Annotated in this window: 82 protein-coding genes, 4 tRNA genes and 2 pseudogenes (1 of these 88 running past the window's edge); 42 read left to right on the forward strand and 46 right to left on the reverse strand. The window is 68.1% G+C overall.

The features are described 5' to 3' along the window. The 3 genes in view from K340_RS0114895 to K340_RS0114905 are tightly spaced (at most 33 nt apart) and all read left to right on the forward strand, a layout consistent with a single transcriptional unit that may run on beyond the window. Positions 1 to 507, forward strand: the 3' portion of a protein-coding gene (locus tag K340_RS0114895; protein WP_029137299.1) for a dihydrofolate reductase family protein. 78 nt of this gene lie to the left of the window's left edge; 507 of the gene's 585 nt are visible here — the last part of the coding sequence; its start codon lies beyond the left edge, outside the window; its stop codon occupies positions 505 to 507. 9 nt (positions 508 to 516) lie between these two features. Beyond that, positions 517 to 861 (forward strand): YciI family protein, encoded by a 345-nt coding sequence (locus K340_RS0114900; protein ID WP_029137300.1) that lies wholly within the window; start codon positions 517 to 519, stop codon positions 859 to 861. Between the two features lie 33 nt (positions 862 to 894). Continuing rightward, on the forward strand, positions 895 to 2,094 hold the full coding sequence (locus tag K340_RS0114905) for an RNA polymerase sigma factor (protein WP_029137301.1): 1,200 nt from the start codon (positions 895 to 897) through the stop codon (positions 2,092 to 2,094). Here K340_RS0114905 and K340_RS30330 read toward each other — a convergent pair. Both K340_RS30330 and K340_RS0114915 read right to left on the reverse strand, forming a co-directional pair. Continuing rightward, entirely contained in the window at positions 2,036 to 3,364 is a 1,329-nt protein-coding gene (locus K340_RS30330; protein WP_051266402.1) for an RNA polymerase sigma factor, read from the reverse strand. The genes K340_RS0114905 and K340_RS30330 overlap by 59 nt on opposite strands. Beyond that, positions 3,361 to 3,711, reverse strand: coding sequence for a YciI family protein (locus K340_RS0114915; protein ID WP_029137302.1), 351 nt, complete (start codon positions 3,709 to 3,711; stop codon positions 3,361 to 3,363). Before K340_RS0114915 ends, K340_RS30330 begins: the two co-directional genes overlap by 4 nt. A 208-nt stretch (positions 3,712 to 3,919) precedes the next feature. Here K340_RS0114915 and K340_RS0114920 point away from each other — a divergent pair, with 208 nt between their 5' ends. Then, a complete protein-coding gene (locus K340_RS0114920) occupies positions 3,920 to 4,138 on the forward strand; it encodes a hypothetical protein (RefSeq protein WP_029137303.1) in 219 nt (72 codons plus the stop codon). 147 nt (positions 4,139 to 4,285) lie between these two features. Next, positions 4,286 to 6,856, forward strand: a complete 2,571-nt coding sequence (locus tag K340_RS0114925) for a LuxR C-terminal-related transcriptional regulator (RefSeq protein WP_029137304.1) — start codon at positions 4,286 to 4,288, stop codon at positions 6,854 to 6,856. A 56-nt stretch (positions 6,857 to 6,912) separates the two neighbouring features. Here the strand turns inward: K340_RS0114925 and K340_RS0114930 are convergent, their stop codons facing one another. The 6 genes from K340_RS0114930 to K340_RS30335 all read right to left on the reverse strand — a co-directional run bounded on the left by K340_RS0114930 (position 6,913) and on the right by K340_RS30335 (position 9,600). After that, positions 6,913 to 7,491, reverse strand: a complete 579-nt coding sequence (locus tag K340_RS0114930; RefSeq protein WP_029137305.1) for a dihydrofolate reductase family protein — start codon at positions 7,489 to 7,491, stop codon at positions 6,913 to 6,915. 100 nt (positions 7,492 to 7,591) lie between these two features. Continuing rightward, positions 7,592 to 8,596, reverse strand: a complete 1,005-nt coding sequence (locus K340_RS0114935) for a sigma-70 family RNA polymerase sigma factor (protein WP_037364867.1) — start codon at positions 8,594 to 8,596, stop codon at positions 7,592 to 7,594. A 187-nt stretch (positions 8,597 to 8,783) separates the two neighbouring features. After that, a tRNA-Val gene (locus tag K340_RS0114940) sits at positions 8,784 to 8,858 on the reverse strand. Positions 8,859 to 8,887: 29 nt separating this feature from the next. Next, positions 8,888 to 8,958: transfer RNA gene (locus tag K340_RS0114945), tRNA-Cys, on the reverse strand. A gap of 44 nt (positions 8,959 to 9,002) precedes the next feature. After that, a tRNA-Gly gene (locus K340_RS0114950) sits at positions 9,003 to 9,075 on the reverse strand. Positions 9,076 to 9,159: 84 nt separating this feature from the next. Beyond that, on the reverse strand, positions 9,160 to 9,600 hold the full coding sequence (locus K340_RS30335; RefSeq protein ID WP_154674276.1) for an SsgA family sporulation/cell division regulator: 441 nt from the start codon (positions 9,598 to 9,600) through the stop codon (positions 9,160 to 9,162). Between the two features lie 261 nt (positions 9,601 to 9,861). Between K340_RS30335 and K340_RS0114960 the strand changes: the two genes are divergently transcribed. The 3 genes from K340_RS0114960 to K340_RS0114970 all read left to right on the forward strand — a co-directional run bounded on the left by K340_RS0114960 (position 9,862) and on the right by K340_RS0114970 (position 14,066). Next, positions 9,862 to 9,936: transfer RNA gene (locus K340_RS0114960), tRNA-Val, on the forward strand. 664 nt (positions 9,937 to 10,600) lie between these two features. Beyond that, positions 10,601 to 12,331 (forward strand): amidohydrolase, encoded by a 1,731-nt coding sequence (locus K340_RS0114965; protein ID WP_211229451.1) that lies wholly within the window; start codon positions 10,601 to 10,603, stop codon positions 12,329 to 12,331. A 718-nt stretch (positions 12,332 to 13,049) separates the two neighbouring features. Further along, the gene (locus tag K340_RS0114970; RefSeq protein WP_211229452.1) at positions 13,050 to 14,066 is read left to right on the forward strand and encodes an HpcH/HpaI aldolase/citrate lyase family protein; all 1,017 of its coding nucleotides are present in this window, start codon (positions 13,050 to 13,052) and stop codon (positions 14,064 to 14,066) included. Positions 14,067 to 14,108: 42 nt separating this feature from the next. On the opposite strand, the gene K340_RS0114975 is transcribed toward K340_RS0114970, so the two are convergent. From K340_RS0114975 to K340_RS0114985, 3 genes are all read right to left on the reverse strand, one after another. Further along, positions 14,109 to 15,311, reverse strand: coding sequence for an acyl-CoA dehydrogenase family protein (locus tag K340_RS0114975; RefSeq protein WP_029137309.1), 1,203 nt, complete (start codon positions 15,309 to 15,311; stop codon positions 14,109 to 14,111). Further along, on the reverse strand, positions 15,289 to 16,602 hold the full coding sequence (locus K340_RS30340) for a CoA transferase (RefSeq protein WP_051266407.1): 1,314 nt from the start codon (positions 16,600 to 16,602) through the stop codon (positions 15,289 to 15,291). Before K340_RS30340 ends, K340_RS0114975 begins: the two co-directional genes overlap by 23 nt. A gap of 93 nt (positions 16,603 to 16,695) precedes the next feature. Beyond that, positions 16,696 to 17,454: a GntR family transcriptional regulator gene (locus K340_RS0114985; RefSeq protein WP_037364980.1), complete on the reverse strand. Its 759-nt coding sequence runs from the start codon at positions 17,452 to 17,454 to the stop codon at positions 16,696 to 16,698. A gap of 92 nt (positions 17,455 to 17,546) precedes the next feature. On the opposite strand from K340_RS0114985, the gene K340_RS30345 reads away from it, so the two are divergent. Further along, the gene (locus K340_RS30345; protein WP_037364982.1) at positions 17,547 to 18,383 is read left to right on the forward strand and encodes a hypothetical protein; all 837 of its coding nucleotides are present in this window, start codon (positions 17,547 to 17,549) and stop codon (positions 18,381 to 18,383) included. A 102-nt stretch (positions 18,384 to 18,485) separates the two neighbouring features. Next, positions 18,486 to 19,358 carry an enoyl-CoA hydratase/isomerase family protein gene (locus K340_RS0114995; RefSeq protein ID WP_029137311.1) on the forward strand — a complete coding sequence of 291 codons (873 nt, stop codon included), beginning with the start codon at positions 18,486 to 18,488 and terminating at the stop codon, positions 19,356 to 19,358. 48 nt (positions 19,359 to 19,406) lie between these two features. On the opposite strand, the gene K340_RS0115000 is transcribed toward K340_RS0114995, so the two are convergent. From K340_RS0115000 to K340_RS0115030, 7 genes are all read right to left on the reverse strand, one after another. Further along, a complete protein-coding gene (locus K340_RS0115000; protein ID WP_029137312.1) occupies positions 19,407 to 20,168 on the reverse strand; it encodes a FadR/GntR family transcriptional regulator in 762 nt (253 codons plus the stop codon). A gap of 67 nt (positions 20,169 to 20,235) precedes the next feature. After that, a complete protein-coding gene (locus K340_RS0115005) occupies positions 20,236 to 21,363 on the reverse strand; it encodes an acyl-CoA dehydrogenase family protein (protein WP_029137313.1) in 1,128 nt (375 codons plus the stop codon). Next, positions 21,360 to 22,517: an acyl-CoA dehydrogenase family protein gene (locus K340_RS30350; RefSeq protein WP_037364870.1), complete on the reverse strand. Its 1,158-nt coding sequence runs from the start codon at positions 22,515 to 22,517 to the stop codon at positions 21,360 to 21,362. Before K340_RS30350 ends, K340_RS0115005 begins: the two co-directional genes overlap by 4 nt. A gap of 1 nt (position 22,518) precedes the next feature. Beyond that, positions 22,519 to 23,367 carry an enoyl-CoA hydratase/isomerase family protein gene (locus tag K340_RS0115015; RefSeq protein ID WP_211229453.1) on the reverse strand — a complete coding sequence of 283 codons (849 nt, stop codon included), beginning with the start codon at positions 23,365 to 23,367 and terminating at the stop codon, positions 22,519 to 22,521. Beyond that, the gene (locus K340_RS0115020) at positions 23,360 to 24,895 is read right to left on the reverse strand and encodes a class I adenylate-forming enzyme family protein (protein WP_029137315.1); all 1,536 of its coding nucleotides are present in this window, start codon (positions 24,893 to 24,895) and stop codon (positions 23,360 to 23,362) included. Before K340_RS0115020 ends, K340_RS0115015 begins: the two co-directional genes overlap by 8 nt. Beyond that, positions 24,892 to 26,181: an FAS1-like dehydratase domain-containing protein gene (locus K340_RS30355; protein WP_051266412.1), complete on the reverse strand. Its 1,290-nt coding sequence runs from the start codon at positions 26,179 to 26,181 to the stop codon at positions 24,892 to 24,894. The genes K340_RS0115020 and K340_RS30355 overlap by 4 nt, the downstream gene beginning before the upstream one ends. Further along, positions 26,178 to 27,014 carry a maleylpyruvate isomerase family mycothiol-dependent enzyme gene (locus K340_RS0115030; RefSeq protein WP_051266414.1) on the reverse strand — a complete coding sequence of 279 codons (837 nt, stop codon included), beginning with the start codon at positions 27,012 to 27,014 and terminating at the stop codon, positions 26,178 to 26,180. The genes K340_RS30355 and K340_RS0115030 overlap by 4 nt, the downstream gene beginning before the upstream one ends. A 208-nt stretch (positions 27,015 to 27,222) precedes the next feature. Between K340_RS0115030 and K340_RS0115035 the strand changes: the two genes are divergently transcribed. Continuing rightward, positions 27,223 to 28,617 (forward strand): FadR/GntR family transcriptional regulator, encoded by a 1,395-nt coding sequence (locus K340_RS0115035; protein WP_029137317.1) that lies wholly within the window; start codon positions 27,223 to 27,225, stop codon positions 28,615 to 28,617. After that, entirely contained in the window at positions 28,614 to 29,465 is an 852-nt protein-coding gene (locus K340_RS30360; RefSeq protein ID WP_051266416.1) for an acyl-CoA thioesterase, read from the forward strand. The genes K340_RS0115035 and K340_RS30360 overlap by 4 nt, the downstream gene beginning before the upstream one ends. Positions 29,466 to 29,489: 24 nt before the next feature. Here K340_RS30360 and K340_RS0115045 read toward each other — a convergent pair whose 3' ends face one another. The 6 genes from K340_RS0115045 to K340_RS0115070 all read right to left on the reverse strand — a co-directional run bounded on the left by K340_RS0115045 (position 29,490) and on the right by K340_RS0115070 (position 36,814). Then, entirely contained in the window at positions 29,490 to 30,299 is an 810-nt protein-coding gene (locus K340_RS0115045; protein ID WP_029137318.1) for an enoyl-CoA hydratase/isomerase family protein, read from the reverse strand. Next, a complete protein-coding gene (locus tag K340_RS0115050; protein WP_084614491.1) occupies positions 30,296 to 31,585 on the reverse strand; it encodes a CaiB/BaiF CoA transferase family protein in 1,290 nt (429 codons plus the stop codon). Before K340_RS0115050 ends, K340_RS0115045 begins: the two co-directional genes overlap by 4 nt. After that, complete coding sequence (locus K340_RS0115055) at positions 31,525 to 33,663, reverse strand: acetate--CoA ligase family protein (protein WP_029137320.1); 2,139 nt, start codon at positions 33,661 to 33,663, stop codon at positions 31,525 to 31,527. The genes K340_RS0115050 and K340_RS0115055 overlap by 61 nt, the downstream gene beginning before the upstream one ends. A gap of 70 nt (positions 33,664 to 33,733) precedes the next feature. Beyond that, positions 33,734 to 34,720 (reverse strand): ABC transporter substrate-binding protein, encoded by a 987-nt coding sequence (locus K340_RS0115060; RefSeq protein ID WP_211229454.1) that lies wholly within the window; start codon positions 34,718 to 34,720, stop codon positions 33,734 to 33,736. A 385-nt stretch (positions 34,721 to 35,105) separates the two neighbouring features. Further along, the gene (locus K340_RS0115065; protein WP_211229455.1) at positions 35,106 to 35,882 is read right to left on the reverse strand and encodes an ABC transporter permease; all 777 of its coding nucleotides are present in this window, start codon (positions 35,880 to 35,882) and stop codon (positions 35,106 to 35,108) included. 113 nt (positions 35,883 to 35,995) lie between these two features. Continuing rightward, positions 35,996 to 36,814: an ABC transporter ATP-binding protein gene (locus K340_RS0115070; protein ID WP_211229456.1), complete on the reverse strand. Its 819-nt coding sequence runs from the start codon at positions 36,812 to 36,814 to the stop codon at positions 35,996 to 35,998. 203 nt (positions 36,815 to 37,017) lie between these two features. On the opposite strand from K340_RS0115070, the gene K340_RS0115075 reads away from it, so the two are divergent. After that, positions 37,018 to 38,184, forward strand: coding sequence for an acyl-CoA dehydrogenase family protein (locus tag K340_RS0115075; RefSeq protein ID WP_029137324.1), 1,167 nt, complete (start codon positions 37,018 to 37,020; stop codon positions 38,182 to 38,184). A gap of 12 nt (positions 38,185 to 38,196) precedes the next feature. Here the strand turns inward: K340_RS0115075 and K340_RS0115080 are convergent, their stop codons facing one another. Both K340_RS0115080 and K340_RS0115085 read right to left on the reverse strand, forming a co-directional pair. Continuing rightward, positions 38,197 to 39,414: an acetyl-CoA C-acetyltransferase gene (locus K340_RS0115080; RefSeq protein ID WP_029137325.1), complete on the reverse strand. Its 1,218-nt coding sequence runs from the start codon at positions 39,412 to 39,414 to the stop codon at positions 38,197 to 38,199. Positions 39,415 to 39,459: 45 nt separating this feature from the next. Beyond that, positions 39,460 to 40,668 carry a CaiB/BaiF CoA transferase family protein gene (locus tag K340_RS0115085; RefSeq protein ID WP_037364875.1) on the reverse strand — a complete coding sequence of 403 codons (1,209 nt, stop codon included), beginning with the start codon at positions 40,666 to 40,668 and terminating at the stop codon, positions 39,460 to 39,462. Positions 40,669 to 40,794: 126 nt separating this feature from the next. Between K340_RS0115085 and K340_RS0115090 the strand changes: the two genes are divergently transcribed. Both K340_RS0115090 and K340_RS0115095 read left to right on the forward strand, forming a co-directional pair. Then, the gene (locus K340_RS0115090; protein ID WP_029137327.1) at positions 40,795 to 41,652 is read left to right on the forward strand and encodes an SDR family oxidoreductase; all 858 of its coding nucleotides are present in this window, start codon (positions 40,795 to 40,797) and stop codon (positions 41,650 to 41,652) included. Then, positions 41,636 to 42,493 carry an enoyl-CoA hydratase-related protein gene (locus tag K340_RS0115095; protein ID WP_029137328.1) on the forward strand — a complete coding sequence of 286 codons (858 nt, stop codon included), beginning with the start codon at positions 41,636 to 41,638 and terminating at the stop codon, positions 42,491 to 42,493. The genes K340_RS0115090 and K340_RS0115095 overlap by 17 nt, the downstream gene beginning before the upstream one ends. Positions 42,494 to 42,521: 28 nt before the next feature. On the opposite strand, the gene fabG is transcribed toward K340_RS0115095, so the two are convergent. Next, positions 42,522 to 43,277: a 3-oxoacyl-ACP reductase FabG gene (fabG, locus tag K340_RS0115100; protein WP_029137329.1), complete on the reverse strand. Its 756-nt coding sequence runs from the start codon at positions 43,275 to 43,277 to the stop codon at positions 42,522 to 42,524. A gap of 139 nt (positions 43,278 to 43,416) precedes the next feature. After that, the gene (locus tag K340_RS0115105) at positions 43,417 to 44,184 is read right to left on the reverse strand and encodes a FadR/GntR family transcriptional regulator (protein WP_211229457.1); all 768 of its coding nucleotides are present in this window, start codon (positions 44,182 to 44,184) and stop codon (positions 43,417 to 43,419) included. 221 nt (positions 44,185 to 44,405) lie between these two features. Between K340_RS0115105 and K340_RS35960 the strand changes: the two are divergent. From K340_RS35960 to K340_RS0115115, 3 genes and pseudogenes are all read left to right on the forward strand, one after another. Continuing rightward, a pseudogene (locus K340_RS35960) lies at positions 44,406 to 44,579 on the forward strand (enoyl-CoA hydratase-related protein); the annotation flags it as partial. Positions 44,580 to 44,619: 40 nt separating this feature from the next. Further along, positions 44,620 to 44,982, forward strand: a complete 363-nt coding sequence (locus tag K340_RS35965) for a hypothetical protein (RefSeq protein ID WP_154674278.1) — start codon at positions 44,620 to 44,622, stop codon at positions 44,980 to 44,982. Positions 44,983 to 45,140: 158 nt separating this feature from the next. Continuing rightward, positions 45,141 to 45,638, forward strand: coding sequence for a MaoC family dehydratase (locus K340_RS0115115; RefSeq protein ID WP_029137331.1), 498 nt, complete (start codon positions 45,141 to 45,143; stop codon positions 45,636 to 45,638). A gap of 218 nt (positions 45,639 to 45,856) precedes the next feature. On the opposite strand, the gene K340_RS0115120 is transcribed toward K340_RS0115115, so the two are convergent. From K340_RS0115120 to K340_RS30380, 5 genes are all read right to left on the reverse strand, one after another. Continuing rightward, entirely contained in the window at positions 45,857 to 47,041 is a 1,185-nt protein-coding gene (locus K340_RS0115120; RefSeq protein ID WP_029137332.1) for a thiolase family protein, read from the reverse strand. Between the two features lie 647 nt (positions 47,042 to 47,688). Then, complete coding sequence (locus tag K340_RS0115130) at positions 47,689 to 48,054, reverse strand: DUF3817 domain-containing protein (protein ID WP_211229458.1); 366 nt, start codon at positions 48,052 to 48,054, stop codon at positions 47,689 to 47,691. Next, positions 48,044 to 48,649, reverse strand: a complete 606-nt coding sequence (locus K340_RS34385; protein WP_051266422.1) for a hypothetical protein — start codon at positions 48,647 to 48,649, stop codon at positions 48,044 to 48,046. Before K340_RS34385 ends, K340_RS0115130 begins: the two co-directional genes overlap by 11 nt. Then, positions 48,643 to 49,308, reverse strand: coding sequence for a 2-phospho-L-lactate guanylyltransferase (cofC, locus tag K340_RS30375; protein ID WP_051266424.1), 666 nt, complete (start codon positions 49,306 to 49,308; stop codon positions 48,643 to 48,645). Before cofC ends, K340_RS34385 begins: the two co-directional genes overlap by 7 nt. 66 nt (positions 49,309 to 49,374) lie before the next feature. After that, entirely contained in the window at positions 49,375 to 50,361 is a 987-nt protein-coding gene (locus tag K340_RS30380; protein WP_084614495.1) for a polyphosphate kinase 2 family protein, read from the reverse strand. Positions 50,362 to 50,677: 316 nt separating this feature from the next. On the opposite strand from K340_RS30380, the gene rocD reads away from it, so the two are divergent. The 9 genes from rocD (at position 50,678) to K340_RS0115190 (ending at position 61,071) form a co-directional block, all read left to right on the forward strand. Next, a complete protein-coding gene (gene rocD, locus K340_RS0115150) occupies positions 50,678 to 51,913 on the forward strand; it encodes an ornithine--oxo-acid transaminase (protein ID WP_029137334.1) in 1,236 nt (411 codons plus the stop codon). A gap of 70 nt (positions 51,914 to 51,983) precedes the next feature. Then, entirely contained in the window at positions 51,984 to 52,814 is an 831-nt protein-coding gene (locus tag K340_RS30385; RefSeq protein WP_051266426.1) for a dihydrofolate reductase family protein, read from the forward strand. Then, positions 52,811 to 54,394 carry an alpha/beta fold hydrolase gene (locus K340_RS0115160; RefSeq protein ID WP_029137335.1) on the forward strand — a complete coding sequence of 528 codons (1,584 nt, stop codon included), beginning with the start codon at positions 52,811 to 52,813 and terminating at the stop codon, positions 54,392 to 54,394. Before K340_RS30385 ends, K340_RS0115160 begins: the two co-directional genes overlap by 4 nt. A 52-nt stretch (positions 54,395 to 54,446) precedes the next feature. After that, complete coding sequence (msrB, locus tag K340_RS0115165) at positions 54,447 to 54,872, forward strand: peptide-methionine (R)-S-oxide reductase MsrB (RefSeq protein ID WP_029137336.1); 426 nt, start codon at positions 54,447 to 54,449, stop codon at positions 54,870 to 54,872. 61 nt (positions 54,873 to 54,933) lie between these two features. Continuing rightward, positions 54,934 to 55,506 carry a DUF3000 domain-containing protein gene (locus K340_RS0115170; RefSeq protein WP_029137337.1) on the forward strand — a complete coding sequence of 191 codons (573 nt, stop codon included), beginning with the start codon at positions 54,934 to 54,936 and terminating at the stop codon, positions 55,504 to 55,506. Positions 55,507 to 55,705: 199 nt separating this feature from the next. Then, entirely contained in the window at positions 55,706 to 56,362 is a 657-nt protein-coding gene (locus K340_RS0115175; protein ID WP_245599572.1) for a helix-turn-helix transcriptional regulator, read from the forward strand. A gap of 71 nt (positions 56,363 to 56,433) precedes the next feature. Continuing rightward, positions 56,434 to 57,666, forward strand: coding sequence for an HRDC domain-containing protein (locus K340_RS30390; RefSeq protein ID WP_245599573.1), 1,233 nt, complete (start codon positions 56,434 to 56,436; stop codon positions 57,664 to 57,666). A 91-nt stretch (positions 57,667 to 57,757) separates the two neighbouring features. Then, the gene (locus K340_RS0115185; RefSeq protein WP_037364878.1) at positions 57,758 to 58,945 is read left to right on the forward strand and encodes a thiolase family protein; all 1,188 of its coding nucleotides are present in this window, start codon (positions 57,758 to 57,760) and stop codon (positions 58,943 to 58,945) included. Next, a complete protein-coding gene (locus tag K340_RS0115190; RefSeq protein WP_245599574.1) occupies positions 58,942 to 61,071 on the forward strand; it encodes a 3-hydroxyacyl-CoA dehydrogenase NAD-binding domain-containing protein in 2,130 nt (709 codons plus the stop codon). The genes K340_RS0115185 and K340_RS0115190 overlap by 4 nt, the downstream gene beginning before the upstream one ends. Before the next feature lie 124 nt (positions 61,072 to 61,195). Here the strand turns inward: K340_RS0115190 and K340_RS0115195 are convergent, their stop codons facing one another. Next, complete coding sequence (locus K340_RS0115195; protein WP_037364881.1) at positions 61,196 to 61,741, reverse strand: YwqG family protein; 546 nt, start codon at positions 61,739 to 61,741, stop codon at positions 61,196 to 61,198. Next, the gene (gene dxs, locus K340_RS0115200) at positions 61,738 to 63,663 is read right to left on the reverse strand and encodes a 1-deoxy-D-xylulose-5-phosphate synthase (RefSeq protein WP_029137342.1); all 1,926 of its coding nucleotides are present in this window, start codon (positions 63,661 to 63,663) and stop codon (positions 61,738 to 61,740) included. The genes K340_RS0115195 and dxs overlap by 4 nt, the downstream gene beginning before the upstream one ends. Before the next feature lie 91 nt (positions 63,664 to 63,754). Between dxs and K340_RS30395 the strand changes: the two genes are divergently transcribed. Beyond that, the gene (locus tag K340_RS30395) at positions 63,755 to 64,540 is read left to right on the forward strand and encodes a glycerophosphodiester phosphodiesterase (protein ID WP_051266429.1); all 786 of its coding nucleotides are present in this window, start codon (positions 63,755 to 63,757) and stop codon (positions 64,538 to 64,540) included. Between the two features lie 79 nt (positions 64,541 to 64,619). Here the strand turns inward: K340_RS30395 and K340_RS0115210 are convergent, their stop codons facing one another. Both K340_RS0115210 and K340_RS30400 read right to left on the reverse strand, forming a co-directional pair. After that, positions 64,620 to 65,906, reverse strand: coding sequence for a class I SAM-dependent RNA methyltransferase (locus K340_RS0115210; RefSeq protein WP_051266431.1), 1,287 nt, complete (start codon positions 65,904 to 65,906; stop codon positions 64,620 to 64,622). Continuing rightward, on the reverse strand, positions 65,896 to 67,881 hold the full coding sequence (locus K340_RS30400) for an APC family permease (protein WP_051266433.1): 1,986 nt from the start codon (positions 67,879 to 67,881) through the stop codon (positions 65,896 to 65,898). Before K340_RS30400 ends, K340_RS0115210 begins: the two co-directional genes overlap by 11 nt. A gap of 71 nt (positions 67,882 to 67,952) precedes the next feature. Between K340_RS30400 and K340_RS0115220 the strand changes: the two genes are divergently transcribed. Both K340_RS0115220 and K340_RS0115225 read left to right on the forward strand, forming a co-directional pair. Continuing rightward, positions 67,953 to 68,618 (forward strand): potassium channel family protein, encoded by a 666-nt coding sequence (locus K340_RS0115220; RefSeq protein ID WP_029137344.1) that lies wholly within the window; start codon positions 67,953 to 67,955, stop codon positions 68,616 to 68,618. Next, a complete protein-coding gene (locus K340_RS0115225) occupies positions 68,618 to 69,271 on the forward strand; it encodes a potassium channel family protein (RefSeq protein WP_029137345.1) in 654 nt (217 codons plus the stop codon). The genes K340_RS0115220 and K340_RS0115225 overlap by 1 nt, the downstream gene beginning before the upstream one ends. Before the next feature lie 8 nt (positions 69,272 to 69,279). On the opposite strand, the gene K340_RS30405 is transcribed toward K340_RS0115225, so the two are convergent. From K340_RS30405 to K340_RS0115240, 3 genes are all read right to left on the reverse strand, one after another. Then, positions 69,280 to 70,062 carry a DUF3159 domain-containing protein gene (locus K340_RS30405; protein ID WP_245599575.1) on the reverse strand — a complete coding sequence of 261 codons (783 nt, stop codon included), beginning with the start codon at positions 70,060 to 70,062 and terminating at the stop codon, positions 69,280 to 69,282. Between the two features lie 101 nt (positions 70,063 to 70,163). Further along, a complete protein-coding gene (locus K340_RS0115235; RefSeq protein WP_029137346.1) occupies positions 70,164 to 70,529 on the reverse strand; it encodes an OB-fold nucleic acid binding domain-containing protein in 366 nt (121 codons plus the stop codon). A gap of 209 nt (positions 70,530 to 70,738) precedes the next feature. Continuing rightward, positions 70,739 to 71,038, reverse strand: a complete 300-nt coding sequence (locus K340_RS0115240; RefSeq protein WP_029137347.1) for a DUF4193 domain-containing protein — start codon at positions 71,036 to 71,038, stop codon at positions 70,739 to 70,741. Between the two features lie 255 nt (positions 71,039 to 71,293). Here K340_RS0115240 and cei point away from each other — a divergent pair, with 255 nt between their 5' ends. The 8 genes from cei to K340_RS0115280 all read left to right on the forward strand — a co-directional run bounded on the left by cei (position 71,294) and on the right by K340_RS0115280 (position 79,616). Continuing rightward, complete coding sequence (cei, locus tag K340_RS34390; RefSeq protein WP_154674280.1) at positions 71,294 to 72,055, forward strand: envelope integrity protein Cei; 762 nt, start codon at positions 71,294 to 71,296, stop codon at positions 72,053 to 72,055. A gap of 60 nt (positions 72,056 to 72,115) precedes the next feature. Next, complete coding sequence (gene ppgK / locus K340_RS0115250; RefSeq protein WP_029137348.1) at positions 72,116 to 72,880, forward strand: polyphosphate--glucose phosphotransferase; 765 nt, start codon at positions 72,116 to 72,118, stop codon at positions 72,878 to 72,880. A gap of 171 nt (positions 72,881 to 73,051) precedes the next feature. Then, complete coding sequence (locus K340_RS0115255) at positions 73,052 to 74,560, forward strand: RNA polymerase sigma factor (RefSeq protein ID WP_084614507.1); 1,509 nt, start codon at positions 73,052 to 73,054, stop codon at positions 74,558 to 74,560. A 9-nt stretch (positions 74,561 to 74,569) separates the two neighbouring features. Continuing rightward, positions 74,570 to 74,875: a DUF6403 family protein gene (locus K340_RS0115260; RefSeq protein ID WP_029137350.1), complete on the forward strand. Its 306-nt coding sequence runs from the start codon at positions 74,570 to 74,572 to the stop codon at positions 74,873 to 74,875. Then, positions 74,868 to 76,349, forward strand: coding sequence for a hypothetical protein (locus K340_RS0115265; protein ID WP_154674281.1), 1,482 nt, complete (start codon positions 74,868 to 74,870; stop codon positions 76,347 to 76,349). Before K340_RS0115260 ends, K340_RS0115265 begins: the two co-directional genes overlap by 8 nt. After that, entirely contained in the window at positions 76,346 to 77,272 is a 927-nt protein-coding gene (locus tag K340_RS30415) for a hypothetical protein (protein WP_051266442.1), read from the forward strand. Before K340_RS0115265 ends, K340_RS30415 begins: the two co-directional genes overlap by 4 nt. A gap of 39 nt (positions 77,273 to 77,311) precedes the next feature. After that, on the forward strand, positions 77,312 to 77,956 hold the full coding sequence (locus K340_RS0115275) for a class I SAM-dependent methyltransferase (RefSeq protein WP_029137352.1): 645 nt from the start codon (positions 77,312 to 77,314) through the stop codon (positions 77,954 to 77,956). 115 nt (positions 77,957 to 78,071) lie between these two features. Next, the gene (locus K340_RS0115280) at positions 78,072 to 79,616 is read left to right on the forward strand and encodes a DHA2 family efflux MFS transporter permease subunit (RefSeq protein ID WP_037364888.1); all 1,545 of its coding nucleotides are present in this window, start codon (positions 78,072 to 78,074) and stop codon (positions 79,614 to 79,616) included. 15 nt (positions 79,617 to 79,631) lie between these two features. Here K340_RS0115280 and K340_RS30420 read toward each other — a convergent pair whose 3' ends face one another. From K340_RS30420 to K340_RS0115295, 3 genes are all read right to left on the reverse strand, one after another. Next, positions 79,632 to 81,326 carry a serine hydrolase domain-containing protein gene (locus K340_RS30420; protein ID WP_211229460.1) on the reverse strand — a complete coding sequence of 565 codons (1,695 nt, stop codon included), beginning with the start codon at positions 81,324 to 81,326 and terminating at the stop codon, positions 79,632 to 79,634. A 372-nt stretch (positions 81,327 to 81,698) separates the two neighbouring features. Continuing rightward, positions 81,699 to 83,027: a sensor histidine kinase gene (locus K340_RS0115290; RefSeq protein ID WP_029137354.1), complete on the reverse strand. Its 1,329-nt coding sequence runs from the start codon at positions 83,025 to 83,027 to the stop codon at positions 81,699 to 81,701. 76 nt (positions 83,028 to 83,103) lie between these two features. Continuing rightward, on the reverse strand, positions 83,104 to 83,760 hold the full coding sequence (locus K340_RS0115295; protein ID WP_029137355.1) for a response regulator transcription factor: 657 nt from the start codon (positions 83,758 to 83,760) through the stop codon (positions 83,104 to 83,106). 90 nt (positions 83,761 to 83,850) lie between these two features. Here K340_RS0115295 and K340_RS0115300 point away from each other — a divergent pair, with 90 nt between their 5' ends. From K340_RS0115300 to K340_RS0115310, 3 genes are read left to right on the forward strand one after another with little or no spacing between them, the layout of a single operon-like run. Beyond that, positions 83,851 to 85,071, forward strand: a complete 1,221-nt coding sequence (locus tag K340_RS0115300; protein WP_029137356.1) for a LolA family protein — start codon at positions 83,851 to 83,853, stop codon at positions 85,069 to 85,071. 7 nt (positions 85,072 to 85,078) lie between these two features. Continuing rightward, positions 85,079 to 86,062, forward strand: coding sequence for an ABC transporter ATP-binding protein (locus tag K340_RS0115305; RefSeq protein ID WP_084614498.1), 984 nt, complete (start codon positions 85,079 to 85,081; stop codon positions 86,060 to 86,062). Continuing rightward, positions 86,049 to 86,921: an ABC transporter permease gene (locus K340_RS0115310; protein ID WP_029137358.1), complete on the forward strand. Its 873-nt coding sequence runs from the start codon at positions 86,049 to 86,051 to the stop codon at positions 86,919 to 86,921. Before K340_RS0115305 ends, K340_RS0115310 begins: the two co-directional genes overlap by 14 nt. On the opposite strand, the gene K340_RS0115315 is transcribed toward K340_RS0115310, so the two are convergent. After that, complete coding sequence (locus K340_RS0115315; protein WP_037364891.1) at positions 86,911 to 87,918, reverse strand: NAD-dependent epimerase/dehydratase family protein; 1,008 nt, start codon at positions 87,916 to 87,918, stop codon at positions 86,911 to 86,913. The genes K340_RS0115310 and K340_RS0115315 overlap by 11 nt on opposite strands. 173 nt (positions 87,919 to 88,091) lie before the next feature. Between K340_RS0115315 and K340_RS30425 the strand changes: the two genes are divergently transcribed. Then, the gene (locus K340_RS30425; protein ID WP_051266446.1) at positions 88,092 to 90,092 is read left to right on the forward strand and encodes an ATP-dependent helicase; all 2,001 of its coding nucleotides are present in this window, start codon (positions 88,092 to 88,094) and stop codon (positions 90,090 to 90,092) included. Positions 90,093 to 90,133: 41 nt separating this feature from the next. On the opposite strand, the gene K340_RS30430 is transcribed toward K340_RS30425, so the two are convergent. Beyond that, the gene (locus K340_RS30430; protein ID WP_051266447.1) at positions 90,134 to 90,535 is read right to left on the reverse strand and encodes a VOC family protein; all 402 of its coding nucleotides are present in this window, start codon (positions 90,533 to 90,535) and stop codon (positions 90,134 to 90,136) included. Positions 90,536 to 90,787: 252 nt separating this feature from the next. Further along, positions 90,788 to 91,101, reverse strand: a pseudogene (locus tag K340_RS30435) (IS110 family transposase); the annotation flags it as partial.

Consider the following 91,101-nt stretch of genomic DNA (forward strand, 5'->3'; position numbering starts at 1 on the left):
CGCGGCGGGTTCCGGTACGGCGGCTGGGGCGGGCGGTATCAGGACGAGGTGATGGCCAGCGAGATGTCCGACGGCATGGGCCGCCCCGGCTCGATGCTGTTCGGTCGCCGCACCTGGCAGGATTTCATCACGGCCTGGGCGGGCCGGCAGGACCCGAACCCGTTCACCGGATACCTGAACGCCGTCACCAAGTATGTCGCGTCGAGCACGCTCCGGGACAGCGACGCCTGGCAGAACTCGATCCTGCTGCCGGGTGACGCGGTCGAATCGGTGGCCGCCCTGAAGGCGAGTCCGGGCGACGACCTGGCGATCGTCGGGAGCGCATCGATGGTCCGCAGTCTGCACGCCGCGGGCCTGATCGATCGGTACACCCTGCTGATCCATCCGCTGACCCTGGGCGCCGGCGCGGGTATGTTCGACGACCGGGCGCCGCTCACCGAATTCACCTTGACCCACAGCGTCACCACCACCAAGGGCGTCCTGATCGCCCAGTACGACCGCCGTTGAAGGAGCACCGTGCCGAACTATCTGCTCGCCATCCAGCAGCCCGACGGCCCGGCGCCGGACCAACAGACGATGTCCCGGATCGTCTCCGAACTCCGTGCGCTCAACCAGGAGTTGCGGGACAGCGGCTCGTGGGTCTTCACCGGTGGCCTGCTGCCGGCGGACACCGCGACCGTGGTCCGGCCGGACGCGATGATCACCGACGGTCCGTACGCCGAGGGCAAGGAGCACATCGGCGGGATCTGGGTGATCACTGCACCGGATCTCGACGTGGCGTTGGGCTGGGCCCGTAAGGCCGCGGCCGCAACGACTCTGCCGATCGAGGTCCGACCGTTCCGGGACGCCGAGCCGTTCTGACCGCGAGCGGGCCGGGATGACGGGGATGACGGGATGACGGCGGACGAGATCGCCGCGGTCTTCCGCGCCGAGTACGGCCGGGCGGTCTCGGTGCTGATCCGTCAGCTCGGCGACATCGGCCTGGCCGAGGACGTGGTCGCGGACGCGTTCGCCGCCGCCGTCCAGCGGTGGCCGGAGCAGGGCCGGCCGGCCAGCCCGGCAGGCTGGATCATCCGCACCGCCCGCAATCGCGCGATCGATCATCTGCGCCGGGAGTCGGTGCGGGAACGCAAGTATGCCGACCTGACCCGCCTCGATGAGCCGGCCGGCCCGATCGAGGAGGATGCCGTGCCGGACGAGCGGTTGCGGCTGATCTTCACCTGCTGCCATCCCGCGCTGAACCGGCCGGCGCAGGTCGCGCTCACCCTGCGGCTGCTCGGCGGGCTCAGCACCCCGGAGATCGCCCGCGCGTTCCTGGTTCCCGAGACGACCATGGCGCAGCGGATCGTCAGGGCAAAGGCCAAGATCGCCGGCGCCCACATCCCCTACCGGGTGCCCGACCAGGCGGAACTGCCGGACAGGTTGGACGCAGTGCTCGCGGTGGTCTATCTGATCTACAACGAGGGGTACACCGTCACCGCCGGTGACGATCTCGGCCGCGACGATCTGGCCACCGAGGCGATCCGGCTCGCCCGGATGCTGGTGCAACTGATGCCGGACGAGCCCGAGGCTGCCGGCCTGCTGGCACTGATGCTGCTCGGCCAGGGCCGCCGGCGCGCCCGGACCGACCGGGGCGGCGCGTTGGTACGGCTGGCCGATCAGGACCGTTCCCGGTGGGACGCGGACCTGATCCAGGAAGGCCGCTCGATCGTCCGCGAGTGCTTGCGCCGCAACCGACCCGGCCGCTACCAGCTGCAGGCCGCGATCAACGCCGTGCACACCGATCCGGTGACCGACTGGGCGCAGGTGCTCGCGCTCTACGACCGGCTGACGAGGCTCGATCCTGGGCCGGTGGTGGCCCTGAACCGGGCGGTGGCCGTCGCCGAGGTCGAGGGTGCCGCGTCAGCCCTGGCACTGGTGGACGGCATCGCCGGGCTCGATCGCTTTCACGTCTTCCACGCCGTACGGGCCGATCTGTTGAGTCGGCTCGGTCGCCCGGGCCAAGCCCGCGCGGCCTACGACCGGGCGATCGAACTCACCGCGAACCAGGTGGAGCGGACGTACCTGGATCAGCGTCGGTCGGAGTTGCCGTGACCTCCGCGGTGGCGGCGAGTCGTCCCGCGAGAAAGGCACGTTCGGCACCGTTGGTCGTCAGCTGCAGTGCCTGCCGGTACGCGATGGCAGCCTCGTGATCGCGCCCGAGGCGGCTCAGCAGGTCGCCCTTGACCGCCGGAAGGTACTGGTACGCAGGGAGACTCCCGTCCTGCTCGATGCGCTCGATCTCGACCAGGGCGGTCTGCGGACCGGCGACCATGGCCAGCGGCACCGCACGGTTCAGGGCCACCACCGGTGACGGCCACACCACCAGCAGCGCGTCGTACATCGCGACGATCTGTGACCAGTCGGTCTGTTCGTACGACGGTGCCTGCGCGTACAGCGACGCGATAGCCGCCTGCAGCAGGTACCGTCCCGGCCGATCGTTGCGCAGCCCGGCGACGATCAGGTCGTGCGCCTCGGCTATCGCCGTCCGGTCCCAGCGCGATCGGTCCTGGTCCTGCAGCCTGACCAGCCGACCGGCGGCGTCCACCCGGGTCGCCCGGCGGGCGTCGGTGACCAGCAACAGCGCCAGCAGGCCGCGGACCTCAGGTTCGTCCGGCATCAGGTCCCCGAGGGTCCGGGCCAGTTGCAGGGCCCGCTCGACCAGGTCGGTGCGCAGCAGGTCCGCTCCCGACGGTGCCGTGTGTCCGGTGCTGAACAGCAGATGGATCACCCCGAGAACGGCGCGTAGCCGATCCGGCAGTTCGGCCGTATGTGGTATCCGGTAAGGAATTCGAGCTCCGGCGATCTTGCGTTTGGCCCTGGTGATCCTGGCGGCCATCGTCGCTTCCGGGACCAGGAACGCCCGGGCGATGTCGGGCGTCGAGATCCCACACATCAGCCGCAGGGTGAGCGCGATCTGTCCGTCCTGGGGCAACGCCGGATGGCAGCAGGTGAAGATCAGCCGGAGCCGGTCGTCCGGTATGGCGGCCTGCGGGTCCTCGTTGGCTGACGACCGTTCATCCATCGCACTGTCCTCGACCGATTCGGTGGGCTCCACCAGCAGCGGCAGCTTGGCGCGGAGGGCGCGCTCACGGCGGATTGCGTCCACCGCGCGTCGCCTGGCCGTGGTGGTCAGCCAGGCGGCAGGGTTCTTCGGGATCCCGTCCCGTGCCCAGCTGGTCAGCGCCGAGGAGTACGCCTCCTGCACGCACTCCTCGGCTAGGCCGAGATCGCCGGCAACCCGCACCGTTGCGGCGAGCACCAGAGCCCACACGCGACGGTGCGCGTCGGCGATCGCTGCCCGGACACCTTCGGGGTCCGTCATCCCGCGGTGGCCACCGGCCCGCCGCCGGCAACCGGCCGGACCTCGACTCCCCCGCCCTGCTGGCATACCGGGTTCCGCCTGGCCAGTGCCAACGCGGCATCCAGATCCGGGGCGTCGAGGAGGTAGAAACCGGCGACGATCTCCTTGGTGTCCAGGAACGGGCCGTCGGTGACCGTGTCACCGTGCACCGAGGTCGCCAGCGCACGCGGGGTCAGGGCATAGGCCGCCCGCAAGGCGCCGGACCGCTCCAGTTCCTCGGCGTGCCGCTGGTGGGCGTCGGACTCGTCGGTGGGGTGCGCGAAGTCGGCGGAATCGTTCGCGTACAGCAGGACTGCGTACTGAGCCATGGGAGGGTCCCTTCGAGGGTGTCGGTTGGTTGATACACCCCTACGTCGTACGCCGGGCCCGAATTCGACACCAATCGCAGAAGTTTCCTCGGAGGCCCGCGGACACCGGAGTCACCCATCTGGGACGATCCGCGGTCCGGATGCCGGGCGAAGACTGGGAACCTCATCGACCTCTGGGTCCACCAGAGGGAGCCCGGCGGGAGCAGCGATGCGGTATCTGATCGAACTGGGGAGCCCGGTCTCCGACATCGCGCTGGCGGCATTCCCCGAATTCGAGCGCGTTCGCAACGATCGCGCCCGTGCGGTGATAACCGGTCCGGTCGTGGACCAATCCGATCTGTTCACGGTGATCGCACGGATTCAGACGCTCGGCCTCACACTCTGCCGGATCGAGCGGATCGACACCGCGGACGGCGCTGCGGGGTGACAGCCGGGCGGGATCGTTAACATCAACGCTGACCTGGATCGGATCAACGGCGCTGGGGGTTGCATGGGCAGCGACAACACCGGTCTCCGCCCGGCGCCCAGCAGCGGCGTTCATCGATGGCGTCCGCCTGCGGTCGCGTCCAGTCTGGTGACCAGGCCACGACTGGGGCACCTCAAGGGTTTCGCGCAGAGCCCGGTGTCGTTGGTGTGTGCGCCTGCCGGGTACGGAAAGACCACCTTCGTCGCCGAGTGGGCGCATGGCCCCGACGTGGACGGACGAGTTGCCTGGGTATCGCTGGACGACGGACACAACGAGACGTTCCGCTTCTGGATGGACGTCATCAGGGCGGTCGCCAGCGTCTCCACCGGTGACGTCGCCGAGGTGCTCGGCCGGCTCCGGCCGCCCCGGCAAGCCAGCGAGTCGGCGTTCATCAGCGTGCTGGCCGAGGCGGTCGGCACCATCCCCGGGACGCGTTGGCTGGTCCTGGACGACGTCCACCAGTTGCGTGAGCCGCAGTTGATTGCCGACCTCGACCGGATGCTCACGGCCCGCACCGAGGCGCTGCGTTTCGTGTTGGTGGGACGAACGGATCCCAGTTTCGCGACCGCACGACTTCGTGTTTCCGGTGAGCTGAGCGAGATTCGCGCACCGGAGCTGGCTTTCGATCTCGCCGAGTCCGAGGTGTTGCTCTCCCAACTCGGGATCGCGCTCGACGCAACTGATCTGGCCGACCTCCAGGCCCGTACGGAAGGGTGGGCGGCCGGCCTGCGACTTGCCGCCGTTTCCCTGGCGGACTCCACCGACCAGCATGCCGCGGTGTCGTCGTTCGCCGGAGACGACCGGGCCGTCGCCGATTACCTGTTCGGCGAGGTCTTCCGGCAACTGGCACCACGAACGCGTGACTTCCTGATGGCGACCTGTGTCCCCGAGGTGCTGACTGTCTCACTGGCCCATGAGCTTTCGGCACGACGCGATGCCGGAGCTGTGCTCGACCAACTGTGCCAGGCCAACGCGTTGGTGCTGGAATCCGGCAGGAAGCTCAGCTATCGCTATCACGGTCTGCTCCGTGGTTACCTGATGGCCGCGCTGGCCCGCCGGGATCCCGAGGCCCTGGCTGCGCAGCATCGACGCGTTGCCCAGTGGCTCGTCGACCACGGTCGACAGCGCGAGGGCCTGATCATCGCGCTGTCGGGAGCCGACGCCGGGACCGTCACCGAGATCGCCGAGGTCTGCGGTCCGGCCCTGATCCTCGATGGCCAAGCCGAACTGGTACTGCGCGCCGTCCGGCACATCGACAACCGGGCGAACTGGCCCGCCGGTGCGGCGCTGGGCGCGCTGGCCGCCCTGGCCGCGCTGGAACTGGGCCAGTTGGCCGTCGCCGACGAGTTTCTGGCTATTGCCAGATCGCAGGACCACGCCGCTCCGATCGTCAACCGGCTTGTCGGGGTCGCCGGCGTCCAGCGTGCTCTCCTCGGCGGGGACGTCCCGGCCGAGCTCGAGGGCACCAAGATCACCGAGTGGGAGCTGAGCGGGGATCCTGACGTCGACCTGCTGGTGCTGAGCTATCGGGGCTCAGCACGGATGCGCCTGGGCGAGTACGAGCAGGCCGTCACCGACCTAGAACGGTCGCTGCAGCTCGCCGAGGCCGGCGGCCACGACGAGATGGCCCTGTGGATCCTCTCCCAGCTCTCCGGCGTCACCGGGTCCGCCTGCGACTTCACCGCGATGAAAGCCTGGTCCGACAAGGCCATCGACTTCGCCCGACCGCGCGGGTGGGCCGACTCGCCGCGGCTGGCCTACGCCTATCTGCTGGCGGCCTGGACCGGCTTCCAGACCGGCCAGACCGGCGAGCAGAAGTACTTCGCCGAACGCGCGATCCACTGCTTGGACCCGGTGACCAATGTCGAAGTCGCGTTGGGCGTGCGGAGCATGGCTGCGCTGGCGAAGTTCGAGTCGGCCGCCGGCCGGGAGCGGCACGACGCCGCACGGTTGTTCCACGAGTTGTGGCAGGACTCGACCACAGACCAGGTCTCACCCGCGTTGAACAGTTTCGCGACGCCGCAAGAGGTGCGGCTGGCGCTCAGCGTCGGGGAACACCGCTGGGCGGAGGAGGCGGTCCGGAGGGTCGAGCGCCAACTGCCGCACAGCGCCGAGAGCCTCACCCTGCTTGCCACCCTCCAGGCGGCCCGCGGACGGGAGAGCGAGGCGCTCCAGAGCCTGCGCCTCGCCAGGTCTTCCGGCGTTGAGGTACATGTGCGCACCACCCTGGTGGCGGCCGATGTGTTGGCCTGGCGCCTCCACCACCACCGCGGCGACGCGGCCCTGGCCCACCAGTCGCTCGAGCAGGCCCTGGACTGGGCCGCGCCGCGCAATTATCGCCGTCCGTTCCTGGAGGTGGCCGACCAGATCCAGAATGAACTCTGGGCCGGACTGGGCCGGTATGGTCGCGCCGAGCCATTCGTCGAGCACCTGCGTGCACAGATGGCCGACGGTCAGGAAGCCACCACCCGCCGCATGCCCGCACCCATCGTGCTGACCGTGCGTGAGCAGGAACTACTCAAGGACCTGTCGTCCCTGCTCGCCATCGCGGAGATCGCAACCGCGCGAATGATCAGCGTCAATACCGTCAAGACCCATGTCGCCAGCATCTACCGCAAACTTGGTGTGCCGAACCGCCGCGAGGCCGTCATGGAGGCAGCCCGCATCGGCCTGCTCTGACCGGACCCGCCATCGCACCCGGGCGCCGTCGGCCAGACCCTTCGTCCGGTCGATGATCAGCCGGTCCGGACCACCTGGTAAGTGAGGTGGGTGAGGTTGTCGCCGACGGCTCGACTCCCCGAGCGACGCAGGGTTCGGCTGCCGTTCGTCGGCGCGAACAACCGCTCGCCGGCGCCGGTGACGACCGGGAACACGGTGAGCCGGATCTCGTCGACCAGGTCGTTCGCCAGCAAGGTGTGCACCAACTGTCGACTGGCATAGACCACGATCTCTCCGTCAATCTCCGCCGCGATATTCGAAATCTCCTGCAGTACATCCCCTTTCAGCACCGTCGCGTTCTGCCAGACCGGCGCGGTGATCGTGGCGGACACGACGTACTTGGGCAGCCCGTTGAGCCGTACCGCCCAGTCGCTGGTCTGCGTGTTCCACCGATCACCGAAGTAGGCGTCGCTGCGACGACCGAGCAGTAAGGCCGAAGCGCGCAGCGCCTCGTCGTACTGCACCTCGGCCCAACCCCGGCGGTCGTCGACGGTCATCTGCTCGAACCATCCGCCGTAGCTGGAACCCTCCTCACCGGTCGGGTCCTGGACGACGCCGTCGAGGGTGACGTTCTGGCTGATGACGATCTTTCCCATTTGGGCTCTCCTTGTTCGCGGTGACTGGTGCCAACTGGACAGACACCGCGCCGGCGCGAAACTGATCAGTCGGCCGACCGCGTTGTCGACCGGCAGGCGATTACTGCGCGGGCAGGGACTGCGGCAGGCCGAACCAGGCGAAGTCGCCGGTCTCGAACCGGGTGAGGGCACGAATGCGGTCACCGGACAGCGCAGCAGCGAACAGACCGGTCGCCCGATAGTCGCCCTCCGGAGTCAGGACATACGCGCCGAAGGCGGGCTGACCGTTGGCGCGGGTAGGGATCAGGCGGTACCGACGGGTCGGCATCAGCAGCAACTCGAAGAAGCGGTTGGCCGGCTCGCGGCCGAGGTACTCCAGCGGCAGCGGCGGCATCGAGATGAAGATGTCGTCGGTGAAAAGCTCGACCAGCGCGGCGATGTCCGCCGACTGGTAGGCCCGAACGAACCTGGCGACGATCGCCTCCTCGGCCGGCGAGCCGGCCGCGGGCGAATCCTGGTGGCGCAGCTCTTCTCGTTCGTCGTGCATCCTCCTCCGGGCGCGGGACAGCGCGCTGTTGACGGACGGCACGGTGGTGTCGAGCATGCCGGCGACCTCGTCCGCGTGGAACCCGAGGACGTCACGCAGGATCAGCACCGCGAGCTGGCGCGGCGGCAGCGCTTGCAGCGCGGCGACGAACGCCAGTGAGATCGACTCGGTTTGTTCGTATCGGGCCTCCGGGCCGACCGGCACGTTGAGTGCACCCTCGAGCAGTGAATCCGGATACGGCCCGAGCCATGGGATCTCCCCGAGCCGGGTCGGCTCCGGTGGCTGGACCCCGGGAATGTCCCACGCCTTCGCCGGACGTCGGCGCAACGCCCGCACCGCATTCAGGCAGGTGTTCGTCGCGATCCGGTACAGCCAGGTGCGGATCGACGCCCGCTCGCCGAACCCGCCGAGGCCCTGCCAAGCGGCCACCAGCGTGTCCTGCACTGCGTCCTCGGCGTCCTGCACCGAGCCCAGCATCCGGTAGCAGTGCACGTGCAGTTCGCGGCGATACGGCTCGGTCAACGCGCGAAACGCCTCGCCGTCGCCGGTTCGCGCCCGCGAGATCAGATCAGCGGTCACCGCAGCCAGCTCTCCCGGGTCGCACGAATGTTGTACCCATTGTCGTACGGACACCGCACGGCCGCCGGACTGAGCGCGCTGACTGGCGGACCAGCCGTCTTCGGCAGTGCCGGTATCCGGTAACGCCGCCCGGCCCGCACATGCAACGAGGCCCCCGACAGCGTTTCCGCTGGCAGGGGCCTCATTGTGGTGGGCGATACTGGGATTGAACCAGTGACCTCTTCCGTGTCAGGGAAGCGCTCTCCCGCTGAGCTAATCGCCCGTATGTGGCCGGTGGATCGCCACATGCCGAGGTGGGAACGGGATTCGAACCCGTGTACACGGCTTTGCAGGCCGTTGCCTCGCCTCTCGGCCATCCCACCGAGTCGAGAGCCCCGGCACTACTTGGTACAACTAGGGCCCACCGAGCGGACGACGGGATTCGAACCCGCGACCCCAACCTTGGCAAGGTTGTGCGCTACCAACTGCGCCACGTCCGCACATCGCGGCGAGGTTCCTCGCCGTGCTGCCCAACTCTATCCGAGGATTCGGTCGGCAACCAAACCGGCTGCTCCGGGTATCAATCAGTGCCCGTTGCTGTCCTGACCGGTGAGCATCGCCAGGTCGGCGAGCTCGGCGTCCAGCGAGAAGTAGCGATCCTCCTCGCCGAGCGGAACGGCCGCCTCGATCGCGTCGGCGTAGCCAGTGAGCGCCGTCGTGTCGGCCAGGAGCTGCGCCTCACCGTCCGGCGAGTGCAACTCGATCACCACACCCTCGTGGATCGGGTAGATCTGGATGTCGCCCTGGCCGGCCGGCAGTCGCACGCCCTGGATCAGCAGTTCGCGGGCGAACACCCACTCGACGGAGGGCGACTCGGCCAGGCTCAGCGAGAGGCGGACGCTGAACGGCTCGTTGGTGAAGTACCGCAGCTCCGCCTCGACGAAGGGGGTGTCCGGGTCCGAGACCAACGACATCGTCGTGTCCGCGTCGACCAGTCGTGGGGCCGAAATCGCTGAACGGAACATGCTCGAGTCCTCCAACTCTGTGGCGCCCTCCGGCTAGGAGGTCGTCGATCAGGTGCTTCGCTGGAGGGGACGTGGCGGATCGGTGCCGGTCACGCGGGTCCGGCAGTATTCACTCGTTCGGCCTAACAATCGGGCGAAATACGGACTCGACCGCCATTCGCCGGAAGGCTGCGGCCGGCGGCGCCACGACTGTCGATGACCTCGGCGACGATCGGGTAAAGTAACCGGTGCACTCGGCCCCAGCGGCCGGGAGCACATCCCGGGCGATTAGCTCAGCGGGAGAGCGCTTCGTTCACACCGAAGAGGTCACTGGTTCGATCCCAGTATCGCCCACCACTTCGACCAGCGGAAACGCCGGTCAGCAGCGTTGAATATCACCCGCGCCGCTCACATCCAGTCAGGCACTTGTTCCCGGGACCGGCTGCACCCAACGCCTGCCGCATCCACGTCCAGCCGATGACGTAACGGACGAGCCCGACGGCGCACCGAAGTCAGGGCCGGTCCGCGACGTCGGGTCGGTTGTGCTGAACAGCCGGTTGATCCCGACAAGGAGCTGTCGGCGGCGTGCCGCCGGGACCTATGGTCGCGAATCGATCGTCATCGCCGAACGGCGCGACCCGGGCGCCGATGGCCCGGAGTCCCCTGGTCTCCCGACCCAGTGGGCCAGTTGACCGGCCACCCAATCGCCGCGCCGAGCCATCACGCCGAGTCCCTATCGGAATGCCGTTCGCCGGAAGACTTCCGTACCGCGGCATCGCGTCCCAAACAACCGAGAATCTCGCTCTTGCGCGCGGCCGCACTGCGGGATACCTTTCCGGCAAGCTGCCCGGAAAGCCAAAGAATCAATCGCCGAACGCTTGACCGCAATATGGCTGAGCGTTACTTTCCCCTACCACCAATTGGGGGAAGGCTCCGATCCCGGACCAGAGTCGTCGGCCTTTTCCGTCGCCTTACAGGTCCTTTCCCCCGTCCGTTTTTCCCGCGCACTGAGGAGCAAGGAATGATCGACGAAGGCAACCTGCAGGACCGTGCCGCGCACGAGATGAGTCGGCGGAAGATGCTGCAGGTTCTCGGGGTCGGGGCCGGAGCGACCGCCGCGGCCGCCCTGTCCGGTGATCCGGTATACGCTGCCACCCAAGGATTCGACGACCGTCTCGGCGTCACCGCCGCGACCTACGCACCACCGACCAAGGTCGCGAAGCCCTCCAGCGCCAAAGACATCGCGCTCGATTGGATTGACGGCAGTCGCTCCTCGATCACCGACTTGAGCGACCAGATCTGGGAGTTCGCGGAACTTTCGCTGAGGGAATGGGACTCGTCGCTGGCCACAGCCGACTTGCTCCGCTCACACGGATTCACGATTCGTTGGGGCACCGCCGGGCTGCCCACCGCATTCGTTGCCACCTATTCCCAGGGTCATGGCGGGCCCACCCTTGGCTTCAATGCCGAGTGTGACGCACTACCCGGGCTGTCGCAGAAGAAGGGCGTGCCGATCCACGACCCGCTCAACTACAACTACGACGCGTACGGTCCGACATACGGACCCGGGCACGGTGACGCCCACAACACGCTCGGCGCGGCTTCCGTCGGCGCGGCCATCGCGGTGAGCAAGGCGATCAAGAAGAAGCGTCTCAATGCCACCATCAAAGTGTTCTCTTCGGCCGGCGAGGAGCAGCTGGTCGGCAAGGCCTACGCCGTCAAGGCCGGCGCCTACCGCGACCTGGACGCGTTCCTTGACTGGCATCCCACGTCTGTCACCAGCACCGGCTGGGGAACGAACAGCGCGCTGCTGTCGGCAACCTTCACCTTCCTCGGCTCCGCGGGCCACGGCGGCAGTCCGCTGGGCAACAAGTCCGGCCTGGACGGCGCCCTGCTGATGGCCACGATGACCGAATTCCTCCGGGAGAAGAACGTCGCAGCGTCCGGCCGGTTCCACTACGCGGTGATCAACGGCGGTGGCGCACCCAATGTCACGCCGGACATGTGCTCGATCTGGTACTACGTGCGAGAAGGCAGTCCCGCCCGGGTCAACGTCCTCTACGGGAAGATCCTCGCCTGCGCCCAGGCCGCCGCATCCGCGAGCCAGACGACACTGCAGTACCGAATGAACTCGGCGATCTGGAACACGTTGGGGAACAAGGCCGGCGCCGAGCTGATGTACGACAACATGCAGCAGATCGGGCCAACCGAGTTCACCGCTGCCGATCAGACCCTGGCCAAGGCTGTTCAGGCCTCGCTCGGTAAGCCGCAGGTCGGCATGAACTCGACGATCTTCCCGCTGACGCCGCCGAACCCGACCTTCCTGGGTGGCGCGTCGTCGGACACCGCCGACGTCAGTTGGCAGACGCCGAAGATCTCCTGTGTGACGCCGACCTGGCCGCCCGGTACGCCGAATCACAACTGGGCGGCCACGGCCACCGCCGCCACCAACATCGCCCATCAGGCGCTGCTCTCCGCGTCCCGCTACCTGGCCGGTACAGCCATCGACCTGATCACCCAGCCGACCGTGCTGGCGGCGATCCGGCAGGAGTTCCACGACCGCACGGCGGGCATCACCTGGAACAGCCTGATCCCGGACGGCACCCAGCCGCCGATCTACCAACCACCGGCGTCGTTCCTGCGCAAGACCGGGCAGGCGTGGCCGCCACCGGGTATCACCTGGCCGGTGCCCAGTCTGATCTCCCGCGAGAAGTTGGGCACCGACGGTCCCCCGCTACCGCCGGTCACCTGAGCGGTGGTGGACGGGCGCCCGCAGCAACGGCTGGCGGAGCGGCGGTGCCGGTGCGGCCCGATCGCAGCACCGGCACCGTAGGAGGGCGCCTCGCTCTATTTGCCCGCGCTCAGCGTCGACAGCCCGTGCCAGATGTCAGTCGTACCGTGGTGACACTTCGCGAAAGTCCCAGGTTGCTCATCGAAATGGCCATCTGGCGACACTGGGACCGGTATCCGGCGACGACCTCTCGGATCATTTGCCTCTCTTCGCCACTCTTCGACCGCTCCGACAGAAGCCAAGACCACCGGAAAGGGGCGCGCTGCCATCCAGACCACGTTTTTGAAGCTCTGCAGAGTAGACAGTGCCCAAACAACTTCGGCTCTCCGCCGTACCACTTGAGCCATCAGGCGGAATCCGACTGCGTTCGCTCCGAGCCACTGGGCTTCCCCTTGTCAGAAGCGTGACTGTGCTTACTCATCGAATTGCTGGAGCCTCTCGGACCGCGAAGCGTTACCAACACACTGATCCAGGAGTCTCCCGCATATGACCGACGACCTGGTCCCGCCGTCCGATGTCGTCCTTCCGCTGATCCGATCGACCAGTCCTGATTTCTGGCGAAATTTGGTGGCCACCCAGCATGGCTCCCGGAGGAGGACTCGGGGCCGGTTGCGGGATCTGCGGATCGACGCCCGGCTTGGCCCCGGCGGAAGGCTGCCCTGCCCTACCATGAGGGTCGATGCCGGCGACCGTCGCCGAAAGCGCCGCCGACGCCGGAACGCAGAGCCGGGGAATTGCAAGGAGAACCATGCCCGTCGTACCCTTCCAGGCGCTCGGACCGCGGCTCGAGCGGCCTACCCGGCTGCGCCGCTCGATCCTGTCCGTTCCCGGTTCCAGCGAGAAGATGCTGGCCAAGGCCGTGACCACCGAGGCCGACGAGGTGCTGCTGGACCTTGAGGATGCCGTCGCCGCGGCGGAGAAGCCCACCGCCCGTGCAAAGATCGTCGAGGCACTGAACACCCACGACTACTCTGGCAAAGTCGTCGCGGTCCGGGTGAACGACGCCGCCGGGCCGTTCCAGTACCGGGATGTGATTGAGCTCGTGCGAGGCGCCGGCGGCCACATAGACACTTTGGTTCTACCGAAGGTGCAACATCCCGGTGAGGTCTGGTTCGTCGAACATCTACTCAGCCAACTCGAGCGAGACCTGGGGCTGGATAACAGGATCGGCCTGGAGCTGCAGTTCGAGTCCGGCGCCGGTGTCACCTTCGTCTCCGCTATCGCCGAGGTCACCGACCGCACCGAGGCCTTGGTGTTCGGGCCCGGCGATTACGCCGCCGATCTGGGGCTCGACCAGACCGATATTGGCCGGATCGAACGCGGCTACCCCGGCCACCAATGGCACTACGTCCTGTCCCGACTGGTGACCACCGCCCGGGCGTTCGGGGCGGATGCGATCGACGGTCCGTTCGCCGATTTCCGCGACGAGCGCGGCCTACGGGAGTCCGCCGGCCTGGCCCGGCATCTGGGGATCGACGGAAAGTGGTGCATCCATCCTTCGCAGATCCCGGTGGTAAACCACACGTTCACCCCGTCCGCGACGGCGGTCGGACGAGCCAGGGAGGTGCTGGAAGCGTTGGCACAGGCGAAATCCGCTGGTGCCGGCGCGACCGCTCTGGACGGTGCGATGATCGACGAGGCCACTCGTAGGATGGCTGAGCGCATTGTCGCGCGCGGGGAGGCGGCTGGCATGTGACCGTTCGGCGGGGCCGCCCCGCCGTTCCGCGGATGGGTCACCCTACCCAGCGTCTTGCGTATAGAGCTGCATCAGCCGCCGCCCAATGATCATCCGCTGGATGTCGGCCGTTCCCTCGCCGATCAGCAGCATCGGGGTATCCCGATAAAGCCGCTCGATCTCGTACTCGGTGGAAAAGCCGTACCCGCCGTGGATCCGCATCGACGCCTCGACCACCTGCTGGCCGTACTCGCCAGCGAGGTACTTAGCCATCCCCGCTTCCAGGTCGTTTCGCTCGCCGGTGTCCTTCTTCCTGGCGGCGTTCACCACCAGGGCATGGGCCGCCTCGATCTTGGTGGCCATCTCGGCCAGCCGGAACTGGATCGCCTGGTGCTCGGCGATCGGTTTACCGAAGGTCCGTCGCTGCTGCGCGTAGGCGATGGCAAGCTCGAACGCCCTGATGGCCACGCCGACGGCCCGGGCCGCCACATTCACCCGGCCGACCTCCACCCCGTCCATCATCTGGTAAAAGCCGCGGCCGGGGACGCCCCCGAGTACCTGGTCCGCCGACACCCTGTGTTCGTCGAGGATCAGCTCGGTAGTGTCGACTCCCTTGTACCCCAGCTTGGAGATCTTGCCCGGCACGGTGAGCCCCGGTGCGGTCTCGCCGAATCCGGGTTCCTTCTCGAGCAGGAACGTGGTCAGGTTCTGGTGCGGGCGCGGCGCACCCTCGTCGGTCCTGGCCAGCAGTGCCACAAGGTTGGCCGATCCGCCGTTGGTCAACCACATCTTCTGTCCGGTGATGGAGTACTGGCCGTCCGCCGGGCCGGCTGCGTGGGTGGTGATGGCGGCGACGTCGGATCCCAGAGCGGGTTCGCTCATCGAGAAGGCGCCACGCACATCCCCAGTTGCCATCCGTGGCAGGTAGTGGGCGCGCTGTTCGTCGGTGCCGTGCTGCAGCAAGAGGTACGCCACTATGAAGTGAGTGTTGATGATTCCGGACACGCTCATCCAGCCGCGAGAGAGTTCCTCCACGACGAGCGCGTAGGTAAGGAGCGATTCCCCCAGGCCACCGTACTCTTCGGGGATCATCAGCCCGAACACTCCCAGATCTCGCATCCCGGCAACGATGTCGGACGGGTACTCGTCGTTTCTCTCCAACACCTTTGCCGTCGGTATGATCTCCCGGTCGACGAAGGTGCGCACCAGGTCCAATATCTCTTGCTGTTGCTCGGTCAGCCCGTCAGTGGTCGCAAGTCGGCGCATCGCGGATTCCCTTCGATCGTTCACTGCCGTCGAACACCACGCCGTCACGACATAGGACGGCGATCACCTCCGGGTCCATGCTGAGCCGCTCGCGCAGCAGTTCCACGGTGTGCTCGCCCAACAGCGGCGCCGGTTGCGGCGCCCGGCGTGTAGAGATCAGGTCCAGGGGTGACGCGGGAGCCAAATACTGCCCGATCCCCGGCTGATCCAGGGAACGCATCATCGCACGATCGTGATCCCAGTCGGCCGGCTCGCTGCCGGCGGTGAGATCGGCGACGACATCGGTAAACGTTCGGTACCGTTCCCAGAGCACCGAGGTCTTCGCGAGTCCGGCCGCAGCAGCGTCCGCATCATGCCGAGAGAACCAGGCCTGCACTAGGTCCGCCAACACCTCGCGGTGGGTGTACCGGTCCGCCTCCAAAGAGAAGTCCACCGACAGCGCCGCTTCGAGCGCACTGACCAGGTTGGCGATGTCGGTTAGTGCCACCAGATCCCGCCAGTGTCGCTGGGTCAGCGCGACTACCATGATGCGCCCACCGTCGGCACAGGCGAAGTCACGGGCGAAGCTGCCGTACATGTGGTTCCCGACGCGAGGCCGGTCCACCCCGTTCACCTGCGCCTCGGCGAGCAGGCCCAGGTTGCCGGCGGTGGCCAACGCGACATCGGAAAGGGCCAGCCGAATGCGCTCGCCTGCTCCCGTGGTGCTGCGGCGCAGCGCAGCAGCGCAGATCCCCACGGCGGCATACAGTCCGCAAGCGACGTCCCAGGCCGGCAGCACATGGTTCACCGGGCCGGACCAGCCGTCCGGGCCAGTGATAGACGGGAATCCCAGGCCGGCGTTGACCGTGTAGTCCACAGCCGGCGAACCGTCCGGACGCCCGAGGATCTCGACGTGGATCAGGTCGGGGCACACCGCAGTCAGGTCGTCGGCGGCCAGTCCACCGCGGCCGGCCGAGTTCGTCAGCACCACTCCGGTGCCCGGTGCAAGTCCTGCGACCAGATCCCGAATCAGACCACGACCCGTCTCCGAGCGGAGATCGGCGACCAGCGATCGCTTGCCCTTGTTCAGCCCTGCCCAGTACAGACTCGCCCCGGACGAGGTGACCGGCCAGCGGTCCCGGTCTGCAGCACCACCGATCGGATCGACCCGGATCACCTGGGCGCCAAGTTGCGCCAGCGTCATGCCGCCCAACGGCGCTGCCACGAAGGACGAGATCTCGACCACCCACAGACCGCTCAGCGGCCCGCGGGAATCGTCGACGCCCGGTGCCGACTCCGTTGATCCGGGCACGTCTCACCTCATTCGTCCGGCCTCGCATTTGTACGGCCATTAAGGATTTGTACGGCCATTATGACCCGTAGGTCAGCGACTGTCCAGAGCGGTTCACTCCACCGCTGCGCGGAAAGGCTGTCGCCGCAAGGTGACCCGGTAGGCGTAGTGGCGGGGAACGAAATGGCTGATCGCCAGTTCCACTGCCACACCCGAGATGTCCTGGTACAAGCGCTCCACCAGCAGCAGTGGCTCGCGCGGCGACCCGCCGAGCACCCGACCCAGCTCCCGACCGGCCGATACCGCGGTGATCGTCTGCTCGGTGTGGGCGATCGGCACTTCCAACCGCCGGTCCAGCAGACCGAGGACAGTGTTCGGCGTCTTGCTGCCCGCCACGGCCAGCTCCTGGATGTCTGCCAGCAACGCGCCCACCGCCGGCGGCAGGTACACGCGGGTCTGGCAGATGACGTCCGCACCGTGGCGGCGTAGGAACCGCACGCTACTGACTGCAGCAGATCCCAGGCCGAGTCTGGCCGCTGGCCCCGGGTCGTCGTGCGTCCGAAGCGGCTCAAGGATCTCCAGTTCGGTGTCCTGAGACAGCGCCATCAGGTCATCGACGGAACCGAACTGCCGCAGGTACGGTGCATTCGGGTCGGCCGCGGCAAAGGTCCCCCGGCCTGGTACCCGGTAGATCACGCCCTCAGCCACCAGTTCCTGCATCGCCCGACGGACTGTCTGCCGGGACACCGCTTCGCGGCGCACCAGTTCGAGTTCGGTCGGCAGCGCGCTGCCGTCCGCCCACTCCCCGGCGCGCAGTCGTGCGCGGATCCCGTGGGCGAGCTGCCGGTACGCTGCCGGTCGTGACTTAGTCACCGACTGTGTCTCCTCCCTGCCATCCAGGCGCACGGTCCCCCTGTCATCGTGCATCATGACCGGTGCACGTCCGCTATTCCTCGGAGTCGACCTTGAGCGAACACTGCGCCCAGACCGATCATCTCGACTACCGCCGAGCGGCCGCTCTTGCCGGGCTGCTCGACCGGCCGGCGCCGGCTGTCGGGGATCCGCTGCCCCCCCTGTGGCACCTGATCTACTTCCTGCCGCTCGCCGCACAATCCGAGCTCGGCCCGGACGGCCACCCCCGTCAGGGCCTTCCGAGCCCGCCACGAGCTGGGATGCGGCGCTTGTTTGCCGGCGGGCGGATTACCTTCGCCGGCGCACTGATGGTGGGTGACGACGCCGAGGCACGCACAGACGTCATCCGCAGTGTCGACAAGGACACCCGCTCCGGCGGGCGGATCAGGTTCGTCACCAGCCGCACCGAGATCCGGGTTGACGACCGGGTGATCCTGACCGAGGAACGGGACATCGCCTACCTGGAACCGGCGACCCCGTCCACGCCCGCGCCCACGCCCACAGGACAGTCCGTCGGTACCGACACAGCGATCGAGCACCTGCGGGCCGAAGCGCTGCAGCACCGGTCGATCGCGGTGGATCCCACCCTACTTTTCCGGTTTTCGGCGCTGACCTACAACGCCCATCGCATCCACTACGACCTTAGCTACGCCCGCGAGGTCGAGGGCCACCGCGGGCTGGTGGTGCACGGTCCGCTACAGGCGCTGCTGATGGCCGAGCTGGCCGAGGCCGTTCGCGGGCCGATGACGGGGCACACCTTCGGCTATCGGCTCGCATCGCCGCTGTATCTCGGAGAGGGCCTGACGGTCTTGGCCCGCTCGCCGGAGCAACTGTGCATCGCCGACGATAAGGGGCACATCACTGCTACGGCCGAGATCATCAGTATCTGAAACATCTATAGGTCTTGATTCAAAGCTATAGATGTATGTACGCTCGCGTCAGGATGGTGCGGCGCACACAGGTGCGGCCACCCGATGGCACCGAGGAGCGGCATGACCAAGCAGCAGATTCTGGTACAGCGCGACACCGACAACCATGTCGGCCGAATCACGTTGAACCGCCCGGACAAGAAGAATTCCTACGACCTGACGATGCGGAACCAATTGGCGGATGCTCTGGATGAGCTGGCCGAGGACGACACAGTCAAGGCAGTGGTGCTGCGCGGTTCGAACGGAATCTTCTCCACGGGCGCCGATATGGGCAACGCCTACCGCTGGTACGCCAAGGGCGAAGAACTGGACCGGCCGTCCAAGTCACGCCCTAGTCAACGCACCCGGATCGCCGTGGACCGCAACACCTTCGACTTCTACCGGCGCCTAGGGTCGTATCCGAAGGTGACCGTCGCCGAGGTAACAGGATATGCCCTCGGTGGTGGGCTGGAGATGGCTCTGTATTGCGACATGTGTGTGATCGGCGAGGACACAAGGATCGGTATGCCGGCCACCCGCTTCCTCGGACCAGCCCTGGGATCGCTGCACCTGTTCTTTTACCGGCTCGGCCCGACGCTGACCAAGCGACTACTGCTGACCGGCGACATCGTGCAGGCGAGGGCACTCAGCCACTTGAACATCTTCACCGAAACCCTGCCGGACGAACAGGTTCCCGCCCGCGCCGCCTGGTTGGCCACAAAGGCGGCCAGGATGCCGGCGGACGGCATTGCCATTGCCAAGGAGGCGTTCCGACTGGTCGAGCAACTGCAGCACTACCAAGGTGAGGACGTGATCAGCCCGCTGATCCACGCGTTCGCGACGAACCTGCAGTTTTCCGCCGGAGAGTTCAACTTCGTCAAGACCCGGGCACTGCATGGCACCCGACAGGCCTTCGCCATGCGGGACGAGCATTTCGAGGTCCCCGAGCCGCAGTGACGTCTTTGCAGGTTCTGAAGGACGCGTACCCGGGGCCGCGCCCGCGGGTCACTCGTGGTCGAGCAGGTCCACGACTGTGGATGCCCGCTGGCCGAGCATCACCCTCCCCACCTTCTCCATGTGCAGCTTCCAGTGCTGCTCGGCAGCGCGTGTCTCGCCGTTCTCGATGCAGGCGACCAGCCGCTCCTGGGACCGTAGGCCCCGGCGCCGGACGGCCACCGGTTCGGCCGTGCCGTCGGACATACTTACCGCGGTGACGGCTCGTGCCACTATCTCGTCGAGCATCTGGGCGATAGTTGAGAGAGTCTCGTTGCCGGCGCAGGCGACCAGCCCGGTGTGGAAGCTAGCGTTCGCCTGTCCGTACAGAACCGGGTCCTCGATCACCAATCGCTGCGCCTCGATCAGGTACCGCAGCCGTCCGACAATCCGCACGCGGTGTGGGAGCCCGGCGACCACCTTCACAGCGGCGGGTTCCAGAATCGCCCTAGCCGCGAACACGTCGTCCAACCGGATGTTCCTGGCCTGGAAGACCATTGCAGCCGCCCGCGCCAGGTGCTCCTGGTTCGGTCGATGGACCACCACCCCGCCGCTGGCGCCCCGCAGCACCGACACCAGGCCCTCCGCCTCCAGGATCCGCAACGCTTCCCGCAGCGATGGCCGGGATACACCGAACCGGTCGATTAATTCGAGTTCGCGACCAAGTAGGTCCCCGTCGCTGAATTGCCCGTCCAGAATCTGTGAACGGATCTGCGCCGCTACCTGACCGGGTTTGCCGCCCCTGCCGCCGTCTTGCGCCACTTGCTTCGCCATTCCTTACCGATCGTCCCGATGGGTCCGCATTGCCCGCCCGGCAGGCTACGCAGTCTAGTCGGCCGGTTCATAGTCCGATGGCGAAGGGATAGGGCCAGTCGGCTCCCCGGGCGGCGGCGAGCGGGTCATCGCCGGCGAGTTCGCGGCGTAGTTCTGTCGGAGTCCCGCCGAGCACCCGGTCGACCAGTGCCCTGCGCAGGAACAGGTTCACCGGGCAGTCCCAGGTGAATCCGTAAGCGCCGTGTAATTCGACGGCCCGTCGGGTCACCGCGACGAAGGCCTCGACGGCTTGATTCCTGGCCATTGCGGCGAGCCGAAAGGCATTGTGGGCTTCTGTGCCCAGCTCTACGCCCGCCTGGTCGACCCGGTACGCCGCCCCGAGGGCGATCGCCCGGACCGGGCGGGCCTGCACGACAAGGTCGGCGATCTGGTGCTGCACCGCCTGGAACGCCGCGATGGGGCGGCCGAACTGCTGCCGCTCGGATACATACGCCAGCACCTGGTCCAGGCAGGAGCGGCTGCCACCTATCGCGTCCGCGGTGGTCAGTGTGAGGGCCGCGGCCCGAATCAGAGCACCCACCCCCGGTCCCTGCGCCAGAATCCGCACGGCGCAGTCCTGCAGGCTGATCGCCCCGTGATCCCGCACCAGGTCCAGCCGGCCCAGAGACTGCGTCCGAACGCCGGCATCAGCCAGGTCGACCCACGCCAACAGGTGCGGACCGGCTACCAGGAGCGCGTCGGTCCCGGCAGCCAGCGCTACCGCGGGCAGTTCACCGGAGACCCGGCCGGTCCTGGTCGGTTGTATCGCGGTGTCAGGAACAGGGGCGACGGCAACCCGTGTCTGTCCAGCGATCAGGTTGCGCACCAGCTCCCGCGCAGGCTCCGTCGCAACCGACACTGTTGCCAATGCCCAAGCAGCCAGCGCCTGATCGACCGGCCATGTCGGTGCAGCGAACCGCCCGAGGGTGACCGCGGTCAGGTATAGGTCAACGAACGACCCGCCGGCGCCACCGCAACTCTCCGGCACCGCCAGCCCTACGATTCCCACCTGATTGGCCAGCCGGTCGATCGCCGCAGTCACGGTCCCCAGTGCATCGTCCCGGGTGAGCGCGCCGGGTAGGCCGGCTCTGGTGCAGGCCTGTTCGATCGTCCCGATCAGTTCAAGCTGGTCGGGCGACGGGCCGAAACCTGTCATTGGTCGGCTCTGCGCTGTTCAGGCATCCCCAGTCCGCGCCGGGCCAGGATGTCCCGCTGGATGTTCGAGGTGCCGCCTGCGATTGTCAGGCCCAAGGACCCGAGGATCTGCGTCACCCAACGGGCCTCAACCACTTCGGTGCGCGGCAGGTCGGCAGCGACCGACGGCAGCAGGTCCATGGCCAGTGCGGCCACCTTCTCCTGGAAAGCCGACTGGAACAGCTTGTCGGTCAGACGCAACACCGTGAGGTCCTGGGCGGTACCGAAAGCCTGTTCGATGGTCGCGAAACGCTTGACCTCCACTAGTTCCCGCAGTTCCATCAGCCGCTGGGCCAGGGCCGGGTCGTGAGGGGCGCCGCGCGCGGCGTACGCCCGCAGTAGTGCACGGAACAGAGTGCCGAGCCGACCGGCGCCGCTGATCATCGTTCGCTCGTGCCGCAAAGTCGTGGTCGCGACGGTCCATCCGTTCCCGGGTTCTCCCACTACGTGGTCCAGTGGGGTGCGGGCATCGTCGAAGATGACCTCGTTGAAGGTGGCCGCGCCGGTGATCTGCCGAATGGGTTCGACCCGGACGCCCGGCTGGTCCATTGGTACCAGTATGTAGCTGAGCCCGTCGTGTCCGCGGTCTGCGGCATCGGTGCGCGCAAGCACGAAGACGTAGTCGGCGTCCGCGGCGTAAGACGTCCAGATCTTGCGTCCGTCGATCCGCCAGTACCGGTCGTCGGTAGCGGTGGCCCTGGTGGTCACACTCGCCAGGTCGCTGCCAACCCCTGGCTCGCTGTACCCCTGGCACCAACGTATCTGTCCAACGATGGTGGGACCCGCGAAGGCTTTACACAGAGCGGGGTTGGCGTGCTCCAGCAGGGTCGGCACTACCATCCTGGCTCCGATAGAGTCCAGTTCACCCGGCGCCTGTACCGCGCGGAACTCGGCGTCGATGATCGCCTCGCTGATCACGTCGCTGTCCATCTCTGCCCCGCCGTAGGCTTTGGGCACCCAGCGATACAGCAGCCCGGCGTCGATAGCGGTGCGCCGGAACGTTTCCGTCGATCCGGCGCGCTGCTCAACGGTGGACCAGTGGTCTGACAGAAACTCCTGGGCTCGCGCCCGCAGCTCCAAGTGGCTGTCGGTCAGATGCATAAAGGTTGCGGTCATGTCAGCTTCCAGTGAACTGTGGTTGCCGTTTCTCACCGAAGGCCGCGATCCCTTCCTTGAAATCCCGGGAGCGGATGGTGAGCTCCACCGAGCGCGCTTCCCGGTCCATCGCGGCTGCCAACTGAGCCGAGGCGGCCGATCGCATCAGTTGCTTCGTCTCGCCGATGGCGACGGTCGGGCCGGCGGCCAGCTCATCGGCCCGCTGTCTGGCGACCTGGACAGCGTCGTCACCGGGGACCACCTCGGTCACTAGACCCCACCTGGCCGCGGTGGCTGCGTCGACGATGCCGCCGCGCATCAGCATGTCGGTGGCGCGGGCCAGGCCGATCCGCAGCGGCAGCAGCAAGCTGCCGCCGGAGTCTACTGCGAACCCGCGCTGCGAGAATGGTTCCGAGAGTCTGGCGGAGCCGGCGGCGAAGATGAAGTCGCTGGCCAGCGCCACATGGAGGCCTAGACCCATGGCACGGCCGTTCACCGCGGCTACCACCGGCAGAGGGCAGTCCCACAAAGACTGCACAAGTCGCGCCGCGCCGCGCCGCAGGCTCCGTTGCAGGTGTCCGATCCGCGGCGAGCTTTGCGCCCCGGCAGCTTCCAGGTCACCGCCGGTGCAGAAGTGGCGTCCTTCGCCGGACAGCAATACTGCCCTTACCGACGGGACCTCAGCGGTTCCCAGGTGATCGATAAGGGTGGCCAGTCGGGCACAGTCGACCGAGCGCAGCGCGTTGCCGCGGTGCGGGCGGTTCAGCTCGATGTGAAGCGTGCTCCCCTGCAGGTTCAACCGCAGGTCGGGTGAGGATCCCCCTGGCAAGATCTGTTCCATCTCCTGGATGGTGTCTGGTACCTCAGGCATCGCGGATCTCCGTTCGGGTTGCGGCCACCTTGGCAGCCAGTTCCTGGGCCAGAGTGGATTCCGAGAGTTTCATCATCTCGTTGCGGGGGAGGGTGCTCCGAACGTCGATCAGGACTGGGATCTCGTACTTCTTCAGCCGCTGCCGACACCAGTCCAGCAGTTCGCCCGCGGTGACTGTGGATTCCGGTTTCACTTCGACGGCCGCCGCCGGCACCTGACCAAGCCGCTCGTCGCCCAGCCCGAGGCAGACGGCATGGGCCACTGCGTCATGGGCGTTGAGCACGGCGGCCACATCGCCGCGGGAGACCTTGAAGCCCCCTCGCATCAGCACATCGTCGGTGCGGCCCTGGATCCACAGGAAGCCGTCTGCGTCGAGACGTCCGAGATCGTTGGTGGACACCCACTGCGGGGGCTCGTCGGCGGTCAGGACCGCGACCCGGACTGTCCCGACGTGGTCGGGGGGCAGTACCTGTCCGGTGACCGGGTCGACGATCTCCACCGCCTTCCCCGGGATCGGCCGTCCCACCGACCCGAGTTTGCTGCGCCCGAAGGTGTCCCAGTCCTCCATGGTGTGCCTGGCGACCGGGCCGAGGAATTCGGAGGCCCCGTAGGACTGCAACACCGGGAGGTGGTAGATGCGTTCGAACTCCTGCGCCGTTGCCATCGACATAGGCGCCGAGCCGGTGTAGAAGCACCGGACTCCCTCGAATGTCTTCGGATCGATGCCGGCATCGATCACCATGCGGGCCACGGCGGGCGGCGCGCCGGCGATGCGCGGCCGGTACCGCCGGACCAGTCCGGCCCACTCCCGGACGTCGAAGCGATCCATGATCGCCAGTGGGCGGCCTCGCCAGACCGAATTGACGATGGCCATGGCGCCGCCAATGCTGGCGAACGGCAGGGTGTTGATGGTGGCGCCCTTGGCCTGTCGCGGGTCACCGGCCAGGGTGCCCCTGTCCGGCTTGGCGATCTTGGTGCGCGGCACGGGGATCCGCTTGGGTCGACCGGTGGTGCCGCTGGTGGTGATCGAGTAGGCGACCGTGTCGTCGTGGGCGAACACATCCCTGTCGTGGACGGGGGTCGCGGCCCTGACTGTGCCGGCAGGCCGATTCAGTCCTTGCAGGCTGACCAGATGAGTGCCTGCAGCGTCCAGTGCCTCCGATACGGCAGGCTCCACCGAATCGACGTCCATCACCACTGCGCGCAGCCGCAGCCCGCGCAGTTCGTCCGCCAGCGCCGTCGCACCCTGCAGATAGTTGATCAGGGCGACCGGACGGCCGGTGCGGAGCAACGCGAGGAAGGCGGCAACGCTGTCTGGCCGGGTGCGGATCACTAAGCCGACGGTGCCGCTGCCGGCTCCGACAAGGGCAAGGGTGTCCAACACCCGTTGTCCGGCGTCACCTATTTCGTCCCAGGTAATCTGCGTCCCCCCGGCATCCAGTGCCGCAACGTCGCCGTAGGCGACGAACAGCGCTTCCAGGCGCTGCGCAAAGGCACTCTGCCGATCCTGTTTCACCTTTTCGGTCACCGAGGTCCCTCCGGGTCCACCTGACGCCCCGGTGGCGGTGGGCTAGGCAGGACGACGGGGCCGCGCTCCCGAGACGGCAGCAGCACGGTAGCCGACCCGCGGATGTTTTCCTCGCCGCGCTGGTTGGTACCTGTGATCTCCAACTCGACACTCGGCCCGAGTTCGGGGTGGATGAGTTGCTCAATCACTCGGCCCTGCAGCCGGGTGGTGTCGCCGACGAAGTTGAACTTGCGAAACTCGCAGCGTGCCCGGTAGACCCATCCGTCGTCGCCGCACCAGTTGGTGCAGTAGTGCAGGAGCCATGACCAGCGCATAGGTCCGATGTCGTAGATGGTCGGCACCCCCACCTCCCTGGCCAGGTCCTCTTCCCAGTGCACCCGTTGCATCACATCCCAGGCGTTGTTCCGGTTGCGGGAGTAGAAGCCGGGCATGGCCTGACGTTGCGCGGCAGCCAGCTTCAGTGCCGGGTTGCCGTACACCAGCCAGCCCGCACCCATATGGAAGTTGAACATGTCGGTGACGGTGAGTGGCCCCTTGGCCATCACCGGCATCCTCATGTTCTCGGTGACGTCCTCCCAGTACCGGGTGTCCGCGCCACGGACGAACTCCGATCGGTACAGCTCGTCGATCTCTTCGATCTCAGCAACGGTGTATACGTACGGCTCCCACTCCCCCGAACTATCGGCCCCGCCGGTCCGGGTGGTCCCGTTCGCTGCTTCGGCACTCCCTGCCGGGTCGCGCGGCTTCTTCGGCTTGCGTTCGGCGTGCACGAACCACTTGTCGAGGTCGACGTACAGCTGTCCGCCAGAGAACCACTGGTAGTTGTTAGTGACGATTACCGAGCGGCCGGCAAAGGTCGAGCTCTTGGGCGTGACCTCGGTAATAGCGTAGGTGCGGTCCAGGGTGGTGCCCGGAGTGATCGGGCGGTAGTACCGCGCCTCGTTACCGGAGTGGTACAGCTGCACCCCCCGCAGCGCTCCTCGGGTTTCCCGACGCAGGTCCGCCGGCACCTTCGGGGAGCGGTCCATCCCCATAGTCGCCTCGAAGCCCGGCGGTGCCACCATGCTTCCCCACCGGGTTCCGACGCCGTGCTCCGGATCGACGAACATCGGGTTGTCGTCGCCGTACCCCTCGGCGAAGTGTCGGATCGCGTCGACGGTAGCCTCCGTGTTCCATGGCAACGTGACCCGGCCGCTGCGAATCGTGGGATTGGGGTAGCCGATCAGCAGACGCATCTTTTCGATGCCCTCGTCGGTGATCCGGCCGTGGTCGACCTGCTGCTTCATGTGGTGTTCCTCCGTTCAGTGCAGTTCTCGGGTCCCGGCGCCGACACTCGCGGGGGACGCCCAATTCCGGGTGCCCCTGCGTAGCACTGGGCGACGCGGAGCCATTCCTCCGCTCCTGGTGTTGTGGTCAGGGTGGTGTCCAGCAGGTGGCGACGTTGGGTGACGACTAGACAGAAGTCGACCGCCGACCCGGTGATCCGCTCCGCCGCCAATTCCGGCCCGAAACTCCACCGCCCACCACCAGCGGGAGGGTCCAGTTCCACCCGAACATCGTCGTCGGGCGGCGTGAGATCACGGACCTGGTAGCTCCACCGCCGGGTGATGAAGCCGAGTTCGGCCACGTGGTACAGCCGATCAGTTTGCGGGAGCCGGCCGCCGAGCGCATCGACAATGTCCATGCCGTGGGCCCAGTGCTCCATCACTCGGGCACCGACCAGCCGCACGAGCCGCATCGGGGGCCCGTACCAGCCGACCCGGGTTTCCGGATCACTTTGGCGGGCACCACTTTCGAAAACGGTGACCGAACGCAGCCATTCGTCCACCACCCCGCGCCCAAGTTTCCGACCCCTGCGTCGCTGCTCCTCTCGCAAGGCGGTGTTGCCCCTGGCCACCTCTGCCCAGGCAGCGAACTTGGCCGGATCCTTCACCGCCAGCGCAGCCTCGTCGTTGGTGTGCCACAGGTGCGTGATGGTGTCCGCGACGGTCCAGTCGATCGCTGCGGAATCCGCCGACAGGTCCGGGCAGCGGTTCAGCACCGCCTCGAGATCGCTGCACTGCGCCACGAAGTCGTCGATGGCCCCGGCCAGCGCCACGTACGGATCAGCAGCTTGCATGTCGACACGAACTCCCACCTGTCAATAGATAACAACATACCCATACTGGGTCGCCGCGGGCAAGGTGGAGGAAATTGCCCTACGATGAGGCGGAGAGTTTCGCGTTCTGGAAGCTAAATAGCCTTCTCTTCTACAATGGACCGAGTCTCTCGTTGCCCTGTAGAGTATGCTATTTTATTTTGGCCCTAGTTCGCCGGAGGGAGCGACTGTGGACGACGAATCGGCGGGGGCGTCGACACTCACCCCGGCACCCAAGCGCGCTGCGGTCCTGTGTGCCCAGATCGAAGACGAGATCATTTCCGCCAACCTAGGTTCCGGCCACCTGCTCGGTTCTGAGAGTGAGCTATCCCAGCGGTACGACGTCAGCAAAGCGGTGGTCCGGGAAGCGGTTCGACTGCTCGAACACCGACGGGCGGCGGTCGCCAAACGCGGCCGCAACGGCGGGATCTTCGTACTGGCCTCGGCGCGCGATATGGCCATCAGCCTGGTTTGCAACTACATCGACTTCGCCGGGGTCTCGACGCGCGAATTGAACGAGCTGCGCGGACCGTTGGAGGTGTTGGCGGTGGAACGGGCCGCCGAGCACATCGACGACGACGACATCACGAAACTGCGTGCCCTACTGCGCACCTCCCGCGGCGGCGGGCGGCCCTGGCTCAACATGCACCGAGCCCTGGTGGCGGCATCGAAGAACCCGGCGCTGGATGTTCTGCTTGGTGCGATCCTGGATTCCATCTGGAAGCGGGTTCCTGTGGGCATCATCGCCCCGAAGGGAACCGACGACGACCACACTGCCATCGTAGAGGCGATCATCGCCGGGCGGGCGGCCGATGCCGCCGTGCTGATGCGCGAGCACCTGAACACACTGGCACGACAGACCACCCGCGGAACGGTGACTACCCCGCGACCGATGGCCAAATTGCCGGCGCGTCTGGCAGAGGCGATCGCCCGGGAGATCCACTCGGGTGGCCACGTTCCCGGCGACGTCCTCGGTTCGGAGGCCGATCTGCTGGAGCAGCACGGAGTCAGCCGGGGAGTGCTGCGGGAGGCCGTGCGGATCCTGGAGCACCACGGCGTCGCGGCGATGCATCGTGGCCCGGGCGGCGGGCTGGTAGTTGGTCGGATGAGCTCGGCCCGGGCAGCGCAGGCGGTACGCCGGTATCTGGACATGATGGACATCCCGTCCGGGAGCCTGTCCGAGGTCCGCAACGCAATCGAGTTGGCAACTGTTGAGTACGCCACCATGCGGCTGTCCGACCAGGACCGCAAAACCCTGTTGCAGCACCTGGAGTTCGAAGACGCCGAGCGCAGCGACCAGCTAGAGATCGGCTACCAGTTCCATCGAGTGCTCTCTCGAATGACCGACAACCGCGCCATCGAACTGTTGGCCGACGTGCTCAGCAGCGTCCAGGGCGCCCGGGTCAGCGAGAAGGGGGATCCCGGCGCGCTGCTAGACGCCATGCACCGCGCGCACGGCCGGATTGCCCAGGCGATGTTGGACGGCGACGTGGCGGTCGCCCGGCGCCGGATGACGCGACATCTGCAGGACGGAGTCGATCCATTGGTCGGGCCAAGCCGGAGCACGGGCGGGTCGGCCGCGTGAGCGCACTGACAGACATCCTGTCCGTGCGGCGGCTCGGACCCGGACAATTCACGGCCATCCCGCGCACCCTTGGCCGCGGCGGTCGCCTCTACGGCGGCGAACTGGCCTCTCAGGCGCTCATGGCCGCCAGCGCAACGGTTCCCGATGACCGCACCAATCATTCCCTGCACGTGCGATTCCTGCGCCCGGGGCGGCTGGACGAACCGTTGAACATTGCCGTCGCCCCGCTGCACGACGGCGGCTCCTTCAGCGTGCGCACCGTCACCGTCGCCCAGCAGGGCACTCTGGCCCTGCACGTATCCGCCTCGTTCCACGTCGCCGAGGACGGTTTCCGACATACCGATCCCGACGAAGAACCGGTACCCGATCTGGCCACCGCCTGGCCGGCGGCAGATGTCGCGGAGTTAGCCGGAGGCCCGACCTCGGACTGGATCCTGCGGCTGCTCAAGTGGTTTCCCCTGGAATTCTCCTTCCCCCGCCCGCCGACCCGCTTAGACAGCAGGCCAGAAACGGTCCTGCCGCCACGTGAGCAGATGTGGATCCGCATCCCAGAGCTGCCGACCAACGCTGCGCGGATCGGTGCCCTTGTGTACGCCTCCGACCTCGGGCTGATGGGGGCAGCAGCGTTGCCGCACGGGCACACCATTCCCGGCAGGGGGATTCGGGGCACGTCGCTGGAGCACATCGTGTGGTGTCACCGGCCGGATCTGCTGGTCGGCTGGCTGTTGTTCGATCATCTCAGCCCGTGGGCCGACCGGGGACGAGCCTTGTGCCGCAGCACGGTGCGCTCCCCCGACGGACAGGCTGTCGCCACCATCACCCAGGAGGCCCTGATCCGTCGTTCCTGACGCCGGCGCCCCGGACGGCGGGCGCTACGATTCGGGCGCCGTCCAGTCTGACGGCAACGGGGGCGGCAGCCCCAGCCGACGATTCGGGTTACCGCGCAACTCACGGAACTCGGCGCGATCCAAGGCAATCCGGGTGTAGCCCATCGCCCGCCGCACTGCCTCCGGGTAACTGCCCTGCAGGTCCCGCTGGAACTGCTGTTTGATCATCGCCATCGACCAGGGGCTGATAGTCCCGGCCAGCTCGGATGCGTACTCTAGGGCCCGCCCCTGCACCCGGCCCGGTTCGGTCACCTCCGACACCAGGCCGATCCGCGACGCCTCGTCGGCCCCGACCTTGCGCGAGGACAACAGCAGGTCAATCGCCACCCCAGGGGAACAGGTGTGTGTCAACAACCACGAGAGGCCGCGTTCGGCCACCAGCCCCAACCGCGAGTAGGCCGTGGAGAAGGTGACGTCGGCGGCGGCAAACCGCACATCGCAGGAGAGTGCGATGACCATGGCGATGCCTGCGCAGTTACCACCTATTGCGGCGATCACCGGTTTCGGGATCCGCCGCGGCACGTCCCAACGCCCGATGTCCTCCGGGATCTGCGGCGGAGCGGGATGGTTTGCGAGTTCGGCCAGCCGCTTCCGGTCGGCACCCACCGACCAGTGGTCGCCCGACCCGGCCACAACGATCGCTCGGACCGACGGATCCCGGCCGGCGTCGACCAGCAGGTCGGCAAACAGTTCCGTCATGGCCGGGGTGAAAGCGTTGCGCCGATCGGGCCGGTTGAGGGTCAATTGCCTGACGGGGCCGTGGTTCTCGACCAGGACGGTTGGCTCCGGAGTCATCGGCCCTCCTCCCGGGAACTGCCGAGGCCGATTGCACCGGAGTCGACCATCCGGGTGATGGCCGAGCCATTCAGGCCGAGCAGGTCCCGCAGGATCTCCTCGGTATGCCCCCCGACCGGCGGGAGTGGCAACACCGGCGCGGCCACGCCGTCTATCAGGACCGGCTGCCGTACAGCCGGCACCGAACCACCCAGCGGGTGCCGATAGTGCCGGACCAGACGGCGGTGCCGCACCTGAGGGTCGGCCAGCACTTGTTCTATGTCCAGCACCGGAGCACATACCAGACCGGCTTCGTCCAGCAACTCGCACCACTGCGCGCAGGTCCTGGCCCCGAAGTGTTCTTCCAAGGTACGCAGCAGTTCGGCCTTGCCCGCCAACCGCTCCTCCCGGCAAGCGAACCGCGTCGCCAGGTCCTCGCGGTCGATCGCCCGGCAGAGCAGGGCGAACCTGGCATCGGTGGAGGCCTGCACCATGATGATGCCGTCCTGGCAGCGGATCGGCCCGCCGATCGGCACCGCCGTACTCTCGTTGCCTGCCCGGGTCGGCACCAGTCCGCTCAACAGGTACTCCTGGGTGCGGTGCGCCATCGCCGAGATCGCTACATCCAGCAGCGATACATCTAGGTGCACACCGCTTCCGCCCGCCTTGACGCCGACTAGAGCGGCCAGGATGGCGGCCGCCGCCTGTTGCCCGGCCAGGATGTCCACTGCGTAGAAGCCGGCACGCTGACCGTCACTGTCAGCTGGCCCGGTCAACGACATCATCCCCGATCTGGCCTGGACTACTGTGTCCACCGCGGCTCTGTCCCGGTGCGGCCCATCCTGTCCGTACCCGGAGATCGAGCAATACACCAGCGCCGGGTTCACTGTGCGCAGCGACTCAGCATCCAGTCCGTAGCGGTGCAGCGAGCCGACCTTGTAGTTCTCGATTAGCACGTCGCTGATGGCTGCCAAATCTCGGATCACCCGTTGGCCATCCGGCAGGCTGTGGTCCACCTGGAGGCTCCGCTTGCCGCGGTTCACTGTGGAAAACAGCGATGATTCGTCGCGCATCTGCCCCGCGTCGCTGGTCACGTACGGTGGTCCGAGCTGTCGGACGTAGTCGCCTCCGCCGGTGCGTTCGATCTTGATCACGTCGGCCCCCCACTCGGCGAGCGTCTGCGCTGCCAGCGGCGCGGCCACCGCCCGTCCCATCTCCAGCACCCGGATGCCGGCCAGCGGACCTACTATGGCACCGGGGGTTTCGGCGGTGTCAGAGTCGGCGGCAACAGGGTGGGGGGAGCGCATGTCTGACTGTCCGTTCTGCGTAGGAGTGCGTCCAGGGCGACGAGGCTTCCGTCCTCGCCGACCGCCAGTGGGTTGATCTCGCACTCGATGACGCCGGGGTCGGTCCGCATGAGAGCGGCCATGGCGTCCATCACAGCCACAACGCTGTCCGCCTCCGCCTCGCTCAGACCGCGGTGGTGGCCAACCAGGCGACCGTCGCACAGGGACCGCACGGCATCTGCGAAGTCGGCGGTGGTCCCGGTGGCCAGCACCGTTGCCACGCGGTCGACAATCTCCACCAGTCGCCCGCCAAGTCCGACAGTCAGCACCGGACCGAAGTCTGGATGCCGGGTGGCACCCACCATCAGCTCGACCCGGGTGCCGGAATGCATCGGTTGCATCAAGATCACTCCGTCGCCGGGGCCGAAACGACGCAAGTCGTCTAGGGCAGCGAACGCCTCGTCGACGGCTGCCGCTGAAACGAGGTTCAGGCGGACCGCCCCTGCCTCGCTCTTGTGCGGCAACCAGCCGGCGCTGAGCTTCAGCACTACCGCGCCATCGGTCTCATGGAACCGCTCAGCTGCCTGTGCCGTGGTGTGTACCTGCCAGGACGGGATCACCGGCACCCCGATCGATTCCAGTAGCGGCAGTGTCTGGTCCTCGACCAGTGTCACCGGTTCACTCCAGTCGTCCACTGGCGACATCGCCATCGCGATCTCTGGTGCCCTGTCTATTGCCCGTATCTGGTTGATGCCGTGGCTCACAGCCAACACCGGCGAGAAGGGATGCCTGAACGCCGGAACACCGGCCTCGACCAGGAGCGGCACGCTGGCCTCGTCAGCCCACACCAGGATCGGCACTCCGTGCTCGGCGGCGATCCACGGCAGGAAGCTGCGGGCCGCGTCGATCTGGCTGGGCGGGATCCCGCCGAGTACCACGGCGTCGAACTCCTTGCTGGCAACGACCTCCGTGATCACGTCACGGAGCAGCCTGGCGTCGTTGACCACCTGCCCGGTGTAGTCGATGGGGTTCATCACGGAGCCGTAGGCCGGGATCCGGCGGCCCAGCGCCATGGCCAGTTCCGGCGAGGTCTCCGGGATCTGCAGGCCCAGACGCTCGGCCTCGTCGGTGAGCATGACACCGATCCCCCCGCTCGCCGACAGTATCGCCACCCTGGGTCCGACCGGTGGGGTCACTGCCAGCCCGCCGGCGATGTCGACCAGTTGCAACGGATCGGCGACCCGCAGCACCCCTGCCTGAGCGAACGCGGCGTCCAGCACTCGGTCGTCGACCGCCAGCACACCGGTATGGCTGGCAGCTGCAGCCGCGGCCCGGCGCCCGCGGCCGGCTTTGAAGGCGACCACCTTGGTGCCCGATCTCAGGGCCCGCAGGGCAGCTTCATGCCAGCGTCGCCCGTTCCGCAGCCCCTCCAGATGCACCAGCACCACGTCGATCTCGATATCCGCTGTGACCAGGTCCAACAGGTCGGCGACGTCGACGTCCGCCTCGTTGCCTCCGGTCAGCAGATACGAGACACCAATGCCCTGGTGCTGCGCCTGGGCGAAAAGGCGGGCACCCACCGCCCCACTCTGGGCGACGATCGCCACTCGACCGGACCGGTAAAAGTCGGCGACCGGCACGAAGGTCCCGAACAACCGGTTGCGGGTGTTGATCACTCCGACACAGTTCGGGCCCAGCACCCGCACGCCCGCCTGCCGGGCCCTGTCCATCAGCTCCTGTTGTGCACGTAGCCCTTCCGGGCCGGTCTCGGCGAAACCGGCGGAAAGGATCACCAAGCAGCGTGCCCCGGCCTCGATCGCCTCCCCGGCGGCGGTCAACACCTGGCTGGCTGCAACCGCCAGGAACACCAACTCCGGCCGTTCTGGCAGGTCCGCCAGCCGGGCGTATGCCCGGTCACCCTGCACCTCCGGGCTGCCAGGGTTCACCGGGTAGACCCTGCCGGTAAAGCCACGACGCGTCTGTCCGTAGACCCGGCCGCCGATCCGCTGTTCGTTCCCGGAAGCGCCGACCACCGCGACAGTCTCCGGCCAGAGCAGGGATCCGAGCTCGGATTCCGCCGGCGACTTCTGCTGCACCACAACTATTCCCCTGTTCCTTCCGTGATCGGTCGCGGCCGGTACCCGGCCGCATGCGATCGTGACCTTCCGGTCAGCCGGCGGCGACGCCCAAAGCCTCGTACATCAGTGACTGGTCGACCACCTTGTCCTCTGGGATCGGCTGGTCGTACTTGAGCACGCCCAACTCGATAAAGGCCTGCTGCAGCAGATCGGTGGTGCCGTCGCGGATCAACCAGTCGAAGATCGGCTCCGGTGTCTTGGCCAGCGCCTCCGGCTTGCTGTCCATCACGGTGGCGAGTTCTGCCACGAAGTCGGCGTTGTCCTTCCACCCGGGCCGGAAATAGGTGAATTGGGTGCGGGCGATCGCTCGCATCAGGGCAACGCCGGCCGGCCTGTTGGCTTCAAGCAGACTCGGCCCCGCGACGCAGCCATACAGGCTGGAGCCCACAGGTACTACGCTGCCGAGAAACTCGAACTCGGTGCTGCCGTCTTCCTTCATCAACGTCAGCCATGCCGGGGTGGTCAGTACCCCTGCGTCGATCACACCGTTCTGCAACGCGAGCGACATGTCTGTGGACGGCACTTGGGTGATGGTCACGTCCTTCAGCGACAGCCCAGCGCCCTCAAGCATCTGCTTCAGCCTGGCCATCGACGAGGTAGTGGCACCCAACGCTGAGCCGATGGTGCCGCCCTTCAGCTTTTCCAGAGTCATCCCCGGCCGGCCCCACAGACCGCCGTACTCGCCCTCAGGCTCGTAGTACTTGTTGAGTACCCATTTGACGTCGAAACCCTGTTCGATGGCATTGAAGTAGGACGAGTGAGGTCCCGAGCAGGCCAGATCGAGCTCGCCGGAGGCGATCATTGGCAGCGCGTCTGTGAACGGCAACGTGACGGTCGAGATGTCGAGATTCTCCGCCACGAACTCGCCCTTCTCGATGGCCATCATGTACAGGCCGTTGGTCTCCACACTCGCATCGCCGAACGAGACCTTCAAGGATGTCTTCTCCGCCAGCGGTTGCGCGGCCGGGGCGCCGGCGCTACAGACCGGGGACTCCGAGCCCACGGCGGTGTCGATCACCAGGGACTCGCATCCGGCGACCGTGGAGATACCGGGCGCCGCACCGGAATCGCCGGTCGCGCCGGCACCACCGGACGCAGTTCCTGCCCCGGACGTTTGGACAGCCGACCCGGATCCGTTTTCCGCCAACGATTGTGCGGTCGTGTCCGCCGCCGAGCTGTCCACGCCACTCGACGATCCCTGGGCGGTGGACCCCTGGGGCTGGCCGTCGTCAGTGTCGCTGCCACAGGAGGCCAGCAGCAGGAGCGGAACGACGGCGGCGGCCACCGTCCGGAGAATTCTTGACTTCATGGTCCATCCCATCTCTGATCGTGACTGTCCAACCGCCGGGGGGTCCCGGTGGGTACTCGTGTGCTGCGATCGATACTGAGTCGTTCGCCGGTGGTCAGCCGCCCAATCCACGGAGCCGGGCTCGGTCCGCAGCCATCCACGGCGTGGCCCACCGCCCCAGCCCGGTGACCACCGCAGCCAGAATCACGCCCATCAGGGCCACCAGCAGGATCCCGGCATACATCCAGCCGTAGATGAACAGCGCCCTCGAGTGAAAGATGAGGTACCCAAGCCCCGAGTCGCCGACAACAAACTCGGCGGCGACGATCACCAGGATGGCGATCGTCATCCCCACTCGGAGGCTGACGAACAGGTTCGGCAGCGCTGCCGGGATCGTCACGTGCCGCAGGGTGGCCACCCGGCCCAGGCCCAGCGACTGGGCCGACTCACCGAAACCGCCCGGGATCGATACCACCGCCTCCATCGTGCCGATCCACACGAAGAAGAAGACCGTCACAGCGATCAGCGCGATCATCGGCGGTTCCCCGAAGCCGAGGATCGACAAGAACACCGGCAGCAGCGTGATCTTTGGGACCACATACAAGCCGTTGAGCGTCGGTTCCAGCGCAGCCCGGATCCGCGGACTGGTACCCATAACCACGCCGACAAAAAGACCGACCGCGGCTCCGATCGGATACCCGATGAGGATCCGCCGTAGGGTGGCCCAGACGTGACGCTGCAATTCGCCGTCGCGGGCCAGGTTCACCATCTCCCCCAGCGCAGTGGTCGGCGCCGGGAACGTGCGGTGATCGATCAGTCCCGTCCGTGAACTGACCTCCCACAGGGCCAGCAGTACCAACGGGACACCGATGGCCAACCCAGTGTTAATCAACCGGTGACGACGCTCATAAACCCGTTGACCCTGGATCGATCGCGCCGGCTGGCGGCGCAGTGCAACAACAAAGTCGTCGCGCACCGGCGTGGTGTCGGAACTCATGCCTGCGCTCACCGGCCCTTCGTCGTCTGTGGGCGGGACACCTGGCCCTTGAGGTGCTCCCACAAGGTGCCCCGCAAGGTGTTGAACTCCAGGGATTCTCGGATCGAGGCGTCCCGGTCCCGAGGGAAGGGCACTTCGACGTCGTCGAGTACCGTCCCCGGCCGGCTACTCATCACGATCACCCGATGGCTGAGGAATATCGCCTCCTCCAGGCTGTGGGTGACGAATACGACGGTCCGTCCCACGTCCTGCTGCGCGATGGTCAACAGATCCTCCTGCAGCAACTGTCGCAGTGAGGCGTCCAGTGAGGCAAAGGGCTCGTCCATCAACAAGACGTCCGGCTCTGTGGCAAGGGCGCGAGCAATGGCCACCCGCTGCTTCATGCCGCCGGACAGCGTTGACGGGTATGCCTTCTGGAAGCTCTCCAGTCCCATCCGTTCCAGCCAGTGCACCGCCCGAGAACGGGCGGTCGGCGCGTCGACACCCTGCGCGCGCAAAGCCAGGGCGACGTTGTCAAGCACCGTCTTCCAGGGGAAGATGCCGAAATCCTGGAATACGGTGGCGATCGTTGGCGGACGTCCGTCCGGGGTAGCGATGGTGAATTCACCCTCTGTCGGGGTGAGTAGGCCGGCGATCAGCTTGACCAGAGTCGACTTGCCGCACCCGGACGGTCCCACGAGCGAGACAAATTGTCCGGCCCCGATGGTCAGCGAAACCGGGCCTAACGCGTGCACCTCCGAGCGGCGACTACGGAAGACCCGCGTCACCGACTCCGCCCGCAGTTCCGCCCTGCCCATCGGACGGTCGAGGTTGCTGTCGGTACTCAACCGGCGGACCTTAACGGCGTCACCCAACGTCGTCGCCTCCTCGCGAAACGAACATCACAATTTCGGTGCGTGCTTGGCTCAAACTATCCACTCTTCTCCGGAACGTCAACAGAGACAGGCGCTGTTTGTCGCTGGGAGTGTTGAGCAATTGCGCCCCGATCGCCTACTGTAGGCATCTAATAGCTCACTAATTAGGAGGCTGTGTGGACAGCTCAGACTTCGCGAAGATCCTCGAATCGGTCCGGACCTGGGTACACGAACGCGTGCTCCCCCTGGAGGATCGGATCGAGTCGGACGACTGCGTGCCCGATGCTGTCGTCCAGGAGGCCAAAGACATGGGCCTTTTCGGCTTCGCACTGCCGGCCTGGGCAGGAGGGTTGGGCCTGTCGATGAGCGAAGAGGTGCGCTTGGTCTTCGAACTGGGATACACGACTCCAGCTCTGCGCTCGCTGTTCGGCACCAACAATGGCATTGCCGGGCAGACTCTGGTGCATGGCGCGACCAGGCAACAACAGCGGGATCACCTGCCGGCGATGGCCACCGGGGAGCGAATCGCCTCGTTCGCTCTCACAGAGGAGGCGGCCGGTTCGGACCCCGCTTCCCTGCGCACTCTCGCCGTTCGAGACGGATCCGGCTGGATCCTCAACGGCAGCAAGCGATACATCACCAATGCCCCGGTGGCTGACCTGTTCGTGGTCTTCGCCCGCACCGACACTCAACAGACGAGCGGCCGCGGAATCTCGGTGTTCCTGGTGCCCAGCGACAGGCCCGGGCTCTCGGTCGGGCCCAAGGACGGGAAGATGGGGCAGCGCGGCGCGTGGACTGCCGATGTCCATTTCGCCGACGTGCGGCTGTCCGATGATCAGCTGCTCGGTGGCCAAGACCAGCTGAATAACGGCTACCGGCTGGCGTTGTCCAGCCTCGGCCATGGTCGTTTGCACATCGCCGCCCTGTGCACCGGCTTGATCCGCCGGCTCATCGACGAGGCCAGAACGTATGCCAACGAACGCATACAGGGGGGGCGGCCAATCTCCCAGCACCAGCTGATCCTGGAGATGCTGGCTGACATGTCCACCGACTATCGGGCCAGCCGAGCACTGGTGCTGGACGCCGCCGACCTGTACGACCAGGGTGCCGACACTAAGGTGGGGCCGGCGCAGGCCAAGTACTTCGCCAGCGAGGCGCTGGCCAGGGCAGCCGACCGGGCCGTTCAGATCCACGGCGGGTCCGGCTACATGCACGGCGTCCCTGTCGAGCGGTTCTACCGCGATGCCAGGCTGTTCCGGATCTACGAAGGGACTTCGGAGATCCAGAAGCTGATCATCGGTCGGGCAGCGACACAGGGGAACATCGGGCTGCCGGTCGACTGACCGGCAGCCCGCTCAGCGGACCGATTCCAATACCATCGCAATCCCTTGGCCGCCGCCGATGCAGAGCGTCACCAGGGCGTATCTCGCGTCGCGGCGGCGCAACTCGTGGGTGACGGTCGCAAGGATGCGGCCGCCGGTGGCTCCCACCGGATGGCCCAAGCTGATTCCGGAGCCACTGACGTTCAGCCGCTCGAAATCGTCAGCCCCAAATCCCCAACTGCGAGTCACCGCTAGCACCTGCGCCGCGAAGGCTTCGTTCACCTCGATCAGATCCATGTCCGACAGTTGCAGGCCTGCCTGTTGTAGGGCCGAGGCTGACGCCGGCACCGGACCGATACCCATCGTGCGGGGCGGCACCCCGGACACTGAACACGAGACGATCCTGGCGATCGGGGTGATACCGAGACGGTCGGCGGTGTCCGCCGCGGTCACCAAACACGCCGAAGCGCCGTCGTTCTGGCCACTGGCGTTGCCGGCCGTGACGGTCGCTCCGGGATCCGCGTGGGCCAGCACCGGCCGCAACCCGGTGAGCTTCTCCAGGCTGATGTCGCGTCGAGGGTGCTCGTCCAGAGTAATCAGCCGCTCTTGCTGACGCTCGAAGACCGAGACCGCGACGATCTCGTCGTCGAACCGCCCCGCGTCCTGGGCCTGCAGCGCCCTGCGGTGCGATTCCAAGGCCAACTCGTCTTGCTCACGGCGCAGGATCTGGAACTCGCGACGGAGATTCTCCGCGGTTTCCAGCATCCCGCCCGGCACCGGGTGGTTGCGCCCGCCAGCCGTCACCCTGCCTCGACCCAGCGCGTCGTGGAGGGTGGCGTCGCCGGCGCGGGTTCCCCATCGCTGGCCAGTGGTGTAGTACACGGCGTTCGACATACTTTCCGCCCCACCGGCGATCACTATCCTGGCCTCGCCGGCCCGGACGGCGTTCGCGGCCTGGGAGACGGCCTGGATGCCGCTGCCGCAACGGCGGTCGACCTGCATACCCGGCACAGACACGGGGAGTCCTGCGTCAAGGGCGACGACCCGGCCCAGGGCCGGGGCCTCCATCGTCGGGTAGCAGTGCCCCATCACGACGTCGTTCACCATATCCGGATCCACGCCGGTGCGGCGCAGCACCTCCCGCACCACTACCGCGCCGAGGTCGGCGGCCTCCAGCGAGCGCAGGTCGCCGCCGAACCTGCCGACTGGGGTGCGAACAGGTTCGCAGATCACGATGTCTTTGGTGTCCATGGCTTTCCCTAACTCTCGGTGCCGTCGTCTGTGCCTAATGCGCCCTTATTCGGCGCCCCGGGGACCGGATCCGATGACTCCGGCACTACGCCACTCCTGCAGTTCTGCCGAGGAGTAGCCGCACTCGCGCAACACCGACTCGGTGTGCGCCCCGAGTGCTGGCACGTCGCCCAATCGGAAACTCCAGCCTGGCACTTGCGGGACGGGCAGCAGCGCAGCTACCGGTCCCACCTCGGTGCCGATCTCTTGCCAACGTCCGCGGTCGACCAGCTGCGGATGTGTGAGCAGTTCTCGCGGCGTGTTCATCCGACCGTGGGCGACCCCGGCTCGCTCCAGAACCGTGCATGCCTCATCGAGGGTCAACTGCTGCACGGCATCCGCCACCAGTCCGTGGATCTGCTCGCGATGCTCCGCCCGATTCTTCGCCCCGAGGTGGTCTGGAACGTCCACCAGATCCGGGCGGTGCAGCAGTTCGACGCACAGCCGGCCCCACTCGCCGTCGTTCTGACACCCGAGCACCAACTGCTGTCCGTCGGAGGTTTCGAAGGCCCCGTACGGCACGATGGCATGGTGGCCGACGCCGTAGGGACGGTGGTCCTGCCCGGTGTAACGGGCGTAGTACAGGCTGTAGCCCATCCAGTCGGCCATGGCGTCGAACATGCTCACCGAGATGGGAGTACCGCGTCCGGTGCCCGCCCGCTCGAGCAGAGCGGCCAGCACGGTCGAGTAGGCGTACATTCCGACCGCGATGTCGGCGACCGCAATGCCGGGTTTGGCCGGCGCGCCAGGGGTGCCGGTGATCGCCACCGACCCGGTCTCCGCCTGCACCACCAGGTCATAGGCACGCCGACCGGACATCGGCCCGTCCTGGCCAAACCCGGAGATATCTACCGCGACCACAGTCGGATGTCGTGCCACCACGTCGGCGGCGGCCAGCCCGTATCGGGCGGCGACGCCGGGGCCGAGGTTCTGGACATAGATGTCGGAGCGGGTCAGCAATCGTTCGAGCGCCTGTCGGCCCTGCTCGGACCTGGTGTCGAGTTCGATGGATTCCTTGCCCCGGTTGAGCCAGACGAAATAGGTCGCCAGGCCGTTGACGTGATCGTCGTAAGCGCGACCAAAGTCGCCCCTGCCCGGACGTTCGATCTTGATCACCCGGGCACCGAGGTCGGCGAAGTGTCGGGTCGCCAGAGGGGCGGACACCGCCTGCTCGATCGACACGACGGTCAAGTTCCGCAACGGCAGTGATCCCATCGACACCTCCTGTGCAGCAGCGCATTGGGGCTGACTCCGCACCCGCGGGCCAGCTAATATGTATAAGATACATATTCTTAGGAGCGCAGCGAGCAGCGCCCCCTGCGCAAGGCGGAAGGAGCCCGCGTGGAAGTCCGTTCAGTCCCCGGAGACGCCGTACCGCGCACACTCAAGGGCCGTACCGTCGTAATCTCGGGTGGAAGCCGGGGCATCGGGTTGGCCATACTGCTCGCCGCAGCCCGGCGCGGTGCTAATGCGGTGATCTTGGCCAAGACCGACACCCCGGATCCCCGGCTACCCGGCACCGTGCACACGGCGACGCAGCAGGTCCAAGACGTCGGTGGCCGTGCGGTAGCGGTGGTCGGCGACGTCCGCAATGAGGACGACGTACAGCGTGCGGTCGACGCCGCGATCACGGAGTTCGGCGGGATCGACATCTGCATCAACAACGCCAGTGTGCTCAACAAATCCGGCACGGCTGACATCGATCTGCGACGGTTCGATCTGATGCAGCAGGTGAATGTCCGCGGCACCTTCTGCATGACAAGGGCGGCCCTGCCGGCGTTGCGGCGCTCCGACCGGGCCCGCATCCTGACCCTGTCCCCACCTCTGAATCTGGCGCCGCAGTGGCTGGGCAAATTCCCGGCCTACACGCTGGCCAAGTACGGCATGACACTGCTGACTCTGGGCTGGGCTGCGGAGTTCGCCGCCGACGGCATCGATGCGAATTGCCTCTGGCCGCAAACCAGAATCGCCACCGCCGTCGTGCAAAATCTGCTCGGCGGCGCCCAAGCCATTGCTACCTCCAGGGACCCGAGCATCGTCGCCGACGCCGCGATGGTGCTCCTAGAACGCGAACAGGGAGCCACCACCGGACAGGCCCTGATCGACGCCGAGGTGCTCGCGGCCGCCGGCATCGACGACCTGACCCGCTACGGCGGCGGCCCACACCCCACCCTGGATCTGTATGTCGATACGCCCTAGGAAGTTCAACGACCGCGAGTACACCGATCTCCGCTCCGATCTGCAGGACCGGGTGCTGATCGTGACCCTGGACCGGCCGGACCGCCTCAACGCCTACACCCCGCAGATGGGCGCCGAACTGCTCGACGTGCTTGACGTGGCCGACGCCGACGACGTCGTGCGGGCGGTCGTCCTGACCGGGGCCGGGCGGGCATTCTGCGCCGGGGCCGACCTCGCAGCCGGCGCCGAACGGTTCCACTACGCCGAAGGCATCGAGCACGAGGATCCCGGCGGCCAAATCACCCTCCGCATGTTCAACTCGCGCAAGCCGCTGCTCGTCGCCCTCAACGGCCCGGCCGTGGGAATCGGCGCGACGCTGCCATTGGCGGCCGACGTGCGGTTGATGTCAACCACGGCCCACGTCAGCTACAACTTCGCCCGGATCGGCATCATTCCGGAAGCGGCCTCGGGATGGTTCCTGCCAACGGTCGTGGGGATCTCGCGTGCCCTGGAATGGACAATGAGTGGTCGGCGCATCACCCCCGACGAAGCACTGGCCGCCGGGCTCGTGGCCTCCGTACACCCGCCCGACGAGTTGCTGCCCGCTGCGCTGGACACCGCCCACCGGATCATCGACCACACCGCGCCGGTCTCCGTGGCGATGACCCGCCAGCTGCTCTGGCGAACCGCTGGGGCGACGGATCCCCGGTGGGCACAACGGCTGTCCTCCCGCTTGATGCAGGACCGAGGCCGGTCCGACGATGCCAGAGAAGGCATCACCGCGTTTCTCGACAAGCGGCCGGCTCGGTTCCTGGACCGGGTCTCGACGAACATGCCACGCTGGCTCGACAACGATCGGTAGCCTCCCTGCCAGGCGGCAGGGGACGGAGCTAGTTCCGGGGACCTCCAGCCACGTAGAGCACCTGGCCAGACACGAATCCGGATCGTTGGTCGGCGAAGAACGACACCGCGTTGGCGATGTCCTCCGGGGCACCGACGCGGCGCACCGCAATCTCAGCGGCGGCGCTTTCCTGGTGCTCTTCGAAGCTGACGCCCATCCGATTCGCCGTCGCTCTGGTCATGTCGGTGACGATGAATCCGGGCGCGATCGCGTTGACGGTGACGCCGAACTGCCCCAGTTCGATCGCCAGCGTCTTGGTGAACCCCTGAATGCCGGCCTTGGCCGCGGAATAGTTGGCCTGGCCGCGGTTTCCCAATGCCGAGGTACTGGACAGGTTGATGATTCGGCCGTAGCGGGCCCTCACCATGTGGGTTTGCGCCGCCCGACTCATCAAGAATGCGCCACGGAGATGGACTGCCAGTACCGAATCCCAGTCCTGGGCCGACATCTTGAATAGGAGGTTGTCCCGAGTGATCCCTGCGTTGTTGACCAACACCGATGGAGCACCCAGTTCCTGGACGACCTGGGCCATCGCGTTGGCCACCGAGGCTTCGTCGCTTACGTCGACACCCACGGCGACCGCACGCCCGCCCTGGCCGGTGATCCGTTGCACCGTACCCGCTTGCGCCCCTTGCTCCAGATCGAGAACTGCAACGGAGAAGCCGTCCGCGGCCAGACGTTCAGCGGTACCCGCTCCGATCCCCCGGGCGGCTCCGGTGACGATCGCGACCCGATTCTGTGCCACAGCATCTTCCTTCCGTCGATCTCGCTATCATCTACATCATTAGACAGTTGCGGCCGAATGGCAAGGGCGGACCACCGGTCGGACTGTCGATGTCGGAGGCGGATCGCCAGTGCCGCAGCGGGTTCGATACTGGTAAAGGTCAGTGTGGGCCGGCAACCAAGCTGGCCAACACTGAGCCCCCTGCACCGATGGTGTTGTGATGTGAGGCGTTCAGATGAGTGGCCGTCAACCGGCGGGCCCGGTCGACATTGCCGGCCTCGATCGCCTCCACCAGTTTCTCGTGTGCCCGCAGGGCTTCGCGACGGCGCTTCGGCTCCAGCCTCTGTGTTCCTCGGGGGACGTCTGCATCGGCAGGATCCGCCCAGACCATCGACTCGTGCGCCGCCCAGATCGCCTGCAAGGAACTGATCACCACGATCAACGCCTCGTTGCCACACCGTCCGACCACAGCGGCGTGGAAGTACCGGACGGCGGCCAGATAGCCATCGGTGTCCTCCAGCGCCGCCCGCTGGACGGCGACTAGCCGGCGCAGCTCGGGCACGACCACGTCGGCGCGATCCTCCCTGGCTGCACACATTCCCGCACAGATCGGTTCCAGGTGGTTGATGGCCTCGCTGACCGCAAGGGGCGAAGTCTTGCGGCTCTGCAGCACCATCGCGATCATCTGTGCCGCGCGCTTTGGGGAGGGCGCAAATACGACAGCGCCACCGACATTGCCGCGCTGCACAGTGATCAGCCCGTCGGTTTCCAGGATGCGCATCGCCTCCCGCAACGCGGGCAGGCTGACCTTGAACTCCTGGAACAGCTCCGCCTGGGTGGGGATCCGGTCGCCCTCCTTCAGCCGTCCGGACAGGATGTCCTCGCGCAGTCGCGAAGCAACCATCTCGGCCAGCCGGGGTTGCCGCATCTGGGGCATCGTTCCCCTTCCTCCGCCCGTCGCAGGTCTCTGACCTGCTTGCGTTTCAATCATTACTATCCTAGTAGTCACAGTGCGGTAGTTCGGCCCGCCAGTTGTAGGCAAGGTGCACACCGACAGCTGATGTACTGACGATGCGTCCTGATCGACGAGATCGACCAGCAGGTGATCGCCATCGCATGAACCACCCGGACGTCTGAAATGCCGTCGATGCCGCCCACACCCACGGCATTGGCGACGCTGTAAAGCCCACGCACTACAACTCGATGGTAGCGGTGGTGGTACTGACCGGCACCGGCGAGCTGGCCTTCTGCGCCGGAGCAGACCTGAAGGCCAGGGCCCGCGGGGAGTGTCTGCGCCTGGACGAGGGTCGCTTCCACGGGTGAGGCTTCGCCGGGGTGACCCGGCATCCCGTTGACAAGGCCGGTGATTACAGCGGTCAACGGGGTACGCAAGCGGCTGCGTGGAGTTGCTGCCCGCGGCGCACTTGGCGCTGGCGGCCTCGCACGCGACTTCGCCCAGCCCGGATACGGATCGACGCGCCGACCGAAGCGTGCGGATCGGCCGGCTGGCGCGGCGAATCCCGCCAAAGGCTGCGACGGCGATGCTGTTGCCCCGATCGACGCCGGCACCGCGGCCGAAATCGCCCTGGTGAACCAGGCGGTTCCTGACCCCGGCGTGCACACGGTGGCCAGGAATCTAGTGCTGGCATCGCAGCAACTTGATCGCGGTACGCGCCGGCAAGCAACTGATATGCGCATCCCGGACCGTCCCGCGCTGGATGAATAGAAGCGCCGGGCGGCCTACCACAGCGACTGGCCGTGTTCCGGGCATCGGAGGGCGTCCGGAACAGCCGGGCGGCCGTTCTGCACGAGTGGCCGCCGCTGTGGACCGAGTGGTGACCACCTGCCTTGACTCCGGTGCTGATACCTCTGCATGATTCGACCATGAGCCATCCGCAGACTCACGGAACCGGATCATCACCGGCAGCGCGTGAGTTCCCCGACATCGATGAATTCGCGGCCGCCACAGGAACTCTTCTGGGTCACAGCTCGTGGGTGCCGATCACGCAGGAGCGGGTGAACACCTTCGCCGACGCCACCGACGACCACCAGTGGATCCATGTCGACCCTGACCGTGCCGCCACCGGCCCGTTCGGCAGAACAGTCGCCCACGGCTACCTGACCGCGTCCTTGATCCCGCGGCTCAGCTCGGAGGTATACCGGGTCGTTGGACTAAGCATGCGCATCAACTACGGCAGCGACAAGTTCCGCTTCCCCGCCCCGGTGCCGGTCGGCGCGCGTGTCCGGGCCGCTGTCGAACTGCTCGCGGTCGAAACACGGCCGCAGGGCGTTCTGGCCCGCACCCGGGTGACCGTTGAGATTGAGGGCAGCGACAAGCCGGCCTGCGTCGCCGAGATTCTCGGACTGATGGTCACCGACTGATGGTCGGGCGCTGGCGACAACGTCTTCGAGCCACGCCCATGAACATTTGTTGGAAGGTCGCGTCGCGCACGATTCCGTTTGTTCACAACTCGGCGTGGCCGTTCGAAGGCGTACGCGACGAGTCGACCGGCGAGTACTACCCCGGCGCTCGCCCTGGTCCCGGGGAGGAGGCGGCCTTGGCTTCTATGTTAGCCTCCGCGGTCTGCCATTCAGGACGCTCAAAGACGCTCGAACAACGACGCGAAGCCCATGCCGCCTCCGACGCACATGGTCACGACACCGTACCGGCCTCCGCGCCGGCCGAGCTCTCGCAGGAGATGACCGGTGCAGCGAGATCCGGTGGCGCCAAACGGATGTCCGATCGCGATAGCTCCGCCGTTGACGTTCAGCTTCTCTAGCGGGATGTTGAGCTCCCGCTGACAGGCCAGTACCTGGGATGCGAAAGCCTCGTTGAGTTCGAACAGGTCGATGTCGTCCACAGACAGATTGAACCGGTCGAGCAGCTTGGGTACCGCGTGGATAGGGCCGATTCCCATCTCGTCGGGAGCGCAGCCAACGTAGGCCGACCCCAGATACCGCCCGATCGGGTTGATGCCGTTCCGTGCTGCGTAGCCGGCTTCCATCAGCAGCGTCGCGGACGCGCCGTCGGCCAGCTGAGAACTGTTCCCCGCAGTAACGGTGCCGCCGTCCAGGAACGATGGCCTCAGCTTGGCGATGTCCTCGTAGGTCGTGCCGGGACGATTGGCCTCGTCCCGGAGGATGGTGTGTTCTTCACAGACCATTTCGTTGTCGCCGGCACCGGGCTTCAATCGCACCACCTGGAACGGCACGATCTCCTCGTCGAACACGCCGCCGTCCTGGGCCGCGGCAGTCCGGCGCTGGCTCTCGACGCCGTACCGATCCTGTTCTTCACGCGAGATCCCGTATCGGGCAGCGACATTTTCCGCCGTGATCCCCATCGGCAGGTAGATGCCAGGAAAGCGTTCGGAGACGACGTCGTTCTTGATCTTGGCTTCGTTGTAGTTGCCATCGCGGATCATAGTGACCGTCTCAACGCCAGCCCCTATGACGACATCGGCTGCGCCCTCGGCGATCGATGCTGCGGCGATGGCGATCGCCTGGGATCCTGAAGAACAGAACCGGTTTACTGTGACCCCCGTGGTCCGCTCGGGTAGGCCGGCCAGCAACGCGGCGACCCGAGCGATATTGTTTCCCTGAGGTCCTTCGGGAAAGGCGCAGCCGACCGAGACATCATCGACGGCAGCCGGATCGAGGTCGTTACGTCGGACGACCGCCTGGATGACGAACGCCAGTTGGTCGTCGGGCCGTGTGTTGTTGAGTGAGCCGCGAAATGCCTTGGTCATGCCGATCCGGGCGCTGTCCACGATGACTGCATGTCTCATTCGGTTGCTGATCCTTTCCAGAGAAAGTCGGTCAGGGCGAATAGTCGACCTTTCCGTTCGTATGCCAGAGGATAGTCGCCGCCAGATTGCCGGAAGTGCCATTCGCGACGCGACAGGTGCATCCGCGCTACCTCCCGCAGTCAGGAGACTCCGTGACCTCGTCGACGTCGTCGATCACCACCATCTCCGACTTGGCTCCGGCCGGGGTTGCAGAGCGGTGGTTGCGGCGAGTCCCCAGGAAGTCTACGGCGATGACCTGGCTGGCCACTGACCCAGTCGGCCAACGGGCTGCGTGACCCGGCACAGCACATTCGCTGCGTTGGACCGGCTTCTGGGCAACCACTTCGACTGCCGTGGTGTCCTAAACCTGCTCACCGCAGCTCCAACCCCCAAGGCACTGCGGACCGTGGCCATGACGGCAACTCTGAGCTACTGCGGTAGAGCCAAGCGGCTGACCAAGACACACACGCGCCGCCGGGATACCCGACAATGATCTGCATCCGTTGCGATGCACAAATTGTCCCGAATTCTCAACGGTCGCGATACGCTCTGGGTCGACGCTGGTCCTTCCTGGTCTGGCCCTCACACCGCAATCAGACTCATGTCTCCGGCGCTGGGTGTCCCGGCGAGCGTTTGTTGATGGGTGCTCAGAGTCGTTCGCGGGCCAGCACCTTGCGGTGCACCCTCTTCTCCACCACGAAGCTCAAGATCGGCACCACGCCCGCCAACAGCACACCGATGATGCCCTTGAAGCTCCACCGTTCCCGGTAGCCGAGATCGAACGCCAGCAGCACATACGCGGCGTACAGCACGCCGTGGATCGGTCCCCACACCGCCGTCGCCCAGCGCAGGTCGAAGGCATATCGCAGCACCATCGCCAGCACCAGGATCAGCAGGCCGACACCGACCACGTACGCCGCGATCCGATAGCGCTGCAATGCCTTTGCCGTCTTCTCGGGCAGCGCTGCAACGGTCGGCCCAGCAGCCGATCCTGATGATGATTCAACGGCCACGTCGTTCGTCCCTCTCGGCAAGTGCAGCCAGCGCCCGGTTGTACGCGGCCAGTTCTGGGTCGTCGTCGTCATCGACCACCTCGACGGTGCCGACGAACGTGCCCTCGTCATAGGAGTCCTCGTCGGCTTCGCCTTCCGCATCGTCATCGACGTTGGCGCCGTCGGTTTCGGCGTCGGCGTCGCCGGAATCGGTCTCGCGGGCATCGCCCGCGCGGACCCCGCCGGCCGCGGCTCCTGCCGATCCGTCGCCGACCGGGGCGGCGTCAGCCCCGAGGTTCTCATCATCAGCGGCGCCGTCGCTCAGAATGGCCGCCAGCCCGTCGTCCAGCTCCTGGCTCTCGGCGGCGTCCTTCGCCGTCTCCAGACGCAGGAACTTGATCCACATGTAGATGAAGGCGATGCCGAATGCCGGCCAGAGGATCGCGTACGAGAGGTTCTGCAGCGTTCCGTCCGCGTCCTTCGTGCGGTGCCACTGCCACAGCCCCAGCCGACAGCAGACCAGGAACGCGACCACCACCAGTAGGTGGCCGAAGATCCACCCCGGCCTCAGGAAGCGACGGTCCACAGTGGCGACGGTAGCACCGGCGGTCAGCATGCCTGCTCCACGCACGCACGGGCGGACATGGACAGTTCGGCGACCAGCACACCGGTCCGCCCGGTGGTGATCTCGGCCAGGTCCTCGGCGGTGTCCACGTCCCGGCGGATCCAGTTGTCGGGCGGCACCTCCAGCGCCAGCGCCCCCGCCGCCAGGTGGCGGCGGTAGGAGTCCGGTCCGTACCGCGGGCGCAGCGACGCCGGGTCGACGCCGGCCAGCAGCGTGCTGCCGACCCCCTGTCGATCGGCGACCACGGCCATCGGCGCCGACTCGCTCGCCCAACCGGCGACGGCCAGGGCCAACGCCGCATCGATGTCGCTGCCGCGGACGCCCGGCAGATCGCCCGGCAGCACCGCCACCAGCCCGCTGACCCCGTCCAGCCCATCGGTGATCGCCTCGTTCAACGACGTCGCCGCGGTCAGCCGCACCCGGACCCCGGCCACCTGGGACAGCAGCGCACCGTCCGGTTCGTTCTCGACGATCACCACCAGGGTGGTCACCGTCCGGGCAGCGGCCGCCGCGGTCACGGTGTCCAGGGCGAGTGCCCTGGCCACCCGCCGCCGATCGGCGGGCGCGAGCGCGATCCGGCTCTTGCCGCGCGAAGTCGCCTTCACCGGGACGATCAACGTCCAGCCGGTACCGGCCTGCTCAGGGGTCACCGCCCCATTGTCCCCAGTGCGGCAGCCGGCCGACACACCGGTGCTGTGACACTCACCTCCCAGCGATCAGCTCTCCTGCACCCGCCGGCGCTGTTCGTCGATGTCGTATCCGGCCGGCGGGTACTGCGGATCCAGGCCGGCCAGCGTCGAGAACAGCAGCGAGGCGACCGCCCAATTCCGGTACCACTTCTTGTCCGACGGGATCACGTGCCACGGCGCGCCGACCGTGCTGCACTTGGCCAGCACATCCGTGTACGCCGTCTGATAGTCGTCCCACAGCAGCCGCTCGTCGACGTCGGCCGGGTTGAACTTCCAGTACTTGGTCGGGTCGTCGAGCCGAGCGAGCAACCGCTCCGCCTGCTGCTCTTTGGACACGTGCAGGAAACACTTGAGCACAGTGACGCCGCTCTTGGCCAACTCCCGTTCGAAGGCATTGATCAGCGCATAGCGCTTGGACCACACCGCTTTCGGCACCAGGTCGTGCACCCGGACGATCAACACGTCCTCGTAGTGCGACCGGTTGAAGATGCCGATCTCACCGGCCCGCGGAACCGCCTTGCGGACCCGCCAGAGGAAGTCGTGGGCGAGCTCCTCGGCCGTCGGGGTCTTGAACGAGGTGAGCCGCACACCGCCCGGATCGAGCAGCCCCATCGCGTGGTTGATCACCCCGTCCTTGCCTGCGGTGTCCATCCCCTGCAACACCACCAGCACGCTGCGGCGGTTGCCGGCGACGCTCTGCGCGTACAGCTTCTCCTGCAGGTCGGCCAGGCCGGGGCCGAGCTTCTCCAGCGCCGAGAGCGCGTGCTCCTTGTTCTGCGGCCCGATATCCAGCGGCATGGTGGAGAACGCGGCGAGATCTACCGGCCCGCGCGGCACCCGCAGCGCATCGGCCAGCTCCGGCGCCGCCGCCCCGGCCGACGACTTCGCGTCGCCGATGAGCCCGTCCTGAGCCGTTGCCACCGCCTTGGCCGACGACTTCGCGGACGACTTTGCCGACTTGCCGGCTTTCTTGCTCGAGGAGTGCTTGTCCTTCACGGACTTCTTCTTGGCCATGGCACACCCTGACACGACTGCACCGCCCGCGCATCCGGCCCGCCGACGCCGGGCGGGGCCCGATCGGCGCTCCCCCGGAACGTCGATCGGCGTTCCGGGAGGATCAGGCACGCAACAAACGCGGTGTCGTCATCCCCGACGACGCATCGAACGGTCCGTGGGAAGGCATCGGTAGGCACCGATCGCTGTGCACACGCCCCGTAGTCTGACGAATACCTCCGGCACCGCCGGAGATCGTGGCGACCCCGCACCACCCGGGCAGCGGGTCGTCCGGCAATGCCACCGACCCGGCAACCCCAGATGCAGGAGACGCGACGTGACCAGCAGCACCGACACCTCGACCACCGGCGGCAGCTCAGCGGGGCTGATCGCCCTTGACGAGCAGTGGTGCGCGCACAACTACCACCCGCTGCCGGTGGTGATCGCCGGCGCCGAGGGAGCATGGGTCACCGATGTCGACGGCAAGCGCTATCTGGACCTGCTGGCCGGCTATTCGGCGCTGAACTTCGGCCACCGGCACCCGGCGTTGATCGCCGCGGCCGTGGAACAACTCGGCCGGGTCACCCTGACCTCGCGGGCCTTCCACCATGACCAACTGGGGCACTTCGCCGCCGAACTCGCACAGCTCACCGGTACCGAGATGGTGCTGCCGATGAACTCCGGCGCCGAGGCCGTCGAGTCCGCCCTCAAGGTGGCCCGCAAGTGGGCCTATCAGGTCAAGGGCGTGCCGGAGAACCGGGCGCAGATCATCACCGCCGGCGGCAATTTCCACGGCCGGACCATCTCGATCGTCTCGTTCTCCGACGACCCGGTCGCCACCGCCGACTACGGCCCGTTCACCCCGGGTTTCGTCAGCGTCAAGTACGGCGACCCAGAGGCGCTGGCCGCCGCCTTCACCGCGGACACCGCGGCGGTCCTGGTCGAGCCGATCCAGGGTGAGGCCGGCGTGATCGTGCCGCCGCCGGGATACCTGGCCGAGCTGCGCCGGCTGTGCGACGAACACAACGTGCTGCTGATCGCCGATGAGATCCAGTCCGGCCTCGGCCGCACCGGCGAGCTGCTGGCGCTGGATCATGAGGGCGTCCGGGCAGACCTCTACACCCTCGGCAAGGCACTCGGCGGCGGCATCCTGCCGGTCTCCGCCGTGGTCGGGCGGGCCGACGTGCTCGGCGTGCTGACGCCAGGGACCCACGGTTCGACGTTCGGCGGGAATCCGCTCGCCTGCGCCGTCGGACGGGCAGTGGTCAAACTGCTGGCGACCGGTGAGATGCAGCAGCGCGCAACGGATCTCGGTGCGCACCTGCACGCCAGACTGGGCGAACTGGTCGGCAACGGGGTGGCCGAGGTCCGCGGTCGCGGGCTGTGGGCCGGTGTCCAGCTGGCCCCCGGCGCCCCGGCCGGCCGCGCGGTGTCCGAGGCGATGATGCACCGCGGGGTGCTGGTCAAGGAGACCCACGAATCGACGCTGCGGTTCGCCCCGCCACTGGTGATCACCCGGGACGAGATCGACTCATCGGTGGACGCGCTGGCGGCGGTCCTCGGCGGGTCCTGACCCGCGCGTCCCGACCCGGCCTCGGCTCGATTCCGGTCGGCCCGATCCCGACTCGTGATGCAATGGCCGGGTGCAGATCTTCCGCCCCGGTTCCGTGACGGCCGGCCACCTGTCCACCATCTCACTGACCGACGCCGGCACGTTCACCACCGATGCCGAGGATCTGCTGGCCGCCGCCATGGCCTGGCCGTCGCTGGAACCGGACCCGAACGCGAACCCGGACGCGGTCGACAACCGTCCGCCATGGACGTTGCGGGCCAACATGATCGGTTCGCTCGACGGCGGCGCGACGATCGATGGACGATCGGCCGGCATGGGCACCCTGATCGACCAGAAGCTGATGGGTCTGCAGCGCGACCTGGCCGACGTGGTGCTGGTCGGCGCCGGCACGGTGATCGCCGAGAACTACCCGGGCGCGAAGGTATATCCGCGGCGGGCCGCCCGGCGCCGGCGCTGGGGCCGCAGCGAACTCCCGCGATGGGCGATCGTCGCCTCCCGTCCGTTGCCCGCCGATCTGCCGGCGATCGTCGACAGCGCCGAGCCGCCGTTCGTCATCACCGCGGACGGGGTGGACCAGCCGGCCGGCACCGAGGTGATCAGCACCGGGAGCAGCGTGGACGTCGGGGCCGCGCTGCCGTTGCTGGCCGACCGCGGCCAGCGCCGGATCCTCTGTGAGGGCGGCCCGACACTGCTCGGGCAACTGGCCGTCGGCGATCACGTCGACGAGCTGTCGCTGACCATCGCGCCGACCCTGCTGGGCACCGGGTCGACCACGCCGATGCTCGGCGGTGTCGATCTGCTTGCGCAACGGGCGGCCGACGGCGGGGCCGATCGGTGGCGGTTGGTCACCCTGCTCGCGGACGGCGATCACCTGTTCACCCGGTACCGGAGGGAGCGGTGAGACGACGGCCGCCGATCCGGCCGGCCGGCGTCACCGCCGCCGTGGTCGCGGTGGCAGCGCTGGTCACCGGCTGTACGGTCGGCCCGTCCAGCCGGCCCCCGCTGGCGACCTACGGCCAGCAACCGACCACCGTGACCAGTGCGTCGCCCTCGGCCAGGCCGACCGGGCCCGGTGGCTCCGGCCAGCAGGCCGATCCGCTGAGCTGGGGATCGTGCCCGTCGGACCTGGCGACCGAGAGCGTGGACGGCGTCGCGTTCACCCTGGAGTGCGCCCACCTGCCGGTGCCGGGGAGTTACACCGAGAGCGGTTCCGGCTCGGAGGATCTGGCCGTCGTCCGGGCCCGCACCGACAAGACCCCGGCCGACGCGCCGAACCTGGTCCTGCTCAGCGGTGACCCGGGCGCGAACGGCACTGCGCAGATCGCCGACCTGGCCGGCGCGCTGCCCGCCGACCTGCGCGCCGGGCACGCGATCGTCACCCTCGATCTCCGCGGAACTCTGCCGACCAATCCCCGGATGGACTGCCTGCGCTCGGACACCCTGCAGGAGGTGCTGGCGCCGCCGACCGACCCGTCCGACCCGGACCAGGCCGCCGCGATCGGCACGCTGAGCACGGCGCTCACCTACGACTGCGGAGACGAGGTGGGTACCACCATCACCGATTTCGGCACGGTGAACGCCGCCGACGACCTCGACACCCTGCGCGCCGCGCTCGGCGACGACCGGCTGCAGTTCGTCGGCCAGGGCTTCGGCGCCACCCTCGGCGCGGTCTATGCCAACCGCTACCCGGGCCGGGTGCAGCGGCTGGTGCTCGACTCCCCCACCGACCCGGCGGCGTCGCTGACGGACACCGCCCTGGCCAGGGCGATCGCGCTGGAGTCGGCGCTGGACGACTACGCCGACCAGTGTGCTGCCGACTCGTGCGCGCTGGGCGCTGACCCGAAGAAGTACGTCACCGAGCTGATCGCCACCCTCGGCGATACCGGCGGGTCGGCCGGCGGGCTGCTGATGACGGGCGGCAGCGTGCTCCTGCTGTTGAGCCGAGAACTCGGCGATCCCGAGGGCTGGCCGCAGCTGACGAAGGCGCTGGCCGCCGCGGACGGCGGCAACGGAGATCTGCACCCGATGATGGCCCTGCTGCTCCGCGACCTCGGACTCGACGACGACCGCCACCTGCTCGAATCCAACATCGCCTACACCTGCAATGACGCCGGCCAACGGCTTTCCGAGGCCAGTCTGGCGCAGAACGCCGCGGCGGCGAAGAAGAAGGCTCCGGTCTTCGGCGCCTTCCTGATCGGCCAGGCCGGGCTGTGCAGCGACTGGCCGACGGCGGTGTTGCCGCTGGGCAGGGTCACCGGTGCCGGGGCGCCGCCGATTCTGGTCGCCGGGTCGAACGCGGACCCGATCAGCCCCTACAGCGGCGTCCAGTCGGTCGTCTCGCAGCTGTCCTCGGCCCAGCTGATCAGCTGGCAGTCCGGCGCCCACGGCACGTTCCCGGCCAGCAGCTGCGTCGGCAATGCCGTGCAGAGCTATCTGATCGACGGCACCGAGCCGGCGGCCGGCCTGTTGTGCCCGCCGTGACCGGTGCGGCCGCCCGGACCGTGCTCCCGGCCCCGGCGGGTAGCTTGGGTGGATGACCGAGAGTCCGAGCAAGCAGCAGGTCGTCAAGACCGAAGAGGAGTGGCGCGCCGCCCTCGACCCGGCCGCTTACCACGTGCTCAGGGAGGCCGGCACCGAACGTCCGTTCACCGGCGAGTACACCGACGTCGACACCGTCGGCGTCTACCGCTGCCGGGCCTGCGGCGCCGAGCTGTTCCGGTCCGAGACCAAGTTCGCCTCGCACTGCGGCTGGCCGAGCTTCTACGCGCCCAGCGAGTCCGACAACGTGGTGTTGCTGACCGACACGTCGTTGGGAACGGTCCGCACCGAGGTCCGCTGCGGCACCTGCAACTCGCATTTGGGGCACGTGTTCGCCGGTGAGGGCTACGACACCCCGACCGACCAGCGGTACTGCATCAACTCGGTGGCGCTGACCCTGGAGCCGGCCGAACAGGACTGAACCGGACGATGGTCGGCGCGCTTCCCGGCGACTGTCGGCGCCCGCCCGTAGGGTCCTGTCCATGACCGTGTCGGCCACTTCGACCGCACCCGGGGAGTTCGACCTCGCCGTTGCAGGCCTCGCGTCCGTGATTCCGCGCAGGGAGATCGTCCTGGGCTCGCTGCCCGCGCCCGCCCGGCTGGCGCCGTTCAGCCACGCGATCTCCGCGACCCTGTACAACTCGGAAGACATCGAGGTCGGCTCCGGCCGGCTGGTTCTGCTGCACGACCCGAACGGCGTCGACGCCTGGGACGGGACGCTGCGGATCGTCATCTTCGCGACCTGCGAACTGGAGAACGAGGTCGCCAGGGATCCGCTGCTGCCCGAGGTTGCCTGGAGCTGGTTGGTGGACGCCGTCTCGGCGACCGACCACACGGCGCTGGGCGGCACCGTGACGGCCACCGCATCGACCCGTTTCGGCGATATCTCCGGTCCGGAACACGCCGACGACCTCGAGGTCAGGGCATCGTGGACACCCCGGTCGACGGACACCGCTCCGCATTTGGCAGCCTTCCTGGAGTTGTTGTCGGCCGCCGCGGGCTTGCCCCCTGAGGGTGTGTCGGCCATTCGAGGGACGTCACGCTCGAATGCCTGATGATCTGTCCCGCTAAGTCCGGAAAGGGCGGTAAACATGCTTGACCAAGCGGGTCCATGTCAGTGACACTGCTACCGGAGGTATCAGCGCGTTCGGCTCGGTGCCTTGCGCGATCTGTGATCCGGCCGGAGCATTCTGCGACCGGCCCGTCAGCGGAACAGGAGCCCTCGTGAACACGTCCTTCCCTCAAGGGACAGGTGTGGGCTCCTACGCAGCCGAGACAGCTGCCTCGCACAGCCTTGCCCGGCCCCGCAGTGGCGTTCTGCCGGGACCGCGGGTGCCGGCCGAGGCCGTCGATCCCGAACAACTCACCCAGGTCCGGGCGATGGTCGCCGATCCCGACGTCGGTTCTCGCGAATCACTGGCCCGCACGCTGGCGGCCAGCGGTATCGGCGTCGTGGACCACACCGGTGATGCCGTCGAGGCCGCCCGGCAACTGGCGGCCGCACCCGGCGGCGACCTGCTGCTGGTCAGCCTCGGCTTCGGCGCCCAGGCCGCTGCTCTGGTGACGGCGGCCAAGGAGGCGGGCTGGGCGCGGGTGATCGCGTTGGCACCGGTGGCCGAGATCGGTCCGGTGATCGACGCGGTCGGCGCAGGAGCCCACGGCGTGCTGATCGGCCGGCGGGCCAATCCGGCGGCCTCGAACCTGCCGAGCACCATCCACGATCTGTCCGCCAGGGAGATCGAGGTCCTGCGGCTGGTCGCCGACGGCCGCTCCAACAAGTGGATCGGCGATTCGCTGTCGCTGTCCGCGCTCACCGTGAAGAGTCATCTGGCCAGGATCGGCCGCAAGCTCGGCACCGGCGATCGCGCGCACATGGTGGCGCTGGCGCTGCGGGCCGGAGTCATCTCCTGACTCCGGCACCCGCAGCAGAGGCCGCTCAACCGGAGGGCGCCGACGGGACTCCGGAACCGGTCCCGTTACTGGTGCCACGCAATGGATTTCGCGGTCCGCTGAGTGACCCGCTGGAGATTCAGCAGTTGGCCAGGGAGCTGGCCGCCGGCAGCGGGCCGATCGCCCTGGACGCCGAACGCGCCTCCGGCTACCGGTACTCACAGCGCGCCTATCTGGTGCAACTGCACCGGGCAGACATCGGCACCGTGCTGATCGATCCGATCCCGCTCGGTGACCTCGAGGTACTGGCCGGGCCATTGGCCGACGCCGAGTGGGTGCTGCACGCTGCCACCCAAGATCTCGCCTGTCTGGCCGAGATCGGCCTGCGCCCTCGCACCCTGTTCGACACCGAGCTGGCCGGCCGGCTGGCCGGACTGCCAAGGGTCGGCCTCGGACCGCTGGTCGAGCAGATGCTCGGGCTGAGCCTGCGCAAGGGACATGGCGCCGACGACTGGTCGCGTCGACCGCTGCCGGACTCCTGGTTGGTGTACGCCGCGCTGGACGTCGACGTGCTGATCGAGCTGCGGGACGCGATGGAGGACCTGCTGCGCCGGCAGGGCCGCCTGGATTGGGCCCGGCAGGAGTTCGCCGCCATCGTCGCCGCGCCCGATCCGAAACCGCGCGCCGATCCGTGGCGACGGACCTCCGGCATCCACAAGATCCGCGATCGCCGGACGCTGGCGGCCATCCGCGAGCTGTGGCTCGAACGGGACCGCGCGGCCGCCCGGCGGGATGTGGCGCCGCACCGGGTGCTGCCGGACTCGGCGATCGTCCAGGCGGCGACGGTGCGGCCGACGACCGCGGCCGAACTGGTCGAGCTGCCGGTGTTCGGCGGCCGGTCCCAGCGGCGGAACGCCGACATCTGGCTGGCCGCGCTGCGGCGCGCCGCTGCCCTGCCCGATTCCGCACTGCCACCCCAGCACCTGCCGGCGGACGGTCCGCCGCCGGCCGCCCGCTGGGCGAGCAAGGATCCGTCGGCGCACGCCCGGCTGGTCGCCGCGAAGGCCGCGCTCGGCGACCTGTCCGAACGGATCGGCATGCCGGTGGAGAACCTGATGACGCCCAGCCTGGTCCGGCTGATGCTCTGGCAGCCACCGCCGGCCGCGGAGCTCCCCGACCGGCTGCGCGCCGAGGGCGCCCGCGAGTGGCAGATCGAGTTGGTGGCCCCGATCCTGGTGGCGGCCCTCGATGCCCGCCCCGAGCCGCCGAGTGGCCCGGCCGAGCCGCCGGGTGGCCCGGCCGAGCCGCAAGTTACTGACGGGTAGCATTGCCGTATCGCACCGCACGCGGCGCCGCATTCTTCGCGACCCGCACGGCAAGGAGGCTGACGTGGCAACTACTCGCACCCTGCAGGATGTGGTCTTCGTCGACGGGGCCCGCACCCCGTTCGGCAAGGCCGGCCCCAAGGGCCAATACGCGCAGACCCGCGCCGATGACCTGATGGTGAAGGTGATCCGCGAACTGCTCCGCCGACACCCGGAACTGCCGCCGGAGCGGATCGACGAGGTCGCGGTCGCCGCCGCTACCCAGACCGGCGACCAGGGCCTGACCATCGGCCGGACCAGCGCCCTGCTGGCCGGCCTCCCCCGCAGCGTGCCCGGCTTCGCGATCGACCGGATGTGCGCCGGTGCGATGACGGCCGTCACCACCGTCGCCTCCGGCATCGCCGTCGGCGCCTACGACGTGGCCATCGCCGGCGGCGTGGAGAGCATGACGAACCACCCGATCGGCCAGGGCGCCGACCCCAATCCGCGGTTCGTGGCCGACCGGCTGGTCGACCCGGCGGCGCTGAACATGGGCAACACCGCGGAGAACCTGCACGACAAGTACCCCCAGCTGACCAGGGAACGGGCCGACGCCTATGCCGCCGAGTCGCAGCGCAAGTACGCGCAGGCATTGGCGGCCGGCAAGATTGCGCCCGATCTGGTTCCGGTGGCGACCCGCTCGGTCGAGCAGGGCTGGGGCCTGGCCACCGCCGACGAGCCGCCGCGGCCGGGAACCACCGCCGAGAGCATCGCCAACCTGAAGACCCCGTTCCGTCCGCACGGCCGGGTGACTGCCGGTAGTTCGTCACCGCTGACCGACGGCGCCACCGGCTGCCTGCTGGCCGCCGCCGACGTCGCCGCCGAGCTGGGACTGCCGGTGCGGATGCGGATGGTCGGCTTCGCCTTCGCCGGGGTCGACCCCGAGACGATGGGCGACGGACCGATTCCTGCCACCGAAAAGGCGCTGGCCAAGGCCGGTCTGACGATCGACGACATCGGCCTGATCGAGATCAACGAGGCATTCGCCGTGCAGGTGCTGGCCTTCACCGACCACTTCGGCCTGGCCGACGACGACCCCCGGCTGAACCAGTACGGCGGCGCCATCGCCATCGGGCACCCGCTGGCCTCCTCCGGCGTGCGGCTGATGACCCAACTCGCCCGGCAGTTCGGCGAACGACCGGACGTGCGCTACGGCATCACCACCATGTGTGTCGGCCTCGGCATGGGCGGCACCGTGATCTGGGAGAACCCGAACTTCGTCGAAGGAGACGCCAAGTGACCAGCAGCACGGAGCCCAGCACCACCGCGGCGGCCGATACCCACGCGCTGGAGCTGCCCGGCGAGGTCGTCACCACCGCCACCACCCGGCTCATCGACGTCCCCGGCGTCGACGGCAAGGTCGCGTTGATCAGCCTGGACAACGGCCAGGACCACACCCGGCCCAGCACCTTCGGTCCGGCCGGGCTGCGCAGCCTGGATGCCGCGCTGGACCAGGCTTTCGAGGCTGCGCCGGCCGCGATCGCCGTCACCGGCAAGCCGTTCGTCTTTGCCGTCGGCGCCGACCTGGGCGGCATCGGTCTGCTCCCGAACCGGGACGCGGCCAAGGCCATCGGGCAGCTCGGCCACGCGGTGTTCCGTCGGCTGCACGATTCGCAGATCCCGACGTTCGCGTTCGTCAACGGCGCCGCCCTCGGCGGCGGTGTCGAGGTCGGCCTGCACTGCCACTACCGAACGCTGGCGAGCAACGCGGCGATGATGGCGCTGCCCGAATGCTTCCTGGGCATCCTGCCCGGCTGGGGCGGCACCCAGCTGCTGCCGAAGATCGCCGGCCCGGAGAGCGCGGTCACGGTGATCATCGAGAACGCGCTGAATCAGAACCGGATGATGAAGCCGAAGGACGCGCTGAAGCTCGGCGTGGTGGACGTGGTACTGGACGCCGCCGACTACCTCGAGCAGTCGCTGGCTTGGCTGGCCGGCGTACTGGACGGCTCGATCACCGTGCAGCGCAAGGAATACGGCGAGGCAGACTATGCGGCGGCCATCGAACGCGGCCGGACGATCAGCGGGATGCGCACCCACGGCGCCTCCGCAGCGCCCGATCGGGCACTGGACCTGATCGAGCTGTCCAGGACCGCCGATCTGGCCGTCGGCTTCGCGGCCGAGGACGATGCCCTGGCCGACCTGATCACCTCGAGTGAGTTCCGGGCCGGGCTGTACTCGTTCAACCTCACCCAGAAGCGGGCGCGCAAACCCGTTGGCGCACCGGATGCCTCGCTGGCCAGGCCGGTGAGCAAGGTCGGCGTGGTCGGCGCCGGGCTGATGGCCGGGCAGCTGGCGCTGCTGTTCGCCCGCCGGCTGCACGTGCCGGTGGTACTGACCGAGGTCGACCAGGATCGCCTCGACCGGGGCATCGCCGCCGTGCACGCGGAGATCGCGAAACTGGCCGGCAAGGGCCGGATCAGCCGCGACGAGGGCAATCGGCTGACCGCCTTGGTATCCGGGTCGCTGGACTACGCCGTCTTCGCCGACGCCGACTTCGTGATCGAGGCCGTCTTCGAGGAACTCGAGGTGAAGAAGCAGGTCTTCGGCGAGCTGGAGAAGTTCGTCAGCCCCGAGGCGGTGCTGGCCACCAACACCTCCTCACTGTCGGTCGCGGCGATGGCCGACGGCCTGCAGCATCCCGAACGGGTCGTCGGCTTCCACTTCTTCAATCCGGTCGCGATGATGCCGCTGCTGGAGATCGTCAAGATCGAGGGCACCGACGATGCCGCGCTGGCAACGGCTTTCGCCCTCGCCAAGCAGTTGAAGAAGGGCCCGATCCTGACCGCAGATGCCACCGGCTTCGTGGTGAACCGACTGCTGCTGCGGTTCATGGGCGAGATCCTGGCCGCGATCGACGAGGGCACCCCGCCGGAGGTCGCCGACGGCGCGCTGGCCCCGCTGGGCCTGCCGATGACGCCGATCATGCTGCTGCAGTTGGTCGGACCGGCGGTGGCGTTGCACGTGCAGGAGACGCTGAACGCTTCGTTCCCGGATCGGTTCGTGGTGTCGGCCAACCTGCGCCGCACCGTCGATGCCGGTGTCAAGGCGCTGATCGCCTGGAATCCCGATGGCAGCCAAGGGATCTCCCCCGAGGTGGCGGAGCTCTGGCAGCTGGGCGATTCGCCCTCCACCGCCGAGCAGGTGCGCGAACGGGCCTTGGCGGCGCTGGCCACCGAGGCCCGTCTGATGCTGGACGAGGGCGTGGTCGCCGAGGCCGCCGACATCGACCTGGCAATGCTCACCGGGGCCGGCTGGCCGTTCTGGCTCGGCGGCATCACCCCGTACCTGGACCGCGAAGGCATCTCGGAGAGAGTGACCGGCCAGCGCTTCAACCCGCCCGGTGTCGCCACCCTCCCCGCCTGACAACCCCTAACCCCCACCCCGGCGCTTATCAACTTCCGTCGCGCTTGCGAACGTCGTCCTTTTGTGACGGGAGTGACGAAAGTCGACGACTTCGGAAGCGCCTGCGACGTTGATAAGCGCCGGGTCAGGACTGCCAGAGCCAGGCGGCGGCGGAGCACAGCGAGCAGTCGAAAAGGTAGGCCCGGCCGTAGTCGCCGAAGTTGAACTGGTGCGGGCCGGGATCTAGTTGGGCGACGAAGCGCATCGGGCCGGCCGGGCAGTTCGGGCAGTCGGGTGTCTCGTCATCCTGGATCCACGACGGGTCGCCGCCGAACTGCCCGAAGATGTCTTCGTCGTCGACCGAGGAGTAGTCGCCGTCGAGCCGACCGACGCCGACCAGGATCGGTAGATAACTCAGCACCCCGTCGGGGGTGGTCGCCCGCACGGTGGCGTCGGTGAACACCACCGCCGCATTTCCGCCGGCGAACGGCTCCCAGTCCTCGCACATGCCGGGGTCGTTCTCGCACTGGAACGCCGTCAGCAGTCGACCGTCGACGCTCAGCTGGGCCAGATGCGTCATCCGTCCGTCGCAGCTGACGCACGTCGGCCACTGGAAGCCGTTCGGCACCAAGGGGTTTCCGCCGAGCTGACCGACCGGATGGGCAGCGTCCGGTACCAGCACCTGGATCACGCCTGCAGGCTTTCGTCCGATCCTGCCGCCGAGTCGGCCACCGGACTGCCCAGATCGCTGCTGGACACGTGGCCGGCGATCTGGATGGCCACCGCCTGACCGCTCAATCCCTTGTCCACCAACAGCTCGGACCTCGAACCCGGCTCCAGGAATTCCTGCGGCAGGGCGATCACCAGGACATCGGCGGCGGGCCCGAGGGCATCGCGCACCGCCGACCCGACACCGCCGGACCGGCCGCCGTCCTCCAGCGTCACCACGTGTCGGTAGCCGCCGGCCAGCTCGACCAGCGCCGGCGACACCGGCAGCACCCACCGAGGATCGACCACCGTCACGCCGATCCCGTGATCGGCCAACCGCCCGGCCGCCTCCACCGCGCTACCGGCCAGTGCCCCGACGGAAACCAGCAGCACATCGGGCGAATCCTCCGGCGCCTGCGCCAGCACGTCCACGCCGTCGATCCGGCGGATCGCCGGAACCGTCTGCGGCACAGCACCTTTCGGATACCGGATGACGGTCGGAGCGTCGCCGACCTCGATCGCCTCGGCGAACTCCTCCACCATGCTCGGCTCGTCCCGCGGCGCCGCGAGGCGTAGCCCGGGCACGATTCCGGCCAACGACATGTCCCACATCCCGTGATGGCTGGGGCCGTCCTCTTGGGTGATGCCGGCGCGATCCAACACCACCGTCACCCCCAGTCGGTGCATCGCACAATCCATCAACAGCTGGTCGAACGCCCGGTTCAAGAAGGTGGAGTAGACCGCGAAGACCGGGTGCAGCCCGCCAAGGGCGAGCCCGGCCGCCGACGTCATCGCATGTTGTTCGGCGATGCCGACGTCGAAGAACCGCTCCGGGTACTTCTTGGCGAACGGTCCCAGCCCGGTCGGGCCGGTCATCGCCGCGGTGATCGCCACCAGATCGTCCCGCTCGGCTGCGTGCCGGACCAGCTCCCGGCCCATCACCTTGCCCAACGAGAGCCCACTGGCCGACAGTGGTTTGCCGGTCGCCGGGTCGAAGGCCGGCGGTCCGTGCATCAGATCCTCGGCGTCAGCCAACGCCGGCGCATAGCCGTGACCCTTGTTGGTGATGCAGTGCACCAGTACCGGGCCGCGGAAGCCCTTCGCCCGGCGCAGTGCCCGCTCCACCGCCTGCACATCGTGCCCGTCCACCGGTCCGACGTACTTCAGGCCTAGATCGGCGAACAGGGTCTGCGGCAGCAGCCAGTCCTTCATCGCGGTCTTCACCGCGTGGAACATCCCGTACAGCGGGCCGCCGATCACCGGCGCCTTCGGCAGCGTCGACTTGACCGAGTCGAGCATCCGCTCGTACCCGGGCTTGAGCCGCAGCGCGGCCAGCCGCTCGGCCATCCCACCGGTGGTCGGAGCGTACGACCGACCGTTGTCGTTGAAGACGATCACCAGCGGGCGGTTCTTGCCGGCCGCGATGTTGTTCAACGCCTCCCAAGCCATCCCGCCGGTCATCGCGCCGTCACCGATCACCGCGACCGGGGTGCGGCCCGTCTCCCGCCGCACCGCGAACGCCTTGGCCAACCCGTCGGCGTAGCTCAATGCGGTCGAGGCGTGCGAGTTCTCCACCCAGTCGTGGGCGGACTCCGCGCGGCTCGGGTACCCGGAGAGCCCACCGCGTACCCGCAGGTCGTCGAAGGCGGCGGCCCGGCCGGTGATGATCTTGTGCACGTATGACTGGTGCCCGGTGTCGAACACGATCGGGTCCGCCGGCGAGTCGAACACCCGGTGGATGGCCAGGGTCAGCTCCACCACGCCCAGGTTCGGTCCGAGGTGCCCACCGTGTCTGGCCACCTTCTCCACCAGGAACGCGCGGATCTCGCCGGCCAGCTCGTCCAGTTGCTCCGGGGTCAACGTACGCACGGAGGACGGAGAGGTGATGCGGTCGATCAGCGACACAGAACGGCTCCTCGTTTCGGCTCCGATTCACGGTACTCGGGACTCCTCGACGCTACTGCCCACAACTGTCCGAGCACATAGGATCCGCTGCATGTCGCAACCGCAGTCCGCCCTGACCGACGATCCGACCCCGCGGCCGCTGGTCGTCGGGCATCGCGGGGCCAGCGCCGCCGCGCCGGAGAACACCATGGCCGCGTTCCGGGCCGCCTGGGATGCCGGGGTCCGCTGGCTGGAGACCGACACCCAGCCCAGCATCGACAACGTCCCGGTGCTCATCCACGACGACGACGTCGACCGGACCACCTCCGGCACCGGCGCGGTCCGCGAGTCCAGGGCACTGGATCTGGCCACCCTGGACGCCGGTTCCTGGTTCGGCGACGCGTTCGCCGGCGAGCGGATCCCGGAGCTGAGTGCGCTGCTGGCCGAGCTGCCGGCGGACGGCCGGGTCTTCCTGGAGATCAAGGGTCAGCACACCCGGGAGCAGCTGGTGGCGATCCTGGAGGTCAGCAGGGCGTCCGGCGCCGACGACCGGGTGCTGCTGCAGTCCTTCGAACGCGATGCGCTTGCCACCCTGCGCAGCATCAGCCCCGACCGCCCGCTGGGGCTGCTGACCGTCGGGTGGGACACCGATCCGGTGGCGGCGGCGCGGGAGCTGGGCGCCGTCACCTACAACCCGCACCACCTGCTGCTGCGCGGGCAGCCGGACCCGGCCGGCGCGGTGGCCGCCCTGCACGACGCCGGCATCGCAGTCTCGGTGTGGACGGCCGACGAGGTCGCCGACTGGGAGGTCCTCACCGACCTCGGGGTGGATGCGATCATCACCAACAAGCCGGCCGAGCTGGCCCAGTGGCTCGCCGCCCGGGTCACCGGCGGCTGAGCTCCGCCTGAGCACTTCCCAAGTAGCGGAAACCTCGCCAGGTAGCGCAATGTCCACCGGCGCGTCCCCCAACGTTCCGCTACCTGCTGGAGGGGTCAGGCACAAATCTGGCCACGCACTCGATGTGGTGGGTCTGCGGGAAACAGTCGAACGCGCGCAGGGTGTCCAGCCGGTACCCGGCCTCGGCCAGGGCAGCGGTGTCGCGCGCCAAGGCAGCCGGATCACAGGCGACGTACACGATCACCGAGGGCTGACGAGCCGCCAGCGCGACACAGACCGCCCGGCCGGCGCCGGACCGCGGCGGGTCGAGCACCACGGCATCCACCCGGTCCGCCAATTCGTCCAGCACCTGCTCCACCCGGCCGTTGACGGCTCGCACCTGCGGCAGGTCGGCCAGATTGGCCGCGGCCGACTCGGTGGCGGTGGCGTCACCCTCGACGGTCAGCACCGCACCCGTCGGTCCGACCCGATCGGCCAGTTCGGCGGCGAACAGGCCGACCCCGCCGTACAGATCCCACGCCGTGCCGCCCGTCAGTTCCACCCCGTCGAACGCCTCACCGACGGCCGCGTACAGCACCGCAGCGGCCTCCGGATGCACCTGCCAGAAGCCGTCAGCGGCCACCGAGAAGTCCCGGCCGGCAACGGTTTCGGTGATCAGCGGCACCTCGGCTCCGGCGCCGGCCCAGACCGCGATCGGCGCACCGTCGGCGGCGTGGGTCAGCGTCACCTCCGGCAGCTTCCGGTGGCCGCCGCCCCGCAGTCGGCGCACCCGCTCCGGCACCTCGAGCACCGTCGCGAGCTCGGTCAGGCCGGGCGCGGCGATCTCGCAGGGCGCGGCCACCGAGATGCCGACCACCTGGTGCGAGCGGGCCGCCCGTGGCCCGATCCGGCCGTCGGCGTCCAGCGCCCAGCGCACCCTGGTCCGCCAGCCGTACCCGGCGTCACCGTCCACCCGGCCGGGCAGTGCCTCGACCTGCACCTGTCGCTCGATGCCGGCTATCCGGGACAACTGCTCGGCGACCACCGCAGCCTTCAGCTCGAGCTGCCGCACCGGGTCGGCGTGCTGGAAGTCGCAGCCGCCGCAACCACCCGGCCGGAAATGTCCACAGCGCGGTGTCACCCGCCGGGCATCGGGCCGCAGGATCGCGATGGCGTCAGCCCGGAAGTACCCGGCATGGCTGACGTCGGTGAGCCGTACCCGGGCCCGCTCCCCGGGTAGCGCGTGCCGGACGAACACCACCCGGGTGTCCCAGCGGGCCACGCAGTGCCCGCCGTGGGCGACAGCACCGATCTCCAACTCCACCTCGTCGCCGATCCGGGGTTTGCGGCCCGATCCCGAATCGGCCGGCAGGTGCTCAGTTGTCATCTCGACCGGTCTGGTGCAGCGTGATCTGGGTCGGTACGTCGCGGAGCCGTCGATCGGCGTTCTCCGATGAGGCCAGCTGCCACGGCACGCTGGTCACCATCACCCCGGGCGTGAACAACAGCCGACTCTTGAGCCGCAACGCGGTTTGGTTGTGCAGCACCTGTTCCCACCAGTGGCCGACCACGTACTCCGGGATGAACACCGTGATCAGGTCGCGCGGCGAATCCTTCCGGACCCGCCGGACGTACTCGAGGATCGGCTTGGTGATCTCCCGGAACGGCGAGTCGATCACCTTGAGCTGCACCGGGATCTGCCGGTCCTCCCACTCCCTGGCCAGGTTCGCCGTCTCCTGCTGGTCGACGTTCACCACGACCGCCTCCAGGGTGTCGGCCCGGATGGCCCTGGCGTAGGCCAGTGCCCTGATCGCCGGCAGGTGCAGCTTCGAGATCAGCACAATGGCGTGGATCCGGCTGGGCAGCACCATGTCGTCCTCGTCGGCCGCCAGCTCGGTGGCCACCCGGTCGTAGTGCCGCCGGATCGCCTTCATCATCGCGAACAGCAGCGCCATCGCCAGGATGGCAATCCAGGCGCCGGCCAGGAACTTGGTGATCAGGACGATCACCAGCACCACCGAGGTGAAGCACAGGCCGATCGTGTTGATGATCTGGCTGCGGCGCATCCGCCGCCGGGCTGCCGGGTCCTTCTCCACCCGCAGATGCCGGTTCCAGTGCCGGATCATCCCGGCCTGCGAGCATGTGAAGGACACGAAGACGCCGACGATGTACAGCTGGATCAGTGCGGTCACGTTGGCCTGGAAGGCGATCAGCAGGATCAGCGCGACCACCGCCAAGAAGACGATGCCGTTGGAGAAGGCCAGCCGATCGCCGCGGGTGCGCAGCTGACGGGGCAGATAACTGTCCTTGGCCAGAATCGACGCCAGCACCGGAAAGCCGTTGAACGCGGTGTTGCACGCCAGGATCAGGATCAGTCCGGTGGCGAAGGACACGACGTAGAACGCCGGGCTGAACCCGGAGAACACGGACTGCGCGATCTGCGCGATCATCGTCTTCTGGTAGTAGTCGGCGGGCGCGCCGATCAGCTGGGTACCCGGCTCCACGATGTGCGTCTTGGTGATCTGGGCGAGCGCCACCAGACCGAGGATCATGGTGACGGCGATCAGCCCCATCAGCGCGAGGGTGGTGGCCGCATTCTTCGATTTCGGTTTGCGGAAAGCTGGTACGCCGTTCGAGATCGCCTCCACGCCGGTGAGCGCTGCCGACCCGGTGGAGAAGGACCGCAACAACAGGAAGACCAGGGCCAGCCCGGACAGCGAATGCGTCACCGGGATCTCGAATCCGGCGCTCTCCGCCCGCATTTCGGAGCCGAACAGCCAGCGGCCCAGCCCGGCGCCGATCATCACCAGCATCGAGGCGATGAACAGGTAGACCGGGATCGCGAACGCCATGCCGGATTCGCGCACCCCCCGCAGGTTCGCGGTGACCACCAGCAGCACGATGACCACCGACGAGAGCACCGGGTGTTCACCCACGACCGGGATCGCCGAACCGATGTTGGCCACCCCGGACGCGGTGGACACCGCGACCGTCAGGATGTAGTCCACCGACAGCGCGCTTGCCACCACCAGCCCCGCGGTCGGCCCGAGGTTGGTGGTGGCGACCTCGTAGTCGCCGCCGCCGCTCGGGTAGGCGTGCACGTTCTGCCGGTAGGACAGGACGACAACGATCATCACCACGCAGACCAGCACGGCGATCCATGGCGCGTAGACGTAGGCGGCGATGCCGGCCACCGACAGGGCGGCGAAAACTTCCTGCGGCGCATAGGCCACGCTGGACATCGCGTCCGAGGCGAAGACCGGCAATGCGATCCGTTTGGGCAGCAGCGTGTGCGCCAGCCGGTCGCTGCGGAACGGGCGCCCCAACAACAGGCGCTTGGTAGCAACCCTTACCTTGGACACTCGTCCACCTCCAGCGCGGAAGCCTACGTCCACTTCACCCTGCACGAGTGCTTGGCGTTAGTGTTCACCACGTGCACATCGTCATCATGGGCTGCGGCCGGGTCGGCTCCGCGCTCGCCAAGGGTCTGCACCGGTTCGGTCACTCGGTCGCAGTGATCGACCGGGACGACTCGGCGTTCCGCCGGCTCGGTCCGGACTTCACCGGTGAGCAGGTGCTCGGCGTCGGTTTCGACCGCGACACCCTGCTCAAGGCCAGGATCCGCGATGCCCACGCCTTCGCCGCCGTGTCCTCGGGCGACAACTCGAACATCATCGCCGCCAGGGTGGCCCGCGAACAGTTCGGCGTGGAGACGGTGGTGGCCAGGATCTACGACGCCAAGCGGGCCGCCGTCTACGAGCGGCTGGGCATTCCCACCGTCGCGACGGTGCCGTGGACCACCGACCGGTTGCTGCGGGCGATCCTGCCCGACGGCATGATCACCGAATGGCGCGATCCCTCCGGGACGGGCGCGATCATCAACCTGCCCTACCACCCGGGGTGGGCCGGCCGCCCGCTGGTGCAGCTCGAGGAGGCCATCGGGGTGCGCACCGCCTTCATCGTGCGATTCGGCAAGGGCGTCCTCCCGGACGTCGACACGGTGGTGCAGGAGGGTGATGTGATTTACGCCGCAACACTTTCTGGCGAAACCAAGCAGGTTGCCGAGCGGGCCGCCGACTCGCCGGCGGAGGCAAGCTGATGCGCGTCGCCATCGCCGGGGCCGGCTCGGTCGGACGGTCGATCGCCTCCGAGCTGCTCGAGAACGGCCATCAGGTGCTGCTGATCGACCGGGATCCCGGAGCCATCAAGCCGGAGCGGATCGAGGCGGCGGAGTGGGTGCAGGCCGACGCCTGCGAGGTGTCCTCGTTGGAGGAGGCCGGGCTGCAGACCTGCGATGTGGTGATCTCCTGCACCGGGGACGACAAGGTGAACCTGGTGGTCTCGCTGCTGGCGAAGACCGAGTTCGCCGTCGACCGGGTGGTGGGCCGGGTCAACGACCCGCGCAACGAATGGCTGTTCAACGACTCCTGGGGCGTCGACGTCGCGGTCTCGACACCGCGAATCCTGGCCGCGCTGGTCGAGGAAGCGGTGACGGTGGGCGACCTGGTCCGGCTGTTCACCCTGCGCCAGGGCCAGGCGAACCTGGTGGAAGTCACGCTGCCGCCGAACACCGCGATGGCCGGGCGCCCGGTGCGGGATCTGCGGCTGCCGCGGGACGCGGCGCTGGTGACGATCCTTCGCGGCGGCCGGGTGATCGTGCCCTCGCCCGACGAGCCGGTCGAGGCCGGTGACGAGCTGCTGTTCGTCGCCTCCCCGGACGTCGAGGACGACGTGCGCCGGGCCCTGCTGTAGCCGGGCCGTCAGCCCTGCCGGTCCTGCTTCTTGCGGTCCATCCGCTGCTCGGCCAACGCCATCCGTTCCTTGAACGTCAACGGCTTGGCCTTCGGGTTTTCCTTGCGTCGTTCCCGCAGCTCCTGCCACTGCTGACGGGGGTTCTTACCGGACCCGGAGTTGACGATCAGCACGGTGCCGATGATCACCAGGATGAACAGCGGGTAGCCCATCGCAATCCTGGCGAACGCCAGCCAGCCGACCTGGTCACTGTCGTACAGCCAGCGCTGCACGACGAACCTGGCCGCGCAGACCAGCACCCACAACGCGGTCGCCAGGTCGTATTTCCGGACCAGGGCGCGGTCCTTGCGCCAGGCGTTGCCCCGGCCGTTCAGGTTCTCCCAGATCACCCCGATCAGCGGCCAGCGGACCAGGATCGAGATCAACAGGGCGACGCCGTAGACCACGAACGACCAGATGCCCAGCAGGAAGAATCCCTTGGCCGAACCGGACCGGTTCGCGATGAACGCGGCGACCGCCACCGCGAACAGGCCGCCGAGGGCCTGACCGACCGGCTCGTGGCGCAACAGCCGGATGACGGCGATCACCACCGCGGCGGCGATGGCCGCGCCGATCGCCCAGCCGAGTCCGGCTGCGGCGTTGGCGATCACGAAGACGATCACCGGCAGCGCGGAGTCGAGCATTCCGCTCAGGCCGCCCATCTGTTCCCAGGTGGAGGGCAGCGGTCGCTCGCTCGGTGTACTCGGCTGCGTCGGCTCCGGCGGGTGTTCCGGGGTGGCTGCTTCGCTCACGAAGTACTCCCCGCTTGTCGTCCCCCACTCGCTGCGCTCGCGGGCGGTACCCGCACGCGGGTTGTCCTCGTTCTGTGCCGATGGTTCGTGCGCAAGCTCGCTCACGAATTCGTGTGCAGCTCGTACTCGGGGTTGTACATCACCTTGGCGCCGTTACGGACGGCAATCCGGCCGCGGGCCTTCAGGGTGCGACCCGGCTCGATACCCCGGATCGACCGGCGGCCGAGCCAGATCAGTTCGACCGCGTCCGTCCCGTCGTACAACTCCGCGGTGAAGGCCGGCAGTGAGTCGGTGGGCCGCAGGTCGACCGAGCGGAGCCGACCGAGCAGGGTCACCTTCTCCCCCTGGCAGCAGACTCCCGCCGCCCTGGCCTCGTCGTTCGCTTCGACCTCCGAGCTCAGGATCTCCGCCTCGACCTGGTCCTGGTCGGTGGTCAACTGCCGCAACCAGGTTCCGACCTTCGTCACTGTTGTCTCCCAAACGCTGGACCTGCGTGCCCGGACGCGTCCGGCCGGACGCGTTCCCGTGATGACATCCACGGTAACCCGTCCGGCCGGGGGCCGAGCGTCTTCGGTGCTCACGGTGTGCGTTCCGGCACACCCGCGGCGAGCAGCCTTCTGTTGCAGCGCCGTCGAGTCACGCGCTTGCATTCACGGTGCGGTCGCGGGCGGTCGGCTCAGGCACAGTCGACGCAGATCGGGCGGCCGTTTCGTTCGGATGCCAGCCGGCTGCGGTGCTGCACCAGGAAACAGGAGCTGCAGGTGAACTCGTCCGCCTGCTTCGGAATCACCTTCACGGTGAGTTCCTCGCCGGACAGGTCGGCGCCGGGGAGCTCGAAGGATTCGGCGGTATCGCCCTCGTCGACGTCGACGACGGCCGACTGGGCCTCGTTCCGACGAGCCTTCAGCTCTTCCAGCGAATCCTCACCGACCTCGTCCGACTCGTTGCGGCGCGGGGCGTCGTAATCGGTAGCCATCGGTCGTTCCTTACCTCGTTGCTTTGATCGGGTGGTTCGCGGGTGATAACGCAGGGAGGGTCGATTTTGTGCCCGAGTCGCAGTGATCTTCGTCGGACGAACTTGCGTACGGAGATTCCCCGGATATTGCGGTCGGCGGCAGCACCATAGCGGACTGCCGCTCCGACCGCATCCGGGACCCCCCGATACGCCCGTCCCGGACCGGCCCGCCGCGTCGCGGCAGGCGCCCGGCCGCCGTGCCTCTACCCTGGCAGCGTGACTTCCGACCCCGCCGCCACACGGTACCGCCGCCGACGCCGTTGGCCGGTGCTCGTGGTGACCGTCGTGCTGCTGCTGGCAACCGGCATCATCTGGTTCCAGGCCCTCAAGCCCGTCGCCGCCGAGAGCACCGGCTGCAACACGCCCGGCCCGGCCCCCAGCACGCAGACCCAGACCAGTCGGACGAAGACACCGACCACCACCTTCGGCGGCGCGCCGTCGACCACCAGCAAGAAGGCGACGACCTCCAGCAGCGCCACCCGGAAGGGTCCGACCACCCTCGGAACGCTCACCGACAAGAACACCCTGGCGAGTGTCCGGCCGGCCCCGCCGGCCGGGATCACCCTGAATGTGTTCAACGCCTCCCAGCAGCGCGGGATGGCGAAGACGATGTCGGACGAGCTGCGGAACGTCGGGTTCGCGTCGATCGGTGCGGTCGACAACGATCCGCTGTATCCGGCCGGCGATCTGCGGTGCGTCGGCGAGATCCGCTACGGCGCTGCAGGTGTCGCCGGTGCCCGGACTGCGTTGATCATGATGCCGTGCGCCCAGCTGGTAGTGGACAGCCGGGTGGACGACTCCGTCGACATGGCGATCGGCGCCCGTTTCGAATTCGCCGACACGCCGGAGACCGTCAAAACCGAGTTGAAGGCCATCAGCGAGGCGGCGACGCCGCCGGCCGTCATCGACGGGCGCACGCTGGCGCCACGTTCCACCATGCCCATTCCACCCCTGCCGACCGCGGCCTGCGCAAGCTGATCGAGAGAGTGAGCCCGCCATGACACCGAGGAACCCGCCGAAGACGCCGAGAGGCCGGCGGTGACCGCCAGGAAGCCGACCAAGGCCTTCGGGATCGACGTCGGCGGCACCGGGATCAAGGGCGGCATCGTCGATCTGTCGACCGGTGAACTGATCGGTGAGCGCTACCGGTTGGATACCCCGCAGCCGTCGACGCCGGAATCGGTGGCCAAGACCTGCGGAGCGGTCGCGGAGAACTTCGACTATGCCGGCCCGGTCGGGCTGACGTTTCCCGGAGTGATCCAGAAGGGCACCGTGATGACGGCCGCCAACGTGGACCACAGCTGGATCGGCACCTCATTGGTGACCACCGCCGACCCCCACCTGCCCGGCCCGGTGACGGTGCTCAACGATGCCGACGCCGCCGGGCTCGCCGAGGTCCGCTACGGCGCCGGCGCCGGCCAGAGCGGGTTGGTGATGATGGTGACGCTCGGCACCGGAATCGGAACCGCGCTGATCCACGACGGGGTGCTGATCCCGAACGCCGAACTCGGCCACATCGAGATCGACGGCCACGATGCCGAGCGCCGGGCCGCCGCCTCCGTCAAGGAGCGCAAGGACCTGAGCTGGGAGGACTGGGCCAAGCGGGTCACCAAGTACCTGCAGACGATCGAGAACCTGCTTTGGCCGCAACTGATCATCCTGGGCGGCGGAGTTTCCAAGAAACCGGACAAATGGGTACCGCTGTTGGAGACCCGCACCCGACTGGTGGTCGCCGAAATGCGCAACAACGCGGGCATCGTCGGCGCGGCGCTGGCCGCGGTCGAGGGTGTGGAGAAGGACTGACGGCGGCTGCCGGGATGTCCGCGAACGCATCCGGAACAGGGCACTGACCACCGACGATCGGTCGAGAGTGGCCGGCGTCGGCGGCTACACTGGAGCGGTCGCCGATTCGGCCCCATCCCAGCAGGCACCTAGACATCACACGTGCAGTGTGCGCAGGCCGCGGGACCGCCGCTGGATCGTCGACCGCTCATCGGACAGGAAAGGTCATCAGTGGCTGGCGCAGCAGGTTCAACCCGTACCACCCCCACCGCCGAGGCCGCAGCGGACGCATCGTCGGCGTCCACGTCCACATCGCCTATGTCGGAGGCTCCCTTGACAGCGGTTCCCAGCGAATCGAGCAGCACCAGCAGCACGCCCGAGACTGCAGCGGCAGACGCCGCAGCGGACACCGTAGCGGCCGAGAAGCCCGCCGCCGGCCGGAGCGCGGCGACGGCCAAGACCGCCGCGAAGAAGCCCACCACCAAGAAGGCCGCGGCGGACAAGTCCGCTACCGAGGCTGACGCGGAAGGCACGGCCGCCGGAACCACCGCGGCGAAGAAGCCGGCCGCCACCCGCCGGAAGGCCGCGCCGAAGAAGACGGCGGCCGCAGCAGGCGCCGACGAGGCCGAAGTCGGCCCCGAGGCGGCCGACGGCGAGAAGAAGGAAGGCACCACCGCGACCGAGCGGGCCGAGGCCGAGTTCGCCTGGGACGACGACGAAGAGGAGTCCGAGGCCCTCAAGCAGGCCCGCAAGGACGCCGAGTTGACGGCATCCGCCGACTCGGTCCGGGCTTATCTGAAGCAGATCGGCAAGGTGGCGCTGCTCAACGCCGAGGAGGAGGTCGACCTCGCCAAGCGGATCGAGGCCGGGCTGTTCTCCAACGAACGGCTGAAGCAGGCCGAGGATCCGACGGACGACTCCGGCGCCAAGGTCTCCCGCGAACTGCAGCGCGACCTGCGCTGGGTCCGCCGCGACGGCGAACGCGCGAAGAACCATCTGCTGGAGGCGAACCTGCGGCTGGTGGTGTCGTTGGCCAAGCGTTACACCGGGCGTGGGATGGCGTTCCTGGACCTGATCCAGGAAGGCAACCTGGGCCTGATCCGGGCGGTCGAGAAGTTCGACTACACCAAGGGTTACAAGTTCTCCACCTATGCCACCTGGTGGATCCGGCAGGCAATCACCAGGGCGATGGCCGATCAGGCCCGCACCATCCGGATCCCGGTGCACATGGTCGAGGTGATCAACAAGCTGGGCCGTATCCAACGTGAGCTGCTCCAGGATCTGGGTCGCGAGCCCACTCCGGAGGAACTGGCCAAGGAAATGGACATCACGCCGGACAAGGTGCTGGAGATCCAGCAGTACGCCCGGGAGCCCATCTCACTCGACCAGACGATCGGCGACGAGGGCGATTCCCAGCTCGGGGACTTCATCGAGGACTCGGAAGCGGTGGTGGCCGTTGACGCGGTCTCCTTCACCCTGCTGCAGGATCAGTTGCAGTCGGTGCTGCAGACCCTGTCCGAGCGCGAAGCCGGCGTGGTGCGGCTGCGGTTCGGCCTGACCGACGGGCAGCCGCGCACCCTGGACGAGATCGGCCAGGTCTACGGCGTCACCCGTGAGCGGATCCGGCAGATCGAGTCGAAGACGATGAGCAAGCTCCGTCATCCGTCGCGTTCGCAGGTGTTGCGCGACTACCTCGAGTAGGCCGCCCCGATGGACGAATGGCCGATCTGGTTGATCGGCGTGTTGGTGCTGGTCATCGCCGGTGTCGGCTCGGTGGTCGTGGTGCGCAACAGATCCCGTCGCGCGGGCCGGGACGAAGCGGTGGCCGGTGCCAGGGCCGCCCTCGAGGCCGCCGAGGTGAGTCGGGACGCCTGCCACGGCACCGTGCCGGAAGCCGACCAGCTGTTCGACCGGGCCCACCTCATCATCTCCGGCAGCACCGGCGCATCGGGCGCCCGGCAGGCGGCCGAGCTGGCCGACCGGGCGGATCGCCTGTGGCAGGCAGCGAATGGCTGATGCCGCAAAGGCGGCAGCGCGCGGGCCAAGGACCGCGGCTCGATGGATCCAGTGGGGTTCGTTGGCGCTGGCCATCGCCCTGCTGCTGGTCTTCCTGCTGTCGCAGCGGCAGACCACCGATTTCCTCTACGGCACCCAGCACGTCGGCAGCGTCGACGACGGCAACGACGACGCCAGTGACGACACCGCCGGGTCTGCCGACGGCAGCACGCACGAGTACACCGGCACGCTGCCGTCGGACGCCGCGTTGGCGGCGCTGTTCGCCAAGTCCACCATCGTTCGGCTGCCCGGGGCGATAGCCACCTTCGACGAGCCGCGGGTGCTCGCCGCGATCGGCCACGCCGACCAGGTCAGGGCACAACAGGACGACCCGCAACCGAAGATCAAGGTGATCGTCGCGCCGCCGGATCTGTCGGACACCGACGAAGACCGGATCGCGGCGTTACCCGGCGACAACCTCAGAATCGTCGGACTGGCGGTCACCTTCGCGGGCTACGACATCATGCCGTCGGACACCGACGGCTGGCAGCAGCAGTTCGTCACCGGCGACGTGACCTCACTGATCCTGAGTCGCCTTGCCGGGGTGTTGCACGAACCGGAACCGTCCGAGGCCGCGAGCGCGGTCCAGTGGCGCACACCGACCACCGCCGAATTGCGCACCGTGGTCGACGGTCTCGGCACCGACCGGCTGTACACGGCCCCCGGTGCCGACCTCGACGAGGTTCCTCCGGTCGCCGGCCAGGCGTTCCCGACCACCCCACCGATCGTTGTCGCGCTCCCCCGCCAGGTGGCCGGCGAGCCCGTTCCCGACTATGCAGCTGCGCTGGCCCAACGGTTCCCGGACACGCCGATCATCGTGATGTACGGCTATTGGTGCAGCTACGCCGGGCCGGGCGCCGACAACACCGAGGTGGCCACCGCGTCCTACTACAGCCGGTACGGGCAACTGATCTCCGAGAACGCGTACCCGCAGTGGAACGTGCTGAACGTCTACCTGCAGCAGTGGGCACGGATCCGCTACGCCGGGCTGTTCGACCGGCCGTTGCCCTACCAGCTGCCGGATCCGGTGGGCGTCGCGCTGCCCGTCCTGCCGTGGCTGTTTCTGGCCTGTGTGCTGGTGTTCCTCGGCGCTTCCGTGCATTCCGCCCGTCGTCGGCCCGACGCCGCACCCGGCGGCGACGAAGCGCCGGCGGACGGCTCGGGAACCGTGCCGATGTCGTCCTGGGGTCGGCTCGCCGGACTGAGCTCGCTGGCGGTGGAGCTGTCCGGACTGGCCGACGATCGGACGAACCCTCGGCTGGCCCGTGGCGTCGTGCGGCTCACCGCCGCCCGCGAGGCGCTGGACGCCGACCGCAGCGCGGCGATCGTCGGGTCCCAACTCGATGCGGCGCAACGGGAGTTCGGCAAGCTCGCCGATCTGCTCGATCGACCCGACTACCGGCCCGAGGCATATCTGGCCGGGAGGTCGTCGTGAGAAAGCTCCTGGCCTCGGCACTGACCACCAGCTATCGCTGGGTACTGGTCGGCTGCGTGCTGCTCGCCGGCTGGTCGCTGTGGACCGGCGGGATCTTCGACAGCCACGTCGCCTCGACCATCCGCTCCTCCTCGGTGTACGCCGACACGTCGTACCAACTGGATACCGCTGCCGCCCAGCGGGTGATCGGTAATCGCCGGTTGGCCGCGGTGTTCCTGGACACCACCGACGACGAGGTGGCCGCGCAGACCTGCAAGGACCTGAAGAGCGCGGCCGACGGCGTGCTGGTGGTGATCGTCTATTCCGGCGACGACGGCCTGCAGAACTACGGGTGCTCGCTGTTGCCCGGCGCGGACGACGACGACGGCTTCGGCAAGGCCTTCGTCGCGGAGTCGGTGATCGCGACCGGCATCTCCGGGTTCGCCGACCATCCGCTCGACGCAGTGAAAACCATGGCGGTCAAGTACGACGCGCTGGCGAACGCCGGCATCGTGCCGCAGCAGGCCAGAGTGATCCAGGCGTCCGCTCCCCGATACCTGTTGGCGCTCATCGCGTTGGTCGCAGTAGTCGGCGGCGCTGCGGTCATCTACGCCGTCTCCCGGCGGGCCGGGCGGGCGGTCGCCGACGCCACCGACATTTCGATCGGGAAACACGATGATCTGGTCGACGTGAATGCCACCATGGCCGGCATCGCCGGCACCATTCTGCAGGTGGACGGCCGGTTCGCGGCCCCGGCGGACCAGCCGTCGAGCTGGTTCACCAGGTACCGCCGGTTGGCCGCCGACTATGCCACGCTGGCTGCGGACGTCACCGACCACGCCGACGGAAAGGGTCATGGGACAGTCGATTCGCTGTCGCAGCGAGCGGTCCAGCTTGCCGAAGACGCCGCAGAATTGGCCAGAACCAGGACGACCGGCGGTTAACAGCTGGCTCGGTAGCGGGCCGCCGGCGATACTGGCGGCATGGGCGTCTACACGGAGCGGATTCTCCCGCACCTGATGGACCGCGCCATGCGGGACAAGGAACTGGACCCGATCCGTGCCAGGGTGGCGGCGAACCTGACCGGCGAAGTACTCGAGATCGGATTCGGCTCCGGCCTGAACACGGCGCTCTATCCGGCGACCGTCAGCCGAGTACTGGCGGTGGAACCGGCATTGCTCTCCCGCCGGCTCGCCGACCGGCGGGCGACGGCACAAACTGCCGAGGGCGAACGCCGATCGCGGATCCCGGTCGAATACATCGGTCTTGACGGGCAGCGCCTGCCGCTGCCGGAGGCGAGCGTCGACCAGGTCTTGTCGACGTGGACCCTGTGCAGCATTCCCGATGTTGCGCGGGCACTTTCCGAGATCCGGCGGGTGTTGCGGCCAGGCGGATCGCTGCATTTCGCCGAGCACGGTCTCTCACCGGACCCGAAGGTTGCCCGTTGGCAGACGCGGCTCACGCCGATCCAACGACGGGTCGCCGGCGGATGCCGGCTGAACCTTCCGATCGCCGACCTGATCACCGCTTCCGGTCTTCAGCTGACGGGGCTGACGAACTTCTACCTGCACGCCTCCAAGACCGCGGGCTACATCTATGAGGGAGCGGCGACGAGGGCGGCGCCCTGACTCAGCCCGGGGCAAACAGACGTATCAAATCAAACCTTCGATCGATGTCGCCCTGCTTGGCCGCTGGAAGTCTGAGACAGTAGCCGGGTTCCGGCCGCCGTCGATCGGAGTTTGCATGTACTCGCCTGCGTCGTCCTCAGGGCCACCGACGACCGAGCCGGCCGGACCCGGGCCGGCCCGGCGCAACCGATGGATCGGGCTGGCGGTGCTCGCGCTGGCGGTCGCGATGATCGTGCTGGACGGGACGATCGTCGGTGTTGCGCTACCGGCCATCGTGCGCGATCTGCGGCTGGACCTCACCGACGCGCAATGGGTGAACAGTGTCTATTCGGTGGTCTTCGCGGCGCTGCTGCTGACCAGCGGGCGGCTCGGCGATCGCCTCGGTCGACGACGTTGGATGATCGCCGGCGTCGTCGTCTTCGTCGCCGGGAGTCTGCTGGCGGCCGGGTCCGATACCGCGGGTTCGCTGATCGCCGCCCGCTTGGTACAGGGCATCGGCGGGGCGATGGTGCTGCCCTCCACGCTGTCGTCGGTCAACACCACCTTCCGCGGCAAGGAGCGGGCCGCCGCGTTCGGCGTCTGGGGGGCAGTGATGTCCGGGGCGGCCGCGATCGGGCCGCTGCTCGGCGGCTGGCTCACCTCGTCGTTCAGCTGGCCCTGGATCTTTCTGATCAACGTCCCCATCGGTGTGCTGGTGGTGATCGGAGCGCTGCTGTTCGTGCCGGAGTCGCGGACGAAGATCGACCGGCCAGGCCTTGATGTCGATGGACTGCTGTTGTCCGGCTTCGGTTTCGGGCTGCTGGTGTTCGGCGTCATCGAAGGCTCACAACTCGGCTGGTGGAGGCCGATCGCCGACCTGCGGATCCTGGGCATCCACTGGTCGACGTCGATGCCGATCTCCGCCGCACCGGTCGCGATCCTGCTGGGAATGGCACTGATCGCGCTGTTCGTGGTCTGGGAGCGGCATCGCACCAGGGTGCGGCGGTCGCAGATCCTGGACCTGAAGTTGTTCGGCCATCGGACGTTCGTCTGGGGCAACGTCACCGCCGCGATGGTCGCCATCGGCGAGTTCGCGCTGGTCTTCGTGCTGCCGCTGTACCTGGTGAACGTCCTGCAGCTGACCACCATGGGCGCCGGCCTGGTACTGGCGGCGATGGCCGCCGGAGCCTTCGTGTCCGGCGCTCAGGCCCGGCACCTGGCAGCCCGATTCGGCCCGCCGGGGGTGGTGATCATCGGGCTTGCCCTGGAGACCGGCGGCGTGCTGCTGACCGCGCTGGTCATCGGCACCGGCACCTCGCCGTGGCTGATCGCCGGACTGCTGGTGATCTACGGGGTCGGCCTCGGGCTGGCCTCGGCGCAGCTCACCAGCACCGTGCTGGCCGACATCCCGCCGGAGGAATCCGGACAGGGGTCCGCAACCCAGAGCACCGTCCGCCAGGTCGGCTCGGCGCTCGGTTCGACCATCGCCGGGGCGGTCATGGCCATCGGGCTGGGCAACAGCCTGTCCGGCGGCGACCCCGTCGTCTTCGCCTCGTCGACGCGCTGGAGTCTGCTGGCCGCCGCCGTTTTCCTGGCCTTCGGCCTCATCGGCGCGTTCCGGGTTGCCGCCGCTGCCGCGGCGGGTAGCAACCGGGCGGGTGGGCCGGCGACATCAGCCTGACCGGCCGGTTTCGGGTCAGTCGCGACTGGCCACCCAGCCGTCCGGCTGGAACGTTGCAGCATCGGCCGGCCGCCGGTCGTCGAAGACCTTCCGGTGCCCGGAACGAATGGTGACGTCGTCGACGTACACACCGCGGCCCAGGTACGACGGGTCGGTGGTGTACCGCCACCGGAGCTGCACATCGCCGGCCGTCGGGAGGTCGGCCGTCGCCCGGAGCCACTGGCGCCCCTGATATCCGGAGATCGCCCCGGCGGTGTCGACGTCCAGTCCTCGGCCGCTGAGGTGGAACGGCAGTTGACTCCAGGTCTGTCCGCCGTCGCCCGATTGTTCGAGGAACAGCATGTCGGAGTTCGGCTCGGTGTCGTACCAGAGCTGGAAGTCCAGCCGCGACGAAGCCGGCAGGCTCACCGGCAGGGTGAGCGTGGTGGTGGCTTGGTCCGTCATTCCGGCGTACCAGGCGGTTTGTCCGGTCGCCGGCCGGACCGGGATCGCCCGGGCAAGGTCGTAGGCCATGGTGCGCCGGGCCACCGCGATCGGACCCAGAATGTCCCGGTTCGGGTGGACGTTGTTGGTCAGCAGCACGACGAACGATTGGGTGGTCGGGTCCACCACGATCGACGTGCCGGTGAACCCGGTGTGCCCGAAGGTGTACGGGGTCGCCAGTGCCCCCTGGTACGACGGCAGGTTCAGCTCGAAGCCGAGGCCGTTGGGTCCGGGGATGGCCGGGGAATCGGTCAGCATGGCCAGCACGGAGTCCCGCGACAGGATGCGGGCAGCGCCGTACTTGCCGCCGTTGAGCATCATCTGGCACAGGATCGCCATGTCGTGTGCCGTGGAGAACAGCCCCGCATGGCCGGCAACCCCGCCGAGGGCCCAGGCGTTCTCGTCGTGCACCTCGCCCCAGACCAGGCCACGGTTCTCCGTCGACTCGTACTCCTCGGCGGCGATCCGGTACTTGAGAGATGCCGGCGGGTTGAACATGGTGTCGGTCATCTTCAACGGCCCGGTGATGCCCTCCCGGACCAGCACGTCCAGCGTCTTGCCGGTGAGCGACTCCACCACGAGCTGCAGGCTCAGCATGTTGAGGTCGGCGTAGATCCGGGTGGTACCCGGCGGCGCCTGCAGCTTGTGCGTGAGAATCACGTTCACCATGGCCTCGTGGCTGGGGTAGGTCCACAACCCGGGTACCGGGTCCGGCGGCAGGCCGGAGGTGTGGGTCAGCAGCTGCCGGATGGTGACGGCCTGCTTACCGTTGGCGGCGAACGCCGGCAGGTAGGAGGCAACGGTGGCGTCGAGATCCAGCCGGCCGCGATCGACCAACTGCATCGCGACGATCGAGGTGAACAGCTTGGTCAGCGACGCCAGGTCGTACAGGGTGTCCTTGGTGGCCGGGATCCATTGGTCCCTGGGCAGTTCCGTCCCCGCCCAGTCGGCATAGCGCAGGTTGTAGCCACCGGCGGCATACTCGGCGATCACGCCGTTCCGCGCGGCCAACACCACACTGCCGGAATGCCGTTGGTGACCGTTGTTGCCCGATCCGAGCTCCGACCCGTAGGCGTTGTCGACCGGGATCTTGTCGGCGTACCCGGGGAGCAGACCGGCCTGCTTCGGCGTGCCCATCCGCAGTGTCGTCGCCCGATGGCCGATCAGGTCGTCCAACTGCGGACCACCGCCGGCGGTCGACGAGACCGGTTCCGAACTTGCCGCCACAGCCGCCTGGGTATTCACATCGGACCCCGTCTCACGCGCGACCTCTCCGGTGGCGGTTTCGGCCGGTGCAGCGGCGATGCGGTCGTTGCCCGCCGGGTCGGCCGGTGCTGTGACACCTGCCGCTGATCCGGCAGTCGCCGGGAGCAGGGCGGCCAACACGGCGATCGCCGAAGCCGTGGCCAGTGATCGGCGGGCGGCCCGGCGACCTCGCCCGCCGGGCGCCCTCGGCACGCGGCCGCGGAGCGTCTCCGGGCCGCTGGTCCGCAGGATGGTTCGTCGTGGCGTGTCCGGAAGCATTGTTGCTCCGCCCTTCATTTCCCGACCTGGGGGACGTCAATCGGCTACGTGGTGTAGCTCAAGATCGCAAGTTTTCTACACATGCTCGACGGTGTCAACGGTCAACACCGGCACCGTGATGAGGGCGCAGAGCGTCGCCGGCGGGTCCGCATCGTAGAAGGCAACCGTGCCACCGGCCCTGCCGACCAGTTCCCGGACGATCGTCAGCCCCAACCCGCTGCCGCCGGTGTCGCGGTCCCGGGAGCTGTCCAACCGGGCGAACCGTTGGAACACCCGCTCGCGGTCGGCCGCCGGAATTCCGGGCCCGTCATCGGTAACGCCGATCCGCACCTGCGTGCCCGATCGCTGCACCGACAGAGTGACAACGCCTGCGGCGTAGCGGGTCGCGTTGTCCGTCAGATTGCCGACCGCCCGTCGGAGCTCCTCCCGATCGGCCGTCAGCCGGACCGCCGGACCGGCGGCAACCTCGACCGTTACCGGACCGACGTAGCGCGCGGCGACCTCCTGCAACATCGCCCGCACGTCGAAGGCGGTCCGGCGCGCCGGCCGTCCCCCGTCGGTCCTGGCCAACAGCAGTAGGTCGTCGACGATCGTGGTCAACCGCTGCACGTCCTGCAACAAGTCGGCCGGCAGTTCCCCTGCCTCCCCCAGGTGCTTGGCCACCTCCAGCTGGGTCCGCATGCTGGCCAACGGGCTGCGCAGCTCGTGGGCCGCATCGGCCACGAAGTCGCGTTGCCGGCTCCGGGCCGCGGCCAGCCGACCCAGCATCCCGTTGAGAGTCTGGGCCAGAGCACGGATCTCGTCCCTGGCCGCCGGCACCGGAAGCTGCAGGTCGTCGTCAGACCCGCTGATCCGTTCGGCACCGGCCCTGAGCCGCTCGACCGGCCGCAGTGCCCAGCCGATCACTCGCCAGGCGATGCCGGCCAGGACCAGCACGAGCACCGGGAATCCGATCAACAGCACCGTTCGCAGGACCGTGCTGCTGTGGTTGACATCGCCGACCTGGAGCGCGACCAGCACGGTCTGCTGGTTGTCGGCGGGTCCCGCGGTCACCGCGACCACGCGCAACGGGCCGGCGAGGGCCGCCCGCGCGCCGCCCACCGTGACGGTGGCACCACCCAATGCCGCGGTGACCTCCGCGGGACGGAGCAAGGGAGTCAATCGGTCGGCGGTCACCGAGGCGTCCACCACCCGGTTCTGCTGGTCGATCACTTGGATCAACTGGGCACCCGACACCGGAATCGGATCGGGCACGTTGCCGGTATTGACCATCGCCGCGACCTGGTTCGCCGCCGCCCGGCCCTGCTCATCCAGCGCGCTGGTGACCGCCACCTGCAGCGCCGTGTACAGCACCACCACGCCGACGGCCAGCGCCACGGTCAGCCCGGTGACACCGATGATCATCAGCCGGGTCCGCAGGCCCAGCCGGCGGAACCAGTTCAGTGCCAATGGATCGCCTCCGCGATCGCCTCGGGCCGGCTCACGTGCGAAGGCGGTAGCCGGCGCCACGAACCGTGAGCAGCGCGTCCGGGGCCAGCTTGCGCCGCAGATATCCGACGTACACCTCGACCAGGTTCGGCTCGGCGTCCTCGCCGACGTCCCAGACATGGTCCAGCAGCTCGGTCTTGCTGACCACCCGGTCGCGGTGTCGAAGCAGGTATTCCAACAGGGTGAACTCCCGCGGGGTCAGGTGCACAGCGGCTCCGGCGAACAGCACCGACCGCAGCGCGGGGTCCAACTCGATCTCGCCCGCAGCGAGCACCGCCGGCCGCGGCACCGCCCGCCGCCGCAGCAGCGCCCGGAGCCTGGCCAGCAGCACCACATAGGAGAACGGCTTGGTCAGGTAGTCGTCGGCGCCGCAGTCCAGCCCATCGGCCTGATCGTGCTCGCCGTCCTTGGCCGACACCAGCATCACCGGTAACCAGTTCCGTTCCCGGCGCAGCCGGCGCACCACCTCGTAGCCGGAAAGCCGCGGCAGCATCACATCCAACAACAGCGCGTCGTAGTCGCCGGTTCGGGCAGCGTCCAGCCCGGACGGGCCGTCGGCGACGACGTCCACGACGAAGCCCTCGGCCGTCAGCCCGCGTTTGAGCGCCGCGGCCAACCGCGCCTCGTCTTCCACCACGAGTACCCGCACGCTGCCAGCCTGACACGCCGCGAATCTGACGGCTCAGAGTTTTCACAGGTTCTCAGCGTTGTCACAGCGACCGGGTCGCACACTCGGTGCATGAGTATCTTCAATCGAGTTCCGATACTGCGCTGGATCGTGCCCGCCGCCGCGACGGCCCTGGTGATCGGTGGCGGCGCGCTCGTTGCCAACTCACCGGCCGACGCCTCGCCGCCGCTCGCGCCGCGCAGTGCAGCGCAACTGCTGGTGGACATCCAGCAGGCGTCGGTGACCGGGCTGTCCGGCACCGTCGTGCAGAGCTCCGATCTCGGCCTGCCGACCCTTCCCGGGCTGGGCCTCGGCGGCGATCCGGGTAGCGCGAACCTCACCTCCCTGTTGGCCGGCACCCACACCCTGCGGTTGTGGTACGCCGGGCCACATCAGCTGCGGGTCGCGGTGCTCGGCTCGCTCGGCGAGTCCGACGTGATCCGCAACGGCAACGACCTGTGGACGTGGTCCAGCAAGGACAACACGGCGACGCACCGCACGCTGAGCTCGGACGAGCCTGGCTCCTCAGAGAAGTCGGATTCTACGGACCGGCAACCGGGATCCGGTGTGCTGCCCGCGATATCGGGGATGACGCCGCAACAGGCCGCCGACGCGGCCCTGGCCGCGATCTCCCCGAGCACCAAGGTCACCACCGACGGCAGCGCGGAGGTGGCCGGGCGGTCCGCCTACGAACTGGTGTTGACGCCCAAGACCGCAGGATCGTTGGTCGCGCAGGTCCGGATCGCGGTCGACGCGACCGAGCACATCCCGTTGCGGGTACAGGTTTTCGCCACGGGTCAGCCCACCCCGGCGATTCAGGTCGCGTTCAGCGCCGTTGACTTCAACCGGCCGGATGCCGCCCAGTTCGCCTTCAACCCGCCGCCCGGGGCCACCGTGACCGAGCAGGACTCGTCAAAGCCCTCGGCGGCAGACCGGGCGAAGGAGCGGAAGGCGGCGACGTCGAAGGCCGCCGGAGAGCTCGGCGCCCCGAAGATCGTCGGCAGCGGCTGGTCGACCGTGCTGGTGATGGATGCCTCGAGCGGGCTCGGCGCGCTGACCGGACGGCCCGGCCCCGCCAAGTCCTCGGATGCCTCCCCGTCACCGTCGCCGACAGCGCAACCCCCCGGCGCCGCCCTGGGTGGCATTCTCACTGCGCTGCCGAAGGTTTCCGGTTCTTGGGGGTCAGGACACCTGTTGCGCTCCAAGCTCTTCTCCGCGGTGATCACCGACAATGGAAAGATCGCCGTCGGCGCGGTCGCCCCCGATCTGTTGTACACGGCCCTGAGCCAGTGACAACGCGATGACCGACGGCACCACCGTCACCGAGCCCGCCCGTGAGGGCGGGCCGGTGCGCGTTCCCGAGGCCGAACTGGCGGTCCGCACGCGCGGACTCACGAAACGGTTCAAGCACCAGATCGCCGTCAACGGCATCGATCTGCAGGTGCCCGTCGGATCGGTGTTCGGCTTCCTGGGGCCGAACGGATCCGGGAAGACGACCACCATCCGGATGCTGCTCGGCCTGATCCAGCCGACCGCCGGCAGCCACGAACTGCTCGGCCGGCCGGTACCCGAGCACGCGCTGCCGTTGGTCGGTTCCCTGGTCGAGGGCCCTGCGTTTCATCCCTACCTGTCCGGCCGGGCGAACCTGGCCCGATTGGACGCCGCCGATCGGTACAGCGATCCGGCCACGATGCGCACCCGGGTGGACGCGGCGCTGGACCGGGTGGGCCTGCTCCCGGCGGCCGGAAAGCGCTACCGCGCCTACTCCTTGGGCATGCGCCAACGACTGGCCATTGCTGCTCCGCTGCTGATGCCGCGGCGCCTGCTGATCCTCGACGAACCCACCAACGGCCTTGATCCACAGGGCACCAGGGAGGTTCGGCATCTGATCGCCTCACTGTCCGACACCGGCGCCACCGTGCTGGTGTCCAGCCACCTGCTGTCCGAGGTGGAGCAGATCTGCACCCATGTCGGGGTGATGAACGCCGGCACCCTGGTCACCCAGGGGACGGTCGCCGAGGTCAGGGTCGGCGGGACGCAGCGGGCCAGGGTGCAGACCCCTGACCCGGCCGGCGCCGCCCGGGTACTCACCGAACTAGGGCTGACGGAGGTGCAGCAGCAGGACGCTGCCGCACTCGGGACGGTAGGCGACGTGGCGGTGGAAAAGGTGGTGCCTGCGCTGGTTCACGCCGCGATTCCGGTGCTCGGCTTCACCATCGAACGGCCGAGCCTGGAAGATCTGTTCGTCGCGCTCACCGGAGAGGGATTCGATGTCAACGGTTGAACTGCCGGCCGGTGGCGCCGCGCCGATCGGCCTGCGCCGGCCACGCCCCGTTTCCAGCCGGTTCCTGCGCTCCGAGCTCCGGCTGATCTTCGGCCGGCGTCGCAACATCGCCGGCCTGGCCGTGCTGGCGCTGGTGCCCATCATCATCGCGGTCGCGGTCAAGGTGTCGGCGCCGCGACCGGGCGACGGGCCCGATTTCTTCGCCTCGATCACCGGGAACGGGTTGTTCGTCCCGCTGGCCGCGCTGACCGTGGAGATCACCCTGTTCCTGCCGCTGGCGATCGCCGTGATCGCCGGTGACAGCATCGCCGGCGAGGCGAACCTGGGGACCCTGCGCTACCTGCTGACCGTGCCGGTGAACCGCACCCGGTTGCTGGCGGTGAAGTACGCCGCCATCACCATCTTCGCGGTGGCCGCGACGATGCTGATCACCGTTGTCGGGCTGGTGATCGGGGTGGCGCTGTTCCACGGCGGCAGCATGACCCTGTTGTCCGGCAACCAGATCGGCTTCGGCGGCGGTCTGCTGCGGGTGCTCGGCGCCACGGTCTACCTGGCGGTGCAGCTGGCCGCGCTCGGTGCCATCGGGCTGTTCCTGTCGAGTCTGACCGAACAGCCGATCGCGGCGATGGCCGGCCTGGTCGTGATGACGGTGGTGATGTACATCCTGGACTCGATCCCGCAACTGGGTTGGCTGGGACCTTGGCTGTTGACCCACCGGTTCACCGCGTTCGGCGACCTGCTGCGCTCGCCGGTCGCCTGGGACACGCTGCGGCAAGGGGTGATCTGCGCCGCGAGCTATGCGCTGATCTTCTGGCTCGCCTCCTGGGCCAGGTTCGCCGGAAAGGACATCACGAGCTGACGTCGATCAGTTCGAGTTCGGTGGCCCTGGTCAGCCCGGCGCCCCGATCACGGTCCAACCCGCGGGCGATCTCGTCGGCCAACACGTCGGCGACCAGTTCCGTCATCGGCCGCCGGACCAGTCCGGCCGCGGTCGCCTTGTCCCCCGTCCTCGGCACCGCCAGCTCGTGGTCGGCAGGCAGCCAGAGCGGCAACGACTTCGGACCGGACCAGTACCCAACCTCTTGGGCCGTCAGCCATTCCGGATCGCGACCGATGACGTCGCCGGTGTGCCCGGCGATCTCGCGGCACAGCCGCAATACCGCCCCGACGGTGGTCGGAGTCCCCACGGTGTCGAAGACACCGGCGGTGCCCGTCAGTCCGGCATGCAACAGCCAGGTCGCCAGGTCCCGAACGTCGATCACCTGCGTGGACAGCTCGGGTACGTCCGGGACGAGCACCGGCCCCTGCCCGTCCGCGGCCGCCCGGGCGAAAGCCGTTGGCCAGTAACCGAACCGGTCCGATCCATCGCCCGGCCCGCCGATCAGTCCCGCCCGGGCAACGGTCACCCGGCGGTCGCCGAGAATCTCATCAAGCGCGAGTTCGCAGGCCACCTTGCCTTCCCCGTAGGTCTCGATGCCCGCCTCGTCGACCTCCAGCGCCGGCCTGACCGGATCATCCTCGGTGCCGACCAGCCGGTCGGCATCGGGCAGATACACCGACCCGGTGGAGACGAACACCCAGTGTCCGTGGTCGCCTAGCGATGCTCGCAGGGCGGTCGCCGCCGATCGCACCTGCCCTGGCTGGCGGGAGACGTCGACGACCACATCCCAGCGATCGTCGGCAACGTCGTCGTAGGCACCGGGTACGTCCCGATCACCGATCACCAACCGGGCACCGGCGGCCGGCTCGGTGCTCCCCCGGGCCAGGCAGGTCACCTGGTGCCCGGCCGTCACCGCCTGCGCGGCCACCTCCCTGCTCAACCAACCGGTGCCACCGAGAATCAGCATGTTCGCCATCCACCGATCAGACAGGTCGTTCGCCGCCCGGGCAACCCTTTTCGCCGGTAGCGGATCTGCCGTCGGCAGCGGTCGACGCTTCGGTGTGGCGCCGGCCGGCGCGCCAAAGCTGGCGCGCCGACCCGATCGGCAGATCACCGGCGGCAGCCGTCATCCGCGTTATGGTAGTACGTATGATCGAATCCGAGTGGCGAGCCGGTCTCGACGACCGGCAGCGCGCCGCGGCCGAACACGACGCGGGCCCGCTGATCATCGCGGCGGGAGCCGGCACCGGGAAGACCCGTACCCTGACCGCGCGGGTCGCCGGGCTACTGGAATCCGGGGTGCCGCCAGAGCGGATCCTGCTGTTGACATTCACCCGCCGCGCCGCGACGTCGATGACCAGCCGGGCGGCCGCGATGTGCGCCGACACCGGCGCCGGCGGCCGGATCTGGGGCGGCACCTTCCACGCGGTGGCGCACCGGATGGCCGCCGAACATGCGCAACACCTCGGCCTGACCGACGTCACGGTGCTCGATCCGGCCGACGTGATCGATCTGCTGGACCTGACCCGCGAGGAGTCCGGGCTGACCGGTACCGACCGGCGGATGCCGACCTCGAAGACGATCGCGGATGTCTACTCTCGGGCGATCAACACCGGCACGCCGGCCCGCACGGTGATGTCCGAGCAGTTCCCCTGGTGCCTGGCCCACGCCGATCAGATCAACGACCTGCTACGGGATTTCACCGCCCGCAAGCGGAGCCGCGGCCTGCTCGACTTCGACGATCTGCTGCTCACCTGGCGGGCGTTGCTGGCCCATCCCGACACCGGCGCGCGGCTGCGGGAACGCTGGGACTGGGTGCTCGTCGACGAGTACCAGGACGTCAACCAGGTGCAGGTGGACATCGTTCGGCTGCTGCGGCCCGACGGCAGCGGGCTGACCGTCGTCGGCGACGATGCGCAGGCCGTGTACGGCTTTCGCGGCGCAACGGCCGGGCAACTGCTGTCCCTGCACGCCGACCTGCCGGAGGCAACCCTGATCCGGCTGGAGCGAAACTTCCGCTCCACCCAGCAGATCCTGAATCTGGCCAACGTCGCCCGGCCGGGCGAGCTCCGGCTCGACCTGGTCGCCGATCGGGACGCCGTCGGGGCGCGGCCGGCGTTGCTGCACTGCGAGAACGGGGATGACGAGGCGCGGCAGGTGGCCGAGGCCGTTCTCGCCGCTCACTCCGACGGGCTCGACCTGCGCGAACAGGCCGTGCTGATGCGCACCGGCAGTCACAGCAACCAGCTCGAGATCGAGTTGAAGGTGCGCAACATCCCGTTCGTCAAGTTCGGCGGCATCGGTTATCTGGACACCGCGCACGTCCGAGACCTGCTGGCCGCGTTCCGGATCGCCCTCAACCCCGCCGACGAGGTCTCCTGGTATCGACTGTTGACCAGGCACCGGGCGATCGGCAAGGCCCATGCCCGCAGGCTGGCCGGGGTGCTGGCCGGTGCCGAGCCCGCGCAGTACGCCGAAGCGGTGGCCGGCGCCCCGGCCAAGGCGCGGACCGCGCTGACGACGACGCTCACGGGTCTGGCGCTGGCGCAGGAAATGCGCACGAGCGCCGAGGTGGCGCGGGTCTGCCACGACGTCGTATTACCGCTGCTCGCCCAGCACTATGTCGACTGGGAGCGCCGCGGACCGGACGTCGCCGAGCTGGTGGCAGCGGCGGAAGTTCAGGCGAGTCTGAGTGACTTCGTCGCCCAGGTCACCATCGACCCGGCGACCGTCAGCTCCGATTGGGCCAAGAAGCCACAGCTGGACGAGGACTACCTGACCCTGTCTACGGTGCATTCGGCCAAAGGCCTTGAGTGGTCGGTGGTTCACGTCCTGCGGGCGTGCGACGGATCGTTCCCGTCCGACATGGCGCTGAGCACTCCCGACGGGCTGGCCGAGGAACAGCGGCTGTTCTACGTGGCGATCACCCGGGCCAAGGACTCGCTGCGGATCTACACGCCGGCCCGGTTGCCGGATCACCCGACCAGCCTGCACGCCCGGCACGTGCTCACCAAGCCGAGTCGGTTCCTGACTGCCGCCGCGCTGGCCGAGATGGACAGCGTCCGCCCGGCCGGCCCGCCCGCACCTGCGCTAGCCGCTGCCGGGAGTGCCACGGTGGTCCTGCCGTCACTGGACGACCTCTTCGCCTGACGGAACCGTCCCCGGCGGCTGTGGGAAGCCCTGGCGGTCGCCTACCGACCGGCGGGCTCCAGCATCTCCGGCGGCGGCGTCACGGTGGTGATGCAGAACGGATGGCCGGCTGGATCCAGCAGCACCCGCCAGCGTGGGTCGGGTTGGGGATCCACCCTCTCGGCCCCAAGGGCAACAGCCCGTTGTTCGGGCTCCTCGAGGCGATCTCCGGCGGTGAAATCGAGGTGCACGATCGACTCATCCGGCCAGCGCGGCCGTCGATAGTTGGCGATGCGCTGCATCACCAGGACGAGTCCCGGCACCTGCAAACCCGCACTGTCCGCGGTGTTCCACAGCATCCGGCCACCGAGTAAGCCCGCGTAGAAAGTGGCCAGTTCGACCGGGTCGGCGCAGTCCAGGGAGACGCTGACGAACTTCAGGGCGGACTCGGTCGATCCAGGCATGCGGGAACGATAGTCCGTTGGGTTGGTCGCACTGCACGACCGTCGAGTGACCCACCGCCCAGCAGCTCACCGGGACGGCCGCACGTTTCAGAACTCGCTGAGTCCGACCTGACGGGTGATGGCAGAAACGGCGCGGGCCTGGACGCCGTCTGGAACAGTGGAGCGCATGAGCGAGCGTGCGAGCGAATCATCAGCGCTGAATGACGCCAACCCGCGAGGGACGAGCGGGGAGACGTCATGAGATGCCCTGTGTCAAGCCGCCGTGTTGTTGGTCGTGTTTTGGTTGGTCAGGAGGCGTTGCAGGGTGTGGTGTTTTTCGGGGCTGTAGGCGAGGTTGTCTTGCCAGCAGTGCCAGATGACGAACAGCCAGGCGCGGGCCAGGATGCGGACGGCGTGGGGGTGGTCGTGGCCTCGGTCTCGGGCTCGGTTGTAGAGGTCGGCGGCCCAGGGGTTGGCGTGGCGGGAGTCGCCGGCGAAGTCGGTGACGGCGTCGCGGAGTTGTTTGTCGCAGGCCCAGCGGAAGCCGACGGCGCGGATCTTGCCGGATTGGCGGGTGGAGGGTGCGA

Source organism: Nakamurella lactea DSM 19367, assembly GCF_000426645.1.
Taxonomy (GTDB): domain Bacteria; phylum Actinomycetota; class Actinomycetes; order Mycobacteriales; family Nakamurellaceae; genus Nakamurella; species Nakamurella lactea.

Coding starts and splice junctions, on each gene's coding strand:
- K340_RS0114970 (WP_211229452.1), top strand. CDS start 13,050: ATGCCGGCGACCGTCGCCGAAAGCGCCGCCGACGCCGGAACGCAGAGC.
- K340_RS0115315 (WP_037364891.1), bottom strand. CDS start 87,918: ATGGCGAACATGCTGATTCTCGGTGGCACCGGTTGGTTGAGCAGGGAG.
- K340_RS0115290 (WP_029137354.1), bottom strand. CDS start 83,027: ATGATCATCGGTGTCACCGGGCTGACCGTGGCGCTGGCCGTCGGCGTG.
- K340_RS0114915 (WP_029137302.1), bottom strand. CDS start 3,711: ATGGCTCAGTACGCAGTCCTGCTGTACGCGAACGATTCCGCCGACTTC.
- K340_RS30355 (WP_051266412.1), bottom strand. CDS start 26,181: ATGAAGCAGCAGGTCGACCACGGCCGGATCACCGACGAGGGCATCGAA.
- K340_RS30350 (WP_037364870.1), bottom strand. CDS start 22,517: ATGACCGCAACCTTTATGCATCTGACCGACAGCCACTTGGAGCTGCGG.
- K340_RS0115030 (WP_051266414.1), bottom strand. CDS start 27,014: ATGCAAGCTGCTGATCCGTACGTGGCGCTGGCCGGGGCCATCGACGAC.
- K340_RS0115000 (WP_029137312.1), bottom strand. CDS start 20,168: ATGGCGAAGCAAGTGGCGCAAGACGGCGGCAGGGGCGGCAAACCCGGT.
- K340_RS0115305 (WP_084614498.1), top strand. CDS start 85,079: ATGACCGACGGCACCACCGTCACCGAGCCCGCCCGTGAGGGCGGGCCG.
- K340_RS0115080 (WP_029137325.1), bottom strand. CDS start 39,414: ATGGACACCAAAGACATCGTGATCTGCGAACCTGTTCGCACCCCAGTC.
- K340_RS0115310 (WP_029137358.1), top strand. CDS start 86,049: ATGTCAACGGTTGAACTGCCGGCCGGTGGCGCCGCGCCGATCGGCCTG.
- K340_RS0114965 (WP_211229451.1), top strand. CDS start 10,601: ATGATCGACGAAGGCAACCTGCAGGACCGTGCCGCGCACGAGATGAGT.
- K340_RS0115260 (WP_029137350.1), top strand. CDS start 74,570: ATGGACGAATGGCCGATCTGGTTGATCGGCGTGTTGGTGCTGGTCATC.
- msrB (WP_029137336.1), top strand. CDS start 54,447: ATGACCGAGAGTCCGAGCAAGCAGCAGGTCGTCAAGACCGAAGAGGAG.
- K340_RS0115240 (WP_029137347.1), bottom strand. CDS start 71,038: ATGGCTACCGATTACGACGCCCCGCGCCGCAACGAGTCGGACGAGGTC.
- K340_RS30330 (WP_051266402.1), bottom strand. CDS start 3,364: ATGACGGACCCCGAAGGTGTCCGGGCAGCGATCGCCGACGCGCACCGT.
- K340_RS0115015 (WP_211229453.1), bottom strand. CDS start 23,367: ATGCCTGAGGTACCAGACACCATCCAGGAGATGGAACAGATCTTGCCA.
- K340_RS0115050 (WP_084614491.1), bottom strand. CDS start 31,585: ATGCGCTCCCCCCACCCTGTTGCCGCCGACTCTGACACCGCCGAAACC.
- K340_RS0115210 (WP_051266431.1), bottom strand. CDS start 65,906: ATGACAACTGAGCACCTGCCGGCCGATTCGGGATCGGGCCGCAAACCC.
- K340_RS0115085 (WP_037364875.1), bottom strand. CDS start 40,668: ATGGGATCACTGCCGTTGCGGAACTTGACCGTCGTGTCGATCGAGCAG.
- K340_RS0115265 (WP_154674281.1), top strand. CDS start 74,868: ATGGCTGATGCCGCAAAGGCGGCAGCGCGCGGGCCAAGGACCGCGGCT.
- K340_RS30425 (WP_051266446.1), top strand. CDS start 88,092: ATGATCGAATCCGAGTGGCGAGCCGGTCTCGACGACCGGCAGCGCGCC.
- K340_RS30430 (WP_051266447.1), bottom strand. CDS start 90,535: ATGCCTGGATCGACCGAGTCCGCCCTGAAGTTCGTCAGCGTCTCCCTG.
- K340_RS0115005 (WP_029137313.1), bottom strand. CDS start 21,363: ATGACAGGTTTCGGCCCGTCGCCCGACCAGCTTGAACTGATCGGGACG.
- K340_RS30395 (WP_051266429.1), top strand. CDS start 63,755: ATGTCGCAACCGCAGTCCGCCCTGACCGACGATCCGACCCCGCGGCCG.
- K340_RS0115120 (WP_029137332.1), bottom strand. CDS start 47,041: ATGAGACATGCAGTCATCGTGGACAGCGCCCGGATCGGCATGACCAAG.
- K340_RS0114930 (WP_029137305.1), bottom strand. CDS start 7,491: ATGGGAAAGATCGTCATCAGCCAGAACGTCACCCTCGACGGCGTCGTC.
- K340_RS0115115 (WP_029137331.1), top strand. CDS start 45,141: ATGAGCCATCCGCAGACTCACGGAACCGGATCATCACCGGCAGCGCGT.
- K340_RS30380 (WP_084614495.1), bottom strand. CDS start 50,361: ATGGCCAAGAAGAAGTCCGTGAAGGACAAGCACTCCTCGAGCAAGAAA.
- K340_RS0115225 (WP_029137345.1), top strand. CDS start 68,618: ATGCGCGTCGCCATCGCCGGGGCCGGCTCGGTCGGACGGTCGATCGCC.
- K340_RS0115045 (WP_029137318.1), bottom strand. CDS start 30,299: ATGACTCCGGAGCCAACCGTCCTGGTCGAGAACCACGGCCCCGTCAGG.
- K340_RS0115095 (WP_029137328.1), top strand. CDS start 41,636: ATGTCGATACGCCCTAGGAAGTTCAACGACCGCGAGTACACCGATCTC.
- K340_RS0115300 (WP_029137356.1), top strand. CDS start 83,851: ATGAGTATCTTCAATCGAGTTCCGATACTGCGCTGGATCGTGCCCGCC.
- K340_RS0114905 (WP_029137301.1), top strand. CDS start 895: ATGACGGCGGACGAGATCGCCGCGGTCTTCCGCGCCGAGTACGGCCGG.
- K340_RS0115275 (WP_029137352.1), top strand. CDS start 77,312: ATGGGCGTCTACACGGAGCGGATTCTCCCGCACCTGATGGACCGCGCC.
- K340_RS0114975 (WP_029137309.1), bottom strand. CDS start 15,311: ATGCGCCGACTTGCGACCACTGACGGGCTGACCGAGCAACAGCAAGAG.
- K340_RS0115105 (WP_211229457.1), bottom strand. CDS start 44,184: ATGCGGCAACCCCGGCTGGCCGAGATGGTTGCTTCGCGACTGCGCGAG.
- K340_RS30335 (WP_154674276.1), bottom strand. CDS start 9,600: ATGTTCCGTTCAGCGATTTCGGCCCCACGACTGGTCGACGCGGACACG.
- K340_RS0115280 (WP_037364888.1), top strand. CDS start 78,072: ATGTACTCGCCTGCGTCGTCCTCAGGGCCACCGACGACCGAGCCGGCC.
- K340_RS34385 (WP_051266422.1), bottom strand. CDS start 48,649: ATGCTGACCGCCGGTGCTACCGTCGCCACTGTGGACCGTCGCTTCCTG.
- K340_RS0114995 (WP_029137311.1), top strand. CDS start 18,486: ATGACCAAGCAGCAGATTCTGGTACAGCGCGACACCGACAACCATGTC.
- K340_RS0115170 (WP_029137337.1), top strand. CDS start 54,934: ATGACCGTGTCGGCCACTTCGACCGCACCCGGGGAGTTCGACCTCGCC.
- K340_RS0114920 (WP_029137303.1), top strand. CDS start 3,920: ATGCGGTATCTGATCGAACTGGGGAGCCCGGTCTCCGACATCGCGCTG.